At 29.6% G+C, this 115343-nt stretch carries 114 protein-coding genes and 1 other annotated feature (1 of these 115 running past the window's edge); of the genes, 14 read left to right on the plus strand and 100 right to left on the minus strand.

All coding sequences use genetic code 11. From position 1 onward, the window contains the following. Positions 1–182: 182 nt before the first annotated feature. The 21 genes from ACYUCG_RS06495 to ACYUCG_RS06595 form a co-directional block, all read right to left on the minus strand. Complete coding sequence (locus tag ACYUCG_RS06495) at positions 183–1184, minus strand: LacI family DNA-binding transcriptional regulator (RefSeq protein ID WP_283704630.1); 1002 nt, start codon at positions 1182–1184, stop codon at positions 183–185. Between the two features lie 138 nt (positions 1185–1322). Next, positions 1323–2228, minus strand: coding sequence for a ribose ABC transporter substrate-binding protein RbsB (gene rbsB / locus ACYUCG_RS06500; protein ID WP_060796084.1), 906 nt, complete (start codon positions 2226–2228; stop codon positions 1323–1325). A gap of 21 nt (positions 2229–2249) precedes the next feature. Beyond that, positions 2250–3185: an ABC transporter permease gene (locus ACYUCG_RS06505; protein ID WP_003456058.1), complete on the minus strand. Its 936-nt coding sequence runs from the start codon at positions 3183–3185 to the stop codon at positions 2250–2252. Between the two features lie 13 nt (positions 3186–3198). Then, the gene (locus ACYUCG_RS06510) at positions 3199–4704 is read right to left on the minus strand and encodes a sugar ABC transporter ATP-binding protein (protein WP_460268334.1); all 1506 of its coding nucleotides are present in this window, start codon (positions 4702–4704) and stop codon (positions 3199–3201) included. A gap of 85 nt (positions 4705–4789) precedes the next feature. Then, a complete protein-coding gene (rbsD, locus tag ACYUCG_RS06515) occupies positions 4790–5185 on the minus strand; it encodes a D-ribose pyranase (RefSeq protein WP_060796086.1) in 396 nt (131 codons plus the stop codon). 2 nt (positions 5186–5187) lie between these two features. Continuing rightward, positions 5188–6120, minus strand: a complete 933-nt coding sequence (gene rbsK / locus ACYUCG_RS06520; protein WP_283704632.1) for a ribokinase — start codon at positions 6118–6120, stop codon at positions 5188–5190. A 140-nt stretch (positions 6121–6260) separates the two neighbouring features. After that, complete coding sequence (gene def / locus ACYUCG_RS06525; protein ID WP_060796088.1) at positions 6261–6728, minus strand: peptide deformylase; 468 nt, start codon at positions 6726–6728, stop codon at positions 6261–6263. Positions 6729–6883: 155 nt separating this feature from the next. Beyond that, positions 6884–7843 (minus strand): MraY family glycosyltransferase, encoded by a 960-nt coding sequence (locus tag ACYUCG_RS06530; protein ID WP_003465120.1) that lies wholly within the window; start codon positions 7841–7843, stop codon positions 6884–6886. A 145-nt stretch (positions 7844–7988) separates the two neighbouring features. After that, a complete protein-coding gene (locus ACYUCG_RS06535; RefSeq protein WP_283677842.1) occupies positions 7989–8555 on the minus strand; it encodes a helix-turn-helix domain-containing protein in 567 nt (188 codons plus the stop codon). Between the two features lie 216 nt (positions 8556–8771). Next, on the minus strand, positions 8772–9416 hold the full coding sequence (locus ACYUCG_RS06540; protein ID WP_460268336.1) for a V-type ATP synthase subunit D: 645 nt from the start codon (positions 9414–9416) through the stop codon (positions 8772–8774). A gap of 2 nt (positions 9417–9418) precedes the next feature. Continuing rightward, positions 9419–10801 (minus strand): V-type ATP synthase subunit B, encoded by a 1383-nt coding sequence (locus tag ACYUCG_RS06545; protein WP_003449785.1) that lies wholly within the window; start codon positions 10799–10801, stop codon positions 9419–9421. Continuing rightward, positions 10794–12569 carry a V-type ATP synthase subunit A gene (locus ACYUCG_RS06550; protein WP_003455930.1) on the minus strand — a complete coding sequence of 592 codons (1776 nt, stop codon included), beginning with the start codon at positions 12567–12569 and terminating at the stop codon, positions 10794–10796. Before ACYUCG_RS06550 ends, ACYUCG_RS06545 begins: the two co-directional genes overlap by 8 nt. Before the next feature lie 16 nt (positions 12570–12585). Beyond that, the gene (locus tag ACYUCG_RS06555) at positions 12586–12903 is read right to left on the minus strand and encodes a V-type ATP synthase subunit F (protein ID WP_003449642.1); all 318 of its coding nucleotides are present in this window, start codon (positions 12901–12903) and stop codon (positions 12586–12588) included. After that, complete coding sequence (locus ACYUCG_RS06560) at positions 12890–13897, minus strand: V-type ATP synthase subunit C (protein ID WP_195466384.1); 1008 nt, start codon at positions 13895–13897, stop codon at positions 12890–12892. Before ACYUCG_RS06560 ends, ACYUCG_RS06555 begins: the two co-directional genes overlap by 14 nt. A gap of 12 nt (positions 13898–13909) precedes the next feature. Then, complete coding sequence (locus tag ACYUCG_RS06565; protein WP_003449544.1) at positions 13910–14506, minus strand: V-type ATP synthase subunit E; 597 nt, start codon at positions 14504–14506, stop codon at positions 13910–13912. Between the two features lie 27 nt (positions 14507–14533). After that, positions 14534–15028: a V-type ATP synthase subunit K gene (locus ACYUCG_RS06570; protein ID WP_003449657.1), complete on the minus strand. Its 495-nt coding sequence runs from the start codon at positions 15026–15028 to the stop codon at positions 14534–14536. A 54-nt stretch (positions 15029–15082) separates the two neighbouring features. Next, positions 15083–17029, minus strand: coding sequence for a V-type ATP synthase subunit I (locus tag ACYUCG_RS06575; RefSeq protein ID WP_460268337.1), 1947 nt, complete (start codon positions 17027–17029; stop codon positions 15083–15085). After that, the gene (gene ahaH, locus ACYUCG_RS06580; protein WP_421750160.1) at positions 17016–17342 is read right to left on the minus strand and encodes an ATP synthase archaeal subunit H; all 327 of its coding nucleotides are present in this window, start codon (positions 17340–17342) and stop codon (positions 17016–17018) included. Before ahaH ends, ACYUCG_RS06575 begins: the two co-directional genes overlap by 14 nt. 277 nt (positions 17343–17619) lie before the next feature. Further along, entirely contained in the window at positions 17620–19299 is a 1680-nt protein-coding gene (locus ACYUCG_RS06585) for a B12-binding domain-containing radical SAM protein (RefSeq protein WP_460268338.1), read from the minus strand. After that, positions 19199–19801 carry a hypothetical protein gene (locus ACYUCG_RS06590; RefSeq protein WP_060796092.1) on the minus strand — a complete coding sequence of 201 codons (603 nt, stop codon included), beginning with the start codon at positions 19799–19801 and terminating at the stop codon, positions 19199–19201. Before ACYUCG_RS06590 ends, ACYUCG_RS06585 begins: the two co-directional genes overlap by 101 nt. A gap of 145 nt (positions 19802–19946) precedes the next feature. Further along, a complete protein-coding gene (locus ACYUCG_RS06595; RefSeq protein WP_283677846.1) occupies positions 19947–21233 on the minus strand; it encodes a PQQ-dependent sugar dehydrogenase in 1287 nt (428 codons plus the stop codon). A 148-nt stretch (positions 21234–21381) separates the two neighbouring features. On the opposite strand from ACYUCG_RS06595, the gene spoVB reads away from it, so the two are divergent. Beyond that, positions 21382–22911, plus strand: coding sequence for a stage V sporulation protein B (gene spoVB / locus ACYUCG_RS06600; protein ID WP_460268339.1), 1530 nt, complete (start codon positions 21382–21384; stop codon positions 22909–22911). Between the two features lie 93 nt (positions 22912–23004). Here spoVB and ACYUCG_RS06605 read toward each other — a convergent pair whose 3' ends face one another. The 3 genes from ACYUCG_RS06605 to ACYUCG_RS06615 all read right to left on the minus strand — a co-directional run bounded on the left by ACYUCG_RS06605 (position 23005) and on the right by ACYUCG_RS06615 (position 25272). Next, on the minus strand, positions 23005–23805 hold the full coding sequence (locus ACYUCG_RS06605; protein ID WP_460268340.1) for a hypothetical protein: 801 nt from the start codon (positions 23803–23805) through the stop codon (positions 23005–23007). 109 nt (positions 23806–23914) lie between these two features. Further along, positions 23915–24757: a CvfB family protein gene (locus tag ACYUCG_RS06610; protein WP_460268341.1), complete on the minus strand. Its 843-nt coding sequence runs from the start codon at positions 24755–24757 to the stop codon at positions 23915–23917. Between the two features lie 11 nt (positions 24758–24768). Further along, on the minus strand, positions 24769–25272 hold the full coding sequence (locus tag ACYUCG_RS06615; RefSeq protein ID WP_460268342.1) for a gamma carbonic anhydrase family protein: 504 nt from the start codon (positions 25270–25272) through the stop codon (positions 24769–24771). A gap of 248 nt (positions 25273–25520) precedes the next feature. Here ACYUCG_RS06615 and ACYUCG_RS06620 point away from each other — a divergent pair, with 248 nt between their 5' ends. Beyond that, on the plus strand, positions 25521–26522 hold the full coding sequence (locus tag ACYUCG_RS06620; RefSeq protein ID WP_415318872.1) for a CehA/McbA family metallohydrolase: 1002 nt from the start codon (positions 25521–25523) through the stop codon (positions 26520–26522). Between the two features lie 27 nt (positions 26523–26549). On the opposite strand, the gene ACYUCG_RS06625 is transcribed toward ACYUCG_RS06620, so the two are convergent. After that, entirely contained in the window at positions 26550–26882 is a 333-nt protein-coding gene (locus ACYUCG_RS06625; protein WP_181159617.1) for a hypothetical protein, read from the minus strand. A 237-nt stretch (positions 26883–27119) separates the two neighbouring features. Here ACYUCG_RS06625 and ACYUCG_RS06630 point away from each other — a divergent pair, with 237 nt between their 5' ends. Together ACYUCG_RS06630 and ACYUCG_RS06635 are read left to right on the plus strand one after the other, a co-directional pair. Continuing rightward, positions 27120–27590, plus strand: coding sequence for an Lrp/AsnC ligand binding domain-containing protein (locus ACYUCG_RS06630; protein WP_003449697.1), 471 nt, complete (start codon positions 27120–27122; stop codon positions 27588–27590). Positions 27591–27697: 107 nt separating this feature from the next. Beyond that, positions 27698–27901: a DUF378 domain-containing protein gene (locus ACYUCG_RS06635; protein ID WP_003471570.1), complete on the plus strand. Its 204-nt coding sequence runs from the start codon at positions 27698–27700 to the stop codon at positions 27899–27901. Between the two features lie 47 nt (positions 27902–27948). Here the strand turns inward: ACYUCG_RS06635 and ACYUCG_RS06640 are convergent, their stop codons facing one another. Continuing rightward, entirely contained in the window at positions 27949–29694 is a 1746-nt protein-coding gene (locus ACYUCG_RS06640; protein WP_460268343.1) for a phosphoenolpyruvate carboxykinase, read from the minus strand. Positions 29695–29895: 201 nt separating this feature from the next. Here ACYUCG_RS06640 and ACYUCG_RS06645 point away from each other — a divergent pair, with 201 nt between their 5' ends. Next, the gene (locus tag ACYUCG_RS06645; RefSeq protein WP_460268344.1) at positions 29896–30750 is read left to right on the plus strand and encodes a ComEC/Rec2 family competence protein; all 855 of its coding nucleotides are present in this window, start codon (positions 29896–29898) and stop codon (positions 30748–30750) included. A 56-nt stretch (positions 30751–30806) separates the two neighbouring features. On the opposite strand, the gene ACYUCG_RS06650 is transcribed toward ACYUCG_RS06645, so the two are convergent. Beyond that, positions 30807–31490, minus strand: a complete 684-nt coding sequence (locus ACYUCG_RS06650; protein WP_003449676.1) for a ribonuclease H-like domain-containing protein — start codon at positions 31488–31490, stop codon at positions 30807–30809. Positions 31491–31675: 185 nt separating this feature from the next. Between ACYUCG_RS06650 and ACYUCG_RS06655 the strand changes: the two genes are divergently transcribed. The 3 genes from ACYUCG_RS06655 to ACYUCG_RS06665 are packed head-to-tail and all read left to right on the plus strand — an operon-like array spanning position 31676 to position 33859. Beyond that, positions 31676–31894: a FeoA family protein gene (locus ACYUCG_RS06655; protein WP_003449499.1), complete on the plus strand. Its 219-nt coding sequence runs from the start codon at positions 31676–31678 to the stop codon at positions 31892–31894. Positions 31895–31931: 37 nt separating this feature from the next. After that, the gene (gene feoB, locus ACYUCG_RS06660) at positions 31932–33695 is read left to right on the plus strand and encodes a ferrous iron transport protein B (RefSeq protein ID WP_060796718.1); all 1764 of its coding nucleotides are present in this window, start codon (positions 31932–31934) and stop codon (positions 33693–33695) included. Positions 33696–33709: 14 nt separating this feature from the next. Further along, a complete protein-coding gene (locus tag ACYUCG_RS06665; protein WP_003459783.1) occupies positions 33710–33859 on the plus strand; it encodes a FeoB-associated Cys-rich membrane protein in 150 nt (49 codons plus the stop codon). A gap of 45 nt (positions 33860–33904) precedes the next feature. On the opposite strand, the gene argS is transcribed toward ACYUCG_RS06665, so the two are convergent. Then, positions 33905–35602 (minus strand): arginine--tRNA ligase, encoded by a 1698-nt coding sequence (gene argS / locus ACYUCG_RS06670; protein ID WP_110028829.1) that lies wholly within the window; start codon positions 35600–35602, stop codon positions 33905–33907. A 101-nt stretch (positions 35603–35703) separates the two neighbouring features. Beyond that, positions 35704–35910: a binding site (T-box leader), on the minus strand. Positions 35911–36083: 173 nt separating this feature from the next. On the opposite strand from argS, the gene ACYUCG_RS06675 reads away from it, so the two are divergent. Further along, positions 36084–37592: a Ppx/GppA phosphatase family protein gene (locus ACYUCG_RS06675; RefSeq protein ID WP_003449448.1), complete on the plus strand. Its 1509-nt coding sequence runs from the start codon at positions 36084–36086 to the stop codon at positions 37590–37592. 97 nt (positions 37593–37689) lie between these two features. On the opposite strand, the gene ACYUCG_RS06680 is transcribed toward ACYUCG_RS06675, so the two are convergent. The 3 genes from ACYUCG_RS06680 to ACYUCG_RS06690 form a co-directional block, all read right to left on the minus strand. After that, entirely contained in the window at positions 37690–38904 is a 1215-nt protein-coding gene (locus tag ACYUCG_RS06680) for a CapA family protein (RefSeq protein ID WP_221388865.1), read from the minus strand. A 166-nt stretch (positions 38905–39070) separates the two neighbouring features. Continuing rightward, on the minus strand, positions 39071–39691 hold the full coding sequence (locus ACYUCG_RS06685) for a site-2 protease family protein (protein WP_460268345.1): 621 nt from the start codon (positions 39689–39691) through the stop codon (positions 39071–39073). Positions 39692–39895: 204 nt separating this feature from the next. Beyond that, positions 39896–41275 (minus strand): PhoH family protein, encoded by a 1380-nt coding sequence (locus tag ACYUCG_RS06690; protein WP_060796723.1) that lies wholly within the window; start codon positions 41273–41275, stop codon positions 39896–39898. 221 nt (positions 41276–41496) lie between these two features. Here ACYUCG_RS06690 and ACYUCG_RS06695 point away from each other — a divergent pair, with 221 nt between their 5' ends. Next, on the plus strand, positions 41497–42111 hold the full coding sequence (locus ACYUCG_RS06695) for a 3'-5' exonuclease (RefSeq protein WP_003459802.1): 615 nt from the start codon (positions 41497–41499) through the stop codon (positions 42109–42111). Positions 42112–42147: 36 nt separating this feature from the next. Here the strand turns inward: ACYUCG_RS06695 and ACYUCG_RS06700 are convergent, their stop codons facing one another. The 38 genes from ACYUCG_RS06700 to ACYUCG_RS06885 all read right to left on the minus strand — a co-directional run bounded on the left by ACYUCG_RS06700 (position 42148) and on the right by ACYUCG_RS06885 (position 85523). Continuing rightward, positions 42148–42477, minus strand: a complete 330-nt coding sequence (locus ACYUCG_RS06700; protein WP_003459777.1) for a single-stranded DNA-binding protein — start codon at positions 42475–42477, stop codon at positions 42148–42150. 280 nt (positions 42478–42757) lie between these two features. Beyond that, positions 42758–44188: an adenylosuccinate lyase gene (gene purB, locus ACYUCG_RS06705; protein ID WP_003459773.1), complete on the minus strand. Its 1431-nt coding sequence runs from the start codon at positions 44186–44188 to the stop codon at positions 42758–42760. Between the two features lie 242 nt (positions 44189–44430). Continuing rightward, entirely contained in the window at positions 44431–44691 is a 261-nt protein-coding gene (locus ACYUCG_RS06710; protein WP_003459789.1) for an HPr family phosphocarrier protein, read from the minus strand. 94 nt (positions 44692–44785) lie between these two features. Beyond that, on the minus strand, positions 44786–45979 hold the full coding sequence (locus tag ACYUCG_RS06715) for a pyridoxal phosphate-dependent aminotransferase (RefSeq protein ID WP_277163138.1): 1194 nt from the start codon (positions 45977–45979) through the stop codon (positions 44786–44788). Between the two features lie 152 nt (positions 45980–46131). Beyond that, positions 46132–46392, minus strand: a complete 261-nt coding sequence (locus ACYUCG_RS06720; protein WP_003459803.1) for a stage V sporulation protein S — start codon at positions 46390–46392, stop codon at positions 46132–46134. Positions 46393–46609: 217 nt separating this feature from the next. Next, entirely contained in the window at positions 46610–48145 is a 1536-nt protein-coding gene (gene rny / locus ACYUCG_RS06725; RefSeq protein ID WP_003459753.1) for a ribonuclease Y, read from the minus strand. Between the two features lie 346 nt (positions 48146–48491). Next, positions 48492–49550 (minus strand): recombinase RecA, encoded by a 1059-nt coding sequence (recA, locus tag ACYUCG_RS06730; RefSeq protein WP_139933681.1) that lies wholly within the window; start codon positions 49548–49550, stop codon positions 48492–48494. A gap of 135 nt (positions 49551–49685) precedes the next feature. Next, positions 49686–50276 carry a CDP-diacylglycerol--glycerol-3-phosphate 3-phosphatidyltransferase gene (gene pgsA, locus ACYUCG_RS06735; protein WP_003469140.1) on the minus strand — a complete coding sequence of 197 codons (591 nt, stop codon included), beginning with the start codon at positions 50274–50276 and terminating at the stop codon, positions 49686–49688. Continuing rightward, on the minus strand, positions 50260–51597 hold the full coding sequence (rimO, locus tag ACYUCG_RS06740; RefSeq protein WP_240298524.1) for a 30S ribosomal protein S12 methylthiotransferase RimO: 1338 nt from the start codon (positions 51595–51597) through the stop codon (positions 50260–50262). The genes pgsA and rimO overlap by 17 nt, the downstream gene beginning before the upstream one ends. A gap of 68 nt (positions 51598–51665) precedes the next feature. Then, a complete protein-coding gene (locus ACYUCG_RS06745) occupies positions 51666–54056 on the minus strand; it encodes an FtsK/SpoIIIE family DNA translocase (protein WP_460268347.1) in 2391 nt (796 codons plus the stop codon). A 131-nt stretch (positions 54057–54187) separates the two neighbouring features. Then, positions 54188–54877: a ClpP family protease gene (locus ACYUCG_RS06750; protein ID WP_139933684.1), complete on the minus strand. Its 690-nt coding sequence runs from the start codon at positions 54875–54877 to the stop codon at positions 54188–54190. A 53-nt stretch (positions 54878–54930) separates the two neighbouring features. Further along, complete coding sequence (gene dapG, locus ACYUCG_RS06755) at positions 54931–56127, minus strand: aspartate kinase (RefSeq protein WP_460268348.1); 1197 nt, start codon at positions 56125–56127, stop codon at positions 54931–54933. A gap of 13 nt (positions 56128–56140) precedes the next feature. Next, the gene (locus ACYUCG_RS06760; protein WP_003459765.1) at positions 56141–56416 is read right to left on the minus strand and encodes a YlmC/YmxH family sporulation protein; all 276 of its coding nucleotides are present in this window, start codon (positions 56414–56416) and stop codon (positions 56141–56143) included. A gap of 133 nt (positions 56417–56549) precedes the next feature. Next, positions 56550–58658: a polyribonucleotide nucleotidyltransferase gene (locus tag ACYUCG_RS06765; protein WP_003469153.1), complete on the minus strand. Its 2109-nt coding sequence runs from the start codon at positions 58656–58658 to the stop codon at positions 56550–56552. 91 nt (positions 58659–58749) lie between these two features. Continuing rightward, positions 58750–59013 (minus strand): 30S ribosomal protein S15, encoded by a 264-nt coding sequence (gene rpsO / locus ACYUCG_RS06770; RefSeq protein ID WP_003449423.1) that lies wholly within the window; start codon positions 59011–59013, stop codon positions 58750–58752. Positions 59014–59128: 115 nt separating this feature from the next. Further along, positions 59129–60058, minus strand: coding sequence for a bifunctional riboflavin kinase/FAD synthetase (locus ACYUCG_RS06775; RefSeq protein WP_283704648.1), 930 nt, complete (start codon positions 60056–60058; stop codon positions 59129–59131). 3 nt (positions 60059–60061) lie between these two features. Further along, positions 60062–60946 (minus strand): tRNA pseudouridine(55) synthase TruB, encoded by an 885-nt coding sequence (gene truB, locus ACYUCG_RS06780; protein WP_131440261.1) that lies wholly within the window; start codon positions 60944–60946, stop codon positions 60062–60064. A 3-nt stretch (positions 60947–60949) separates the two neighbouring features. Continuing rightward, positions 60950–61903 (minus strand): DHH family phosphoesterase, encoded by a 954-nt coding sequence (locus tag ACYUCG_RS06785; RefSeq protein WP_283684191.1) that lies wholly within the window; start codon positions 61901–61903, stop codon positions 60950–60952. A 3-nt stretch (positions 61904–61906) separates the two neighbouring features. After that, complete coding sequence (gene rbfA, locus ACYUCG_RS06790) at positions 61907–62257, minus strand: 30S ribosome-binding factor RbfA (RefSeq protein ID WP_003449473.1); 351 nt, start codon at positions 62255–62257, stop codon at positions 61907–61909. A 21-nt stretch (positions 62258–62278) separates the two neighbouring features. Then, a complete protein-coding gene (gene infB / locus ACYUCG_RS06795; RefSeq protein WP_003449445.1) occupies positions 62279–64318 on the minus strand; it encodes a translation initiation factor IF-2 in 2040 nt (679 codons plus the stop codon). 30 nt (positions 64319–64348) lie between these two features. Continuing rightward, positions 64349–64651, minus strand: a complete 303-nt coding sequence (locus tag ACYUCG_RS06800; protein ID WP_003459801.1) for a 50S ribosomal protein L7ae-like protein — start codon at positions 64649–64651, stop codon at positions 64349–64351. Continuing rightward, entirely contained in the window at positions 64644–64910 is a 267-nt protein-coding gene (rnpM, locus tag ACYUCG_RS06805) for an RNase P modulator RnpM (protein ID WP_011592590.1), read from the minus strand. Before rnpM ends, ACYUCG_RS06800 begins: the two co-directional genes overlap by 8 nt. Positions 64911–64937: 27 nt before the next feature. Next, positions 64938–66038, minus strand: a complete 1101-nt coding sequence (gene nusA, locus ACYUCG_RS06810; protein WP_060794425.1) for a transcription termination factor NusA — start codon at positions 66036–66038, stop codon at positions 64938–64940. Positions 66039–66056: 18 nt separating this feature from the next. Further along, entirely contained in the window at positions 66057–66521 is a 465-nt protein-coding gene (gene rimP, locus ACYUCG_RS06815) for a ribosome maturation factor RimP (protein WP_003459796.1), read from the minus strand. 232 nt (positions 66522–66753) lie between these two features. Further along, positions 66754–71103: a PolC-type DNA polymerase III gene (locus ACYUCG_RS06820; RefSeq protein ID WP_460268349.1), complete on the minus strand. Its 4350-nt coding sequence runs from the start codon at positions 71101–71103 to the stop codon at positions 66754–66756. A gap of 77 nt (positions 71104–71180) precedes the next feature. Then, on the minus strand, positions 71181–72230 hold the full coding sequence (gene ispG, locus ACYUCG_RS06825; RefSeq protein WP_060670728.1) for a flavodoxin-dependent (E)-4-hydroxy-3-methylbut-2-enyl-diphosphate synthase: 1050 nt from the start codon (positions 72228–72230) through the stop codon (positions 71181–71183). A 19-nt stretch (positions 72231–72249) separates the two neighbouring features. Next, complete coding sequence (gene rseP / locus ACYUCG_RS06830) at positions 72250–73257, minus strand: RIP metalloprotease RseP (RefSeq protein WP_240298532.1); 1008 nt, start codon at positions 73255–73257, stop codon at positions 72250–72252. Between the two features lie 11 nt (positions 73258–73268). Continuing rightward, positions 73269–74423, minus strand: a complete 1155-nt coding sequence (gene dxr, locus ACYUCG_RS06835; RefSeq protein WP_151232614.1) for a 1-deoxy-D-xylulose-5-phosphate reductoisomerase — start codon at positions 74421–74423, stop codon at positions 73269–73271. A gap of 342 nt (positions 74424–74765) precedes the next feature. After that, the gene (locus ACYUCG_RS06840) at positions 74766–75560 is read right to left on the minus strand and encodes a phosphatidate cytidylyltransferase (RefSeq protein ID WP_003481766.1); all 795 of its coding nucleotides are present in this window, start codon (positions 75558–75560) and stop codon (positions 74766–74768) included. Between the two features lie 17 nt (positions 75561–75577). Then, on the minus strand, positions 75578–76339 hold the full coding sequence (locus tag ACYUCG_RS06845) for an isoprenyl transferase (RefSeq protein WP_460268350.1): 762 nt from the start codon (positions 76337–76339) through the stop codon (positions 75578–75580). Positions 76340–76403: 64 nt separating this feature from the next. Further along, positions 76404–76961, minus strand: a complete 558-nt coding sequence (gene frr, locus ACYUCG_RS06850) for a ribosome recycling factor (protein WP_003459781.1) — start codon at positions 76959–76961, stop codon at positions 76404–76406. A gap of 13 nt (positions 76962–76974) precedes the next feature. Next, positions 76975–77688 (minus strand): UMP kinase, encoded by a 714-nt coding sequence (gene pyrH, locus ACYUCG_RS06855; RefSeq protein WP_003459788.1) that lies wholly within the window; start codon positions 77686–77688, stop codon positions 76975–76977. Between the two features lie 92 nt (positions 77689–77780). Beyond that, positions 77781–78692, minus strand: a complete 912-nt coding sequence (tsf, locus tag ACYUCG_RS06860) for a translation elongation factor Ts (protein WP_003459744.1) — start codon at positions 78690–78692, stop codon at positions 77781–77783. A gap of 79 nt (positions 78693–78771) precedes the next feature. After that, positions 78772–79473: a 30S ribosomal protein S2 gene (gene rpsB / locus ACYUCG_RS06865; RefSeq protein WP_003470452.1), complete on the minus strand. Its 702-nt coding sequence runs from the start codon at positions 79471–79473 to the stop codon at positions 78772–78774. Positions 79474–79851: 378 nt separating this feature from the next. Further along, complete coding sequence (codY, locus tag ACYUCG_RS06870; RefSeq protein ID WP_003449426.1) at positions 79852–80628, minus strand: GTP-sensing pleiotropic transcriptional regulator CodY; 777 nt, start codon at positions 80626–80628, stop codon at positions 79852–79854. Between the two features lie 141 nt (positions 80629–80769). Further along, a complete protein-coding gene (gene topA, locus ACYUCG_RS06875; protein ID WP_060794431.1) occupies positions 80770–82872 on the minus strand; it encodes a type I DNA topoisomerase in 2103 nt (700 codons plus the stop codon). A gap of 44 nt (positions 82873–82916) precedes the next feature. Next, a complete protein-coding gene (dprA, locus tag ACYUCG_RS06880) occupies positions 82917–83999 on the minus strand; it encodes a DNA-processing protein DprA (RefSeq protein ID WP_060670730.1) in 1083 nt (360 codons plus the stop codon). Further along, the gene (locus tag ACYUCG_RS06885; protein WP_460268351.1) at positions 84000–85523 is read right to left on the minus strand and encodes a YifB family Mg chelatase-like AAA ATPase; all 1524 of its coding nucleotides are present in this window, start codon (positions 85521–85523) and stop codon (positions 84000–84002) included. Between the two features lie 129 nt (positions 85524–85652). Here ACYUCG_RS06885 and ACYUCG_RS06890 point away from each other — a divergent pair, with 129 nt between their 5' ends. Then, complete coding sequence (locus ACYUCG_RS06890; protein WP_283677860.1) at positions 85653–86021, plus strand: YraN family protein; 369 nt, start codon at positions 85653–85655, stop codon at positions 86019–86021. Here the strand turns inward: ACYUCG_RS06890 and ACYUCG_RS06895 are convergent, their stop codons facing one another. From ACYUCG_RS06895 to pta, 20 genes are all read right to left on the minus strand, one after another. Beyond that, positions 86022–86840: a ribonuclease HII gene (locus tag ACYUCG_RS06895; protein WP_060794435.1), complete on the minus strand. Its 819-nt coding sequence runs from the start codon at positions 86838–86840 to the stop codon at positions 86022–86024. 15 nt (positions 86841–86855) lie between these two features. Continuing rightward, positions 86856–87701 carry a ribosome biogenesis GTPase YlqF gene (ylqF, locus tag ACYUCG_RS06900; protein ID WP_415318887.1) on the minus strand — a complete coding sequence of 282 codons (846 nt, stop codon included), beginning with the start codon at positions 87699–87701 and terminating at the stop codon, positions 86856–86858. Between the two features lie 146 nt (positions 87702–87847). Then, positions 87848–88195, minus strand: coding sequence for a 50S ribosomal protein L19 (rplS, locus tag ACYUCG_RS06905; RefSeq protein ID WP_003449446.1), 348 nt, complete (start codon positions 88193–88195; stop codon positions 87848–87850). 120 nt (positions 88196–88315) lie between these two features. Next, the gene (gene trmD / locus ACYUCG_RS06910; protein ID WP_164787738.1) at positions 88316–89026 is read right to left on the minus strand and encodes a tRNA (guanosine(37)-N1)-methyltransferase TrmD; all 711 of its coding nucleotides are present in this window, start codon (positions 89024–89026) and stop codon (positions 88316–88318) included. Further along, positions 89016–89513 carry a ribosome maturation factor RimM gene (gene rimM / locus ACYUCG_RS06915; RefSeq protein ID WP_003458412.1) on the minus strand — a complete coding sequence of 166 codons (498 nt, stop codon included), beginning with the start codon at positions 89511–89513 and terminating at the stop codon, positions 89016–89018. The genes trmD and rimM overlap by 11 nt, the downstream gene beginning before the upstream one ends. Positions 89514–89568: 55 nt before the next feature. After that, on the minus strand, positions 89569–89796 hold the full coding sequence (locus ACYUCG_RS06920; protein WP_003471644.1) for a KH domain-containing protein: 228 nt from the start codon (positions 89794–89796) through the stop codon (positions 89569–89571). 43 nt (positions 89797–89839) lie between these two features. Beyond that, the gene (gene rpsP, locus ACYUCG_RS06925) at positions 89840–90085 is read right to left on the minus strand and encodes a 30S ribosomal protein S16 (protein ID WP_003458442.1); all 246 of its coding nucleotides are present in this window, start codon (positions 90083–90085) and stop codon (positions 89840–89842) included. Between the two features lie 33 nt (positions 90086–90118). Continuing rightward, positions 90119–91477, minus strand: coding sequence for a signal recognition particle protein (ffh, locus tag ACYUCG_RS06930; protein ID WP_460268354.1), 1359 nt, complete (start codon positions 91475–91477; stop codon positions 90119–90121). An 11-nt stretch (positions 91478–91488) separates the two neighbouring features. Beyond that, a complete protein-coding gene (locus ACYUCG_RS06935; RefSeq protein WP_003458448.1) occupies positions 91489–91827 on the minus strand; it encodes a putative DNA-binding protein in 339 nt (112 codons plus the stop codon). Between the two features lie 175 nt (positions 91828–92002). After that, positions 92003–92917: a signal recognition particle-docking protein FtsY gene (gene ftsY / locus ACYUCG_RS06940; protein ID WP_003466435.1), complete on the minus strand. Its 915-nt coding sequence runs from the start codon at positions 92915–92917 to the stop codon at positions 92003–92005. Positions 92918–92930: 13 nt separating this feature from the next. Next, positions 92931–96488, minus strand: coding sequence for a chromosome segregation protein SMC (gene smc, locus ACYUCG_RS06945; protein ID WP_460268355.1), 3558 nt, complete (start codon positions 96486–96488; stop codon positions 92931–92933). Between the two features lie 16 nt (positions 96489–96504). Further along, positions 96505–96600, minus strand: coding sequence for a DUF4044 domain-containing protein (locus tag ACYUCG_RS06950; protein ID WP_100066302.1), 96 nt, complete (start codon positions 96598–96600; stop codon positions 96505–96507). A 92-nt stretch (positions 96601–96692) separates the two neighbouring features. Continuing rightward, complete coding sequence (locus ACYUCG_RS06955) at positions 96693–97766, minus strand: elongator complex protein 3 (RefSeq protein WP_060794438.1); 1074 nt, start codon at positions 97764–97766, stop codon at positions 96693–96695. Continuing rightward, entirely contained in the window at positions 97745–98458 is a 714-nt protein-coding gene (rnc, locus tag ACYUCG_RS06960; RefSeq protein WP_460268356.1) for a ribonuclease III, read from the minus strand. Before rnc ends, ACYUCG_RS06955 begins: the two co-directional genes overlap by 22 nt. A 98-nt stretch (positions 98459–98556) precedes the next feature. Beyond that, positions 98557–98787: an acyl carrier protein gene (acpP, locus tag ACYUCG_RS06965; protein ID WP_003458423.1), complete on the minus strand. Its 231-nt coding sequence runs from the start codon at positions 98785–98787 to the stop codon at positions 98557–98559. Positions 98788–98863: 76 nt separating this feature from the next. Beyond that, the gene (plsX, locus tag ACYUCG_RS06970) at positions 98864–99883 is read right to left on the minus strand and encodes a phosphate acyltransferase PlsX (protein ID WP_060794439.1); all 1020 of its coding nucleotides are present in this window, start codon (positions 99881–99883) and stop codon (positions 98864–98866) included. A 56-nt stretch (positions 99884–99939) separates the two neighbouring features. Next, on the minus strand, positions 99940–100122 hold the full coding sequence (gene rpmF, locus ACYUCG_RS06975) for a 50S ribosomal protein L32 (RefSeq protein ID WP_003449428.1): 183 nt from the start codon (positions 100120–100122) through the stop codon (positions 99940–99942). Positions 100123–100137: 15 nt separating this feature from the next. Beyond that, positions 100138–100632 (minus strand): YceD family protein, encoded by a 495-nt coding sequence (locus ACYUCG_RS06980; protein WP_003449453.1) that lies wholly within the window; start codon positions 100630–100632, stop codon positions 100138–100140. Positions 100633–100751: 119 nt separating this feature from the next. After that, positions 100752–101948 (minus strand): acetate/propionate family kinase, encoded by a 1197-nt coding sequence (locus tag ACYUCG_RS06985; protein ID WP_003475280.1) that lies wholly within the window; start codon positions 101946–101948, stop codon positions 100752–100754. A 90-nt stretch (positions 101949–102038) separates the two neighbouring features. Beyond that, positions 102039–103040 (minus strand): phosphate acetyltransferase, encoded by a 1002-nt coding sequence (pta, locus tag ACYUCG_RS06990; protein WP_060794441.1) that lies wholly within the window; start codon positions 103038–103040, stop codon positions 102039–102041. Positions 103041–103274: 234 nt separating this feature from the next. Here pta and ACYUCG_RS06995 point away from each other — a divergent pair, with 234 nt between their 5' ends. Both ACYUCG_RS06995 and ylbJ read left to right on the plus strand, forming a co-directional pair. After that, positions 103275–104483 (plus strand): nucleotidyltransferase, encoded by a 1209-nt coding sequence (locus ACYUCG_RS06995; protein ID WP_460268357.1) that lies wholly within the window; start codon positions 103275–103277, stop codon positions 104481–104483. A gap of 64 nt (positions 104484–104547) precedes the next feature. Beyond that, a complete protein-coding gene (ylbJ, locus tag ACYUCG_RS07000) occupies positions 104548–105708 on the plus strand; it encodes a sporulation integral membrane protein YlbJ (protein ID WP_240298542.1) in 1161 nt (386 codons plus the stop codon). Here the strand turns inward: ylbJ and ACYUCG_RS07005 are convergent. The 6 genes from ACYUCG_RS07005 to ACYUCG_RS07030 all read right to left on the minus strand — a co-directional run bounded on the left by ACYUCG_RS07005 (position 105691) and on the right by ACYUCG_RS07030 (position 111580). Beyond that, a complete protein-coding gene (locus ACYUCG_RS07005; RefSeq protein ID WP_003458392.1) occupies positions 105691–106221 on the minus strand; it encodes an ATPase in 531 nt (176 codons plus the stop codon). The two genes, ylbJ and ACYUCG_RS07005, sit on opposite strands and share 18 nt — an antisense overlap. 8 nt (positions 106222–106229) lie before the next feature. Then, positions 106230–106724, minus strand: coding sequence for a pantetheine-phosphate adenylyltransferase (gene coaD / locus ACYUCG_RS07010; protein WP_003458450.1), 495 nt, complete (start codon positions 106722–106724; stop codon positions 106230–106232). 1 nt (position 106725) lies between these two features. Continuing rightward, positions 106726–107283, minus strand: coding sequence for a 16S rRNA (guanine(966)-N(2))-methyltransferase RsmD (gene rsmD, locus ACYUCG_RS07015; protein ID WP_003458525.1), 558 nt, complete (start codon positions 107281–107283; stop codon positions 106726–106728). A gap of 64 nt (positions 107284–107347) precedes the next feature. Then, positions 107348–109420, minus strand: coding sequence for an ATP-dependent DNA helicase RecG (gene recG, locus ACYUCG_RS07020; protein ID WP_460268358.1), 2073 nt, complete (start codon positions 109418–109420; stop codon positions 107348–107350). A 152-nt stretch (positions 109421–109572) separates the two neighbouring features. Continuing rightward, positions 109573–111219: a DAK2 domain-containing protein gene (locus ACYUCG_RS07025; protein WP_421750172.1), complete on the minus strand. Its 1647-nt coding sequence runs from the start codon at positions 111217–111219 to the stop codon at positions 109573–109575. A 13-nt stretch (positions 111220–111232) separates the two neighbouring features. Continuing rightward, positions 111233–111580 carry an Asp23/Gls24 family envelope stress response protein gene (locus ACYUCG_RS07030; protein ID WP_003458425.1) on the minus strand — a complete coding sequence of 116 codons (348 nt, stop codon included), beginning with the start codon at positions 111578–111580 and terminating at the stop codon, positions 111233–111235. Positions 111581–111839: 259 nt separating this feature from the next. Here ACYUCG_RS07030 and rpmB point away from each other — a divergent pair, with 259 nt between their 5' ends. Continuing rightward, positions 111840–112031 (plus strand): 50S ribosomal protein L28, encoded by a 192-nt coding sequence (gene rpmB / locus ACYUCG_RS07035; RefSeq protein WP_003458496.1) that lies wholly within the window; start codon positions 111840–111842, stop codon positions 112029–112031. A 93-nt stretch (positions 112032–112124) separates the two neighbouring features. Here rpmB and spoVM read toward each other — a convergent pair whose 3' ends face one another. The 5 genes from spoVM to pknB form a co-directional block, all read right to left on the minus strand. Beyond that, positions 112125–112208: a stage V sporulation protein SpoVM gene (spoVM, locus tag ACYUCG_RS07040; protein ID WP_100066303.1), complete on the minus strand. Its 84-nt coding sequence runs from the start codon at positions 112206–112208 to the stop codon at positions 112125–112127. 65 nt (positions 112209–112273) lie between these two features. Then, entirely contained in the window at positions 112274–112903 is a 630-nt protein-coding gene (locus ACYUCG_RS07045; protein WP_139933706.1) for a thiamine diphosphokinase, read from the minus strand. Between the two features lies 1 nt (position 112904). Continuing rightward, complete coding sequence (rpe, locus tag ACYUCG_RS07050) at positions 112905–113558, minus strand: ribulose-phosphate 3-epimerase (RefSeq protein ID WP_003471640.1); 654 nt, start codon at positions 113556–113558, stop codon at positions 112905–112907. Then, positions 113558–114421, minus strand: a complete 864-nt coding sequence (rsgA, locus tag ACYUCG_RS07055; RefSeq protein ID WP_060794447.1) for a ribosome small subunit-dependent GTPase A — start codon at positions 114419–114421, stop codon at positions 113558–113560. The genes rpe and rsgA overlap by 1 nt, the downstream gene beginning before the upstream one ends. Before the next feature lie 236 nt (positions 114422–114657). Continuing rightward, positions 114658–115343: the 3' portion of a Stk1 family PASTA domain-containing Ser/Thr kinase gene (pknB, locus tag ACYUCG_RS07060; protein WP_460268359.1), read on the minus strand. It continues 1381 nt past the right edge of the window; only the last 686 of its 2067 coding nucleotides appear in the window; its start codon lies off the right edge, out of view; its stop codon occupies positions 114658–114660.

The following is a 115343-nucleotide window of genomic DNA, read 5'->3' on the forward strand; positions in this document are numbered from 1 at the left end:
TAGAATTTAAATTATTACGGAGAAGATATTACGTTAAAAAGCTGAGACTGTTCGAAGCGAAGCAAGTTTCGAAGCTTTAGTAATATCTTCGGAGTAATGATTATAAATTCTTAGCGAAATCTAGTAATTCTCGGAATATGTTTGTAAGTCTTATTATTAACTTTTGACACAACCTCATTTAATTATTTTACTGTTCCCCTCTCTACTAAAGAAGGCTCTAAATTTATTATTTTGCTTTTTAAAGATTTATTGTTTATTAAATCCATAAGTAGTTTACAAGAAGATTCCCCAATTTTATATATTGGTTGAGCTATGGTAGTTAATTCTGGCTCCATATAAGAACAAATGTTTATATTATCATAACCTAATATGCTTATATCTTCAGGTATTTTATATCCGTTTCTTATTAAGTATTTCATACCTCCAATTGCCATAACATCACTACTATAAAAAATTGCATCTACCTTTTTATTATTTTTAATTATTCTCTCTGTGGCATTTATTCCACCTTCCATAGAGAAATCAGATTCTTCTATTATGGTCTCACTAGATATTCCTAAGCTCTTTGCCGTATTTTTGAAACCTTCTAGTCTTAAATTAGCTATTTCTAAATTAGCCTTTCCTGTAACAAAGGCAATATGCTTCTTACCTTTATTAACTAAGTAATTTACCCCTAATTCAACACCTTTCTTGTTATCACAAAATACACCATTAGCATTTTTTTCATCTGAAACCATTCTATCAATCATAACAAAAGGAATCTTATTATTTTTTAGAATTTTAATCCACTCTTTACCATCACCACAGGCTGCTATTATAACACCATCTACTAATTTACTAATTAAAAGTTTTAAGTATTCCTCTTCCTTCTTTTTTTCATTGAGAGTGTTGCACAAAATAATACTATAACCATGCTTTTCACTTTCAATTTCTATGGCCTTTGCCATTTCTGAGAAAAAGGGGTTTTGAATATCTGGTATTATCATACCTAAAGTATAACTCTTTTTAGTACTTAGGCTTCTAGCTAATGAATTTGGTATATAATTCATATCTTTTGCAGCTTTAAATATTTTTTCTCTAGTTTCTTTTGAAACATTTATTTCTTTATTATTTAACACCATAGATACAGTGGTCTTTGATACATTTACTGCTTTAGCTATGTCTAGTAATGTAGTTTTTCCCATTTTACGCAACACCTCTTGTCCGCTTCCTTTTATAACAACAGTAATTATACCATATTATGACTACCTATACCCCTACTATTTAGCATATACAAGCATTATTTAATATTATTAATCAAAACAAATCTGAAATTTTACTAATTATTTAGTATATACCTTAAGGTCTGCTGCTATTTTATCTTTAATGCTTTCACCCTTATATATCTTATTAGCTAATTCTACTCCTAATGCTCCAATTAAATCTGGTTGTTGAGCTATTGTAGCTGTCATTTCATTAGCATCTATGGAATCTTTAGCATCATCATTTCCATCGAATCCTATAACTAATGCATTTATTCCACTAGCCTTAATTGCTTTAACTGCCCCTAAAGCCATTTCATCATTGTGAGCAAATACAACTTGTATATTAGGATTAGCTTGTATTATATTTTCCATAACTTGAAGGCCTTTTTGTCTATCAAAATCAGCAGCTTGTATTGAAACAAAGTTAAATTTATCATTTTTATCCATTATATTATGGAATCCTTCTCCCCTATCTCTAGTAGCTGATGCACCTGGAATACCTTGTATCTCAACTACATTTATTGGTCCTTTTTCATCTTTGAATTTATCTAATACATACTCAGCAGCCATTTCTCCACCTTTTATATTATCTGAAGCTATATGGCTTGTTATTTTTCCACCATTAGCTTGTCTATCTAATGTTATTACTGGAATATTACTCTTATTAGCTACCTCAACAGTCTTAACTACAGCATCACTATCTGTTGGATTTATAAGTAAGGCAATAACTCCTAATTGTACTAAATCCTCTACATTTGCTCTTTCCTTTGCTGGATCATTTTGAGAATCTAATACTACTAAATCATACCCTAATTTTTCTGCCTCTTTTTCTGCTCCATCTTTCATATTTACAAAGAATGGGTTATTAAGTGTTGATACAACCATACCTATTTTAGGTTTATTGTTCTTTGTACATCCCATAAATGAAGTCATAAGCATCATGAGTATTAATCCAACTGAAAATATCTTTTTATTTATATGCATAAAACTCACCTCTTAAGCTTCTTAATTTTTTCTGCTCTTTTTATCTAAAAGTACTGCTATTAATATAACTAAACCTTTTACTATTGATTGATAGAATGGTGATACATTCATAAGGTTTAATCCATTATTAAGTACACCTATAATAAGAGCACCTATTAAAGTACCTGTGATTGTTCCTTCTCCCCCTGCTAAAGAAGTTCCTCCTATTACTACAGCAGCGATAGCATCTAATTCAAATCCTGTTCCTGCATTAGGTGAAGCAGATCCTATTCTACTTGTTATTATTACCCCTGCAATAGCTGAAGCAAAACCTGATACTACATAAACTAAAGTTTTTATCTTATCTGTATTTATTCCTGATAATCTTGAAGCATCTTCATTTCCACCTAAAGCATATAAATATCTTCCAAATCTTGTTTGTGATAAAGCATATACTGCTATGATTGCTATTATTATTGTTATTATAACTGGTATTGGCATAAATCCAAGTTTACCATTTCCTATTTTAACAAAAGCTTCAGGTAATTTTGATATTGGAGTACCATCTGTAAATACTAAAGTAGCCCCTCTAAATATTGTCATTGTAGCTAAAGTAACTATGAATGCTTGTAATTTTCCTTTTGATACTAATAAACCATTTATTAATCCAACTGCTATACCAATAACAGCTGCCACTATAATCGCTAAGAATACGTTTCCAGTCGACTTAACAATAGAAGCCCCAACGGCACCACTAATAGCTAAAGTAGATCCAACTGATAAGTCTATTCCACCAGTTAAAATTACAAAAGTCATACCTATTGCTATGATTGCATTAACTGAAACTTGTGTAAATACGTTAGTTATATTAGATACACTTAAAAAGTTTGGAGTAACTATAGTAATAACTATACATAATAATACTAGTCCTATAAGAGATTTATATTTAGATATATTTGCTTTAACATTCGCTTTCATTATGTAATCCTCCCTAATTGTTTATTCCAACGGCTAATTTCATTATACTTTCTTGGTTTGCTTCATCTCTATTTAATTCACCAGAGATTCTTCCTTCACTCATAACCATAATTCTATCACTAATTCCTAAAACCTCTGGTAAATCTGAAGAAATCATTATTATGGCTTTTCCACTAGCTTTAAGTTCATTTAAAAGTTCATAAATTTCTTTCTTTGCCCCTACGTCTATTCCTCTAGTTGGCTCGTCAATTATTAATACTTCTGGAGATAACATAAGCCATTTAGCAAGTATAACCTTCTGTTGATTACCTCCACTTAAATTCTTAATAAATTGTTCCTTATTTGGAGTTTTTATGTTTATCTTCTTAATATAGTACTCTATATCCTTTGCTTCTTCTTTTTTGTCAAGAGATTTAAACTTATTCTCATATTTCTTTAAGTTACATAAGGTCATATTTTCTCCAACAGACATTCCTAAAATACATCCCTCTTTTTTTCTATCCTCTGAAAGATAACATATACCATTATTTATGGCATCACTTATGCAATTTATATTAATATGACTTCCATTTAAAGAAATTTCACCACTTGTTCTTTTATATTCTCCAAATATTGTTTTTGCAAGCTCTGTTCTTCCTGATCCCATAAGACCTGCAATTCCTAATATTTCTCCCTTTCTAAGAGTAAATGAAGCTCCTTTAACTCCTTCCTTACAGCTAAGATTTTTAACTTCTAAAGCTAAATCTCCTTTTTTAATATCTCTATATGGAAATTGGTCCTCTATGGTTCTTCCAACCATCATTGCTATAAGCTTATCATTATCTATGTCTTTTATTTCTGCACTTCCTGCATATTTACCATCTCTTAATACTTCTACTCTATGACATATTTTAAATATTTCTTCCATTCTATGTGATATGTATATTATTGCTATTCCCTTTTTTCTTAAATTCTCTATTACTTTAAAAAGGTTTTCAGTCTCTACATCAGTTAAGGCTGTAGTAGGCTCGTCCATAATAATTATTCTAGCATTCTTAGTTAAAGCTTTTGCTATTTCTATCATTTGCTTTTCACCTACATTAAGAGTACTAACTAGTCTATCGGGATCTATATCACAGCCTATTTGTTCTAAGAACATTTTACTTCTTTCATCTAATAACTTTTTATTTATTCTTCCTGTAAATTTACTATGTTTTTCATTACCTAAAAATATATTTTCTGAAACAGTTAAGTTATTTAAAACACTAAGTTCTTGGTGAATTATTGTTATGCCAGCTTCTTCTGCTGATTTAATTCCCTTTACTTCTACTTCACTTCCTTCAATGAATATTTTACCTTCATCTTTTTTATATACTCCACTTAGTATTTTCATTAAAGTTGATTTCCCTGCTCCATTTTCTCCCATCAAAGCAGTAACTTCTCCACCATAAGCCATTAAACTAACATTATCTAAAGCTTTGACTCCTGGAAAGGATTTTGATACACCTACCATTTTTAGCATTGGTGTTCTTTCACCCATTTACTACACCTCCCAAAATAATTCCTATTTTGCAAAGAATATTCTACTCAATAAATGATGAGTAGAATATTCTTTTTTAAACTTTTTAAAAAACAACCCCTGATTTTAAGATTATATTTGCATATGGAGTTTGTTCTCCAGTTCTAACAACTGCCTTACAATCTTTTAATTCTTTCTTTAATTCCTCATGTGATATAAAAGTTATTTTAGTATCTTTTATAATCTCTTTTATTTCTTTAAATAATTCTGGACTTACTTCTTCTGTTTCCTCAGCAATAAGTACCTCTTCTACTTGTAATTCTTCTAAAATAGCTTTTAAAGTTTCTATAAAGCCTGGTACACCTTTTATTAAAGCTAAGTCTATTCTCTCAGTTTCCTTTGGTATAGGTAATCCACAATCCCCTATAGCCAACATATCAGTATGTCCCATCTTTGATATGACTGAACTTATGTTACTATTTAATAAACTTGTTTTTCTCATAATTACTCTTCTCCCTTATAAACTTCTAAAACTTCCTCTAAATATGGTATTGATGGTTGAGCTCCTTTTCTTTGTACTGCTATTGATGATACCTTATTTCCAAATCTTATGGAGCTACTTAAAGTCTCTCTTCCTAAATTTTTAGTATCTAACTTTGAACTTAAACCTCCAATGAAGCTATCTCCAGCTGCTGTAGTATCTATTGCATTAACTCTATAAGCTGGAACTATTTCACAAAACTCTTCTCCTATTAAAGCCGCTCCCTTTTCACCAAGAGTAATAATTACAAACTTAACTCCTTTACCTAAGAATATCTCACCAGCCTTTTTAGCATCTTCTATATCTTTTATTTCAATTCCAGTTAACAGCTCTGCTTCTGTCTCATTTGGAACTATTATATCTGTATAATTTAATAATTCATCTTTTATTTTTTTAGCTGGAGCTGGATTTAATATTGTAACTTTTCCATTCTCCTTAGCTATTTTAAATGCTTCTATTGTAATATCCTCTGGTGTTTCAAATTGTGAAATTATAATATCTGATTCTTTTATTAAATTTTCAGCACTATGTATTTCCTCCTTTGTTAATGTCATATTTGAACCAGCATTAACAATTATTGAATTATTTCCATTATCATTTACCATTATTAAAGCCATTCCAGTTGGCTCTATTCTATCTTCAAAAACATATTTAACATCTATATTATCTTCTACTAATTTATCTCTTAACTCTCTTCCATTTTCATCTTTTCCTATTTTAGAAATCATGAAAACTTCTGCACCACTTCTTTTAGCCGCTACAGCTTGATTAGCTCCTTTTCCACCAGCTATTTTTTGAAATGACTTAGAAAGTATAGTTTCTCCTACTTTAGGCATATCTTTAACCTTTAAAACTAAATCCATATTCATACTTCCAAGTACACATATCTTATTCATTAATATCCCTCCCTAGTTAACCGCTTCACTGAACCGATTAACTATATAATAATACTTTTGTAAACGATAATCAAGACTTTTTTTATAAAAATATAAAAAAAGAGTATAGATTTTAAAATCTATACTCTTAAACTAGCTATTTACTTTTCTACTAATTCGTACATTTCTTTAGCTCTATCAACATACATAATACCTTCTAAATGATCTATCTCATGCAAGAAACATCTTGCTAAAAGGTCTTGAGCTTCATAAATTTTTAATTCACCATTTTCATTTAAAGCTTGTATTCTTACTGCTCTTGGTCTTTCAACTAATCCCTCATGCATTACATAGCTTAAACAACCTTCATAGTCTTCATAAGTTTCCTTTGAAACTCCTGTTACCTCTGGATTTATAAGAACATATTCATTCTCACCATCTCCAAAATTTATATAAACAACTCTTTTATTAACTGCTATTTGAGGTGCAGCTAATCCTATTCCTTCTACAGTTGCTAATGTATCTTTTAAATCTTGTATTAATCCTTTAACTTCATTAACATCTTTAACAGGTTCTGAAACTTTTTTTAAAGCTTCATGTCCTATTTGAACTATTTTCTTAACAGCCATTTAACTTCTCCTTTCAAAATTCCTATAAATATATTAAAACATAAAAATATAAATTTTTCACTAATAAATTATATATTATATTCTCTGTAAAATATTATTGACTGTCTTTAAAGCATCTAAGTTAAAACTTATTATACTTTAAAGACAGTCAATACTTATAATATTATCATAATTATTAATAATGATACTAAACTTAAACATCCACTTAGTATGCATATATATGACACAATTTGCTTTACAGACATTCCTCTTTCTTGTAGCCTATAATGTATTTGGCTTCTATCAGCTTCATAAACAGGCTTTCCAGATTGAAATCTTCTAAAAATTACAAAGATATTATCAAAAATAGGAACTCCTAAGGCTAATACTGGCACTAATATAGATAATGCTGTTGCTTGCTTAAAAGCACCTTCTAAGGCTATAATAGCTAAAATAAACCCTAAAAAGTTAGCACCTGAATCACCCATAAATACCCGCGCTGGATGTCTATTATATCTTAAAAAGGCTAATATTGACCCTACTAGAGTTATTGACATATATGCAGAGTTAAATTGTCCTTTTGCAAGAGCAACAACAAACATAGTCATAGCAGATATTATGGAAATGCTTCCTGCTAATCCATCCATTCCATCAGACCAGTTTATTACTGTAGTAACCCCAAAAATCCATGTTATTGTAAGTATATATTGAATCCATCCTGAAAATTGAGTAAACTCTCCAGTAAATGGATTAGTTATACCCCTAAAAACAATCCCAGCTTTAAAAACCATAGTTGCAGCTAAAATTTGAATTATAACTCTTGGATAAATCGGAAACTCTTTGCCCTTTCCCTTATAATAGTCATCAATCACTCCTATTATTATTACCAAAGTAGATGCTATAAATATAATAAAAGTTTGTGATAATTGCCTTGTAGAATCTATTCCAAAAAGGTATGTTGCAAAAAATCCTATATACATAACAACCCCACCTATTAAAGGTGTTAATTTATCATGCTTTTTTCTACCTGTAGGCTTATCAACAAAACCCTTTTCATTTGCAAATTCAATAAACTTTGGCATTAATAAATATACTATGACAAAAGGAATAAGCATTACAATTAAATACTTAATCATTTTTTCTCCCTCTGTATTAAAAACATTTTTTCTTACATATACTATTCTAGTAGATTAATAAGTCATATTAATGACATTTTAATTAAAATTATTTTATCACTTTTTATTATATCACTAATTAAGAAATTTAATCGTATTTTAAGAATTATTCTATTTCATGTTTTAAGCAAACTGAAAATACATGACATGGGATTTTCCCTTCTTCTTTTCTTTCGTATTTTTTAACCAGTTCTCTCATTTGTCTATTTACTTCTTTAAACTCTTCTTCATTTAAGTATATGTTCTTATAATTGAAACCTATAGAATCTTCTGCATTACCAGTATCTACTTTCTCAGATATTCTTTTCATAGTTTGTTCCTTTGAACTATCATAATATTCACTTAGAATATTTAATATTTGAGATTTGTATACTTGCTTAGCTTCATTTTTAATTTGATTTCCCTCTATGTTGAAGCTTTCTGCAGTTAGATAATAATATTTTGCTATTATTCCCTTTATTTCTTTTGTTTTTACAAGCTCTAAGATGCCTGCTTTTTCTAATTTTTTAATGTGGTAATGAACTTTTGCTGGTACTTCCCCAAAAAAATCAGCAATTTCCTTTACCGTAGCAGATTCTTGATTATTTCTAAGATAAGTTATTATCTTCAGCCTATAAGGATCTGAATATGCTTTTATTTGTTCTAAAGTTGTTAAATTCATAACACTGTTCATTTTAAGCCCCCCCTATTATTTCAGTATAATATTTACTTATTATACCATATTTTTAGATATTTTACATATATAAAGATATTATTAAAATTTTTATTATATTAAAATATCTATTTTGCTTAATAAGATTATACATTTTATTTTGAAAATAGTAAAGAAAAAAGGCAAATCTTGATGTTTTATTAACATAAGATTGCCTTTTTTATTAATTTAAATATATTATCCTCTTTGCTCTATCATAGACTTAACTTTCATAAGTCTTGTTAAGGCACTTCTCTCATTTTCATCAAGCTTCATTCTGATGTATCTGATAGTTTCTTTTAATTGAGGAATTGTCATATATTCAAGAGCGTTAACTCTTCTTCTTGTCTTCTCTATCTCGTCTGCCATAAGCTGACCAGATTTCTCAACTTCTGCAAGTTCTAATAACTTTGGCAAAATTCCATATAGTTTAGAAATTGCATCATCAAGTTCAGCTGAAGTATTCATAAAGCCATAAGGATAAATACTACCTTCATCACCTTCTAATTTTCTTTTGAAGTTCATTATAGGTACATTTACACTCATTATGTTTTTATTTCCCATTTCAACCTCAATTTCTTCTTTAGGGTATGCTATAGCTTCCTCTAGGAACTCTGAACTCATAACAGCTCTAGCCATAACGAAGTCTTTTAAGGAACTTCCTAGTTCTTTTTCAACTTCATCTCTTAATTGATTATTATATTTGATAAGATTTATGAATTGTCTCATTAACTCATCTTGCTTATCTTTTAATAATTTATGTCCTCTTGTTGCTGTTGCTAATCTTTTCTTTAGCTTTGAGAGTTCCATTCTAGTAGGATTGACATTTAATCTTTGTGCCATTCTTACTCATCCTCTCCAACAGGCATATACTTTTCAAGATATTCATCTCTAATTCTCTTAAGCTCTGTTCTAGGTAAGATCTTAAGTAATTTCCATCCAAGATTTAGAGTTTCCTCTATTGTTCTGTTAGTTGTGAAACCTTGTGAAACATATTCATTTTCGAAAGCTTCAGCAAATTTAGCGTATGCTTTATCTACATCTGATAATGCTGATTCTCCTAAGATAGCAGCAAGTTCTTTTGCTTGCTTACCTTGAGCATATGCTGAGAATAATTGGTTCATTGTATCAGCGTGATCTTCTCTAGTTTTTCCTTTACCAATACCCTTATCTTTAAGTCTTGATAATGATGGTAAAACATCTATTGGAGGCATTATTCCTTTCTTATAAAGTTCTCTTGAAAGGATTATTTGTCCCTCAGTGATGTATCCAGTTAAGTCTGGAATTGGGTGAGTTTTATCATCTTCAGGCATTGTTAATATTGGAATTTGAGTTATTGAACCTTCTTTTCCAACTAATCTTCCTGCTCTTTCATATAATGTTGAAAGGTCAGTGTATAAGTATCCTGGATATCCTCTTCTTCCTGGAACCTCTTTTCTAGCTGCAGAAACTTCTCTTAAAGCTTCACAGTAGTTTGTTATATCTGTCATTATAACAAGAACGTGCATTCCTTTTTCATATGCTAAATACTCAGCAGTAGTTAATGCCATTCTTGGAGTAGCTATTCTCTCGATAGCTGGGTCTGATGCTAAGTTCATGAATAGAACTGATCTATCTATAGCACCAGTTTTTGTGAACTCATCTACGAAGAATTCAGCTTCTTCGAAAGTTATACCTATAGCAGCGAATACAACTGCGAACTTAGAATCTGAGTTTAAAACTTTTGCTTGTCTTGCAATTTGAGCAGCTAACTCTTTGTGTGGAAGACCTGATCCTGAGAAAACAGGAAGTTTTTGTCCTCTAACTAGAGTGTTAAGTCCATCTATTGCAGAAATACCAGTTTGAATAAATTCTGATGGATAGTTTCTAGCAACTGGGTTTATAGCTTCTCCATTTATATCTAATCTCTTCTCTGGTATTATGTTTGGACCATTGTCTTTTGGTCTTCCCATACCATCGAATACTCTTCCTAACATGTCTTCAGAAACACCAATTTCAAGTGGTCTTCCTAAGAATCTTACTTTTGTATTTTTAAGGTTGATTCCTGCTGAACCTTCAAAAAGCTGAACCATAGCTTTATCTCCGTTAACTTCAAGAACTTTACCTCTTCTTAACTCACCAGTTTGCATTTCTATTTCAACTAGTTCATCGTATTTAACACCTTCCACGCCTTCAACAGCCATTAAGGGTCCTACAACTTCTGTAACTGTTCTGTACTCTTTAAGCATTTAGAACACCTCCCTCGCTGATTAACTTGTTCATCTCTGATTTTAATTCAACTAAGATGTCATCCATCTTACTTATTTCTTCTTCTGAAATATATTTACTTCTTGCAATTCTATCTCTAACAGGAAGTTTTAATACTTTATCTAAATAAACTCCAGCTTCTAAAGCTTTTTCAGCCTCATGTTTGAAACTTAAGATTAAGTTTAACATTTTGTACTGTTTATTTAATGAAGTATATGTGTCATTCTCATGGAATGCGTTTTGTTGTAAATAGTCTTCTCTTATTGATTTAGCAACTTCAAGTTTTAATCTATCACCTTCTGAAAGTGCATCCATACCAACAAGTCTTACTATTTCTTCTAAGTTTGCTTCTTCTTGAAGAAGTGCCATAGCTTCTGTTCTTAATGCTGACCAATCGTCTGCTACGTGAGCATCCATCCATTCACCCATTTTTTCTAAGTATAATGAGTATGATGTTAACCAGTTAATTGATGGGAAGTGTCTCTTGTATGCTAATTGAGCATCTAGTCCCCAGAAAACTTTAACTATTCTTAAAGTTGATTGTGTAACTGGCTCAGATATATCTCCTCCTGGAGGGGATACTGCTCCGATAGCTGTAACAGCTCCTTCTCTTCCATCTTTACCTAAAGCTACAACTTTACCAGCTCTTTCATAGTAATCAGCAAGTCTTGATCCTAAGTATGCTGGGTAACCTTCGTCTCCTGGCATTTCTTCAAGTCTTCCTGACATTTCTCTTAGAGCCTCTGCCCAACGTGAAGTTGAGTCAGCCATGATTGATACTGAGTATCCCATATCTCTAAAATACTCTGCTATTGTTATACCAGTATATATTGATGCTTCTCTGGCAGCAACTGGCATGTTAGATGTATTAGCTATAAGAACTGTTCTCTTCATTAAGCTTTCCCCAGTTTTAGGGTCTTTAAGTTCTGGGAATTCGTTAAGAACGTCTGTCATCTCGTTACCACGTTCTCCACATCCAACGTAAACAACTATCTCAGTATCTCCCCATTTAGCAACTTGGTGCTGAACTACTGTTTTACCAGCTCCGAAAGGTCCTGGAACGGCAGCAGCTCCACCTTTAGCTACTGGGAAGAAAGTATCTATAACTCTTTGTCCTGTAGTCATTGGTTCAACTGGATTTAATTTTCTTGCATATGGTCTACCTTTTCTTACAGGCCATTTTTGCATTAATGTTAAGTTCTTATCACCTTTTTCAGTTTCTACTACAGCGATAACTTCTTCTACATTGAAATCTCCAGCTTTGATTTCTTTTATTGTACCTTCAACGCCGAAAGGAACCATTATTCTATGAAGAACAACGGCAGTCTCTTGAACTGTTCCTATTACGTCTCCAGCTGAAACCTTATCTCCAACCTTAGCAGTTGGCATAAAAGGCCATTTTTTCTCTCTATTTAAAGATTTAACTTCTACCCCTTTACTTAAGAAAGCAGAATTAGCTGCTTTCATGAAAGCGTCTAGAGGTCTTTGTATTCCATCGAACATTGACTCTATAAGTCCTGGTCCTAACTCTACTGAAAGTGGTTCTCCAGTAGTTATAACTGGGTCCCCAGGTCCAATACCTGATGTTTCTTCATATACCTGGATTGAAGCCTTATCTCCTCTCATTTCAATGATCTCTCCGATAAGACCTTTTTCTCCAACTTTTACAACGTCATATACATTAGCTTCATCCATACCTTCAGCAACTACTAAAGGACCTGAAACCTTGATAATTTTCCCCGTTTTCAAGTTATCTACCTACTTTCTATAAAATGTTAACGCCAACTGCTTTTTCAACGTTATCTGATATTCTTTGTTTTCCTATATTTAGAGTTCCTTGATTGCTTGGAATTAATATTACAGCAGGAAGTACTTGTCTTGTATATCTCTCGATAGTTTCTTCTATATTCTTAGCTACGTGCTCTGTAACAAAGATTACTGCATAACCTGTCATTGCAAGCTTATCAATTGTTTTTCTAGCTTCTTCATCCTCAACTACAGGGAACACATCTATTCCAAGAGCTTTGAAAGCTAAAACTGAATCTTTATCACCTACAACTCCTATTTTCTTATACATATCCATCACGCAGCCTTTCTCTTATTACTTCCTTAGTAATATTGTTTAATTTACCAACCATGATAGTTCTTATTTGCTTTATTTCATTCTCTTTAACATACATATATGTTAAAACTGGCTCTAAACCTTTAGTTACTATTTTAGCTTCCTTCATTATACTCATTATGTGATTATCAATAAGCTTTTCAAATTCACTAACTGATGAAGTCTCTATGTAACTAGCTATACCTTCTCTTAGTACTTGTGAATATTCTTTACTACTTAAGTTGTTTGGAATATTTTCGATTGTATCTAAGTATAAACTTCTAAACTTACTTGCATCTATACTACCACCTGGTACTATAGCATCTAAAAAGAAGTTAACATTTTTATCTTGCTTTTTAGCTCTTAATAATGTTTTCACATTATTTAAATCTATAAGATTAGTAAGATATCTATCTAAAGCCTTATCTTTTATATTTTTCTTATTTGCAATTTCATGAATATGAGCATATAAGTATTGATCTGCGATTAAATCTATAAATTGAGGATCATTAGTTTCCTCAAACTTTTCAAATATTTTTCTTAAGCACTCTTCCATTTTCTTAGGAAGTCTACCAAAATCTTCTCCATTTATTGCAGATTTTAAATCATTTATTCCTACCATACCAACTGGTATTAGCATTTGGGAAAAATCTTTATCTAAGATTTTCCCCTTAACTAACACTTTTATGTTATGATAGTCATATTTTAAAGCCATAACATCTATGATTTCTTTTAAAGGACTAGCTTCATACATAGTTTTATATAATCTAACTAACTCATTTGATAAAAGAATTTCATAATCATCTGGTCTTCTTACTTCATTCATAAATGCTGCATACTCTGTTTCTTGTAGAACTTTTAATGCACCTTCTGAAGTGTTTGCATCTATCATTCTTTCTATTTGAGCTTTATCAAGGAGTTTCTTTTCGTATACTCTGATTCTAGGAATTAATTGCAAAAATTGCATTGAATCCATTCTTCATCCTCCTTAATCAAATAATACTTTGTTCACCTCAAACTCTAACTCTCCTCTTAAAGAGTTAATTAAAGCTTCAAAGGTATTATTTATTTGTATTCCATTTCTATCTAATATGAAGCCACCATTAAATTTGCCTTCCATATTTAATGTAATACTTCCTTTTTTTCCTTTAGATTCAAGTTCTTTATTTAATGCTTCCAAGAACTCATTGCTAAATATATCTTTATCTTTTTCATTGATTATAATAACTTCTGTTCCTTCTAACTCTAAAGAATCTAAAGTTGAGATAACATAGTATTTATAATCTCCATTAGAAAGATTTTGTAATTTTTCTATAGCTTCGTTAAATACTTTTGATATAACGTCTTGCTTAGCTCTTAACATATCATTTCTTACTGATAATTTAGCATTTGAAATTATTCTTGCTTTTTTAACTTCTGCTTCTATATTAGCTTTAGTTATTATTTCTTCTTTATCCGCTTCTGCTCTATTAGTTTTCTTAGATATTATTTTATCTTTTTGGGCTTCAGCGTCAGCTAATATATACTTTTTCTTTTCTTCAGCATCATTTAGAATCTTGGAAGTTAAATTATTTAAATTTGACATTCCCTTCACTTCTCCAATCTTTGCTTACTATTTTATTACGCTTGCACCATTTACTAATAAGAATGATATAACGAATCCTAATAATGCATATGTTTCAACCATTGCTGCGAATATGATACCTTTAGTATTGTGCTCTGGTCTTTTAGCTAAGATTTGGATACCAGCTGCAGCTGCTTTACCTTGAGATATACCTGACCATAATCCAGCGATAGCTATTGGTAAACAAGCAAATAATAAGTATAAGCCTTTAGCTAATGATGCATCACCATTACTGATTTGGTTAAATACTAAGAAACCTATAACGAATCCATAAAGACCTTGTGTACCTGGTAATAATTCAAGAACTAATGCTTTACCAAACTTTTCTGGTTCTTCAGTAACTAATCCTGCTGCTGCTTCCCCAACTATACCAACACCTTTAGCTGATCCTATACCTGACATACCTACAGCTAATGCTATTCCAAAAGCTCCAAATATTAATCCTCCGTAATTTGCCATAAAATATGAAATCCAGTTTTCCATAATTTAATTCCTCCTGAAAATATAATGTTATTTTAATTTAATTTTAACTATAATTTATTTATTTCTTTTTATTGTTATAAATTTATTTATTGTTCTAAATGGTGTGAATGCTTTTCCGCCACCTTCATAGAATTTTGAGAAGTACTCAACGTACTGTAATCTCGCTGTATGAACATATGCTCCAAGTAATGATAAAAGCATGTTAAATGTATGAGCTGCTATAAAGAATAGAGGTCCTACAATTATAACTGCTATTCCAGGGAACATACCTATTATTAGGTTAAGTGCAGCTGCTATTGATCCACCTGCAATACCTAAAGCCATAAGTCTTGTATATGATACTAAGTCTCCTACGTATCCTGTTATACCGTATAAGGCATATAAACCTTGACCTATTTGAGCACCTTTTGTTTCTTCATCTCTACCTTGTGTTAAGATTATTAATATTGAACCTACTATTGATAATACTTTACCTACTAAGCTTATAGGACCATCAAAGAATATCATTGGAAGACCTATTAAAAGCATAATCCATGATCCTACATCAAATAAAGCATATAAATATTGCTTATCTCTGATTAACATGTACGCTTTTATAAATAATCCAAAGAAGATTTGAATAACCCCAAATCCAACTGATAAAATTAGTAACAAGTTGGTATCTTTACTTGGATTTATAAGTCCAAATTTCAATTCAAATCCAAAGGCAGTACCAAATATTGCACCTGCAATAGTTGTAGCTATACTTAAATACATAAAGAATTTAGCAAACTTTTCTTGTGCCTCATCTAAATTAAGTAATTTCATAGCTAATAGTGATCCTGCAAATAATACTAGTCCGTATCCTAAGTCCGCAACCATCATGCCAAAGAATACTAGGTAGAAAGGTGTTAAAAGTGGTGTAGGGTCTATTTCATCATATCTTGGTAAGCTATACATTTCTGTTATTGAATCGAAAGCTGCTGCTGGTCCCTTATTGTGTAATTTAACTGGAACTTCTGCAACCTCTTCTTCCTTAACTTCTTCAAACTCAAGATAATACATATCTCCTACTGAACTTTGAATTATTCCTTCTAAAGAAGAATTATCATTTTTAGGAACCCAACCTTGAATAACAACTACTCTATCTGTTTTTAAGAAGTTTTCACTTGCTTCTTTTCTAAGAAGTATGTTGCTGTAATATTCATAAGCTAATTCTAAAGTTCTCTTTTCTTCTCTATAATTTGAAAGTACTCCTCTTAAGTCTGCTTTTTGAGCTTCGATTTCTTTTATTTTTAATTTAAACTCTTCAACAAGAACTGAAGCTTTTTCTTTGTACTTAGTTTGGAATGCTGAAAAACCAAAGTTCTTTAAAACTTCGTCCATTTCTTCAGCTCTTTCTTTCATTGTCATTACAAAGACATATGAATCTTGGTCAGTGTTAGAAATAACTTCTATATAACTTTCCTTGAATTCGCTTTCAATTTCATTCTTCATGTTTTCAAGATTTTGACTTGAAATTACACCTAAGAATGTAACTACTTTTTCAAAACTATTTAATTCACCTAGTGGAGCATCGAAACTTTGCCATGGCTCTAAGATTTCTATTTCACCTAAAAGTTTTGTCTTTTCGTTTTCTAGAGTAGCAAGCTCTCTCTCCATTTTCTTAACCTCTGAATAAACGACTTCCCAGTTGCTATTTTCAACCTTTACTTCTAGCTCATCCAAAGTTAAGCTTTCTTTACCAGCTTTTAAAGCCTTAAATCCTCCAACTTCAGCAACAAACTCTTTTAAGAAGTCTAAAGCTGATCTTGTTTTTGAAACATTTTCTTCTATAAGAGTTGTTTCAGCATCTAAATCATCTTTGCTAAGAGATTCAAAGACTTCATTGCCTTCCACTTTTTCTTCATCTTGTAAGTTTATGAACTCAACTTCTGAAGAACTTTGAATTTTTTTAAGAAGCTTTTCTTTCTCTGATTCAAAGGCAAGTAAGGTGAATTTATTCATCTTAACTATTGCCATTAGTTTTCACAATCCTCTCAATAACTAAATTTACTGCTGAATCAATCTTAGAACCTTTAAGACTTGATACCTCAGCACATTGTTTTTCACCTTCTGAAAGTATGACCTCAGCCTCTTTTCTTCCGGCTTCCTCTGCATTGCTAACAATTTCTCTTGCAACATTTTTAGCTTCTTCTATTATTGAGTTATATCTTTCATCAGCTTCTATTGTTGCATCAGAAATTATTTTTTTGCTTTGCTCATGAGCTTTTTTAATCATTTCATCAGCTTGCAATTCAACTTTTTTAATTTCTTTTATTGCTTCTATTGCCAAAGTTTCACCACCTTTATATAAGGAATTTTTATAAAATATATATTAATACTTTATATAGTATTAATTAACCCTTAATATTAATTATACATGAAAATTAACTTAATTCAACATAATTTTATGTATGTATACATTTTCAGAGGTTTTTTTGCAAAAATCCACATTACATTTTTTTGAATAAAAGATTAAAATTATTAACATTTACAAAAAAGTCGTATTAATATCTTTATATATTGTATATTAATACGACTAATATACTAATAAATTTTTAATTTTCCATTTATTTCATTTCCACTTCTACATATGAATCATAGTCAAAATTCATTTCATCAAATATAAGATATTTTGGTTCAAAGTTAATTTTCCCATTTTTAATGTAATTAATTATATCTACTTCAAATTTTTCTATATGAGCTTTCTTAAATGGCATTTGTCTATCAAAACTATCTTTTATATTCTGCTCATCTTCTTTTGTAATGGTTCTAACTAAAAAGTCTGGTAACCATCTCTTTTTATTAAAGCATAAATAGTCGAATTTTAAAACTTCCTTAAATAGACCTTCATCCTCTCCTCCTATCTTCTCAAGATAAAAATCTAATAATATCTTATAATATTCAACATTTCCTATGCTTCTCTTGAAATTACCCTTTTCCTCAAAGAACATGGCTAAATCATAATAAAAATCAAAAGGCTTATCATATATATCTAAAAAGAATTTAATTACATTGTTAAATTTACATGAATTATAGTATTTATCAACCATTGCTTCTACTTTCTTTAATAATAAAAGCTCTTCATAACTTATATCTTTACTTCTGATTATTTCATATGGAGCATAAGGTGAATAAACTATTCCCCACTTTTCAGCTTCTTCTCTCATTGAAGATCCCTTTAATAATTTTAGGAAACCTAATTGAATTTCATCTGGTCTTATGGCATGAACATCATTAAAAGATTTTTTAAATGACTCTAAATCTTCTCCTGATAGTCCTGCAATTAAATCTAAATGTTGCATTACATTTTTTCCTGATGCAACTTTTAATACTTTCTCTTTTATATTTTCATATGTAATATATCTATTTATATTATGTAGGACTTCATTATTTGTAGTTTGAACTCCAACCTCTAACTGAAATCTTCCCTTTGGAGCATTATTTAATATTTCTATTTGCTCTTCTGTTAAAAGATCTGCTGCAACCTCAAAATGGAATCTTGTCTCAGTATCCTGTTCGCTTAAATATTTAAGAAGCTCCACTGTATATTCTCTATTACAGTTAAAAGTTCTATCAACAAACTTAACTAGTTTTAATCCTCTTTCCATGAAGTATTTTAATTCTTTTTTTACTCTTTCTACATCTAAGAATCTAACTCCATGCATTACAGATGAAAGACAATATTTACATTTAAAAGGACATCCCCTTGAAGCTTCATAGTAAACAATCTTATTGTTTATATCTTCTTCATAAGTATAAGGGAATACTAATTCATTCATATCCATTTCAGGTCTTTTAGGATTTTCAAATACTTTCCCATCTCTCTTGTAGTTTAAGCCTTTTATATCTTCTATTTTTCCTTCTCCAAGCTTATAAAGAACAAACTCTCTAAAAGTTTTTTCTCCTTCTCCTACTATTACATATTCACCTGGATGATTTTCTAAAAATTCTTTTCCTTCATAAGAAACTTCTGGTCCGCCATAAAGTATTTCTATATTAGGATCAACAAGTTTTATAAGTTCAGCTAGTCTATTTACAAATTCCATATTCCATATGTAACAGGAGAAAGCCACTACATCTGGTTTCTCCTCAATAATACCTTCTAAAATATTCTCAACTCTATCATTTATTGAAAACTCTTTTATATCACCTTGGAAATCTAAATCCTTTGTAAATGCCTTCAGGTACCTCACTGCTAGGTTGCTGTGAATGTACTTTGAGTTTATTGCTGTTAGCAGTATTTTCATTATTTATACTTCCTCTCTTTATTCCTTTGATAAATATTATTTTATCACAAACTTTAGTTTCCTCTATTTCAAAATATTTTTCAAGTATTTTTTTTGAGCTATCTACTGTAAACTCATTAGAAATACTATTGTCTATAAATTCAAACTCTTTTTCTTTGTTTCCTGTCATTAAAACTTTAACCTTATCATTTACAGTTTCTTTTTTTTGTTTTTCTCTATCCCATATATATAAGTTTCCTCCAAATCTCACATTACTCCATATGTTTTTTACAACATCTTCAACCTCATTTTTATGCAATTGACTTAAAGAAAAGAAAAGCACACCATTATCATATTGATTTCTATATTCTCCATTAAAATTTTCAACATAATAATCTACACTTATTTCACTTTCTGTTTGCTTTAAAATATTATAAATAATTCCATAGTTATTTATACCAACATCTAAAGTGTTACCTTTAAAATTTATGTTACTCATATCAAGTATAACTTCTCTAATCATAATACCACTCCCAATTTATTCCATATTAATTTCTATTATACATTTAAAGAGTAATTCTTTCTATGCTTATTAGAAAAAATTACTCTTATAATTTTATTTTCTATAATTATTTTTTACTTTTTAAATTTTAAACTAAATACTTAATTTATTTTTTCTTTAAAGATAATATAAACTTAATAACTAAAACTCCAATGAATATAAAGTTTATCCCTAATATAACGAAGTAATTATAAATAGGTATGTTATCTGTTAAGTCGCTTTTTTCTAATCTAAAAAGTACTCCTTTATTTCCATCTAATATATAAAGATTCCCCCATATTATCTTCATATCATTTATATAGGAATTTTTATCTAAATATATTAATTCTTTAACCTCTCCCTCTTTTAACAATTTTGAAAGAGTATTATTTTTATTATTAAAGAATAAAAATGAATTTTCATCTCCCAAAATTGTTCCTTCTCTGTCTATTAATAATGTATTTATATTCCCAACACTCTCACTTTGGTATAGTGGTTTAGGCATTACATAGCTTTTATGTGCATCTGTTACAAAGTTAATTATAGGTTTTCCTTCTTCTCTAAATCTTGGAGAATTAACTGGATCTCCCCCACTATAATCTGGCCAACCATACCAAGTTCCTTTTCCTTCTATTTTGTATATATAATCTGAATCCCCACTTAAAGGTCTATATCCCTCATCTTCAATTCCTCCAACAATTGCAAAAATTTCTCCTGAACTATTCAAATCAAAGCCTTTAACATTTCTTATTCCATAAGAATATAATTGCTTTTTCTTGCTCTCTATATCAAGTTCTATAATAGCTCCATTTCCTAATATATTTCCTTTTATTTTTTCTCCCTTTGATGTCTTAGTATTATATGGAACAAAAGCTCCTTTTTTATTTTCATCATAATTTCTTCCACTTAAAACAATATCTACTGGAGGAATATCAGGATTTTCTCCCTCTTCATCTACTATGCCAGAATTTGTAGAAGTTCCTATGGTTAAATAAAGCTTTCCTTCATTTATTAAAATCCTAGTATCCTCTTTATTTATTCCCTTATTAGGAATGTCCTCAATTAAAACTTCTCTTTCTGAACTTTTTATGTTGTAAGATACTAACTTTTCATCTAAAGTATAATATAAAAATCCATTATAATATTCTAAATCATATATATTTCCCTCTTCTTTTAATTCCAAAAACACATTATTATTTCTATCTATTTTCAAAATCTTATTTTCTACTGCTATATAAATATTCTCTTCATTATTACTTAAGGCTCTCGCTCCCTTTAATCCTTTTAATATTAACTCTTCACTAAAGCTTTCACTTTCTAAATATTTACCATCTTTATTAGTAAAAGAACATAATATACTTCCTAGTAATGCACTAATTAAAATCAAACTTATAAACTTTATAAAATTCTTCATATTTCCTCCCTAAAAAAAGCCTCAATAATAAATTTTCACAATTATAAACTCATAGATAATTAATAATAATTACCTCCTATATAATGAATATTTAACATAAGTTGTGAATATTCATTATTATTGAACTTTTAAATAGGGTGGTGATTCATTGAGTAAAAATGATTTCTATAAAAACTCTTTCATGCTAACAGCCTCTAACTTAACAACTGGATTATTAGGTTTTATATTTTCTATGTACCTATCAAAGGTATTAGGCCCTGAAGGAATGGGGCTTTATGGTATTATAATGCCTATTTATAATTTATTTATATCAATTATGACAGCTGGTATAATTGCATCCATTTCTAAGATAACTGCTGTATATTCAGCAAGAGATGACTATAAAAACATAATTCGAACAATGAAAGTTGTGGCTATTTTTAATTTTATTTGGTGTCTTATAATAGGAATATTTGTATTTTTCTTATCACCTATAATCGGACATTTTTGGGCTAAAGATCCTAGAATAATAAAATCTATAATGGTAACTTGTCCAGCTATGATATTTATAGCACTTTCAAACATATTAAAGGGATTTTTCTATGGAACTTCAAAAATCACAGTTCCTTCTTTTATAGATATTTTAGAAAAATCTTTACGTATTTTTGTTTTAGCTATATTAATTTTTATTTTTAAAGCTGAAACTTTAGAGTCTTTAGTTACCTTAGCTTACTTAGCCTTATGTCTTGGTGAACTACAAAGTTTAATACTTTTATTCGGCTATTTTAAATACTCAATGAGTAAATTTCCAAAAACAAATGCAAAAGGGGAAAGCCGTGCTCAGTTATTATTTGATGTTTTAGTAACCTCAGTACCTTTATGCTTAAATGGATTTTTAATGAGTATTTTTAGCGTTATCTCAACACTTTTAGTTCCTAAACGGCTTATAGTTGCAGGATTTACTTATTCCCAAGCACTTTCTCTTATAGGAAAATATTCTTCCATGGCTATGTCCATAGTAACTTTTCCTATAATTATAGTTTCTTCAATAAACACTATGCTAATACCTGACTTATCTCAAACTTTAAGTAAAGGGAATTATCTTTCAGCTACTAAAAGAATTAGAGATGTTATTAAAATAGCTTTTTTAATAGGTATTTGTACCACAGTAATTGGCCTATGTGTTCCTAACTCTTTAGGCAAATTATTCTTTGGAAGAGATGATTTAGGAGAATATATAAGAATAACATCATTAATGATGCCAATAGTATTTACTTCAAACACTATGTATGGAATTTTAAATGGACTTGGAAGACAAAATGTAATTTTAAGAAATACTATAATAACAGAAGTTTTAGAAGTTACATTGTTATTTTTCTTAACTGCAATACCATCTATAAATATTTATGGTTATGCAATAACTATGCTTGTAATTTCATCACTTTCTCTTTGTTTAAACCTTTATGAAATATATAAAAATATAAACATAGGTTTATCCTTATCAAACTTCTTAATATATATATTAACAGGAGTTTTAACCTATATATGCTTAAGCCCACTTTCATTAAAGCTTTCTTTTATTGATTTTAGAGTTCAAGTTTTAGCTGTAACTTCTATAGCAGCTTCTATATTCATATTTTTAATAATAAAGGAGAAATTCTCATCAAGGTTTAGAAAAATATCTTTAAAAAGCAGATAGGAATCTATATCAAAATATAATAATAAAACTTACAAACATATTGCGAGAATTACTATCTATTCTATTCATAATGTTTGTAAGTTTTATAAAAAGTTATTTTGATGTGTAACCTTCCTTTTTTGAAAGAACCTTAAATTCCTTACTTTCTCCAAGAACTCTCATTATTTTTAATCCTTTTTCTTCATTTAAGTTGTAATGTTTTACTCCTAACTTTTCTATGGATTTCCCATTATCTAAATCATCTATTATAACTAAAGGTTTTAACCTCTTAACTAATTTTTTCACTTCTTTTTTATTTTCTTTCTCTGAATCAATTAAATTTAAAATCTCAACTCTACAATCTTCTATATTACTAAGGTTAATTGCACTGTCATAAGCCTCTTCTGATAAAACAGCTAGCTTAATATTATCTACAGTAGCAAAAATCATACCCTCCTTAGAATTATCCACTTTCTTTGCATTTAAAGAAATGTTTTCCTTATTATAGTTAAATCCCTCTTCCATAGATGCTATTTCTATATTTTTTTCCTTTATAAGATTACTTACCTCTTCACTTACTCCATTTAAAGTAGGCATAAGTATCTTATTTACACTACTTTTATTTATCAAAGTTTTCATAAATTCATCAGTTTCTTCTTCCATAGATCTTAAAACAAACAAATCAATTTCCTTTAAATTTTCTTTATTTATTCCTTCTATGATTCCCTCTACATTATCACCTTCACTTATAAGAATAGTTTCACTAGGGCTTCTTAAAATTATAATCTCTTCATCATAACTTAGAAATTCTATAGTATTAGGATTTTCCTTTGCCAAAGCAGTATTACCTCCAATGAATAAACATGATATTAAACTTATAAGAAATATTATTCCATTCACTTTTATTTTTCTCATAAAATTCACCACCTATACCAATAAAATCCCCCAAAAATTATTTTTTATACTAAATATAATAATAAAAAAAGAGCCTATAGAGTAAAAACTCCATATAGCTCTATTCATATTATTTTAATCTAGTACCAAATTCATCTTGCTCAATTAAACCTTTTTTCATTAATCCACCTAAGGCCATTTTAAAGTAATTTTTAGAAGTTTTGAAAGTATTTCTTATTTCATCTGGAGTACTCTTATCATTTAAGCTCATAACTCCACCATTTTCTTTTAAGTAGTTTAATATAGTTTCTCCTAATTCATTTCTTTCCTTAAGTTTATGATTTCTTAAAGATAATCCTACTATTCCATCTTCATAAACCTTTATTATCTTACCTTTTATATTATCTCCAGGTTTAATATTTGTAAAATATTCATTTTTAAGAACCACAGCTCTATGTTTATTATCTATTGCCACTCTTAAAGATCCATTAGTTTGATATCCATAAACTATTCCTGAAACTTCAGTTCCCATTTTAGGTTCTTCTATTTCATCTAAATATTTATCTACCTCTGTTGTTGCTGCTAATCTTCCTGTTTTATCTACATAAATATATACTAAGTACTTTTTACCCTCTTCCATTTTGTATTTTTGCTCTTTTAATGGAACAAGTATATCTCTTTCTAAACCAAAGTCTACAAAAGCACCTATTTTAGTAACAGATTTAACTTCTAATAAGGCAACATCTCCTACAACAGCTAAAGGCTCTTTTAATGTAGCTATAAGTCTATCTCTAGAATCTCTATAGATAAAAGCTTCTACTTCATCTCCAACCTTAATTTCTTTTCCATCTAAATTTCCAGTTGGAATTAATATATCATCAGAAGTATTTCTAGTTCCTCTGTCTAAGTAGTATCCAAAATCCGCTTCTCTTACTACTTTCATTTTATTAAATTGTCCTATGTTTATTATCATAAGCTCCTCCTTTATTTAATATAAAGATTTTTCATCTTTACATATTCTCTTCTTGAATTTTTTATACTTTCAATTTCATCCTCAGTAAGTTTTCTAACAATCTTTCCTGGAACTCCCATGACTAACACGCCCTCTGGTATTTCCTTGTTTTGACTTACTAAAGTTCCTGCAGCAATCATAGTGTTTTTTCCTATTTTTGCTCCATTTAATATTATTGCTCCCATACCAATTAAGCATTCATCCTCTATCTTACACCCATGTATTATAGCACCATGTCCTATAGTAACACCACTCCCGATTTCAACAGTGTGTTCTTTATCAACATGCAATACTGCGTTATCTTGTACATTGGTTTCATTTCCTATTTTAATTAAGTTGTCGTCTCCTCTTATTACAGCTCCGAACCAAATTCCACAATCTCTCCCTATAGTAACATCACCAATAATATCACTACTGTGAGCTATAAATGTGCTTTCCCCAACTTCAGGTTTATTTCCTCTAATTTCAATTAACATGTGATCACCTCTTAGTCATTCTTGTAATTTTATCATATGAAAGTAGAATATGTCTACTTATGCTTTTATATGCTTAATTTAATCTTTTCTATTTTAAAGATTTCCCTAATAAAAATTAAGATACTTTAGTTTAAATGTACTTAACATTATATACTTAAAAAATCATATATAAAAATAACAAATAAAATACATTTAATCTAAACATTATAAATAATATATATTATACTACTATTTATAAAGAGGTATTAATGGATAAAAAAGCTATACCCTTTGATAAACTTAGATTTTATTATGGAATTCCCCATTCTCATACATCTTTATCCACAGGGAAAAGTAATCCTTATGAGTCCTTAGAACATGCTCGCTCTAATGGATTAGATTTTCTAATAATTACTGATCATAATAAATATTTAAGTGAAACTATCAAAGAAAAAAACAAAGAAATTTCAAAATGGGAATATTTAAATAAGTGCATAAATAAATTTAATAAAAAACATTCTGATTTTTTAGCCTTATGCGGTTTTGAAGCTAAATCTACCACCTTGGGTCACTTAAATATAATATGTCCTAATACATTTTTCACTGGAATAATTCCTGATATTAAATATCTATTACTTTGGCTCATTAATGATCATACAGCCTTACTTAGTATTAATCATCCTAAAAATTCTATAGCTAAAAAAATTGAATTCACTCCTATTTTAGATAAACTATTATGTTCTATAGAAGTTGGAAATGGAATCCCACCTAACACTTATACAAGGTATGATGCTCAATTTTTCTCACTCTTAGATAAAGGTTTTAAAATAGGCGCTATAAATTCCCAAGATAATCATAAACTAAATCAAGGGGATAGTGAAAATTTAACCTGTGTAATTTCACATAAATTAAATAAAAATTCTTTGCTTAATGCATTTAAAAATAGACATATATTTTCAACTGAATCTAAAACTTTAAAAATGTTATTTTCTTTAAATTCAACCTTTATGGGTGGAACAATTACTTTAGATTCCTCCTCAAAAATCAGCCTATATTTACAAGTAGAAGATGACTTAAATAAAATATCTAAAATTCAATTTTTAACTAATAAAGGAAAAATAATTAAAGAAATTAAAGATCTAGATTTGCATAATATTAAATATATTTTTGAAAAAGAAGTTTCTTTAAATGAAACTTGGTTTGTGGCTAAAGTTTATTTAAATAACAACAAAGAGGCCATGTCCTCTCCAATCTTTGTTAATTATGAATAAAAAAACAAACTCCATTAATAATGGAGTTTATTTTTTTGAATCCTTATTATGTTTAACTCTATTTGGTTTTGCCTTTGGTTTAATAACAACTTTTTTCTCTTTTTTAAGTTTTGGATATCCATTTCTAAGAATATCTAAGAACCATAAGAATAATATAGTTGCTACTGCAGAAATTGCTAACACAATCCATTGATTCATAGGGATGAACGTAGGAATAAGGAAGATTATTATTGCTGCAGCTAAAATTATCCATTTATTAATTTTAACTCTGTTAAATACAAATCTACTTAATAATGAAAATCCCCCGAAAATCACTACTGCTAAAAGTATTATTTGTAAAATTAATACAAATATTCCCATAGTTTTGCCTCCTTGCATAATACTCCTTATATAATATATTAGTCTAAAAGAAAAACATTTTCAAGTTTTTAATTTTTAAAGTTGTTCTTATAAAATTAACATTTATAATGTCATTTTTATTAATGTGTTAAATTAATAAAAATATATTTGTTATTTTCAAAAGTATATATAGTATTTATATAAAAAATTTGATAAAATAGAATTATCATTTTATTCAAATTTTAAAGAGGTGATACTATGTCTTTAATAAATACATCAACTCATTTAGATGAATTAGATTTACAAATTTTAGATATCCTAATTAAAGATTGCAGAACTCCTTACTTAGAGATAGCAAGAATATGCCATGTTTCAGGTGGTACAATCCATGTTAGAATGAAAAAGATGGAGGACTTAGGAATTATAAAAGGTACTAGAATACTTTTAAATTTACCTAAATTAGGCTATGATGTTACATGTTTCGTTGGTATTCATGTTAACTCAACTTCATCATATACTCATGTTTTTGATGAACTTTCAAAAATTAAAGAAGTAGTTGAAATTCATTTAATAACTGGTGGTTATGCTATTTTCGCTAAGGTTATTTGCAAAAGCATATCAGATCTTCAAGATATTTTAATGAACAAAATTAATCATATTGAAGGAATAAGCGGAACTGATACATTTATATCTCTATCTCAACCAATAGATAGAAATATAACTCTTTAAAAAAGAAATAGCTAAGCTATTTCTTTTTTTATTGTATTTTTGAATATGAATAAAATTCAAACTTCTACTAATAATATTAACATATCTTAGAAAAGGATGTGTTAATAATGAAAACATTAAATATTATTGCTCTTACTTTAGTAATAATAGGTGCTCTAAATTGGGGTCTAATTGGTATCATGAATTTTAATTTAGTAGACTCAATCTTTGGAATAGCTTCTATTTGGAGCAGAACAATATATGTATTAGTAGGGTTAGCAGGATTATACTGCTTATCATTCTATGGTTATTTCAATCGTATAAAAGACTAAAAACAAAGCTAAATCCCTATTAGAAACTTCTAATAGGGATTTAGCTTTTACATTTTTTCAATTATATCAAAAAGTTCTATAGCTGCTTTTTTAGGTCCTTCCTTTTCAAGGCCTAAAACACCTAAACAAGTTTTTATTTGTCCAACTTTAACTTCACTATTAAACATATCTTCAAAATATTTATCTATTATTAAATCCATCTCTTCTTTCTTTTGCACTGGTCCAAAAGGATTAGCAAAATATGATTCTACTAAGCCATTTTCAGTAGTTGTTCCCTTTGCCATTCTAGCACCAGCTTTAAAAATCTTCTTAGCTTCCTCTGGATTATTGAAATATTCAATAGATTTTTCTCCCGCACCTACTCCATCATAATTATTAGCATAAAGGAAAAGATCCACATCATATCCTTTTATTATATCATCATATTTACATACTGGCATAAGAAGTCTAGCATTTATCTTATCAGGATTCATAAATATACTTCTATCAATTTCCTTAAAAGCATATCCTTGATCTAAGTCATCAAGTCTTACAAAGGCTCCTATTTCAGTTCCATACCCCTTAATTATACCATCTACATTTTTAAACACACCCATATCATCAAAAATTATGGTCATATCGCTTATATATTTTTCACTCAATGCTCTAAATGCTTCTAAGCTTTCAGATTTTCCTGCTCCACTATCTCCCATTATTATAATATTAGCTTCTTTTCCATTTTTAAGAACAACATTAACCATAGCCCCATGAATAGGCATATATCCTCTTTTTATCATTATTATATTATGCAAGGTTAATATCATTTTTTTCATATAACCAAAATAATCTATTTCTTCACTATAATTAGCATATCCTAGCATTATATTATTTTTTTCATCATCATAGAAACAAGTTTTTAATTCATCATCATCGTCCTTAGCTCCGAAAACATAAATAATGTCTGGTTTTACCCCTCTACACTCCTCTGCAGTTGCTAAATCAAACAAGTTACATAAACTTATTCCATGAGACATAAAATCTCTATGAAAATATACATAAGCCAATAATTCCCCTACCTTAGCAGGATAACAAAACCATTCTTCACTATTTATATGAGACCCAGTTAAGGGATTTTCACTTGTTTCTAAGAATATACCATCCCTAGTATTCTTACTTGGATAAGTTATAAATGGTGCTTCTAAGGATATTGCATCTATAAATGGAATATGATCTAGTATGGAATATTCTCTTGGACTTGGCCATATTAAATTACTTACCATAATACTTGCATTTCCACCAGCAGAAACCTGTCTAAGTATATTTGGCATACTTCCTAATAGATTCTTTTGAAGTCTTCTGTAAAATCTTAAAATTAAATCATTAAAACTTTTATTAGCATCTACAAACCCCACTGCTGCAATACCATCTTTTACTTTATTATTTTGAATAACAGTGTATCTTTCTAACTTTCTCCAAAATGAATAGACATCATCTATAATATTAGCAAAAGATTTCTTATCCTCGATCAATCCTTCAAAAGCATCATTAACAACTAATACCTCATCAGCCCCCATCATAGATAATAGTTTTAATGTGCTTATTAAGTACCTAGATATAACCTTTATGTCCTCAGTACCTGTAGCTTCGCTTAAGAATCTAAAATTATGACTTTTCTTATTTTTAGTCTTTTTTAAATAAGTTTCTAAAACTTTTCTAAATCCTTCGCTATTTATTATGGATTCAAAGCTATCACAATACTTCGCTGTAAAGTTCATGGTTACTTTTCCATGTTTTAAGCAAAATTCTTTTTTCATTATTAAGCCCCCTTTTTTAGTTTTTATAAGGTTAAAGATGCATTATCTCCAATTCAATTATATCACTAAAGTTGTATCTTTCCAAAAAATTTCATTATTTATTTTAATTGTAATTATAAAATTTACAAATTAAAGTTTATCCCTTTAACTATCTGTTAATAATCTATTATATGATTAATTATTTTCAAAGGAGTTTTTTAATTGAAAATTACCTCTAAAAAAGTTAGTTTATTTTTAATATTTATACTATTAGCATCAATATTTTTTTACTCTACTTCATACTCAATTCCAAGTAATAATTTTATTATTCATTATATAGATGTAGGACAAGGAGATTCCGCTTTAATCCAAAGTAATGGTAAAAATCTTTTAATAGATGCTGGCACTCCAGAATCTTCTAAGAATCTAGTAAAATATTTAAAAAGACTTGGAATAAAGAAACTTGATTTTATAATAGCTACTCATCCCCATGCTGATCATATTGGAGGTATGGAATCTATTATTAGAAAATTTGATATAGGATATTTTTGTGCACCAAAAGTCACAGAAAATACTGATATATTTAAAGATATGGTAACTGCATTAAAAGAAAAGAATATTAGTATAAACACCATATCCACATCAAAATCTCTTCCTATAGATTTGGGTGAAAATACCAAAATAGAGGTATATTCTCCCTCTGATAAGAAGTATGAAAACCTAAATAACTACTCACCCCTTCTTAAGATATATTATGGTGAAACCTCTTTTTTGTTTACTGGAGATGCAGAGACTGAAGCGGAAATGGAAGCTGTTAAATCAAATAAAAATTTAAAATCAGATGTATTAAAGGTAGGACATCATGGAAGTACAACATCTTCAACAGATTCCTTTCTAAAAGAAGTTTCTCCTAAAATAGCTGTAATTTCTTCAGGATTGGATAATTCATATGGACATCCAGCAAAAGAAACCCTAAAAAAATTATCTTCCTATAAAACTAAGATTTTTAGGACAGATGAAGATGGAACTATTATTTTAACTTCTGATGGAAAATCTATAAAAAAGCATAAAAACTAAAGGCACCAATAATTGGTGCCTTTAGTTTTTATAGTTTTATTCACTATAATAAACTATTAATTTTCACTTTCTTTACTTTCACTGTCTTCTAAATTAACTAATATCTTTTTCCAGCTCAATAATATGTAAAATAAATTTACAACATCTTGCTCATTATAGACAAGTATCTTTTCAACTTTTTCTTTTGGCATTCTTTGAAAATAATCTTTATCCTTTAAAACCTTATGGAATGTTTTTGCTAAATTTGATCCTGAAAGAACATCACCTTCTCTTTCAATTCCAAATTTCTTTTCCAAAGCTTTAAGACCTATCCCTTGCTTAAAAGTATGCTCATAAATTTTCTGTATATCCACAGATCTAAAGTAATTATTAAAATCAAAGTTTATCCCATATTTATCAAACAAATAATTTATAACTGTAAAGTCATTATTACCAGAAAAAGTTACTATGTATTTCTTCTTTTTCTCTGCTGCAACCATTATAAAATATTTCTTTGCTAAGTAAAGAATATCTCTTACTTCTCCCTTATGTTCTATCATGTACTGGGTAGTAATGAATTTTGATTTTTCTTCATCAAAATATCCAGCACCAAAAACACCTATGCACTTTGGTTTCTTATATACATAGTGTTCTAAATCAAAATATACAGCCTGTTTATATATATCATAATTTTCATTAAAAGATAGGGCATTACTAAGATCTAAATCATTTATATCTATTTCATGCTCTTTTATGATCACTTTATCACTCTTTTCTTATATAAACTTATAACAAAAATATTATATCATTATATCATTATTTCGTTAAGTATTAATAAATATTAATTAAATTTTTAATTAATAGAATTTATCAATTGACAAATTCCAGGTAACTTGATATAATTTAAATGAATTTGATAATGATTTTCATTAGTGAGGTGCTTAAGATGAGTATATATGATTTAAAAATAGGCCAAGCTGGTATTGTAGATAAAATATGCGGACACGATGGTTTAGCTAAAAGACTTCTTGCTTTAGGATGCATAGAAGGAACAGAAGTTAAACTTAAAAGAGTGGCTCCACTTGGCGATCCATTAATAGTAAATTTAAGAGGATTTGATTTAGCAATCAGAAAGAAAGATGCTAAAAATATAATTTTAAAATAATAAATAAAATAGAATAATTTAATTAGGGGGAAAACTAATGACAACAATAGCCTTACTCGGTAATCCTAATGTTGGTAAAACTACTCTTTTTAATGCCTTAACAGGCTCTAACCAACATGTAGGAAACTGGCCAGGTGTTACAGTTGATAAAAAGGAAGGATTTTTCAACTCTAACAAAATAGTGGATTTACCTGGTATATATGCTTTAGATACATTCTCTAACGAAGAAAAGGTATCTAAAAAATTCTTAGAATCTGGAGATGTTGATTTAATATTAAATATAGTAGATGCTTCTAACCTAGATAGAAACCTATATTTAACTATGCAACTTAAAGAATTCAAGAAGCCAATAGTATTGCTTCTTAACATGAATGACATCGCTGAAAAAAAAGGAATCAAAATTGATCCTAAAAAATTAGAAAAGGCTTTTAATCTTAAAGTAATTCCTATAACAGCATCTAAAAAAGAAGGTTTAGATGAGGTTAAAGAATTCTTAAATAAAGGTAATTTCGAAAAATATTTAGACAAAAATAGTTATTCATTTAAGGATGAGGCTCATACTTATAAATTTATTGAAGATAAATTATCAGACTGCTTTAATAGATCAGGTAATTCTTCAACTACTTTAACAGACAAGTTAGATAAAATATTTTTAAACCCATGGCTTGCATACCCATTATTTATAGCACTTATGTATTTTGTATTCCAATTTACATTCTCATGGGTTGGACAACCTATTTCAGATGCTTTAGACGGATTCTTAGGTGATACTTTCATGCCATACTTAAGTAATCTATTATCAGGTACTGCTCCATGGTTCCAATCATTACTTGTTGATGGTATCGTAGCCGGTGTAGGTGGAATTATAGTCTTATTACCAATAATATTAGCTCTATTCTTATGTATAGCAATATTAGAAGATAGTGGATATATGGCTAGGGTTGCTTTCTTAATGGATAAGTTCATGAGAAAAATAGGACTTTCAGGAAAGGCTTTTCTTCCTATGATAACAGGATTCGGATGTACAGTTCCTGCTATTATGTCAGCTAGAACTTTAGAAAGTGAAAAGGATAGAAAACTTACTGCTCTTTTAGCACCATTTATGTCATGTAATGCTAGACTACCTGTATATGTAATATTTGCTGGATTATTCTTCCCAGATAATGCATCTATGGTTGTTGCATCTCTATACATATTAGGTATATTAGTAGCTTTCATATTAGGCTTAGTATTTAAAAATACTTTATTCAAGAAAGATGAAGAACCATTCATTATAGAGCTTCCTGAATATAAAGTACCAGAAGTTAGATCTGTATTAGCTCAACTTTGGGATAAATCAAAGAGCTTCTTAAAGAAAGCGGGAACTATTATCTTTGCAATGAGTGTTGTTATTTGGTTCCTTCAAAGCTTTAACTTTACTGGAATGGTTGAAGATATAACTCATAGTTTCTTATATAACATAGGTTCATTTATAGCTCCAATATTCGCTCCATTAGGATTTGGAGATTGGCAAGCTTCAGTTTCATTGTTAACTGGTTTAATGGCTAAAGAAACTATAATATCAACAATGGAAGTTATTTATAAAGGTGATTTAACTCATATGTTACCTCAATTCTTTACAGCACTTTCATCTTACTCATTCATGGTATTTGTATTACTTTATACACCATGTATAAGTGTTGTAGGGGTTATGAAAAAAGAATATGGTGGTAAGTTCACAATTTTATCAGTAATATTCCAATTCCTAGTTGCTTGGATAAGTGCCTTCATAATTTATCATATCGGTTTATTAATCTTTTAAAGAAGGTGTTTTAAATGGAAATTCTTATTACAGCTTTAATCGTAATAGCTGTTGTGTTTATATTATACAAAAACTTCAAAAAATCATCTAAAGGACAATGTAGTGGTTGCAGTGGATGTGCTTCAAAAGGAAGTTGTCCTAGTAGAAAAGATAATAAGAAGTAAAAAAATAACCAATTCCAAATGGAATTGGTTATTTTTTATTATAAATTACATTTTTTCAACTACATCTATTCCTATTAAGAATAAAGCATTTTTAATAACTTGAGCAGTAGCTTTTATAAGTTCAAGTCTTGCAGCCTTTAATCCTTCATCTTCTACATTTAAAACTGTATGATTATTGTAGAATTTATTGAAAGCCTTAGCTACTTCTATTGAATATCTAGTTACAACTGAAGGTTCTAACTTATCTATTCCTAAAATTACAGCCTTTTGTAATCCTTCTAGAGTTTTAGCTAATTCAAACTCTTCTTTTGAAGTTAACTTTGTGAAATCTGGCTCAGCTGTTATGTTTTGTTCTTCAGCTTTTCTTAATATACTCTTAGCTCTTGCATATGAGTATTGAACATATGGACCAGTTTCTCCATCAAAGCTTAACATCTCTTTCCAATCGAAAACTATATCTCTTTCTCTTGAGTTCTTTAAGTAAGTAAATAATATAGCTCCTATACCTATTTTCTTAGCTACCTCTTCTTTATTTTCTAATGAAGGGTTCTTTTCTTCTATAGTTTCTCTAGTTTTATCTATAGCTTCGTTTAATAAGTCTTCAAGTAAAACTACATTACCTTTTCTTGTTGAAAGCTTTCTATCTGCAAACTTAACTAATCCAAATGGAATGTGTACGCAGTTTTTAGCCCATTCATTACCTGCTAATTCTAATGTTTTGAATACTTGGTTAAAGTGTAATATTTGGTCCTTACCAACTACATATATACATTTATCGAAGTTATATGTTTTATGTCTATAACTAGCTGCTGCTAAGTCTCTTGTAGCATATATTGATGCTCCATCTGATTTAACAACTATACAAGGTGGCATATTGTACTCATCTAACATTACAACCTTAGCACCATTACTCTCAGTTAATATATTAGCCTTTTCTAATTCTTCTACTACTGTATCCATCTTATCATTGTAGAAGCTTTCTCCAGCCCAAGAATCGAAATCTACTCCTAGCATACCGTATATCTTATTAAATTCTTTTAAAGATAAGTCTTTAAATCTTTCCCATAGAGCTACAGCTTCTTGATCCCCATCTTCAAGCTTCTTAAAGTACATTCTTCCTTCATCTTCAAGTTCTGGATTATTTTCAGCTTCATCATGGAATTTAACATATATTCTTAAAAGCTCATTTATTGGAGCCTCTTCTAAAGCTTCTTCATTTCCCCATCTTTTATAAGCTGAGATTAACTTACCAAACTGAGTTCCCCAGTCTCCTAAGTGATTTATTCTTATTGGATTATATCCTTCAAAGTTTAACATTCTATATAATGAATGTCCTATAGCTGTTGTGAATAAATGTCCAACGTGGAAAGGCTTAGCTATGTTAGGTGATGAATATTCAACTACAACATTTTTTCCCTCTCCTATTTTAGAAGAACCATATTTATCTCCTTCTTCTAAAACTTTGCTTATTATATTTTTTGAAAAAGCTACTTTATCAACAAAGAAGTTTAAGTAAGGTCCTAAACACTCTACTCTTTCAAATCCCTCTTTATTTATCTTTTCAGCTAATTCAGCTGCTATCATATTAGGAGCTTTTCTCATAACCTTTGCTAATTGGAAGCAAGGGAATGCAAAGTCTCCCATTTCTGGCTTAGGTGGTATTTCTATAAGTTTTTCTATGTTTTCTAATTCTAGATCAACATGTTCTTTAATTCTTTCTGCAACTAACTTTTTGTAATCCATAATTGTCCTCCTTATTTTATCTGATTTTAAAACATATATTATAATGACATTATTGCCAAAATATAAATTTATTTACAATATAAAAAACCGCCTCTTTGTAACAAAGAGACGGATATATCCGCGGTACCACTCTAATTGGTTAAAAACCCACTTTATAATTTAACGCATAAGCGACACTTTAATAAATTTACTAGTTATTAAAATGCAATCTCAGAGGCTCTCTTCATCTAAACTATTCTATAAGGCTTACACCATCCCTTACTCGCTTAAGAAATCATAAAGACTACTCTTCTCTTCACAGACTTTTTATATTATATTTTCTTAATTTATTATAGTATTTTACCTTAAACCCTGTCAATATCATCTTTCATTTATTATGAATAATATTTTATTTTGAAATATCCATTGAAAACTTCTTTGAAATTCTATAGTATCAGTATTATAATCAAATTATATTTTAAACAAGTAGAGGGGAAAAGAAATGGATAGAATAGGAGTAATAGACATAGGCTCTAACTCTGTAAGATTAACACTTGCTGAAGTTGAGAAGTCTGGATATTTTAAAATAATTGATGAATTAAAAGAGCATATAAGACTTGGCTCTGATTTCTTCGCTTGCTCTGTTTTAGACGAAGAGAAAATTAAGCTTACAATCTCATCTATAAAAGCTTTTAAATCTATGTGCATCTCTTGTGGTGCATCAAAAATTATACTTATAGGTTCAGAAAGCATTAAAAATGTAGATGAAAAAATTAATCTTAAAGAAATAATAAAAAAAGAACTTGGATTAGACCTTAGAATATTATCTAATGAAGAAGAAATTCATTATAACTTTTTAGGAGCTAAAAATTCTCTTTATATAGATAATTCTCTTCTTTTAGATATAAACGGAAATAACACTCATTTATGTTGGTTAAAAAACAACGAAATTTATAAAGAAGTTACTCTACCCTTTGGATATGTAACTTTAACATCCTTATTCCAATTAAACGACATGATTGGATATGAAAATAATACAAACTGTGTTAATTATATTAAAGAACACCTTGAAAAAATAGATTGGCTTAAAGATAATTCATTTAAATCTGTTATAGGTGTTGGAGGTTCTTTCAGAAACCTAGGAAAAATTGATAGACGTAGAAAAAGATATCCTATTGATATAGTTCATAATTATGTTCTTTATGACTATGATATTGATGAAATGTTTCATCTACTAAAAAGTAAAAATCTTCGTCAGAGACAAAAAATTGAAGGACTTTCTCCATCTAGAGCTGATGTCATAGTTGCTTCTACAGACTTAATAAAAGAAGTTTTAAGCTTCACAAATACTAATGAAGTAATAATATGTGGTCGTGGTCTTAGAGAAGGACTTATATATGAATATATAATAGATAGATTCCATACTTATGATGATATTTTAGATGTAAGTTTAAAGGGAATTATGGATACTTTAAACATAAATATTCCTCATGCTCAAAATGTATGTAAACTTGCTTTTTCACTATTTGAAGGGTTAAAACCACTTCATCATTTAGGAGATGAATTTAAGAATATATTAAAAACAGCCTCCTTACTTCATGATTGTGGTATAAGCATAAGATATTATGATCACCACGTACACTCATTTTATATTATTTTAAACTCTCATATAAGTGGATTAACTCATAAAGAAATATTATTAAGTGCCTTATGTGCTGCTTACCATAGAAATAACTCTTTCCAAGCTCCAATTGCTAAATATTCAACTATAATAAATAGATTAGATGTAAAACATGTAGAGTATTTAGGAGTTATTCTTAAGCTTGCTGAAGGCTTAGACAGAGGATTAACTGGCCATGTAGAAAATGTTGATGTAATAATTAATGAAGATACTGTTAATTTAAAACTTCATTCTGAATATGATTTAGAATTAGAGCTTCGTCAAGCTAGAAGAAGTTCTAAAGCCTTTGAAGAAGTTTATAATAAAAATCTAGTTATTGAAAAAGCCTAAATAAAAAAGTTTATGGGAAACTATTCTCCCATAAACTTTTTTAAACTTACATCCCTAAATTTATTTAAGCTTAAAGCACTCTACTTTCCAATAAACTTTATTTCTCTACTATAGATTTAGTTGATTGTAAAGACTTATTTAACTGATTTAAGGTTTCCTTATCTAGTTTTTTTCCTTCTTCACTATTTAAAGTCTCTTCAACTGGTAATATATAATAATCTGATTTTTTATTTTCTCTTGGAATTTTATATACCCAAGTTGGAGTGTAATCCCATTTCTCTATTTTAACCCCTTTTCTACTCTTATCTAAAGTTAAATTCAATATGATACCATCAGCTGTTCTTCTATCTCCCATAGTCTCTAATCTTTGATTAGATATAAAATTACCTAAAGAATAAGCTACTAAAGTCTTATTTCCATCTTCACCCTCTATTTCCTCTATAGGCTGTATAACATGAGGATTACTTCCTAATATTAAGTCAACTCCATATTCATTTAAGGCTTCAGCAATTTTCACTTGATATTTACTAGGCTCAGTTTTATACTCTACACCCCAGTGCATTCCAAAGACTATAAACTCTGCTCCCTCATTCTTCATCTCTTCTACTAAGGCCTTCATCTCCTCTAGTTTCTTATCTAATTTATTATAAGAAAATGTATTTAAATTCATATCTTCAGGAATTTTATGACCATTTAGCTCTCCCTCTTTGCTCTCATAAGTATAAGAGGTAAATCCTATTTCTATTCCCTTTACTTTTTTAATAATATACTTCTTATTTCCAATAGAAGTCATCTCTTTATCTATTTTTTCTCCAGTTTTACTAGCTCCCTCTACTCCCTTATCTAATGAATGATCCGTTGCTATATTTATAATATCAAATCCCGTATCTTTTAAGGCATCTATCATGGAATCTGGCCCATTATAATTAGGATATCCAGAATATCCTATTTCTTCTCCAGCATAAGTTCCCTCAATTGTTCCATAGGCTATATCACTTTTTTCTATGAAGTTCTTTACATACTTAAAATTATTCATGAAATCATAGGCCTTATTTTCTTCATTATATGCAGACCATATTTGTTCATCATGTAATATTATGTCTCCTACAGCACTTATATTAACCTTTCTTCCCAAGCTAAACATATCAAAAAATCCCTTTTTATCATTCTTCTTAATTACTTCTTTTTCCTCAATACTAGCTCCCTTTATTGTTACAACATTATTGCTTATAACATTATTTATTACTAAAACAGAACAAACAATAAGTAGAGAGGCTAAAATTATTTTCATTTTTTTAGACATTCTTATCATATTCTCACCCCTTTATATATTACCATATTTTTACATTTTATTTCAATTATCTTTCCATAAAAAAAAATTAGATTAGATATTAAATTTGAAAATAACTTATAAATCAAGAGTTATTTTCAAATTATAAACCTAATCTAACTAAAGTATTATAAATTTCAAATTATGATTAAATCAATAAACCTATAGAATATACAAAAGCCATGACCAATTGAGATGGTATAGCTAATACATATCTTCCAAGTAATATTATAGCTATAAGTATAGGATAATAATATTGATATACTATTCCAGATAACTTATAGAATAATTTAGGCTTAAGATCCTCTAAAATTCTAAAACAATCAAGTCCTGGAAGTGGTAATATATTAAATACAAAGAAGTTTACATTTAATATTATTATATATTGTAATATTAAAAATATAATTTGAGAAAAATCTCCTCTTAAACCAAAAAATCTTAAGTATAAGCCTGTAAGCATTACTCCAATTATAGCCACAACTAAGTTTGAAAGCCATGCAGCTATATTAACTTTAAGAGCATCCTTCTTTGGATTTTTAAATGCATATTTATTTATCTCTACAGATTTACTCCAACCAAATCCAAATAAAGCCATCATTATAGCACCAGCTATATCAACATGCTTTAATGGATCTAAGGTTAATTCTCCTTTAAACCTTGGTGATTTATCTCCTAATTTATCTGCCATTTTGGCACGAGTATATTCTTTAACCGAAAAAGCTATTAATATTGCTGGAATACTAAGAAACGCATCTAATAAAAATTGCATAATCAAGACCTCCTTATTTTGTATTTTAAATTATACCATAAATTTCTTGAATTTATTATGCAGTAAACTTAATAATTTATTAATTTTAATTTTTATATCAGCATATTTTTCTACAAATAAGATTATATATTTCTCTAAATATTTAAAAATAGAGGTTTCTTTCCTCCCTATTTAGGAGTAAGAAACCTCTTAAAACTTTAAATATTATAATCTTTTTGCAGCTTCATAAGCCAATTCACTTCTCTCACATTCGTCATATTTTAATGTAACTTGATAGCAAAGATGACTTCCTTTCATCTTTTCTGAAGCATAACAAAGTCCATTGCTTCTTGAGTCTAAGAAAGCTTGATCTATTTGCTCTGGATCCCCAACTAGTATTATTTTTGATCCTTCTCCAGCTCTTGTTATAATTGCTTTAACCTGCTTTGGTGTTAAGTTTTGAGCTTCATCTATTATAATCCAATTCTTTATTATACTTCTTCCTCTTAAATAAGCCACAGCCTCTGTTGTTATTATCTTTCTTTCAAAAAGCTCCTCTATTTTATCATTTAACTCTCTTTCATTTGAATATCTTTCTTTCTCATCTGAATCTATTAAAATCTCTAAATTATCATATATAGGTCTCATAAATGGAGCTATTTTTTCTTGCTCAGTTCCTGGTAAATAACCTATTTCTTCATCCATTGTTACATTTGGTCTGCAAACTAAAATTCTTCTATATTGTCCACTTTCCTCTTCTAATATTTTTTGTAATCCCACAGCTAATGAAAATAAAGTTTTTGCTGTTCCTGCTGGCCCTTTTATAATTACTAAAGGAGCATTTTTAGCATCAATGCTCAAACATTCTAGCATAAATTTTTGCCCAACATTTCTAGGACTTATTCCCATAATATTATTGCTATCTTTGTAAAGTAAAGGTCTTATAACTTTCCCATCAAATCTCCCTAAGGCAGTTTGTTTATCATTGTCATTACAGTGTATTATTAAAAATTGATTAATCTCTAATTTTGGTTCCACATAACATTTATTTTCCTCATCATAGGAGGTTAAATCTTTTTTCTCCATAAATTTATTTTTAAAGAATTTACTTAAGCATTCAGAACTTGTGTAAACTTCCATTCTTCCACTATATTGTTCTTCAAATTCCGGAACTACAACCTCATAAAAATCCTCTGATTTTATTCCAACAGTATCAGCCTTTATTCTCTCAAATATATCCTTAGTTATTAAACAAACATCTTCTCCCTTTTCCTTTAAGGCCTTACAAATTTGTATTATTCTGTTATCAGGCTTGCTTATATTCCATGCTTCTGGTATTTCAGTATTATAAAAGTTAGTAACCACCTTAAGCTTTCCACCTTTAGGCAAATCAACTCCTTCACTTAATGACCCATTTAATCTAAGTTTATCTAATTCTCTTGCAACATTTCTAGCATTTGCCCCTAAATCATTATTCATTTTTTTAATATTGTCTAATTCCTCTAGAACCACCTCTGGAATAATAACGTTGTTATCTGCAAATGAATATATAGCTCCTGGTGAATATAGCAATACATTGGTATCTAATATATAAGTTTTCTTCAAAACAATCACTCCTTTAGAATAATACAGCTATAATAATCAAACTTGATTTTCATTTGTTTATATATTAATATTTAAGAATACTCAATATAATTCTTAAATATTGATATTTTGTAATCAAAATTTCTATAATCTATAATATATAAATTTTAAATTAGATTTTATTAATAAAAATTTTAGTTTATACTATTATATGGACATTAGAATATGGGAGGCCTTAAATAATGAAATTACTTTTTTTTGATACAGAAACTACAGGAGTCAAACCTGGAAGCATATGTCAGCTTAGTTATATCCTTGTAGACACTTCAACTAAACCTCAAAAAACAATAGGTAAAAATATATTTTTTACAGTTGATGAAATGGAACCAGAAGCTGAAAGAATCCATGGTTTTTCCTTAGAGAAATTATATGAATTAAGTGAAGGGATGTACTTTGAAGATCTTTATGCTGATTTCATAAATGACTTCTTAGAAGCAGATTTTATAATAGGTCATAACGTTCAGTTTGATATTAAATTCTTAAAACATGAATTACTAGGTCTTGGAGAGTTCTTTGAACCTAACAACGTATTTTGTACTATGAAATATTATAAAGATATTTGTAAAATATTAAGACCTACTGGAGATTATAAAAATCCAAAACTTGAAGAAGTAATCAAACACTTAAATATAACTGATTCTGAAATAAGTGAAACTGCTAATAAGTATTTCCAAGGTAGTGGAAACTATCACGATGCTAGATTTGATACAGCAGCAACTTATCTTACTGTTATAAATGGTATAAAAAAAGGATTAATTCCAAGAAATTATTTTACAAAACTTTTAGAAGCAAAATAAAAAGATATATTTTCACAATATATCTTTTTTTCTTTACTATGAAATCTCTTTTTCTTTTGCTTTATTAAGAAGATTTATATTAGAAGTTTGTATATTTGTATAATATCTAACTTCTCCACTTTCACTTTCGTATCTACTTTCTACTATTTCTCCACTTACAGAGACTAAGTCTCCTATGTTCACAAATTTCTCTAAGAAATCCACTGTAGATTTACTCCAAGTAATTACGCTTAAAAAGGTCGTTGTTTCTTCTCTTCCATTAAAACTATTAACAGCTATTCTGAATCTAACATATTTTTTCTTATTTTTAGATTCCTTAACTTCAATTTTAGTAGCAACTCTTCCAATAAGATCCACTTTATTCATGCTTTTCATCTCCTTGATTATAATTTATCTAAAGTATTGACCAAATTTAAGAGTCTCAAACATGTGTTCTTTAAAAAATTTTTAACAAATCAATTTAATATAACATAAAAATTTATTCTTTATTATAAATGTTAAATATTGTTTTTATCTTTATAATTTTTTTAAGCCAAGAGTTATATGAAAACTCAAAGTAAAAATTCATAAATATTTTTATGAAATTTTTAATTGTTTCCATAAAAAAGAGCTATTAAAGATAAATCTTTAATAGCTCTAAATTATATTAAACTGTTATATCACTACTTAAGCTAGCTGCATCCTTATTAGCTTCTATTATAGGGTTTACATACTCATCAATAAACTCTACAACTTGGCTTGGAGCTCTACCAACAAATTTAACTGGATCTATTATAGCTATAATTTCTTCTTTAGAAAGATTAAATGAAGGATCATTTATTATTCTTTCTATTAAATCATTATTAAGCCCTTCTCCTTTAACTCTTTGAGCAGCATCCATAGAATGAACTCTTATTCTTTCATGAAGTTCTTGTCTATCTCCGCCTTTTTTAACTGATTCCATCATTATATTTTCAGTTGCCATGAAAGGTAATTCTTGATTTACATGAGCTTCAATAACTTTATCATAAACTACCATATTCTCAGCAATATTTATATAAAGATTTAAAACTCCATCTAAAGCTAAGAAAGCTTCTGCTACTGCAATTCTCTTATTAGCTGAATCATCTAATGTTCTTTCAAACCATTGAGTTGAAGCTGTGATAGCTGGATTTAATGCATCTACTATAACATATCTAGCTAATGCACCCATTCTTTCACTTCTCATAGGATTTCTCTTATATGCCATAGCTGATGATCCTATTTGATTCTTTTCAAATGGTTCTTCTATTTCTTTCATACTTTGAAGTAATCTTAAGTCATTTGAGAATTTATAGGCACTTTGTGCAATCTCTGATAATGTATTTAAAATTATAGAATCTAATTTTCTTGGATAAGTTTGACCTGTAACTCCAAAACTCTTTTTAAATCCCATTTTTTCTGCAACAATTTTATCTAAAGCTTTAACCTTTTCTTCATCACCTTCAAAAAGATTCATAAAGCTTGCTTGAGTACCAGTAGTTCCTTTTACCCCTCTTAATTTTAAAGTTGATAATAAGAAATCTATGTTCTCCATATCCATTACTAAATCTTGCATCCATAATGTAGCTCTCTTGCCTACAGTAGTAAGCTGTGCTGGTTGGAAATGAGTAAATCCTAGAGTAGGCATATCCTTATATTCTAAAGCAAATCTTTTTAAATTATTTAAAACTGCAACTATTTTTTTCTTTATTAATAATAATGCATCTCTCATTATTATTACATCTGTGTTATCTCCAACATAGCAGCTTGTTGCTCCTAAATGTATGATACCTTTTGCTGAAGGACATTGAAGTCCATATGCATAAACGTGACTCATAACATCATGTCTAACTTCTTTTTCTTTCTTTATTGCTTCTTCATAATTTATATCTGAAATATGACTTTTAAGCTCTTCTATTTGCTCATCAGTTATATTTAATCCTAATTCTTTTTCACCCTCTGCAAGAGCAACCCATAATTTTCTCCATGTTGAAAATTTCATATCATCTGAGAAAATATATGACATTTCTTTTGACGCATATCTTGAATTCAATGGTGTGCTATATAAATTTTTCACTTTGTACCCTCCTAAAATAGAAATGCTAATTTAAGTTTATTATATCATAGGATAAGTTTATTATAAATAAATTTATCTATTTTTTATCTATCATTCGTGTTTTTACCTTTATTATTAATAAATATCCTAAATCTAAAACTCAAATGTACGTATTTCATTTATAGTTTTTGAAAAATAACAAAAAATTATTAGAATAAATTTATAAAAATAAAAGGATTCCATTAGGAACCCTTTTACGAAGATTACTCTTCTAAATTTTCGATTAACTTAGCTATTTCTTCAGCTGCTAAAGCTTCATCATCACCACTAGCGATAACCTTAACATTAGCGTCTTTAGAAACTCCTAATGATAAAACTCCGATTAAGCTCTTAACATTAGCTTTTTTTCCATTGTACTCTAAGCTTATGTCTGATTTGAAAGCTGAAGCTTTTTTTACTAGTAAAGTTGCTGGTCTAGCATGTAAGCCTGTTGAATTTTTAACTATAACTTCTTTAGTTACCATTATAAACACCTCTTTACTTTTATTTGTTATTTAACAATACTAACTTCTTAATTATACTCATTTTTTTAGAAAATTTCAACAACTTAAGAAAAGATTAATCTCTATTCATAAGTTTATTAACAAATTCTTTTATTCTTTTTAAGCCCTTAATTATTTCCTCTTTAGATGTAGCATAAGATAGTCGTATGAAGTTATCTTCCCCAAAAGCTATTCCTGGTATTACAACAACATTTTCCTGTTTTAGTAATAGGTTTGCAAATTCCATTGAACCTTTTATATTAGCTTTTTTTAGAACCTTAGACACATCAATCATTACATAAAAGGCACCCTTTGGCTCTATAAAAGTAAGATCCTCAATTTCACTTATAAGTTCTATCATAAGCTCTCTTCTTAAACTAAATTCTTTAACCATATTCTTTATAGTTTCCTGATCTCCATTTAAGGCTTCTAAGGCAGCAAACTGAGCTATACTATTTGTATTTGATGTCATATGACTCTGAACATTATTCATTACCTTAATTAGCTCTTCATTGTAACAAGCTGCATATCCAATTCTCCATCCAGTCATTGCATAAGCCTTAGAAAATCCATTTATAACTACTGTTCTCTTAAAGGCATCTTCACTTAATGAAGCAATACTTATATGTTCTTCCTTTCCATATATAAGTTTTTCATATATTTCATCAGAAATTATTATAAGATCATTTTCTTCAGCAAACTTTGCAATAACTTCTAAATCTTTTTTTGAATATACTGTTCCTGTTGGATTATTTGGTGAATTTATTACTATTGCCTTTGTATTTTCACTTAAAACTGATTTTAATTCGTCATAAGTAACCTTAAAATCATTTTCTTTTTTTGTTTCTATAAAAACAGGAACTCCATCACTTAATTTAACTAACTCAGGATAACTTACCCAATATGGTACTGGTATTATAACTTCATCTCCTGGATTTAAAATCGCCATAAATACATTAGCTAAAGATTGTTTAGCTCCTGTTGAAATAATTATATTTTTAGTTCCATAGTTAAGTCTATTATCATCATGTAATTTCTTTACTATAGCCTCTTTTAATTCTACTATTCCAGATGTAGCTGTGTATTTTGTCTTTCCTTCTTCCATAGCTCTAGTGGCAGCTTCTATTATATTCTTAGGTGTATTAAAATCTGGCTCACCTACTCCAAAGCTTACTACATCTATTCCTTCTTTTTTTAATTCACCAGCTTTAGCTGTTAAGGCTAAAGTTAGTGACGCCCCTATATTTTGTGCTTTTCTAGATAATATCATCTAATCCCCTCTTTACTGCTTTAAATTTATTTTATTACGCTTCCAATATATCATTTTTATTATTTAAAGTAAACCAATAAAAAATACTGCTATAAGTTAATATACTCATAGCAGTATCTATTTATTTACCAAATTTAGTTCCTCTATAAACTTTATCTTGGTTGTATTATAAGCTTTATAGCTGTTCTTTCTTCACCATCAATTTCGATGTCTGTGAATGCAGGAATACAAACTATATCTTTTCCACTTGGAGCCACAAAGCCTCTTGCTATGGCTATAGCCTTAACAGCTTGATTTATCGCTCCAGCTCCTACTGCTTGTATCTCTACAGTATTTCTTTCTTTTATTATGGCTGCTAGTGCGCCTGCTACTGAATTAGGATTTGATTTAGTTGATACCTTTAATACTTCCATTATATAAACCTCCTAGACCTTTTTAGGATACGTTTACATTTAATAGTTAACGTTTTCCTTTACCTAATAATATTCTATATAAACTCTCTAATTCCTTCTTAAATAGATAAAATATTTTAAATTTTATTTTAATTAATAAGAAAACTCTACTGAAATGATTCAGTAGAGTTAATTAAAAAAATACATTTTGTAACCAAAATGTATTTTACATATTCATTTATTTAGCATAGTCAACTGCACGGGTTTCTCTTATTACATTTATCTTGATTTGACCTGGATACTCTAATTGTTCTTCTATTTTCTTAACAATATTTCTCGCCATCTCAATTGCCCCTGCATCGTCAACTTGATCTGGTTTAACCATAATTCTAATTTCTCTTCCAGCTTGAATGGCATATGACTTTTCTACACCTTCATATGAAGTAGCTATTTCTTCTAATTTTTCTAATCTCTTAATATAAGCTTCTAAAGTTTCTCTTCTTGCACCAGGTCTAGCTGCTGATATAGCATCTGCTGCTTGAACAAGTACTGCTTCAAGAGTTTGCATTTCTGTATCACCATGATGGGCTGCTATAGCATTTACCACAGCTGGTGACTCATGATATTTCTTTGCAAGTTCTCCACCTATAACAGCATGAGGACCCTCATATTCTTGGTCAACGCCTTTACCTATATCATGTAAAAGACCTGCTCTTCTAGCTAGATTTACATCTAAACCTAATTCAGATGCCATTAATCCCGCTAAATATGAAACCTCTATTGAATGTTTTAAAACATTTTGACCATAACTTGTTCTGTACTTTAGTCTTCCTAGAAGCTTAATTATTTCTGGATGTAATCCATGAACACCAGTTTCGAAAGTTGCTTGTTCTCCCTCTTCCTTAATGTCATTTTCTACATCTTTAATAGCTCTTTCTACCATTTCTTCAATTCTAGCTGGATGAATTCTTCCATCTACAATTAATTTTTCTAAAGCTATTCTAGCAACTTCTCTTCTTATTGGATCGAAGCTTGAAAGAATAACAGCCTCTGGAGTATCATCTATTATTAAGTCAACTCCTGTTAATGTTTCTAAAGTTCTTATATTTCTACCTTCTCTACCAATGATTCTTCCTTTCATTTCGTCATTAGGTAGGGCAACAACATGTACTGTAGTTTCAGAAACATGATCTGCTGCACATCTTTGAATAGCAGTAGTAATTATTTCTCTTGATTTTTTATCAGCTTCTTCTTTGGCCTTAGTCTCAAGTTCTTTGATCAGCATAGCTGATTCATGTTTTATTTCTCTTCTTACTTCATCTAATAATAATGTTCTTGCGTCTTCACTTGAAAGATTTGAAATTCTCTCAAGTTCAGCTCTTTGTTCACCGTATAAATTTTGTACACGTTCTTCAAGTTCTTGAATCTCTATAGATTTTTTGTTTATGCTATCTTCTCTTTTTTCAAGCATTTCACCTTTTTTATCTAATGACTCTTCCCTTTGGATAAGTCTTCTTTCAAACCTTTGAATCTCATTTCTTCTGTCACGAGTTTCTTTATCAAGATCTGCTCTTAGTTTGTGCACCTCTTCTTTAGCTTCTAATATGGCTTCTTTCTTTGTTGATTCAGCTTCTCTTTTAGCTTCCTCAAGTGTTAAACTAGCTTCTTTTTCTAAGCTTTCCACCCTATTTTTTGAAGCTTTTTGTATAAGAGTGTATTGAATAAACCCTACTACCCCTAATATTATTATTCCTATAAGTATTCCTACTACCATATAAACACCTCCTCGCTTATTCTCTCTATAAAAACACTTCGCGTAGAAAGGTGTCATACTATTCTCACTGTAATTTTTTGAATATGATAAACCAGTATTTGTTATTATTGTATAGTAATTTTAAACTTATGTCAAGATTACCCCTTGCGTATATTATATGCTATAAAATAAAATTTATTCTCTTTCTATACCAGATATAGTGTGCTTTTATAGGTTTTTTACATTTATAAAAACTTCTAAACTTTTATTAATGTTAACATATTCATAAAACTTTGAATTTTAATCTCTTAACAAGTAATAATTAATTGAATAACAAAAAAAGATAAGGAAATCCTTATCTTTTTTATTAACTTTCAACAGATTCTTCTGTATTTTCTTCTACATTTACTGATTCAACAGCCTTAGCTAAAGGAAGAGAATATTTCTCTCTTATTTGATTTTCTATATCTAAAGCCACTGCTGGATTTTCTTTTAAATATTGTTTAGCATTTTCTCTACCTTGGCCTAATCTTATATCTCCATAGGAGAACCAAGCACCACTCTTTTGTACTATATTTTCTTTTACTCCAACGTCTACTATATTACCTTCTTTTGATATACCTTCATTGTACATTATATCAAACTCAGCTTGTTTAAATGGAGGAGCAACCTTATTCTTAACTATTTTAACTCTTGTTCTGTTACCAGTTATTCCGTCACCTTGTTTTATTGAATCAATTCTTCTTATATCCATTCTAACTGAAGCATAGAATTTTAATGCTCTACCACCTGGTGTTGTTTCTGGATTTCCAAACATTATACCAACTTTTTCTCTTAATTGGTTTATGAATATTACTACACAGTTTGATTTATTGATTGTTCCTGTTAACTTTCTTAAAGCTTGTGACATTAATCTAGCTTGAAGACCAACGTGAGAATCTCCCATTTCTCCTTCAATTTCTGCCCTTGGAACTAAAGCCGCAACTGAGTCCACAACTAAAACATCTATAGCTCCTGATCTAACTAAAGCTTCTGTTATTTCTAAAGCTTGTTCTCCTGTATCTGGTTGTGAAACTACTAAATCATCTATATTAACACCTAATCTTTTTGCATAAACTGGATCTAAAGCATGCTCTGCATCTATATACGCTGCTGCTCCACCTAATTTTTGTGCCTCTGCTACTACATGTAAAGCCACTGTTGTCTTACCAGAACTCTCTGGTCCATATATCTCAATAATTCTTCCTCTTGGTACTCCACCTATTCCTAAAGCTATATCAAGATCTAAGCATCCAGTAGAAACAGCATCCATTTGAGGAGCTCCTTGCTCTCCAAGTTTCATTACTGATCCCTTTCCAAATTGCTTCTCTATTTGACCCATAGCCATCTCAATAGCTTTTAATTTATCTTTATCTATATTTGCCATACTTAACCTCCTTAAATAACCGAACATAAGTTCTACTATTATTATAATATATACAAAAAAAAAGTCAACATCAACATGAAGTTCATAAAGGAACCTCATGTCTTAATAATTGACTATTTTTTGACTTTTAAAACATTATTTATAAGTATTTATAACATTTTTATTTTTTCTAAAGTAATCTACTCCAGAAATTATTGTTATTGCAACAGCTAAATATAAGAATATATCAGGAACATATATAAAGAAATTTCTTAAAAAGCTGCTTCCTGCAACTAACTCCTTAATTCCTGGTGAATTAATTATATTTACTTGTAATAATAAAAGCACTATTGCAATTATTTGTATTACAGTCTTAATTTTTCCCCACCAGCTAGCAGCTATAACTAACCCCTCTGATGCAGCTATGGTTCTTAAACCTGAGACAGCAAATTCTCTAGCTATTATTACAATAGCTGCCCATGCAGGAACTAATTGTAATTCAACTAAAGATATAAGTGCTGCCGTAACCAACAACTTATCTGCTAAAGGGTCCATAAACTTACCAAAATTAGTAACTTGATTTCTTGATCTTGCAATATATCCATCTAGTTGATCTGTAACAGACGCTATTATGAATATAAGCGTTGCTATTACACTCCCATAAGGTAAGTCCTGGTAAGCTATAAATACTAAGAATATGGGCACTAAAATTATTCTAATTAAAGTTAATTTATTTGCAAGATTCATTGCATACAACTCCTACCAAATCATATTCTAGGGCCTTTTCAATTTTAACTTTACAGAACTGGTCCTTTTTAGCTCCATTTCCTTTCACATAAATACATCCATCTATATCTGGAGCCATCTCATAGCTTCTTCCTATATAATATTCTCCATTAAATTTTTCGATAAGAACATCGTATTCTCTACCTACTTTGTTTTTATTAATTTCTTCTGATACTTCCTTTTGAAGTAACATTATTTCTTCTTCTCTAGCTTTTTTAACTTCTTCATCTATTTGATCTTCCATTATAGCGGCAGGTGTTCCCTCTTCTCTTGAATAAGTAAAGACTCCAACTTTATCTAACTTTATTGTTTTTATAAAATCTTTTAGTTCATTGAAATCTTCCTCAGATTCTCCTGGAAAACCAACTATTAAAGAAGTTCTTAAAACTATGTTAGGAACATTTTCTCTTAATTCATTAATTTTTCCTATTATCTCTTCTTTTGTTGTCTTTCTACCCATTCTTTTTAAAACATTATTGCTAATATGTTGTATAGGCAAGTCAAGATAATTACATACCTTATCATTTGCTGAAATCTCTTTTATAAGTTCATCATATATAGCCTCTGGATAACAATAAAGAACTCTTATCCACTCTATTCCTTCGATCTTAGCTAACTCTCTTAAAACTAAGTGAAGTTTCTTTTCACCATATATATCTATGCCATAATTAGTAGTGTCTTGAGCTATTAATATTAACTCTTTTACTCCATTTTCAGCTAATTTTTTTGCTTCTTCTACAATACTTTCTAAAGCTCTACTTCTAAACTTACCTCTGATTTTAGGAATAATACAATAAGTACAGAAATTATCACATCCTTCTGCAATCCTTAAGTATGCAGTAGCTTTATCAGTTGTTATCAATCTTAATCCTTCATTAATTGATACATCACTGTAATTTGTAGCTTTTACTTTTTCATTATTTCCATTTATAAAGTTCATTATGGCTTCATTTATTTTAGCATAATCATTAACACCTAACATTATGTCTATTTCAGGCATTAATTCTAATAATTCATCACCATATCTTTGAGTTAAGCAGCCTGTAGCTATAAGTAACTTACAGTTGTGACTTGTTTTATATTTTGCCATATCTAATATTGTGTTTATGGATTCTTGTTTAGCCTTTTCTATAAAGCCGCAAGTATTTACTATTATTATGTCAGCTTCCTTTGGATTATTAGTAAGTTCGTACTCATTCTGAACCATACCAAGCATGATTTCTGAGTCAACTCTATTTTTATCACAACCTAAACTCACCATTCCTACCTTATATTTCGCCAAATCTACTTCCTCCTACGTTTAAATATATATTTCTTATTTTAAAACTCTTTTTTAAATTAAACAAGTTTTTATTTCATATTTTCTAATTCATCTTTACTAAGAAGTACTTGTCTTGGTTTACTTCCATCCCTTCTGGAAATAACCCCACATTCTTCTAGCTCTTCTATTATTCTTGCCGCTCTATTAAATCCTATTCTTAATCTTCTTTGTAAATATGATGCTGAGGCTTGACCACTTTCAACTACGATTTCTATAGCTTCATCTAAAAGTTCATCTCTATCCCCATCACCATTTCCATCTGAAGCAAGAGTTGCTGAATTTATATGCTCTAATATATCCTCTTCATACTGAGCATCCTTTTGAGACTCTTTTATAAATGATACAACATGTTCAACTTCTTCCTCTGAAATAAATGCACCTTGAACTCTCTGAGGCTTAGACTCTCCAACTGGGTAGAATAACATATCTCCCCTACCTAAAAGTTTTTCAGCTCCTGCTGAGTCTAATATTGTTCTAGAGTCAATTTGGCTTGAAACTGCAAAGGATATTCTAGAAGGTATATTAGCCTTAATTACCCCTGTAATTACATCTACAGATGGTCTTTGAGTAGCTATTACTAAATGCATACCTGCGGCTCTAGCCATTTGAGCAAGTCTACAAATATAATCTTCTACATCATGAGGACAAGCCATCATAAGGTCTGCAAGCTCATCTACTATAATAACTATATAAGGAAGCTTCTCTGGAACTTCTCCTTTATTATATAAAGCATTATATGATTCTATATTTCTTACTCCATTATCTGCAAAAAGTTTATATCTTCTAGTCATTTCATTTACGGCCCAGTTTAATGCCGCAGCAGCCTTCTTAGGATCTGTAACTACTGGGATTAATAAGTGTGGAATTCCATTATAAACATTTAATTCAACAACTTTTGGATCCACCATTAAAAGTTTAACTTCATCTGGAGAATACTTATATAATATACTTACTATTAATGTGTTTATACATACACTCTTACCAGAACCAGTTGCCCCTGCAATAAGCACGTGAGGCATCTTACTTAAATCTGTAACAACAGCCTTACCTGTTATATCTTTTCCTAAAGCACAAGCTACCTTAAACTTATTATCTAAAAATTCTTTAGATTCTACAATCTCTCTAAAGAAAACTGGTGTTTGTTCTTTATTTGGAACCTCTATTCCTATGGCAGATTTTCCTGGAATAGGTGCCTCTATTCTAACCCCTTTAGCCGCTAATCCTAAAGCTATATCATCAGCTAAATTAACTATTTTACTAACCTTTATACCAGCCTTAGGTTGAAGTTCAAATCTAGTAACAGATGGCCCTTTTGTTACTTGAAGTATTTTTGCCTCTACTCCAAAACTCATAAGAGTTTCTTCAAGCTTAGCAGCATTAGCTAATAATGCCTTTTTGTCATCTTTGTCTAATTCATTATTATTATTTAAATTTAATAAATCTGCATTTGGAGCAACATAACTAGCTCCTACAGCTGAGCCTTTGCTAGCTATATTATTTGATATTTCTTTATCTATAGATTCTTCATCTTTAGTATTTTCTGAATTGAATCCTCTTTGCTCTATTATGGTATTATCTAAACTTAAGTCTCTAGGCATTTTAGACTCTGGTTTAAATTGATTTATTTTAATATTATCCTTTAATTGATTATCTTTTTCCTTCCTATTATCTTCTATATCATTTAAAGAAGAATTTTTCATAAAGTCCAATATTTTTATCTTATTGTTATCCTCTGAAGTATCATCTTTTTTACTATCTTTATTTCCTTCAGAAGCACCATCTTTTTTCTTCAAATTAATATAATCATCTTTTTCATACTTTTTATCCACAAATTTAACCTTAGAAGCCTTTTCCTTAAAACCTCCAAAGAAGTTTCTTATTGAAACTAGATTATAATCGAATATAAGCATTGAAGCTATAAGATATAAGGTTATAAAAATAACAAAAAGTCCTATTTTACCTACTAATTTATACAAAGGCAATACAATTAAAAATCCTATTACTCCTCCATGCCATTCACTTTGAGAATTCCATATAGATTTTATAGATCCCCATATGCTTCCTTGCACATAATAATCGTTTATATTCACAGTCTGAATAAGTAGAACACTGGTTATAAGTGCTATGGTTATTCCTAATCCTATTCTTGAAAATAACACCTCTCTTTTAAATAAGAAAAGCTTTGTACATAAATATATTATGTAAATCGGAATAAAAAAAGCTCCAATTCCAAAAAGTCCTATTAAGAGAGTTCTTGATATAACACTTAAATATCCTGCTTTATCAGTATATAAACTAAACATAACAATTAAAGAAACACATATCGCTATTAAGGCATATATTTCTTCTGTAACTTTAATTTGGCTTTGATTTTTCTTTTTTTGAGTTTTAGTTGCGGTTTTCTTTTTTCCCCCAGCCATACTAAACTAAATCACCTCACCCTATTTTAATTTCAAAATGGTAAAATACTTGTACCAAAAAATATTATATACATAAATGACTATAAATTGTCAAAATATTTTTATATTACATAAATAGAACCATAGATATACTATGGTTCTACATTATAAGCTTCTATTAAGCTATTTAACTTATCTAAGGCTTCCTTAACACCGCCAACTTCGTTTATTAATCCGCATTTAACTGCTTCTTCTCCAACTAATATTGTTCCCATATCGTTTAAAAGTTCATCTGTTTGCATCATCATCTTTTTTAGTACATCTAATTTGATTCCTGATGTCCTTATTATAAAATCATTTATTCTCTCTTGCATTTTATTAAAATATTTAAATGTTTGAGGAACTCCTATTACAAGTCCATTCATTCTTATTGGATGTATTATCATTGTAGCTGATGGAGAAATAAAAGAATATTGAGATGCCGTTGCTAGAGGAACTCCTATGGAATGCCCTCCCCCAATAACTAATGATACTGTTGGTTTTTTTAGACTTCTTATCATCTCAGCAATTGCTAATCCAGCTTCAACATCTCCTCCAACAGTATTTAAAACAAATAATATACCTTTTATTCTATCATTCTGTTCTATATCAATTAGTTGAGGAATCATATGCTCATACTTAGTTGTTTTAGTTTGTGGCGGTTGAACACTGTGTCCTTCAATTTGCCCTATTATTGTTAAAACCTGTATATTAGAATCTTCTTTCTTATGATCAGGTAAAACTGCTCCTATTTCTTTTATTTCTTCTATACTTTTATTTTCATTTTCTTTATTATGTTCCATATATATCCCTCCTGTACTAAATTTATTTTGTACAGAAAGGAAATTTATATACATTATTTCATAAAAGCTCTATGAAGTGCTTTTATAGCTTCTTTTACATTTTTACTTTCAACAAGACACCAAATTGTCATATGTGAGTCTGCTGTTTGTAAAACTTCTATGTTTTCCTGGTCTAAAGCACCTACTATTTTAGCCATAACTCCTGGAATTCCTCTCATTCTTGAACCAACTATAGCTATAGTGCTTAAGTCTTCTACTAAACTATATTTTAAATCATTTTTTCTCATAATATCTTCAAATAATTCTTTAACACCTGCATCTATTGTAAATACTTTTTCTTTAGGGAAAATATTGATTAAGTCTAAACTTATTTTATTATTTGCAAGACTTTCTAAAATAGTCTTATAATTTATATTATCTTTATTGTCATCAGATTTTATAGAAACTTGAATTCTATTTCCTTGATGAGTTATTCCAGTTATGAACTTATTATTATCTACATCCCCTAGACTATCTATCATTGTACCTATGCAAGTACTCATAGTATTCTTTATTACTAAGGTTACATTTCCCTTCATAGCTATTTCTACAGCTCTTGGATGAATTACCTTAGCCCCTTGATCTGCTAATTGGAATACTTCATTATAACTTATTTTATTTATAAGCTCAGCATCTCCAACTATTCTTGGGTCAGCAGTCATTATTCCATCAACATCTGTATATATTTCAATTTCTTCAGCCTTTAATGCTACCCCTAAAACTGCTGCTGTAGTATCACTTCCACCTCTTCCTAAAGTAGTTAAGAATCCATTTCTATCAACCCCTTGGAATCCAGCAACAACAGGCACCTTTCCTTCTTTAAGAACTTCTAATATTAATTTAGGATTTATATCTATAAAATCAGCACTTGAATAGTTATCATCTGTAAGTATTCCTGCATTTCCTCCTGTTAAAGGAACTGCTTCTATTTCTGCCTCTCTTAATTCATCACTCATGACAACAGTGCTTATAATTTCTCCACATCCCATAAGTAAATCAGTAGCTAATTTATTTTCTTTTTTAAACTCTTCTGATACTAATTCTAAAAGTGTATCAGTTGCATAAGGTTCTCCTTTTCTTCCCATAGCAGATACAACAACCACTGGTAAGTATCCTTTATTTATTGCCCCTTTTACCTTTTCTACAACCATAGTTCTTCTTTCTTTTGTTGATACAGAAGTACCACCAAATTTTTGTACTACTATTTTCAAAATCCCCACACTCCTATAGTTTAGTTTTTTTTATCATATCACTATCTACGTCTAATATTATGGTTTTAGCTCCTATTCTTTTTACATTTTCCCACTCGATTTCTAAGTATTCATCTGAGTTAAAAAGATTAAATTTGCCACCACCTAAGTTTACTATTAAATATTTTAGCTTTCCTTCTTCATCTATAATAACATCATTATTTATAAGTCCGCTATACTTTTCACCATCATTTATATTTATAATTTCATATCTTTCTATTTCGCTTAAATATCTAACATTATTACTCATAAAACATACCTCCACTTATTTATTAAAACAATAAATAATATGTTGATTATAAATAATATATGTCAATTCTCATTAAAAGAGGTAGGCTTTATGAATAAGAAAAAAATAAAAAGGCAATAATAATTGCCTTTTACTATTGCTGTTTATTTTCTTCTTCAGCTTCTTTTATTGCATCTTTTCTTGAAAGATTTATTCTACCTTGAGAATCAATTTCTGTTACCTTAACTAGTATTTCATCTCCAACAGATACTACATCCTCAACTTTTTCTACTCTCTTATTATCTAACTTAGAAATATGAACTAATCCTTCTTTATTAGGTAATACTTCAACAAAGGCACCAAATTGAGCAATTTTTGTAACTTTACCTAAATAAATTTCTCCAGCTTTAACCTCTTTAGTTAAACCTTCTATTATTTTAACAGCTTCTTTAACACCTTCTGATTCAGCTGATGAAACATAAACTAATCCATCTTCTTTTATATCTATTTTAACACCAGTATCAGCTATAATCTTATTTATAACTTTTCCACCAGCACCAATTACATCTCTGATTTTCTCAGGATCTATTTGTAAAGTTGATGTCTTAGGTGCATATTTTGAAACTTCTTCTCTTGGAGCTGGTATGCATTCTTTAATCTTATCTAAGATCATTAATCTTGCTTTTCTTGCTCCATATATAGCATCGTGTATAACTTTTTCTGATAGACCTTTTATTTTAGTATCTACTTGGATTGAAGTTATTCCTTCTTCTGTTCCAGCTACTTTAAAGTCCATATCTCCAAAGAAATCTTCTAAACCTTGGATATCAGTTAAAACTTCTTCCTCAGTTAAATCTTTTGAAGTTATTAATCCCATAGCTATACCTGCTGCAGGTCTCTTTATTGGAACACCAGCATCTAAAAGTGCTAATGTGCTACCACAAACTGAAGCCTGTGAAGTAGATCCATTTGAGCTTAATACTTCTGATACTAATCTTATTGTGTATGGGAACTCAGCTTCTGAAGGTATAAGTGGTTCTAAAGCTCTTTCAGCTAAAGCTCCATGACCAATTTCTCTTCTACCTGGTCCTCTTAATGGTCTAACTTCTCCTACACTGTATGCTGGGAAGTTATAGTGATGCATATATCTCTTAGATTCTTCTTCACCAATACCATCTAATATTTGAATTTCACTTATTGATCCTAAAGTTGCAACAGTCATTACTTGAGTAAGTCCTCTTGTAAATAATCCTGTTCCATGAGTTCTTGGAAGTAATCCAACTTCACAACCAATGTTTCTTACTTGGTCAAAAGCTCTTCCATCAGGTCTTTTTCCTTCTTTTAAAAGCATATGTCTTACGACTTCTTTTTGCATATCGTAAACTGCTTCTCCAATATCAGACATGTTGTCTGGATATTTTTCTTCGAACTCTTCATTTATTTTAGCTTTAACTTCGTCCATTGCAGCATTTCTTTCATCTCTATCAGTAATGTGCATTGACTCACTAATCATATCAAAAGCAAATTCTCTTACAGCTTCTTCTATTTCTTCTGGTACTTTATGTAGTTCTGGCACTTTTTTCTCTTTACCGAACATACTTACAGCTTCTTCTTGGAATTTTATTATATCTTGACACTTATCAAAACCAAATTTGATAGCATTAATCATTGTATCTTCTGGGATTTCATCTCCACCAGCTTCAATCATCATAACTCTTTCCTTAGTTGCGCAAACAGTTAATTGAAGTGAACTTTCTTCTCTTTCCTTTGAAGTAGGGTTTAGTATAAATTCTTCTCCTATTAATCCTACTTGCACTGCAGCCACTGGAGTAGTAAAAGGTATGCTTGATAAACATAATGCCATTGAGGCAGCATTTATAGCTAGTATTTCAGGAAGGTTATCATTTTCTACTGAAACAACTGTACATACTACTTGAACATCATTTCTATATCCTTTTGGGAATAAAGGTCTTAAAGGTCTGTCTATAGCTCTACCATTTAGTATAGCTTTCTCTGAAGGTTTTCCTTCTCTTTTTATAAATCCACCTGGTATTTTACCAACTGAATATAATCTCTCTTCGTATTCAACACTTAGTGGGAAAAAGTCTATTCCCTCTCTTGGTTTTTCTGATGCATTTACATTTGTTAATATTACTGTATCACCATAACTCATTAATATAGCAGCATCTGAAAGCATTCCTAATTTCCCGAACTCAACTTTCATCGGTCTTCCTGCTATGATAGTTTCATGGGTATGATTCATATAAATACCTCCTTTCGGTATATAAAGACTAAATTTTTACAATATTAATATTTTTAAAATAATAGAGCGGTAAAAAACCCGCTCTACTAAATTATCTTCTTAATCCTAATTCTTTGATTATAGCTCTGTATCTTTCGATATCTTGCTCATATAAGTAGTTTAATAAACCTCTTCTTTGTCCAACCATCATTAAAAGACCTCTTCTTGAGTGGTGGTCTTTTTTGTGTGTTCTTAAGTGATCAGTTAAAGAGTTTATTCTTTCTGTTAATAACGCGATTTGAACTTCTGGTGAACCAGTATCTCCTTCGTGTCTTGCATGTTTAGCTATTATTTCTTGTTTTCTTATTTTATCCATTGTTACACCTCCGAAAAATTATCCCCTAGTTCCAAGAAAAAAGACGGTTACCCTTAAATCTTAGAGTTAGGTTCTATATGATTATATCAAAACTCGCTTTTCTTGTAAATCTTTATTACAAAGAAATTTTTATGTTACTTTCTTCAGCGAATTTTTTATCCTTAATTAGTTGTTCTTTTAATTCTTCTAAAGAATTAAATTTCTTTTCATTTCTTATCTTACTTATAAAATAAAGTTTTATATGCTTTCCATATATGTCTTCATCAAAATTTAGTATGTGAGTCTCTACTGTAGTATTTTTACCATTTACAGTAGGATTATTCCCAACTGAAGTTATACCTTTATAAATTTCTCCATTAACTTCTACATTAGTATAATAAACTCCTATCTTAGGAAGGATTATTTCATCATTATTCTTTAAATTGGCTGTTGGAAAATTAATTGTTCTCCCTATTTTCTTTCCACTTACCACTTTACCATTTAATGAGAAATATCTACCTAACATATTATTAGCATCTTCTAGCTCTCCTTCTGATAAAGCTTTTCTTATTCTCGTTGAACTAACTACTTCTGATTTATATGTAAATGGCTCTATAACGTAAAGTTCTAATCCCTTTAAATCACATAATTCCTTAAGTAACTTAACATCACCTTTATTTTTATGGCCAAATCTATAGTTAAATCCAACAACAATTCCTCGTACATTATAGTTTTTTATAAGATTTTCTATAAACTCTTCTGGTTCTAGTTCCATAAACTTTTTATTAAACTCAACAAAACTACTTAAATCAACATTTAAGTCTTCAAGAATTCTTATTTTTTCATGTAAAGTTACTAAAAGTTTTGGTGCACCTTCCTTGTTTATAAATTTTCTTGGATGATTTTTAAATGTATATACCATACTTAATGAATCGTTCTTCCTAGACAATTCATTACTTTTGTTTATTAAAGCTAAATGACCTTTATGAATTCCATCAAAACTCCCTAAAGCTACATAGGTGCTTTTTTGAACCACTCTCTTAAAATCATTATTTATTAAAATCATTGACTACTCCTCTATCAGTAATTTCTCCAATTTAAATCCTTTTTCATCCCTTTTTCCTAATCCCAAAAAGACTCCATTGTCTTCATATACTCTATATAGTTTGTTAAATTCAACTTCTTCACTATACATTCTATTATCAAATACTTTAACACCATTTCTTAAAAGCTTACCAAACTTCTCATTTACTGTGATTTTTTCAAAAGAATCTAAAGCCTTTTCAATGGAAATAATGTGTTTTTCTAAAAGTTCTTCTGTTAAATCCTCTATATTTATTGCTTCTTCTTTAATAAATGGACCATTTTGTATTCTCTCTAAGGCAGTCATTGTTGCTCCAACATTTAATTTTTCACCAATATCATAGCAAAGGCTTCTTATATATGTTCCCTTAGAACAACAAACATCCATTTGTATATTATCATTTGATTCTATTTTTATATTTTCAATAGAATAAATAGTAATTTTTCTAGCTTCTCTGTGAACTTCTATTCCTTGACGTGCTAATTCATATAATCTTACTCCATTTTGTTTTAAAGCAGAATACATTGGTGGAACTTGATCTATTGTTCCTAAAAAGGTATTTATACAATTTAATATTTCATCCTTTGTTATATGTGATGCATCCTCTTCTCTTAAAACTTCTCCTTCTAAATCATATGTGTCAGTAACCATACCAAGTTTTAAATTCACTCTATAAACTTTTTTATTTTCCATTATATAATCTATAATTTTTGTAGCTTTTCCAAGGCATACAGGTAAAACTCCAGAAGCTGCTGGATCTAAAGTTCCTGTATGTCCTACCTTTTTCATCTTTGCAACTCTTCTTACCATGGCCACAACATCAAATGAAGTCATTCCCGTATTTTTATATATGTTAATTACTCCATTCATATATTACACCATCTCTTTTGCAAGTATTTCTAATATGTTATTTTTAGCTTCATCTATACTTACACCTTTAATAAATGCTCCTGCAGCCTTTGTATGACCACCGCCTCCAAAGTTTTCTGCAATTTTTCTAACATCTAATGTATCTTTAGATCTGAAACTAACTTTTATTCCCTCATCTACCTCTTTAAGAAGTATGCATCCTTCTACACCTTTTATTTGATTTCCTAAGGATACAACATCTGAACTATTTTGAACTTCTTCCCCGATAGAATCTATCATCTCTTTAGTAATTCTCATAAGAACTATTTTATTATTGCAAACTAGCTCCATGTCTCCTAAAACTAAAGACATTAGTTTCATTTTAGCAAAAGGCTTATTATCAAATATATTTCTATGAATTTCATCATGTTTTATATAATTAACTAATTCCCCTGCTATTATATGAGTTCTTTCAGTAGAATTTGAGTATCTAAAAGAACCTGTATCAGTTATTAATGATGTATATAGACATTTAGCTATATTTTCATTAATTTCAACCTTTAACTCCTTAAATAGCATAAATATTATTTCAGCTGTTGCAGAAGCCTCTGTATCTACATAGTTAATAGCACCATATTTATCATTTGATAAATGATGATCCATATTAACTAAAGTTCCTTTGAATTCGCTTAAATCTGCAGAAATTCTTTCAACATTTCCACAATCTAATACTATAACACAATCAGTATCTTCTGATGGCTTTATAACTTCTCCAGTTATTTCCTCAGCATAAGGCAGAAAGCTTAGGTTATCTGAGACTAGGTCTTTAGAGATAACATAAGCTTCTTTACCATAAATTCTAATGCCTTGAAGTAGTGCTAAGACACTACCTAAGGCATCACCATCTGGAGATACATGATATGTTATACCAATTTTTTTGCTTTTATTTATAATTGATATTACATCATGAAATCTCATTTTTTATTTCTCCTTGATTTTGTTTAGCAATGATTCAATATACATTGCATTATCTATAGAATTATCTTCTTCAAATAATATTTCAGGAGTACTTCTTAGCTTAACTCTGTTTCCAACTTCTCTTCTTATGAATCCAGCTGAACTTTTTAGAGCCTTTAAGCTTTCCTCTTTTTCTTCATCATTTTTAGCGAATAGGCTAACAAAAACTTTAGCGTATCTTAAATCTTTAGTAACTTCAACTTGAGTTACACTTACCATAGCTGTTAGTCTAGGGTCTTTTATTTGATTTCTTATGATATCACTTACTTCTTTTCTTACTTCTTCATTTATTCTTTTACCTCTGAAGTTAGCCATATAAATCACCTCTTTATAAAATTAAAGTTCTTTTCTTTGAACAGCTTCCATAGTATATGCTTCTATTATATCGCCTTCTTTAATGTCATTGAACTTTTCTACACTAAATCCACACTCGTATCCAGCATTTACTTCTTTTACATCATCTTTAAATCTCTTTAATGATGCTAACTTAGATTCAAATATTACAATACCTTCTCTTATAACTCTTACATCTGCATTTCTAACTAATTTACCAGTTAATACATATCCTCCAGCAATTGTTCCAACGTTAGAAATTTTGTAAGTTGCTCTTATTTCAGCAGTTCCTAATACAACTTCTTTGTATTCTGGATCTAACATACCAATCATAGCTGACTTAATATCTTCTATAGCATCGTATATTACTCTGTAAGTTTTAACTTCAACTCCATCTCTTTCTGAAGCTGCTACGGCATTATTATCTGGTCTAACATTAAATCCTATTACTATAGCGTTAGATGCAGCGGCTAATGTTATATCTGTCTCTGATATAGCACCAACAGCTCCGTGTATAACTCTTACTTTTACATCATCAGTTGATAATTTTTCTAATGATGCTTTTATAGCTTCAACAGAACCTTGAACGTCTGCTTTAACTATAACTGAAAGTTCTTTAACTGAACCTTCTTTAATTTGGCTATATAAATCTTCTAATGAAACTCTATGTGAAGTTGCGAAACTTTCTTGTCTTATTTTTTCTTTTCTAGCTTCAGCCATATTTCTAGCTGTCTTTTCATCTTTAACAACTGTGAATCTATCTCCAGCAGCTGGTACTTCTGAAAGACCTAAAACCTCAACTGGAATTGATGGGCCAGCTGATTTTATCTTCTTACCTGAGTCATCAAACATAGCTCTTATTCTTCCGTAAGTACTACCAACTATGATTGAATCTCCCATGTGTAGAGTACCATTTTGAACTAATAATGTTGCTACAGCCCCTCTACCTTTATCTAATTTAGCCTCTACAACTGTTCCTTTTGCTTTTCTTCCAGCATCTGCTTTTAATTCTTGCATTTCTGAAGTTAAAAGAACCATTTCTAATAGAGTATCTATGTTTTCTCTAGTTTTAGCTGAAACTGGTACTGCTATGATATCTCCACCCCAGTCTTCAACAACTAATCCATGCTCAGTTAATTCTTGTTTAACTCTATCTGGATTAGCACCTTCTCTATCCATTTTGTTTATAGCAACTATCATTGGAACGTTAGCTGCCTTACAGTGATTTATGGCTTCTACTGTTTGTGGCATTATTCCGTCATCAGCTGCAACAACTAAGATAACTACGTCTGTTATTTGAGCTCCTCTAGCTCTCATTGCTGTGAAAGCTTCATGTCCTGGTGTATCTAAGAATGTTAAAGTTTCTCCGTTTACTTCAACAGTATAAGCACCTATATGTTGAGTTATTCCACCAGCTTCTGTACTTGTTACCTTTGATTTTCTTATAGCATCAAGTAATGAAGTTTTACCATGGTCAACGTGTCCCATAACTGTTATAATAGGTGGTCTCTTAGCTAGGTTTTCTTCTTCTACATCAGTTTCTTCTTCGAACTCTTCTAAAGTATTCTCTTCTTCTTTTTCATAAACTGCAACCTCATATTTTTCAGCAACTTTTTCAGCTGTTTCAAAATCTATTTCTTGGTTTATAGCAGCCATTACTCCTGTGAAGATAAGAGTTTTTATAACATCATTAACTGGTTTGTTTAATTTCTCAGCTAATTCTTTAACTGTTATAGTTTTTCCGATTTCGATAACTTCAACGTCTTGTTCTAGGTTATCATCTTCGCTACCTTTTTTTCTTTTCTTTTTCTTCTTAGCAGCATTATTAACTTCTTCAGCTAATTCAGCTTCATATTCAGCAACCAATTCACTGTTTGCTTCACTTCCTGCTAAAAGTTCTTTTATTAACGCAGCATCTTCATCTTCTATAACGCTCATATGGTTTTTAACCTCAACGCCGAACTCATCCATTAATACGTTTATAAGAACTTTACTTGGAACTCTTAACTCTTTTGCCAATTCATAAACTCTTATTTTTGACATATATTCACCCCCGAAAAATTTTTAGATGAACTAATTATTATTAGAATATGACAAAAGTTTTTCTGCCATATTCTCATCAGTTACTCCTAATATATTGATTTCGCATCTACCTATACTATATCCTAACTCTTCTTTTGAAAAATTATCTATGTATGGTATATCATACTGTTCACAGTACTTAACGAATTTATCTTTTGAACGATTTGAAATGCTATTTGAGAAAATAAATAAGTAAATCTTACTTCTTTTCATTTCCTCTTCACATTTATTATAACCCTCCAAAAGTTTACCTGCTCTTTTTGTAAGTCCTAAAAAATTAAGAAATTTATCCATTTGTTATCTCATCCCTCAATCTATCATAGACTTCATCTCCAATATTAGATTGAAGATTTTTATTTAATCTTTTTGCTTTAAATGCTTTTTCTAAACATTCAACACTTTTACAAATGTAAGCCCCTCTTCCTGACTTTTTACCAGTTAAATCTACTGAAACTTCTCCTTCAGAATTTTTAACTATTCTTATCAGTTCTTTTTTAGGCTTCATTTCCATGCAACCATTGCACATTCTCATTGGAATTTTTTTAGGTTTCATCTTGTCACCTCCAAAGTCTAGAAGTTATTATTCTTCTATTATAATGTCTTCTTCAACAACAATATCTTCTTCTTGTAATAATTCTTCTGCTTTAGATTTGCTCTTTATGTCTATTTTCCAACCAGTTAATTTAGCTGCTAATCTAACATTTTGTCCTTCTTTACCTATAGCTAATGATAATTGACTATCATCCACTATAACCTTAGCTGATTTAGTTTCTTCATCAGCTTCTACACTTATAACCTTAGCTGGGCTTAAAGCATTTTCTATATACTCAGATGGAGTATTGCTCCATTTTATTATATCAATTTTTTCATTTTTTAGTTCATTAACTATATTTTGAACTCTAACACCCTTAGGTCCAACACAAGCTCCCATAGCATCTACTGATTCATCATTTGAGTAAACAGCTATTTTAGTTCTTGATCCAGCTTCTCTAGCTATACTTTTTATTTCAACTATTCCTTCATATATTTCTGGAACTTCTAATTCAAATAATCTTTTAACTAAACCTGGATGTGTTCTTGAACATAAAACTGAAGCCCCTTTAGATGTTTTCTTAACTTCAACTACATATAATTGTAATTTTTCATTGAAGTTATATTTTTCTGTAGGCATTTGTTCATTTGGTCCTAAAACACCTTCTATTTTTCCTAAGTCTACAAATACATTACCTTTGTCTTTTCTTATTACTGTACCAGGTAATATGTCAAATTCTTTTTCTGCAAATTCTGAGTAAATTACATTTCTCTCAGATTCTTTTATTCTTTGGATAACCATTTGCTTAGCAAGTTGTGCTGCAACTCTTCCAAAGTTTTTAGGTGTTACTTCTATTTCTACTATGTCATCTAATTGATAAATAGCACTAATAGCCTTTGCATCTTCTAAACTTATTTCTGTTACATCATCATAAACTTCTTCAACAACAACTTTTTGAGCATAAACATGGATTTCTCCTGATTTTTCATCACGTTTTACCTTTACATTTTGTGCAGTTGTTCCTGAATTTGAAAAGTTTTTCTTATAAGCTGCTATTATAGCATCATCTATAGTTTCTAATAAAGCCTCTACTGAAATACCTTTCTCTTTTACTATTTCAGATAATGCCCCTAGAAATTCTTCATTCATTTTTAAACCCTCCTTAAATTATATCTCCCCTTCAAGGTTCGCTGTCTTAATTTTATCTTTAGGAACTTTTATTTCATTCCCTTCACATTCAACTATTATTTCATTTTCTTGTACATCTTTAAGAATTCCTTTTACATTTTTTCTTCCACTTAAAGAACTCTTAAATCCAACAAAAACTTCTTTTCCTATAAATCTATTAAAATGCTCATCACTATGTAATCTTCTATTTAACCCTGGTGATGAAACTTCTAAGAAGTAAGCATCTTTTATTGGATCTTCTATATCAAGCATATCACTTAATGCTCTACTTACAATTTCACAATCCCTTAGAGAAATTCTCTCCTCTGGCTTTTCTATATATAATCTTAAATAATATTCATTATTTTCTTTTACATATTCAATATGATATAAATCATATCCCTTTTCTTTAACTATAGGAGCACAAAGTGCTTCAAGATCAGCTACAAGTTGTTCTTTTTTCATTATACTTCCCTCCCTTATTAAGTTTTAAATCTTATCTTTATTGTATCCAATAAAGCAAATACCTATTAATTTATATAATAATAGGTATGCAAAAACGCAACTTTATTCTAAGTTGCGTTACAAATAGAAAGAGCGGGCTTTTCTGTCCCACTCCTTTACCTCAAACTATTAGTAAAAAACTTCTACTTATATAGTAACATAGTATATTTTATATTACAAGAAATTTTTAAAATTAGCCAAACAAACTAAGTTGGTTACTTTCTTGCATTCCTTCTAGGCATCCATGATTATCTAAAGTTTCTATTACAGTCTTTGAAACCTTAGATCTAATTCTTAAATCTTCCTTTGAAATAAATTCTCCATTAACCCTACATTCAACTATACTTTTTGCAGCATTATCTCCAACTCCTTGAAGAGCATTTAATGGAGGTCTTATACCATCTTCTTCTATCTTAAACTTAGTTGCTTCTGATTTATATAAATCAACCTTTAAGAAATTCAATCCTCTTTTATACATTTCATAAGAAATTTCTAAAATAGTTAAAAGCCCTTTTTCTTTTACTGATATGTTATTTCCTAAAGAATTTAGCTCTTCCATTTTTGCCTTTATTGCTTCTTCACCCTTACAAATTAAGTCTGCATCGAAATCATCAGCTCTTACTGTAAAGTATGTTGTGTAATATGCTTCTGGATAATAAACTTTATAATATGCTATTCTAACTGCCATCATAACATATGCAACAGCATGGCCTTTAGGGAACATGTATTTTATTCTTTTACAAGATTCAATATACCAATCTGGTACATTTTTCTCTCTCATTAAAGCTTCATCCTCTTCACTAAGCCCTTTTCCTTTTCTTACCTTTTCCATTATAGTAAAGGCTGTCTTAGGAGGAAGATCTTTATACATAAGATAAACCATAATATCGTCTCTTGTTGCTATACAATCTTTTAGTGTAGTGTAACCTTCTTTAATAAAGTACTGAGCATTATTAAGCCAAACATCAGTACCATGTGAAAGTCCAGATATTCTCACAAGGTCTGCAAAACTCTTAGGTTGAGTATCCACAAGCATCTGTCTAACGAATTTAGTACCGAACTCAGGAAGTCCATAACTACCAACTTCACATCCTAATTCTTCTTTAGTTACCCCTAAGGCATCTGGTGATGTAAATAAACTTATAACCTTAGGATCATTTAAAGGTATTGTCTTAGGATCTAAGCCAGTTAAGTCTTGAAGCATTCTAAGAACGGTCGGATCGTCGTGTCCAAGTATATCAAGCTTAAGAAGTCTACCACTTATTGAATGGTAATCAAAGTGAGTGGTTATAATATCTGTGTTAACATCATCAGCTGGATGTTGTATTGGACAAAAATTATATATTTCATTGTCATTTGGAACAACCATGATTCCACCTGGATGCTGTCCACTGGTTCTTTTTATTCCAGTACATCCAATAGTAAGCCTTTCTATTTCAGCTTGAGATACAACTAATCCTCTTTCTTGAAGATATTTTTTAACAAAACCATAAGCTGTTTTTTCAGCTACTGTACCTATAGTTCCAGCTTTAAATACATATCCTTTTCCGAAAAGAACCTCTGTGTACTTATGTACAACAGCTTGGTATTCCCCTGAGAAGTTAAGGTCTATATCTGGTTCTTTATCACCTTCAAAACCTAAGAATGTTTCGAAAGGAATATCATGGCCATCCTTAATATACTTAGCTCCACAATCAGGACAATTTTTATCTGGTAAATCTGCTCCTGAACTTATAGAACCATCTAAGAAAAATTCTGATTTCTTACAATTTGGACAAACATAATGAGGTGGTAATCCATTAACCTCTGTTATATCTGACATTGTTGCTACGAAAGATGAACCAACAGAACCCCTTGAACCAACTAGGTATCCATCTTCTAAAGATTTAGCAACTAATTTTTGAGCTATAAGATAAAGCACCGCATATCCATTATTTATTATAGAATTAAGTTCTTTATCCAATCTCTTTTGAACAACTTCTGGAAGATTTTCTCCATATATGCTATGAACCTTATTCATGGTCATATTTCTTATATCTTCCTCAGCCCCCTCTATTTTAGGAGGAAATGTTTCATCTGGTATAGGTTTTACAACCTCAACCATATCAGCTATCTTCTGAGTATTTTCTATTACAACTTCCCTGCAAGCCTCTTCTCCTAAATATTCAAACTCTTTCATCATTTCATTAGTAGTTCTAAAATATAACGGGGGTTGATTATCTGCATCTCCATATCCTTGACCAGCCATTATTATTCTTCTAAATACTTCATCATTAGGATCTAAGAAATGACAATCGCATGTAGCCACTACTGGTTTATCCATTTCCTTTCCTAAATCATATATTTTTCTATTTAACTCTCTAAGTTCATCTTCATCTTTTACATTTCCTTTTCTTATAAGGAATTCATTATTTTGTATTGGCTGAATTTCTAGATAATCATAAAAAGATGCTATTTCTTTTAACTCCCCATCTGTCTTTCCTTCTAAAACTGCCTTATATAATTGACCTGCTTCACAAGCTGACCCAATTATTAATCCTTCCCTATACTCAGTTATTATACTTTTAGGCAGCCTTGGCCTTCTAGCAAAATAATCTAAGTGAGCCATAGAAACTAATTTATATAAATTCTTAATTCCAATTTGATTTTTAGCTAATATTATTATGTGATGTAGAGGAAGCTTCTTTACATCTATATTTGATAAATACTTTTCATTTAGAGTTTTAACATCATGAATATCCATTTCTTCTTTCATCTTTTTGAAAGAAAACTTTAATATCTCCGCAGTAGCCTTTGCATCATCAACGGCTCTATGGTGATTTTCAAGGCTAATTCCTAAATGTTTAGCAACTAGATTTAACTTAACCTTTTTTAAATCTGGATAAAGATATCTAGCTAAAGGGACAGTATCCATTACAGGATTCTTTAAAGTTTTTCCCATATCCATTAAGTTCTTTTTTATAAAGCCAACGTCAAAGGCAGCATTGTGGGCTACCAATACAGAATCTCCTACAAATTCCATAAATTTAGGAAGCACTTCATCTATAGTAGGCTGTCCATTAACCATATTTTGAGTTATACTTGTAAGCTCTGTAATCTTATATGGAATATTTACCTTTGGATCAACAAAAGTACTAAATGAATCTACTATTTCTCCATCCTTTAACTTAACAGCACCAATTTCTATAATCTTATCATTTTTACTTGAAAAACCTGTTGTTTCTATATCAAAAACCACATACTCATCATCAAAAGATTCCTCATGCCCATTAATAACTATAGGTGTTCCATTATCAGCTAAATATCCCTCTACTCCATAAATAACTTTTATGTTATTCTTTTTAGCCGCTATTTGAGCATCTGGAAAAGCCTGAACAACTCCATGGTCTGTTATGGCTACAGCCTTATGTCCAAACTTTGCTGCTCTCTCAACAATTTTACTTGCAACAGTTACGGCATCCATTGAGCTCATAGTTGTATGCATATGAAGTTCTACTCTTTTTTCCTCTGCTGTATCCATACGCTCTATTTTTGTAAGCTTATTTATATCCCTAGCCATTATTACAACTTCCTTAGCATAAGGGTCCATAGTAGCTTCTCCTCTTACTTTACAATAAAGACCTTTTTTAACATTTTCTAAAACATGTTCTTTATCCTTATCTCTTAAGAAGCATTTAACGGCTATAGAACTTGTATAGTCTGTTATGAAGAATGTAAGTATTATTCTACCTGTCTTAGTTTCAAAAATATCAGTTTTAAATATATCTCCTGAAATAGTAACAATTCCAGACCCCATATCTATACTGCTTATATCTATAGTATCTCCTTGAATATTTCTTCCCAGTATAGTATTTTCATTCTTAGGCTCATCTTTATAAGATTTTTTCTCATAACCGCCTTTATTGCCACCATTAGATTTATGTTTATTATCATTACTTTCCTTTTTAACAGGCTTTTCTTGAGCAGCTTGAGCTTTCATAGTTTCTATAACTTTTTTAGCTATTTCTTTGTTTTCATTTAACTTTTCATCATTGTAATTCTTATTAGCTAAACTTTCATCATATTTAACTTCTACTAAAGAATTTATTCCAAAGAATGATTTTATATATCCCTTAATCTCTCTATCTATATGTTTTTTATTAACAAAAGTACATAAAAACTCAGAACCATTTTTTATAATTATTTTTTCTCCCTCAATTACTATAGGAGAATTAAGTAAAACTTCTTTTAAAACAGGATGTTTCTCTATAATTTTTTCACAAACATGATTCCAATGCTGATCTACTACCTGCTTTAAAGTTATATCAGAAATATCTATGTAATACATAATCTCTATATTTATTTCAAAACCTATAGCTTTTTTTATATATTGTTTAATTATTTTCTTTTGTTCTTCTGATAATTGATCTTTACTTTTTATTATGGTTCTTAAAGTATTGCTTTTCTTCAACAATTGAAACTTAGTTATTTCAAACTCTAAATCATTAAGATTATCATCTGATTTTATGGATCTGTTAATCTGTTTAACAAACTCGTTACTCAAAATCTAAGCCTCCTTTGAATTTTATTTTAATTTATCCCTATACGACATAAAGAAGGGATATTAATCCCTCCTTTAAATTATATTGTTTCTATTATCTTTATAAGCTCTTCAACTAAGTCTTCTTCTTTTACTTTTTTAATTATTTCACCTTTTCTAAAGATAAGCCCTTCGCCTTTACCTCCAGCTATTCCAATATCTGCCTCTCTTGCTTCTCCTGGTCCATTTACAACACAGCCCATTACTGCAACCTTTATGTTTTTCTTGCAAGAGCTTAGTCTTTCCTCTACTTCTTTAGCTATGTTTATTAAGTCTATTTGAGTTCTTCCACATGTAGGACATGATATAAACTCTATTCCTTCTTTTACATATCCAAAGTTTTTAAGAATTTCTTTACCTACTTTTATCTCTTCAACAGGATCTCCAGTTAAAGAAACTCTTATAGTATCACCTATTCCTTCTGCAAGTAAAGTTCCTATTCCTATAGCAGATTTTATTGTTCCTCTCCAAGGTGTACCAGCCTCAGTAACCCCTAAGTGAAGAGGATAATTTGTTTTTTGTGAAGCTATTCTATAACTTTCTATCATAGTTTCAACATTTGATGATTTCATTGAAATTACTATATCATGAAAATCTAACTCTTCTAATATTTTAACATGTTCTAATGCACTTTCAACTAGGGCATCTGGGGTAGGTTTTCCGTATTTTGCTAAAAGCTCTTTTGATAATGACCCTGAGTTAACCCCTATTCTTATAGGAATATTTTTTTCTTTACAAGCTTTTACTACAGCTTCTACCTTTTCTCTAGATCCAATATTCCCTGGATTTATTCTTATTGCAGAAACTCCATTTTCTATTGCTTTTAAAGCTAATCTATAATCAAAATGAATGTCTGCAACTAGTGGTATATTAATTTTTGCCACTATATCTTTTATGGCACAAGCTGCATCCATATCTAAAACTGCACATCTAACAATATCACATCCAGCTTCTTGAAGCTCTTTTATTTGTTTAACTGTAGACTCTACATCTTTTGTATCTGTATTGGTCATAGATTGAATGGAAACTCTAAAATCTCCTCCAACATATATGTTTCCAACCTTAACCTTTCTAGTTTCTTTTCTATTCACTATTAATTCCTCCAAATTTCTATAGTATCGGGAATATTATATCTTTTATAGTTACTAATACCATAAGTCCCATAAGGAGCATGAATCCAACGGTATTTACAGCTTCAATATATTTAGCAGGTATTTCTTTTCTAATTATCATTTGAATAAGCTCTATAAATATTCTTCCACCATCTAAAGCTGGGAATGGTAAAAGGTTAAATACTGCTAATTGAACACTTAAAAATGCCATAAACCATAAAAGAGTATTTGCTCCTGCTTTTGCTGCTTGCCCTGACATTTTAATTATTGTAACAGGACCTCCTACATCAGTTTTTAAATTTGCTTCTCCTGTAACAATAGTCTTTAATGCAATAAATGACTGAGATACAAGACTTCTTGTTTCATTAAATCCTTGCTTTATTCCTTGAAGCAAAGTAGGTTTTTCAACTAAAGCATAGCTTATTCCAACTTGATACACTCCACTCTCATTTAAAATCGGCTGTACTGTTTTTGTTAAGACATCATTGCCTCTTTTTATTTCTAATTCAACTGGATTTCCCTTAGCTAAAGCTAATCCCATTCTAAAATCATCAGTTGTATGAATTTTGTTTCCATCTATTTTTAGGAATTCATCTCCCTGTTCAATTCCTATTTCTTGCGCTGGTGAATTAGGTACTACACTTGCTACTTTATTTTCTGCAAATCCAGAACTCATAGCTAGCCCAATAAATATTATAAGGGCTAATACATAATTCATAAATGCCCCTGCTCCCATAACAAGTATTCTTTGAATAGGAGTTTTTGCATTTAAGCTTCTTGAATCATCACTTTCATCTTCTTCACCAAGCATTTTAACAAATCCACCAAAAGGAAGGATTCTTAAGTTATATTCTGTTTCTCCAACTTTTACACCAAAAAGCTTTGGACCCATACCAATAGCAAATTCCTCAACATAAATCCCATTTAATTTCGCCACAATAAAATGTCCAAGCTCATGAACTAAGATTAAAGCACTAAATGCTAATAAAGCAAAAATTATATACACCCTTTTCCCTCCTAGTTATATTTTTCATATATATACTGTCTTACTTCTTTGTCTAAATTTATTACATTATCAAGAGTAACCTCTTTGTTGTAATCAAAAGTATTCATACACTCTTCTATTATCTCTGGTATTTGCAGATATGTTATCTTTTTATTTAGGAATAGTTCAACACATACTTCATTTGCACCATTTAAGATTGTTGGCATAAGCTTTCCTTTTTCTCCTGCTTCATAAGCTAATTTTAAGCATTTAAATGTATCTAAATCTGGCTTTTCAAAAGTTAACTCTCTAATCTTAAATAAATCTAACTTTTCACTAATATTTCCTTCCCTATTTGGATAATTTAAAGCATATTGAATTGGTAATTTCATATCTGGTACACCTAATTGAGCTATAACTGCTCCATCAGTATATTGAACCATAGAATGTATTATTGATTGTGGATGAACTACAACCTCTATATCTTTATAAGGACAATCAAATAACCAATGAGCTTCTATAACTTCTAATCCCTTGTTCATTAGAGTTGATGAATCTATTGATATTTTTTGACCCATATTCCATTTTGGATGCTTAAGAGCTCTTTCTGGAGTTACTGATTTTAAATCTTCTATAGTAAATCCTCTAAAAGGCCCTCCAGAAGCAGTTAAAAGTATTTTATCAATTTTGTTATGAGCATTTCCTTGTAATGATTGGAATATAGCACTATGCTCTGAGTCTACTGGAAGTATTTTTACTCCATTTTCTTTAGCTTCTCTCATAACAAGTTCACCTGCTACTACTAAAGTTTCTTTATTGGCTAAAGCGATATCTTTTCCTTTTCTTATAGCTTCCACAGTTGGTTTTAATCCAATCATACCGACAACAGAAGTAACAACTATATCAATTTCATCTAAAGTAGCAACTTTAACTAAGCCTTCCATACCATAGATAACTTCACACTTTAATCCTTCGCTTTTTACTAAATCTACAAGCTTTTTATAAGATTCTTCGTGATTTATTGCAACGTATTTAGGTGAAAACTCTTTTATTATATCCAATGTTAATTCTATATTTCTATTAGCTGTTATGCCAACTAATTCAAAATCTTCTTTATGAAATCTTAATACATCTAAAGTTTGAGTTCCTATAGAACCAGTTACCCCTAGTATAGATATTCTCTTCATATTCTTTCCTCCTAAGTTCTTCCTTAAACATAATAGACTAAAATTATCTACTTAGCCTATTATATTATTTTATATCATTATATCTCTAAATACAATAATATACATTTATTATGTTTTCTTTTAACAGAAAGTTATCTACTCATTGATAAATCTTTTTCTTTTAAACTATTCCCACCTTTATAAATATCTCTACATAATAAATATACTCAAGTTATTACTTAATATTCTATGAATAATCTTATATTTTTCTTTTTAAGTTAAATATATAATAAAATTTTTATGCCTACAAATAAATATAAATAAAATTTTTTATAAAAAAAATGCTTTAGAAAATCTAAAGCATTAAAATTTTAAGACAAGTGTTAAATAGAAGAATACTATTGTTCCAGCAAATAATATACTGTCAAATCTATCTAATATTCCACCATGTCCTGGTATTAAATTACTATAATCTTTTATTCCTGCGTATCTCTTTATTGATGAAGCAACTAAATCACCAAATTGACAGAATACTCCACATAATATACCTATTATAAAATAATGATATACAGGTATTAAAGAGAAACTATTAAATATTATTATACCAAATATTCCACAAGCTAATGTACTTCCTAATATTCCTCCTATAGAACCTTCTATAGTCTTCTTAGGACTAACCTTTGGACATAATTTGTGTTTACCAAAGAATCTACCTGAATAGTATGCAGCAGTATCACAAAGCCATGATGATAGGAATATTAACCAAACTAGGTATTGTCCACCTTCTTTGATGTTTACTAAATGTATGAAGCTAAAGAAAACTCCTACATATATAAATCCTAAAATAGTAACTGCAACATCTATAAATGTATATTCAATATCAAGTATAGGAACACAAAGTAATATAAATGTAGCTATTATTATTAAAAATGATAACATTTCAAAATTATTTGAAGTTAAGTAATATAATATTAATAATATATATCCCCCTATGGAAATAGGCTTTAATTTTGCTACTTTAACAGTTTTATAATATTCATATAATCCTGCAAAAGAAAGAGCAATAGTAAATAGCTTAAGCCAAATTCCACCTAGGAATATAAAAGCAATAAATGGAGCCATTATAAGTGCGCCTAGATATCTGCTATTAGATTTCACCCAAATCACCTCATTATTTATTTAATTCCACCAAATCTTCTATCTCTATTTTGATAATCAAAAATAGCTTTTCTTAAATTTTCACCATTAAAATCTGGCCAGTTTATTTGAGAATACCAAAATTCTGAGTATGCACATTGCCATAATAAGAAGTTGCTAAGTCTTTGTTCTCCACTTGGTCTTATTATAAGATCTGGATCTGGCATTCCTTTAGTATAAAGATAGTCATTAAACATATCTTCGTTTATATCATCTATACTTATTTTGCCCGCTTTAACATCTTCTATTACAGATTTTATACCTCTAACTATTTCATTTCTTCCACCATAATTTAATGCTAAGCTTAAAACTACTCCAGTGTTATCTTTAGTTTTTTCCATAGCCCAAAGTATAGCTTTTTTAGGTTCTTCTGGGAATCTTGATAAATCACCTATAGTTTGTACCCTTACTCCGTTTTGATGAAGTTCATCAATTTCATTTTTTATAAATTCAACAACTAACTTCATAAGAGCATTAACTTCATCTTCTGGTCTTTTCCAGTTTTCAGTAGAGAAAGCATATAAAGTTAAATATTTCACTCCTAATTTATCGCATTCTTTTACAATAGTTTTTATAGTCTTAACCCCAGCTCTATGTCCCATAGTTCTTGGAAGACCTCTTTTTTTTGCCCATCTTCCATTACCATCCATTATTATGGCAATATGCTTTGGCATTTTATCTTCAATTAGAACTATTTCTTCTGAATCTTCATTTCCTTTTTTACTAAAAAAATCTAACATAGAAGGTTCCTCCTTATAATTCAATTATAAAATAAAAAACCTGCTAAAGAGCAGGTTTTTTAAATTAAATTGACATAATCTCTTTTTCTTTAGCTGCCACTATAGTATCTATTTCTTTAACAAACTTATCTGTTACTTTTTGGATGTCATCTTCACCCTTTTTCATTTCATCTTCAGTTATAGTTCCTTCTTTTTTGAAGTTTTTAACTTTATCATTTGCATCTTTTCTTATAGATCTTATAGCAACCTTAGCTTGCTCTCCAACTTTTTTAACGTTCTTAACTAAATTTTTTCTAGTTTCTTCAGTTAATTCTGGAACTAAAAGTCTTATTATAGTACCATCATTGTTAGGGTTTATTCCTAAATCTGATTTTAAGATAGCTTTTTCTATTTCTTTAAGCATTGGTTTTTCCCAAGGTGTTATAACTAATAATCTTGGTTCTGGTGATGAAACATTAGCTACTTGATTTAAAGGACACATGCTTCCATAATACTCAACTTGAATTCTATCTAACATAGTTGGGTTAGCTCTTCCAGCTTTCATTGTAGCTAATTCTGAATTTAAAGAATTTATAGTTTTATTCATTTTTTCTTCTGATTTTTTTATAACGTCCTTAATCATTTAAAACTCCTCCTTATTTTTTGCTTACTATTGTTCCTATATTTTCTCCTAAAACAACTCTCTTAATGTTTTCAGGATTATCTAAAGCAAATACTAATATAGGGATGTTGTTGTCCATACAAAGTGATGTTGCAGTTGAATCCATTACTTGTAATCCTTGCTCAAGTACTTCTATATATGATAATTCATCATATTTTTTAGCATCATCGTATTTATGTGGATCTTTATCATAAACTCCATCAACCTTTTTAGCTAATAATATTACATCAGCTTCTATTTCAGCGGCTCTTAATGCTGCTGCTGTATCAGTTGAAAAATAAGGGTTTCCTGTTCCTGCTCCGAATATTACTACTCTACCTTTTTCTAAGTGTCTCATAGCTCTTCTTCTTATATATGGCTCTGCTATTTCCTTCATTTCTATAGCAGTCTGTACTCTAGTGTCTACTCCTAAAGATTCTAATGAATCTTGAAGAGCTAAAGCATTTATTGAAGTAGCTAACATTCCCATATAGTCAGCAGTAGTTCTATCCATGCCTTCTCCACTTCTACCTCTCCATATGTTTCCGCCACCTACAACTGCGCCTACTTCTATTCCCATATCTACAAGCTCTTTTACAGCCTTTGCTATGTTCATTGCTATGTTAAAATCTATTCCAAAACCATTTTCGCCTGCTAAAGCCTCACCTGATAACTTAAGCATAACTCTTTTGTATTTACAAGTTCCCATCTTAAACCTCCAAAACGCTGAATTCTCTATTTTTGTTAATTTTTTATATCTATATTCTAAAAAAAGAGAACACAATGTGTTCTCTTATGTTATTATTTTCCGCCCATTTTAGCTACTTCTTCAGCGAAGTTTTCTTCTTTCTTTTCGATTCCTTCTCCTCTTTCGAATCTTACGAACTTAGTTATAGTTATTGGAGAACCTACTTCTTTTGATTTTTCTTCTAATAATTTAGCGATTGATTTGTCGCCATCTTTTACCCAAGCTTGATCTAAAAGACAAACTTCTTTACAGTATTTTTTGATTCTTCCCATTACCATCTTATCAACGATGTGCTCTGGTTTACCTTCGTTAAGAGCTTGAGCTCTGTATATTTCTTTTTCTTTTTCTAAAGATTCTTGATCAACATCAGCTTCTGATAAGAATAGTGGGTTAGCAGCAGCTATTTGCATACAAACATCTTTAGCAACTTCAGCTAATACTGGTGATGAAGCTTCACATGCTAATTCAGCCATAACACCTATTCTTCCGCCACCGTGGATGTAGCTTTGAACTAATCCGCTTTCAACAGAGAATCTTTCGAATCTTCTTACGCTCATGTTTTCACCGATCTTAGCGATTAACTCAGTTAAAACTTCTTGAACAGTTTTATCTCCGTCTAATTTTTCTGCTAATAATTCTTCTACAGTGTTTACATTTGAGTTAGCAACTAATTCTGCTACTCTTCCTGCAAATCCAACGAATTCTTCGTTTAAAGCAACGAAGTCAGTTTCACAGTTGATTTCAACTATTGAACCTTTTTTCATATCTTCTGATACGTAAGTTTTAACGATACCTTCAGCTGCTACTCTTCCAGCTTTTTTAGCTGCAGCTGCTAATCCTTTTTCTCTTAAAACTTCAACTGCTTTTTCCATATCTCCATTAGTTTCAGTTAGCGCTTTTTTACAATCCATCATTCCTGCGCCAGTTCTTTCTCTTAACTCTTTAACTGCTTTAGCTGTTATCATTGAAATTCCTCCTGACTATTTAATTAAAAGGTAAACGAAGCAGAGAGCCTCATCTACCTTTTCAGTATTTATCTTAATATTACTCTGCTAATTGCTCGCCTTGTCTTCCTTCGATTATAGCGTCTGCCATTTTACCAGCTATTAATTTAACTGCTCTTATAGCATCGTCATTTCCTGGAATTACGTAGTCAACTTCTTCTGGATCACAGTTAGTATCAACTATAGCTACTACTGGGATTCCTAATATTTTAGCTTCTGCTATTGCATTCTTTTCTTTTCTTGGGTCAACAACGAACATAGCTCCTATGTTTGAAGCGTCTAATTCTTTGATTCCGCCTAAGTTTCTTTGTAATTTTTCTCTTTCAAGTTTTAACTTGATTACTTCTTTCTTAGGTAAAACGTCGAATGTTCCGTCTTGTTCCATTTCATCTAATTTGTTTAATCTGTTTATTCTTGTTTTTATAGTTGTGAAGTTAGTTAACATTCCTCCTAACCATCTGTGGTTAACGAAGTACATGTTTGATCTTTCAGCTTCTTCTTTAACAGCTTCTTGAGCTTGTTTTTTAGTTCCAACGAATATTACGTCTTTACCAGCTTCTGATACTTCTCTTATAAAGTTGTAAGCTTCTTCAGCTTTCTTTACAGTTTTTTGTAAATCGATTATGTATATACCGTTTCTTTCTGTAAAGATGTAAGGAGCCATTTTAGGGTTCCATCTTCTTGTTTGATGTCCGAAATGAACACCAGCTTCTAATAATTGTTTCATTGAAATTACTGACATTATTTTTTCCTCCTAGATTGGTTATTTCCTCCACTATCTTCTTTGCTATAAGCACTACTTAAAGTAGCACCGGCTTATAGATTCGATAATGTGTGTATTTGTTACCTTTGATAGTATAACATAGGGTTATAAAAGTATCAACAAGATTTTTCAAAGTTTTTATAAAATAATATTATATCACTATTAAACTTTTCACCTAATTAGATTTTATCTTAAATTATCTATAAATATACTTAAAAAGACTAGTTAATTATAAAAAATTACTTATTTCTATTAATTTTTTTATAAAGTCTATAAGTTATGGATTTATATTTATTTCATATACTATTAGCTTATTATAAAAAAAGAAGAAGATGTAAAAAACATCTTCTTCAAATCTTATTTTATCTTTTTAAGTTCATCCATTAACTTTTCATTTAGTATTTTTATATGAGTACCTTTCATTCCAAGACTTCTTGACTCAATAACTCCTGCACTCTCAAATTTTCTAAGAGCATTTACTATAACTGATCTAGTTATTCCAACTTTATCAGCTATCTTAGAAGCTACTAATAATCCTTCATCTCCATTTAACTCACTAAAAATATGTTCTACAGCCTCTAATTCTGAGTAAGATAAAGTTCCAATAGCTAATTGAACCACTGCTTTTTTACGTGCTTCTTCTTCTATTTCACCTTGTCTAGCTCTTAGAAGCTCCATCCCAACTATTGTAGCACTATATTCTGCTAAAACTAGGTCATCATCATTAAATTCTTCCCCAAACCTAGCTAATAATAAAGTCCCTAATCTATCTCCATTACCAACTATAGGAACAATAGTTGATATTTTTTTAGAGATTAAACATTCGCCTACTCCTTCAAAAACACATATCCCTTTATTAGGTATGTTTGCAATTGTATCTTGAATGTTTATTAATTTATTATTGTAGTCTTCTGGGAATTTTCTATCAACAACAACTTTTTCTTTCATTATGTCACATTCAAATTTTTCAGAAAAAGAATAACCTAATATTCTACCTTTTCTTCCAACTAAATATACATTGCACGACATAACATCACTTAATAATTGGCATATATCTCCAAAAGCTATAGCTTCAGTACCTGATTTTTGTAAAATCTTATTTAATCTTCTAGTTTTACTAAGTAGTGTCGACATTATATCCTCCTCGCACCATTTTACAAAAGATGTAAATTTCAGAATTTTTAAAATATTCTTATAATAAACTCATTATTTAAATATTAACATAGTAAATACTTCATTTCAACCAGTAATACTGGTGCAGATAAGGACTAAAAACTACTTTTCTGAGTTATTTTCATCATTATTTTTTTCAATTATTTTTTCATATTTACATTCTTTATCGCTACACTGTAAATATTCACCTTTACTCTTAGAGTATCTCTTAACCATATATGAACCACATTCTGGGCATTTTTCATTTGTTGGCTCATACCAACTTACGAAATTACACTCTGGATAATTACTACATCCATAGAATCTGTTTCCCTTTTTACTTCTCTTAACTAAAATCTTTCCTCCACATAATGGACAGTTTGCATCAACCTCTTCAACTATAGGTTTTGTGTTTTGACATTCTGGATATCCAGGACAAGCTAAGAAATCTCCAAATCTTCCATGCTTAATAACCATAAGTCTTCCACATTTATCACAAGGTACATCACTGACTTTATCTTCTATAATAACCTTAGATATCTCTTTTTCTGCCTTTTCTATATCTTCCTTTAATGGAGTAAAGAATTCATCTACTATATGAGTCCAACTTTCTTTTCCAGCTTCAACATTATCAAGTTTAACTTCCATTTCTGCAGTAAAGTCAGTATCAACTATCTGCTTGAAATAATTTGAAAGTATATCATTTACTATAAAGCCTAATTCTGTAGGTATAAGAATCTTTTTCTCTCTATCTACATATTTTCTACTTATTAATGTAGATATTGTTGGAACATAAGTACTTGGTCTTCCAATACCTTTTTCCTCTAAAAGCTTAACGAAAGCGGCCTCTGAATATCTAGCAGGTGGTTGAGTAAAATGTTGTTTACCTTCAATTGATTCTTCTTTTAAAACTTCATTTTCTTCTAATTCAGGTAAAAGTACTGATTCTTCCTCTTCTCCTGATATATACTCATAAACTTTCATGAAACCATCAAATTTTATAGTGGATCCACTAGCTCTTAATGTATAATCACCATTTTTAATCTCTAAGCTATTTGTATTTAATACACATGTAGCCATTTGGCTTGCTATGAATCTTTTCCATATTAAAGTATATAACTTATATTGATCATTACTTAAGTTTGCCTTAGCAATCTCTGGTGTTATTTCAACATATGTAGGTCTTATAGCTTCGTGAGCATCTTGTATATTTTTCTTTCCTTTATATACTCTTGGCTCCTCTGGAACATATTCTTTTCCATATGTTTCATCTATAAAGTTAAGAGCTTTCTCTTGAGCTTCTTTTGATATTCTAACAGAATCAGTTCTCATATAAGTTATTAGACCTACAGTTCCAAACTTCTTAACCTCAACCCCTTCATAAAGTTGTTGAGCTACTGACATTGTTTTCTTTGTCATAAAGTTAAGCTTTTTACTTGCCTCTTGTTGAAGAGTACTTGTAGTAAATGGAGCTAAAGGATTTTTATTCTTAGTTCCTTTTTTTATCTTGCTTACTATATATTCATTTTCTTTAAGTTCATCTATTATTTGATCTGCTTGTTCTTTATTTTTTATTTCTATCTTTTTCTTATTTTTAGTTGTTAACTTAACAGGGAAAGACTTCTTTCCTTTTTTAAGTTTTACATCAACAGTCCAATACTCTTCTGGATTGAACTTCTTTATTTCTTCTTCTCTATCACATATAAGTTTTAATGCTGCTGACTGAACCCTTCCAGCACTCAATCCCCATTTTACATTTCTCCATAGAAGTGGACTTATTTCATATCCAACCAATCTGTCTAACACTCTTCTTGCTTGCTGAGCATCTACTAAATTACAATTTATTTTTCTTGGATGCTTTATTGAATTTTTAACTGCATCCTTTGTTATTTCATTAAATTCTATTCTACAATTCTCGTTTTCATCTATCTTAAGCACATTAGCTAAGTGCCAAGATATAGCTTCCCCTTCTCTATCAGGGTCAGTTGCAAGGTATATCTTATCACTTTTTTTAGCTAACTTTCTAAGTTTGCTTAAAAGTTCACCTTTTCCTCTTATTGTTATATATTTAGGATTATATTCATTTTCTATATCAACGCCTAATTGGCTTTTTGGCAAATCTCTTACATGTCCCATGGAAGCTTCGACTACATAATTTTTACCTAAATATTTTTCTATTGTCTTGGCTTTAGCTGGTGACTCAACAATTACTAATTTTTGACCCATCGTAAACTCTGAATTAAATCCAGAGTGTTCACCCCCTCAAACTATCATATTATTTTTGTATAATAATCTCCTGGTATAACTTCTATTTTATTTTCAAATTGCAATTCACATAATAACTCATATATGATAGATGTGTCAATATTTGTTACTCTTATAATATCGTCTATATGTAGAATATTATTCTCTAATATGCTTAAAAGCAACTGGTTAATCTCTGAATTTTCCTCTTTTTTGCCATCTTTATTACATTTTCCTTCTTTTTTTATTTTAAAAGGTATTGAATTTAATAAATCACCTATATTAGTAAATATGCCTGCTCCATCTTTTATAAGATTATTGCAACCTTTACTCTGAGAAGAAAACACATCTCCAGGCACTGCAAAAACATCTTTTCCTTGATTTATAGCATAATTTGCAGTTATTAAAGATCCACTTTTTTCTCCAGCCTGAACCACTATAACAGCTTCAGATAATCCACTTATTATTCTATTCCTTTGAGGGAAATTATATCTAAGAGGTGGTGTATCAGGAAAAAATTCACTAATTATACATCCATTTTTAATTATTTTTTTATACAATTCTCTATTATAGACAGGATAATCTAAATTTATTCCACAACCAAAAACGGCAACATTATAAAAATTTTCTTCAACACACTTTTTATGTGCTTCAGTATCCACCCCAAAGGCTCCACCGCTTACTATTCCAACACCTGCTTTTCCTAGCCCTGAAGCTATAAGACTTGCACATCTTTTCCCATATGGATCACATTTTCTTGATCCAACAATGGCAACATTGGTATCTTCAGCTCTTTCTAAATCTCCCTTATAAAAAAGAATATAGGGAGGTTCATCTATATTTTTAAGTCTTTTAGGATAGTCTTTATCTAAATATGTTACTATTTTATAGTCTTTCTTATTTATATCATTAATTACCCTACTATTCAAATCAATGTTAATATCATTTTTAAATTTACTAGCGCATTTAATTCCAGTTTCCTCTATATCCTTTCTATGTATGTATATATTTTCTTCATTTCCTAATTGATTTAAAAGCTCTATTTTTATATTGTTTGAAATCTTTAAACTTCCAAACCATATTTTATAATTTAAATCAACTTCTTTCATTTATATAACCTCTCCCTCTAAATTTTTTCTATAATTAAGAGCTTCATAAATATTGCTTTTTTTAATATCTTCACTGCCATCCATATCTGCTATGGTTCTAGATAATTTTATAATTCTATCTAAAGCCCTGCTGCTTAAAGAAAATCTTGTGTATATATTATTTAAAACTTCATGACATTCTTTATCTAATCTTATTAAACTTTGAATATGACTATGTTTCATCTGAGAATTATAAGTTATTTCTAATTCTTTAAACCTAAATTTTTGTCTTTCTCTTGCTTCCTTAATCTTATTTCTTATATCCTCTAAATTTTCTTTTTTATTATTTGAATTAAGTTCATTATAAGAGGCATATCTAACAGAAGTAAAAATATCTATTCTATCTAACATAGCCTTAGAAAGTCTATTTCTATATTTAATCCGTTCATATTCACTACAAGTACATATTCTTCCTTCATAACCACTTAAGTAATTTCCACATGGACATGGATTAAAAGCTCCTATAAGCATGACTTCTGCTGGATATGTTACACTTCCTACATTCCTAGATATGGTTATCTCTCCATTTTCCATAGGCTCTCTTAAACATTCTAAGGTTCTTCTATCAAACTCTAAAAGTTCATCTAAAAACAAAATACCATTGTGAGCTAAGGTAACTTCTCCTACCCTTAAATCTCTTCCTCCACCTATTAAGGATACCCTTGTTGCAGTATGATGTGGATTTCTAAATGGCCTTTCAATTTTTCCTTTAGTATTATTTAAAAGTCCTGAAACACTATATATCCTTGTTGTCTCTAATATTTCTTTTTTATTTAATTCTGGCAATAAAGATCTAACCCCCTTAGCAAGCATTGTTTTACCTGATCCCGGAGGTCCTTGCAATATAACATTATGACTTCCAGCCGCTGCAATTATCATAGCTCTCTTCGCACTTTCTTGACCACAAATCTCATTAAAAGAATTATCTTCCTTCAACGCACAAATTTCCTCTTCTCTTTTATAAGGTAGCACATCTCTATAAGTTAAAAATCCAACCACTTCTTTTAAATGAGAGAAACCATATAAATTAATATTATCAACACAAGAACATTCTCTTAAATTATCAATTGGTATAATAAACTTATCATTGTTATTTTCAACACCAGATATAATAGAACACAAAGCTCCATTAACAGATCTAATATGGCCATCTAAAGATAATTCTCCTAAATAAACCGTATTCTCTAAAATCTCCCGTTGAATTTGACCACTCTCAATTAATATAGCTAAAGCTATAGGAAGATCAAATCCAGTTCCTACCTTTCTTAAATTACCTGGAGCTAAATTTACTGTTATTCTCCCTAAAGGAAATTCATAACCACTATTTAAAATAGCTGCTCTTACTCTCTCCTTAGCTTCTCTAACGGAAGTATCGGCTAAGCCTACCAAAGTAAAACTTGGCAACCCCTTGCTTATATCAACTTCTATATTAACAATTACACCTTCTATTCCTATTAAAGTTGAACTTTTCAAACTTATAGACATACAAATCACCTTCTTTAAAAGATATACTTTCAAAAATCATACTAACCACCAAAAAATTTTTTAATCATTAAAATTTTAAAATGTTTAAACTTGTACTTAAGTGTTAAAAATTCAGTAGAGGTGATTTAAATGAAAAAATATAATAAATCTATAGGTTTCTACGGGGAGGATTTAAGCGCAAAATTCTTAGAAAAAGAGGGATATTCAATCTTAGAAAAAAACTTTAATTGTTCCTCTGGAGAAATTGATATTATAGCTATTAGAGATGAAATAATTTCTTTTATAGAAGTAAAAAGCAGGTTTTCTAACTCCTTTGGTAATCCAAAAGAATCAGTAACCTGCTCTAAACAACGTAGAATAATAAATGCAGCAAAATACTATCTACATATAAAAAAACTCTACAATTATTATATTAGATTTGATGTTATTGAAATTAACTTTCATATTGATAGTTCAAAGTATGAATTAAACTTTTTAAAAGATGCTTTTAGGGTATAACTATAGAATATTCTTTAAAAAACTCATTCTATGAATTTCTGTAGGCCCTACTTCTTTTAAAGCATCTACATGAGTCTTAGTTCCATAACCAACATTTTTTTCAAAATCATATTGTGGATATTTTTTATGATATTCCTTCATAATATTATCTCTATAAACTTTTGCAATTATTGAAGCACAGGCTATACAAGCACTTTTTGTATCACCTTTTATAACATGCTTATTTTCTCCATTAAAGTTCTTTATTAAATATCCATCTGAAAGAACTAAATCTGGCTTTATGCTTAGTCCTTCACAAGCTTTTATGAATACTTCATTATTACAGTATCCTATGCCTTTTTCATCTATTTCCTTGCTATCACACATTGAAATAGAATAACTTAAAGCTTTTTCTTTTATGATTTCACTTAATTCTTCTCTTTTATGTTCTGATAATTTTTTTGAGTCATTTATGTAAAGAATTATATCATCTAAATCACTAGAATCTAATATTACCGCTGCTGAAACTATGGGACCTGCTAAAGGTCCTCTTCCAACCTCATCAACTCCAGCTACATACTTATAATCACCAAAACTCTTATCAAAAAGATACATATTTTTAACTCTTTCTTCTTCTTTAATAAGATTATTTAGGTTTTTCTCTAATCTATTTCCTAAAGATGATACATTTTTTCTTTTATCCTCTTTTAATAAGTCAGCAAGTTCTTTTATTTGAGCTTTGTTGTCTCTATTTACCTCTAACTCTTTCACTAAATCACTTACTACTTTAAAAGAGTATGAATTTAAATTTTCTCTCATATCTTTTATTAAATTATCCATAATAAACCCTACTTCCTATTCTGGTTTTTCTAAAGATATTTTTCCTATTTTTCCGCCTCTAAATTCATCTAAAATTATTCCTGCAATTCTATTGTAATCTATTTGATTACCTGCCATTATAGCTCCTCTTTTTCTAGCTATAGCATCTAAATTATCTAATGGATTTTCTTGAAGTTCTGTAAGTTTATATCTAGTCATTAATTCTTCTGGATTTGTTTCTTGAAGTCTTTCAACTAGTTTAAGAGCTAATTCTTCAGTATCCATTATTTCGTCTTTTATAGCTCCAGTAAATGCTAAATTTAATCCAACAATCTCATCCTCAAATTTAGGCCATAAAACTCCTGGTGTATCCATTAATTCTATACCTAACTTAGTTTTTATCCATTGTTTATTCTTAGTAACGCCAGGTCTATCTCCAGTTTTAGCTATATTGTTTTTAGCCATTTTATTTATAAACGTTGATTTACCAACATTAGGAATTCCAACAACCATAGCTCTAGTAGTTATTTTAGCTAAACCTTTAGCTTTTAATCTATCATGTTTTTCTTTTAAAAGTTTTAAAAGAGCAGGTTTTATAGAATTTAATCCTTCACCTTTTAAAGCGTTTACTTCTAAAACAATTGTTTCATCATTAGTTAAGCTCTCTTTCCAAGCTTTAGTTACCTTAGGATCAGTTAAATCACTCTTATTTAAAAGTATTACTCTAGGCTTACCAGCACATAGAGTGTCTATATCTGGATTTTTAGAAGATTTAGGTATTCTAGCATCTCTAATTTCTATAACGGCATCTACAAGCTTTAAATTGTTCTGTATTTCTCTTTTCGTTTTGACCATATGGCCAGGGAACCAGTTTATTGCCATAATAAATCACCCTTCCATTTTTTATTTTAGGTTATATTCAATATATTATCTTAAACAAATTAAATCAATATTGTTTAAAGTAAAATTCTAATATTTTTATACAAACAAAAAATGGGACTATTCACTAGTCCCAGTTTATGTTTAAATTATCTAGTTAACTCTTTAACTTTAGCAGCTTTACCTACTCTGTCTCTTAAGTAGAATAATTTAGCTCTTCTTACTTTACCTCTTCTTACAACATCAATCTTATCGATGATTGGAGCATTTATTGGGAAAGTTCTTTCAACACCTACACCGTAAGCAACTCTTCTTACTGTGAAAGTTTCTCTTAATCCACCGTTTTGTTTTTTGATAACAGTTCCTTCGAATACTTGGATTCTTTCTCTGTTACCTTCTTTAATTCTAACGTGAACTTTTATAGTGTCACCTATGTTGAATTGAGTTAAATCTTCTCTGATTTGTTCTTTTTCGATTGCTCTTATGATTTCGTTCATTGTGCATTCCTCCTTGATATCTTCTAAAATTTTGACGTTCTTAACACACTCTGTGACAGAGGACCGCCGGTACTAGCACGAAGTTTATTCTATCATACTTGTATTCTTTAATCAATATATTTATTTTGATTTTAACAATTTTATGTCTTCTTTTGAAAGTTTAATTTTTTCAAACATATCTGGTCTTCTTTCCTTAGTTATAAGAAGTGATTGTTTTCTTCTCCACTTTCTTATATTTTCGTGATGACCTGACATAAGAACCTCTGGAACTTTCTCTCCTTCAAATTCAAAAGGTCTTGTGTATTGTGGATATTCTAAAGTCCCATCATAATAACTTTCATCTTGGAAACTCTCTTCACTTCCTAAAACACCTGGCACTAATCTAGATATGCTATCAATAACTGGAATACATGCCATTTCTCCACCTGTTAACACAAAATCTCCAAGAGAAATTTCTAAATCAAAATATTTATAAACTCTTTGGTCTATACCTTCATAATGTCCACAGACAAAAACTAATTCTTCCTCCTTAGAAAGTTCCTTAGCCATTTCTTGATTAAAAGTTTTACCTCTTGGTCCTAAAAATATAACTTTACCCTTATTTTTTTCTTTAACAGCCTTTATAGCATCTACAACAGGCTGAGGAGTCATAACCATTCCTGCTCCTCCCCCATAAGGATAATCATCTACCTTTTTATGCTTATTTAAAGTATAATCTCTTATATTTACCGTCTCTATATGTAGAAAACCATTTTCCCTAGCTCTTCCTATTATGCTATGTTTAAATATATCAAACATCTCTGGGAACAATGTAAGAATATTAATCTTCATATTGCCACTCTCCAGAAGGTCTTATAGTAATTAATTTTTCATCCATATTAATATCTAAAACTATATCCTTTAATACTGGAACTAATACTTCCTTCTTTCCTTGAACCCAATAAACATCATTACTTGGAGTTTGGATTACATCTTTGATTTTTCCATACTCAAATCCTTCTGTATCAACAACAGTACATCCAACTAAATCAACTATGAAATATTCATCTTCTTCAAGCTCTATAGCATCTTCACGTTCTATTTCTAAATAAGTTCTCTTTAATTTTTCAGCTTCCTCTATTGAATTTATTCCTTCTAATTTAAGTATAACTTTATCCTTAAAGTATTTTACGCCCTCTACTTTAACCTTTTTTCCTTTTAAGATAACATATTCTAAATAGTCAAATCTTCTCATATCTTCAGTTAAAGGCATAACTTTCATTTCACCTCTTAAACCATGAGTGTTTATTATTTGACCAACTACTAATAAATCTTCCATTATTACACCCCTTTTCTGTATATAAAATAAGAGTTAGGTATTCCCCTAACTCTTTTTAAATGATTTCTACTACAACTTTTTTATTTTCTTTAATTGCAGCAGCTTTCACTACTGTTCTGATAGCTTTGGCAATTCTACCTTGCTTTCCAATAACTTTTCCCATATCTTCAGGTGATACCTTTAGTTCTAATATGATTGATTCCTCTCCTAAGGTCTCATTTACATGAACATCCTCAGGTTTATCTACTAGTGACTTAGCAATTATTTCAACTAATTCCTTCATATTATTCCTACTTAAAAATAAGTAGATTCACCCCCTAGGAAAACTATTTTATACCAGCTTGGTTGAATAATTTTTTAACTATATCAGTTGGTTGTGCACCATTTCCTAACCACTTAGCAGCCTTTTCAGCGTCTATTTTAACTTCAGCTTCTGGCTTAGCGATTGGGTTGTAGTATCCTATTTCTTCGATGAATCTTCCGTCTCTTGGACTTCTTGAATCAGCAACAACTACTCTGTAGAAAGGAGCTTTGTGAGCACCCATTCTTCTTAATCTTATTTTAACTGCCATTACATTTTCACCTCCTTCAAAAGTGTGTTCAATTTATTTCATAAAAGGAAGTTTACTTAAAAATCCCTTTTTACTAACATTTTTTTGGAATGATTTCATTTGCTTCATTTGCTTTTTCATCATTTCATAGCCTTTTAAGACTTTATTTACTTCTTGTACTGTTGTACCAGAACCTTTAGCTATTCTTCTCTTTCTTGAACCATTTCCTATTACTAAAGAAGGTTGTTTTCTTTCTTTAGCTGTCATTGATTGTATGATTGCCTTAACTGTAGACATTTGTTTTTCTCCTTGAGAAAAATCAATACCTTCAAGTTCCTTTGTGTTAACACCTGGAATCATCTCTATCAATTTATTTATAGGTCCAAGCTTTTTCATTTGATCCATAGCTGATAAGTAGTCATCAAAGTTAAATTCTTGATTTAACATTTTTTCACTTAACTTACTTGCTTCATCTTGGTCAATAGCTTGCTGAGCTTTTTCTATTAAAGAAAGGACATCTCCCATTCCTAATATTCTTGAAGCCATTCTATCTGGATGGAATACTTCAATATCACTCATCTTTTCACCAACACCAACAAATTTAATTGGCTTACCAGTAATGTCTCTTATGGAAAGAGCAGCACCACCTCTTGTATCACCATCTAACTTTGTTAGTATTATTCCTGAAAGATCTAATGAGTTATTAAATGTCTCTGCTACATTAACAGCATCTTGACCTGTCATAGCATCAACTACTAATAATATTTCACTAGGATTTGAAACTTCTTTAACATCTTTTAACTCTTGCATTAAATCTTCATCTATATGAAGTCTACCAGCGGTATCTATTATAACAACGTTATTTCCATTGTCTTTTGCATGCTCTATTGCGGCTTTGGCAATATCTACAGCCTTAACCTTATCTCCCATTGAGAATACTGGTATATCTATTTGTTTTCCTACAACCTGTAATTGCTTTATGGCTGCAGGTCTATATATATCACAAGCCACAAGTAATGGCTTTTTGTTTTTCTTTCTTAAGTGCAATGCAAGTTTTCCAGCCATAGTTGTTTTACCTGCACCTTGAAGACCTACTAACATGAACACTGTTGGTCCATTGTCTGAGTATTTTAATTTACTCTCAGTCTCTCCCATAAGAGTTGTTAGTTCGTCATTAACTATTTTAATAACCTGTTGACCTGGAGTTAAACTATTTAATACTTCCTCACCAACACATTTATCTTTAACATTTGATATAAACTTTTTTACCACCTTGAAGTTAACATCTGCCTCTAAAAGCGCAAGCTTTACTTCTCTCATGGCTTCTTTTATATCTTTTTCTGTTAGCTTACCTTTACCCTTTAATTTTTTAAGCGTGTCTTGTAATTTAGACGCTAATCCATCAAAAGCCATGCTTAACCCTCCTAAGCGTTTATAATTTCCTCTAATTTCTCATCTATATATTTTTTTATATCTTCATCTAAATTAGAGTTCTTATTTAATTCTGCCATAAGCTCTTCTTTAATTCTATACCTTTTATCAATTTTTTTTGATAATTTAAGTTTTTCATCATAAGAATGAAGTTGCTTACAACATCTTTTGATTAAATCATAAATTGCTTGCCTACTGGTTTTATTAATTTCAGCAATCTCTGCTAGTGACAAATCTTCATTGTAATAAAGGGTCATAACATTAAACTGCTTTTCCGTAAGCAATGTTCCATAGTAATCTATTAACATTGATATTTCAAATCTATTTTCCATATAACCACCTTGCTCACGAATAAGATAATAACAAATAATTTTATAAGTGTCAAGTATTTTCACTTAACACTTATTTTTTTGATAATTATGCTTAAAAACCTGATGATTACTTATATAAATTACTATCTATTCATTTATGATTAATAATTTTTCTAAATATTTTTTTATTTTTTTCTTATAATAATGCTTCTGCAAATTCCTTAGCATTGAATTTTTGTAAATCCTCTACACCTTCTCCAACACCAATATATTTAACTGGTATATTTAAAGTATTTTTAATAGATATAACAACTCCACCCTTAGCTGTTCCATCTAACTTAGTTAATATTATTCCATCAATAGGACAAGCCTCCATAAATTGTTTTGCTTGTATAACTGCATTCTGGCCTGTTGTACCATCTAATACTAGAAGAGTTTCTTTTTTTCTATCTCCTAATTCTCTATCTATTATTCTATTTATTTTAGCTAACTCATCCATAAGATTTTTCTTGTTATGAAGTCTTCCTGCCGTATCACATATTAATAAATCTACATCCCTAGCTTTAGCAGCCTGTACGGCATCAAAAACTACTGCCGCAGGATCTGATCCTTCTTGATGCTTAACTATATCTACATTAGCTCTTTGACTCCATATATCTAATTGATCTATGGCAGCTGCTCTAAAGGTATCTGCAGCGGCTAATAGAACTTTTTTACCATTATTTTTATTTCTAGCAGCTATCTTACCTATTGAAGTAGTCTTACCTACTCCGTTAACCCCTATTATAAGCATAACCTTCTTTTCGTTATCCTCTTCTTCCTCTTCAGAGTCTCCTTCTAGCATCATTTCTGCAATAACTTCCTTTAAGGCTGGTTTAACCATTTCAACATCATTTATTTTTTCTTTTCTTATTTTAGCTTTTAATCTATCAATTATTTCAACAGTAGTATCCATTCCTATATCTGACATTATAAGTGCTTCTTCAAGCTCCTCATACATATCGTCGTCTATAGTTACAGCTAAATTTAAAGCCTCATTTATTTTATCTGTTAAGTTATCTCTTGTTTTTGTTAATCCAGTTTTTAATTTATCAAATAATTTTCCAAACATTTTTTGTCCTCCTCTATTTGTCCAAGTCTACTGAAACAATTTTAGATATACCTTTCTCTTCCATAGTAACTCCATACATAACATCAGCAGCTTCCATAGTACCTTTTCTATGTGTTATTACTATAAACTGAGTATTATCTCTAAACTTACCTAAAAACTCTGCATATCTTCTTACATTGGCATCATCTAAGGCAGCCTCAATTTCATCTAAAATACAGAATGGTGTAGGTTTCATCTTTAATATGGAGAATAATAAGGCTATAGCAGATAAGACCTTCTCTCCTCCAGACATAAGATTAATATTCTGAAGCTTCTTTCCTGGTGGTTGAACATTTATGTCTATATTTCCTGTAAGTTCGTCACCCTCACCTAAAACAAGCTTTGCACTACCACCTTTAAATAATTCTTTAAAAGTTTCATCGAATAGCTTATTTAAGATATTAAAATTTTGTCTAAAGACTACTCTCATCTTAGATGTCATTTCTTCTATAACATTTAAAAGTTCTTCCTTAGCCTTTTCTAAATCATCTCTTTCTGTTGTCATAAAATTATACTTCTCAGATATTTCTTTAAATTCTTCAATAGCATTTACATTTACATTTCCTAAACCAGTTATTCTAGCTTTAAGAGTTGATATTCTTGACTTATGAGAATTCATATCTTCAATAGGCTTAAATCTATTTTTCTCTTCTTCAAAACTTGTATTAAATTCTTCTAGAAGTCTTTTGTTTAAGGTATTTTTTTCATTTTCTTGTTTTGTATAAGTTATATCATTTTTATGAACTTCTTCTTCCTTTTTAGCTATTTCAACTGAAAGAACTTCTAAGATATTCTCAGCAGAGCTTATGGTCTCTTTTAACTTACCTTTTTTAAGTTCAAAGGATTTAAAGTTCTCTTCAAGAGTAATTATATTTACTTCCTCTTCTTTTATGAACTTTTCACATAAAACTATTTCTTTTTTACTTTCTTCCTTATTAGCTTTTATCTCTTCTAAGTACTTAGTAATATTTATAAGTTTATTTTCCACTTCTTCTATAGAAGAATTTATTCTATTAGCTTCCTTTTCTCTTCCCTCAATAACTTCTTGAAGTTTAGCTTTGTTTATTTTCATATTAGTCAGCTTATCTTTATATTTAGAAAGAGTTTTTGAAAGTTCTTCACGTTTCTTATCTAATTCTTTTACCTTTTCTGAATTAGTTACTTCTTTGTTTTCAAATTGACTAATCTTTTCATTAACAATTTCAATTTCTTTAACTATCTTAATCTTTCTTGAATCAATATCCTTAAGCTCTAATTCTAAAGATTTTATAGAATTTTTTATTTTAAAAGTTTCATCATTAACATTTTTAATCTTGTTATTTAAGTCTGCTAACTCTAAATTCTTTTCATATATTTTATCTATAATTTCTTGTTTTTTTATGCTTAACTCTTCTTGATCCCTATTTAACTTTTCCAATTCTTTAGTTAGTATGTGCTCTTCATTTTTTACTCTAACTAATTCATCCTCTAAAGCTTTAACTTCATTTTTTCTAGACATTATACCTGTGTTTTTTTGATAAAGGCTACCACCTGTAAGTGCTCCACCTGCATTTACAACCTCACCAGACAAGGTAACAATCTTATGTCTATAATTAAGCATTTTAGCAATTTTTATAGCATTATCTATATTATCACATATTATTGTTTTACCTAATACATAATTTATAACATTGCTATAAACTTCTTTAAAATTTACTAAATCTGAAGCTATTCCTAAGAATCCTTCACTTTCAACTATATTTTTGCTAAGTTCTAACTTCTTACCTCTTATTATTGATAATGGTAAGAATGTAGCTCTTCCTAACTTATTTTCTCTAAGATGATTAATAAGTATTTTTGCAACTTCCTCATCTTCAGTTATAATATTAGAAATACTTCCACCTAAGGCTACTTCAATGGCAGTTTCATATCCAGCCTTAGTTTCCACAACCTCTCCTAAAACTTTGCATTTGTTTTTATTTATTTTTACACGTCCAGCATCTACACTAGCCATTATTTTCTTTACTGAAAGGTTGTATCCTTCATATTGATTTTCTAATTTTTTTAGCATTTCTTTATTAGCTTCAATCTTATTTACCTTTGATAAAATTTGATTAAGTTTACCTTGAGTTTCCCTAATAACTTTTAAGCCTTCTCTAAACTCTTCTTCTTTTTCCCTTAATTCTCTTTCTTTATCATTCTTTTCTTCTTCTATAATTTGAAGCTCTTTTTGAAGATTTAAATTAGTTGCTAAATTAATTTTTAATGAATTATCATAATTTACTTGTTTGCTTTTTGATGAATCAAATTTTTCATTTATATTACTCAATTCACTCTCTAACATTGTCATTTTATTTTTAGATAAAGAAACCTTTTTTAAAAGTTCTAATTCCTCATCTTTTATCTTTTTAATTTCTTTTTCCTTAGAAATAAATTTTAAGTTAAGTTCATTAACGTCTTTTTCTAAGGTATTAATTTCTTCTAATTCTTTTTCAAACTTATTTTTATTTGAATTAAAATCCTTCTCTATAGAGTGTTTTTCCTTCATTAAGGCATTTAATTTTTTCTTATTTTCTTCTAACTCTTCTTTGTTTTTAAGAATTAATTCATCTATATTTTTAATTCTTTCATTTAAAAGATTTACTTTTCCTAAGCTTTTATTTATTTCTTCCTTTTTAGCAAAATACTCTTCTTGCTTTTTAGAATGGCTGCCTTCTAAAGAGTCTAACTCTTCCTTTAAAGCAAACATTTTCTCTCTTTCTTCTTTATACTTTTCTTTTTGCTTATCATTAAAAGCTATTAAATCTTTTATCTTTTCTTTTTGCTTTAATATAACCCCATCAATATTATGTAATTCACTCATAATAGATGATATTTCTTTGTGTTTTAATTCATTTGAAAGCTCTAAATATCTTAAAGCTTTATTTTTTTCCTCTTCTAAAGGCCCTAATCTTTCTTCATAAGTAAAAATTATATCATTTATTCTAACTAAGTTTTCTTCCGTATTCTTTAACTTTTTCTCAGCTTCAACCTTTCTAGACTTAAACTTTACAATACCTGCAGCTTCCTCTAGAATAGCTCTTCTATCTTCCGGCTTACCACTTAGAATACTATCTATTTTACCTTGACCAATAAGCGAATACCCTTCTTTTCCTATTCCTGTATCCATAAATAGGTTTACAACATCTTTTAATCTACAAGGAGAATTATTTATTAAATATTCGCTTTCTCCAGAACGGAATAATTTTCTAGTAACTTTTACATCTAAATAATCTAGAGGGAGTTCCCCTGAAGAATTGTCTAAAGTTAAAGAAACCTGTGCATATCCTATAGGCTTTCTATATTCTGTACCAGTAAAGATTACATCTTCCATCTTAGCTCCTCTTAAGGTTTTAGCACTTTGCTCCCCTAAAACCCATCTTACGCTATCTGATACATTACTTTTTCCACTTCCATTAGGCCCAACTATAGCCGTTATTCCTTTTTTAAAATTTAATTCTGTTTTATCAGCAAATGATTTAAATCCCCTTATTTCAAGAGATTTTAAAAACATATATTCACTCCTATCCTTACATAAACATAATCGGTAATAAAGTTGCTAAAAAGCATATTACAACAAAAATAATAGTAATTTTTATAACCCTGTCTCTCGTAGTTTTTCTCACTTTACTTCACTCCTCATGGTATAAGTTTATATTATGCCAATTAAAATATCAATAAAAAAAGCCTCAGAGATTAACTCCAAGGCATATAATAACTATAAATCTATTTTATATACTTTCGATTCTACTTCTATATTTATTTTATCTACTTCCATAGAATTATCTACTTTAACCTTCAAATTACAATTTTGTGCCTTGTCTTTAAGTTCATTGAAGTATCTCTTTTTATCAGCATAAAGCTTAGAAACTGATTTATTGCTAATTCTTATAGTTACCTCTCCACTTTTATCCTTTAAGATATTATATATATTTTCATTTATAATACTACTCTCTACTAATTCCCTAAAAGCAGGATGGAAAGGTCCATCTACAATATCCTTACCTAAAGCTATATTATCTGTAGGCTGTAGTCCTATTCTTATAACCTGTATATTATTTTCTTTATACATCTTATAAAGTTTAGCACTTATAGAAACAGCCTCTTCTAGAGTATATGGCTTATAAGTTCCCTCTAAGTACATATCCTCCATAGGAGTGTTTTTCACTGTAAGGGCAGGATATATTCTACATATATCAGGTTTCATCTTTATAGACTCTTTTGTTGTTTCTATATCTTTTTCAAAAGTGTCCTCAGGAAGTCCTACCATTATTTGATGACCTAAAGTAAAGCCATATTCTTTAATTAACTTAGAAGCTTTTAAAACCTCATCATAACCATGGCCTCTACCTGATTTATGCAACACTTCTTTATCTAATGACTGAACTCCAAGTTCTATTATATCAACTTTATAACTTTTTAAATGATCTAAAATAAACTCATCAATATAATCTGGTCTAGTAGACAACCTTATATAGTCTATAATTTTTTTATCCTTATATTCTTTTGCAACAGCTAATAGTTCTCTTTGCTTATTTATATCAATAGCAGTAAAAGTTCCTCCAAAGAAAGAAACCTCTAATACTCTATCACCTTCACCAATTGTTTCTATATATTCTTCAATTGTCTTTCTTACAAAATCACTATTAACCTTATTTTCTTGCTTGTACTTTGGCCCTAATATAATCTCTTTATTTTCTCCAGTTATTTTCCCTTGATTACAAAACACGCAATCATGTGGACATCCTTCATGAGGAACAAAAATTGGGATTATATAGTGTCTTTTTCCCATTTGATTTCACCTAACCTTTGTAGTGCTGCTTTAGCTGCATTTTGTTCTGATTCTTTTTTACTAAATCCAACACCTTGACCCATAATCTCATTATTAATTAAAAGGTCTGTAAAGAATTTTCTTCTGTGAGGTGGTCCTTCATGCTTAACTAAATTATAAACAATATTAACTTCCCCATTTTTTTGAAGAACTTCTTGTAATCTAGTTTTAAAGTCTAAGATTATTTCTTCATTTATAGCCTTATCTATAACATCTTTAAAGTTTCTTAAGATAAAGTCATTTGCAACTTCAATTCCTTTATCTAAATAAACTGCAGCAATTACTGCCTCTAATGCATCGGCTTGTATTGAAGTTCTTTCTCTTCCTCCAGTTAACTCCTCACCTTTACTCATTCTTATATACTTACCAAGTGATAGATTTTTTGAAACTTTATGTAAAGAATTTTCACAAACTACTAAAGCTCTTATTTTTGTTAATTCACCTTCAGATTTATCTTTGTAATTATTAAATAAATATTTTGTAACACAAAGCTGTAAAACTGAATCTCCTAAAAATTCTAATCTTTCATTATATTTTACATCTTTAAATTGATTTGCATATGAACTATGCGTTAATGCTGTTATAAGCACTCCTTTGTTTTCAAACTCAATTCCTATAAGTTTTTTAACTTCTATTAAATTTATATCTTTCACCTTAAAATTCATCTCCTTAAGGTTTATTCTTCAAGTTGTTTTTGAAACAACTTCAAGAATAAACTTAAATTAAAAATCCCGCTTATTGCGGGACTTTATTACTTCTCTGTATGTTCTGTGATGTATTCTACTACATCTCCTACTGTTTTGAAGCCCTCAGCATCTTCATCTGGGATTTCCATCTCTAACTCTTCTTCAAGAGCCATTATTAATTCAACTATATCAAGAGAATCCGCACCTAAGTCATCTATAAATGTTGATTCCATAGTTATTTCATCTTCGTTTACGCTTAATTTATCAGCAATAATTTCTTTTAATTTATCAAACATTCAATTCACCTCCTAAGTTAATCTAATAAAATATTATTATATATAAAATGCATAGTCAATACGCATTACGTAATTTTTAAATATTTTTTTGATTATCAAAGCTTTTTTTAGTGATTTCTTCACTTAATTTCCCAATCAAATCATTTTCATGGAACTTTCTCGCCTGTCTTATTGCATTTTTGAAAGCTTTTGCATCAGAACTACCATGTGCTTTTACACATATTCCCTTTACACCTAAGAATGGTGCTCCACCATATTCTTTATAATCCATTTTCTTCTTAAGATTCATTAAAGCTGGTGCTAAGAATGGTACTCCTAATTTAGCTAAAAATGATGATTTAACTTCTGATTTGATCATACTTAATATTGTAGAAGCTACACCTTCATACATCTTTAAAACAGTATTCCCAACAAATCCATCACAAACTAAGACATCCACATCTCCTGTTGAAACTTCTCTCGGTTCAACATTTCCAATAAAGTTAATATCTTTTTCTTCTTTTAGAAGCTTATAAGTAGCCTTTGTAAGGTCATTACCCTTTTCTTCTTCTTCTCCAATATTAACTAATCCTACTTTAGGGTTATTAACATCCATAACAGATTTAAAGTAAACCTCACCCATCTTAGCAAATTGAACTAAATAAGAAGGTTTAGAATCAACGTTAGCTCCTGCATCAATTATCATAAAAGGACCATTTTTACCTGGCATAACTGGTGCTAAAGCAGGTCTTTCAACCCCTTTTATTCTTCCTACAATAAGTGTACATCCTGTTAAAAATGCACCTGTGCTTCCAGCTGATATAACTGCTTCACACTCATTCTCTTTAACAAGTCTAAGAGCTTTAACAAGACTTGAGTCTTTTTTCTTTTTAACAGCCATAGCAGGATGCTCATTAGTACTTATTACTTCTTTAGCATCTATAAAAGTAACTCTTTCTTTGTCATATTTAAACTTAGAAAAAGCCTCTTTTAAGACATCTTCTGGTCCAGTTATATATATTTCTATATCCTTAAATTCTTCTAATGCCTGAACACACCCTTCAACTACTGCACTTGGGGAATGATCTCCGCCCATTCCATCTACAGCAACTCTCATGAGTTTCACCCCTTTTTTTCCTATATATAAAGAAAAGAAAGTCATAAGACTTTCTTTTATTCTTCAACTGATACTACTTCTTTACCTTTGTAGTGTCCGCAGTTTTTACATACTCTATGAGCCATTTTCATTTCATGACATTGTGGGCATTCTACGATACCTGGTAAGCTTGCCTTGAAAGTTTGAGCTCTTCTTGAATCTCTTTTTGCTCTGAACGTTTTTCTAGCTGGATTTCCCATTGTTACACCTCCTTATTACTTAAACAAGTCCATTAGCTTTGCCATTCTTAAGTCAATTTCTTCATTGTCACATTGGCATGTTTCTTTATTTAAATCAATACCACATTTTTGACAAAGCCCCTTGCAGTCTATGCTGCAAAGTCTTTTTATAGGTAAGGTTGAAATTACGTTTTCTACTACCGCTTCAGCAACATCTAATTCGTCGCCTTCTACATAAGCAATAGAATCATCTTCTTGATTTGAATTATTTGTAAATTTCTCATCCATATCTATTGATACTTCATAAGAGAAATTAGTTAAGCATCTTGAACACTTCATCTGAAGTTCTCCAGTAATGTTACCTACTAACTCTATAAAAGACTCATTAGATATAACTTCACCAGTAAAATGTAGAGGCTTTATAACCTTCATATTTTCGCCTTCAAATTCGAAGCTTTTTAAATCCAGAACAAAATCTAAAGATTTTCTTCTTTCTCTTTTTGAGCATATTTCTGAAAAAATTAATTTCATAATCACCGTAGTTAAATAACTACTTTCACGCTCCTTAGCATAAGATATGCATTGTTTATTCCTAAACAACACATATCTTATTATATTAACTAGCTATTTAAAAGTCAAGTATTTTATAATTATTTACTTACAATACTTACTGTATCTTGTGCTATCATTAATTCTTCGTTAGTTGGAACTACGAAAAGTTTAATTCTTGAACCCTCTTTGCTTATTTCAGCAACTTTAGCTCTTATATTATTTCTTTCTTCATCTAACTCAATTCCTAAGAACTCTAAATCTCTACAGATAGCTCCTCTTTCTATGATTGAGTTTTCTCCAACACCAGCAGTAAATACTATTACGTCACATCCATTCATCTCTGCAATGTATGCTCCTATATATTTCTTAACTGAGTTTCTGAATAAATCTAAAGCTATTTGAGCTTCTTTGCTTCCTTTGTCAGCAGCTGCTTCAACATCTCTAAAGTCACTGCTTACTCCTGAAACTCCAAATATTCCTGATTTTTTATTCATTAAAGTATTTACTTCTTGTGAAGTATATCCTAATTCATCTATTAAGTATGTAACTACAGCTGGGTCTATATTTCCACATCTAGTTCCCATTACTAAACCTTCAAGTGGTGTGAATCCCATAGTAGTATCTACACATTTACCGTTTTTTATAGCTGCTATACTTGCACCATTTCCTAAGTGACAAGTGATTATTTTTAAATCTTCTATGTTTTTACCCATAGCTTCTGCTATTTTAGCTGAAACATATTTGTGAGAAGTTCCGTGGAAACCATATTTTCTTATGTGTTCTTTTTCATATAATTCATATGGTAATGCATATACGAATGCTTTTTCTGGCATTGTTTGATGGAATGCTGTATCAAATACAACAACCATAGGAACATTTGGCATTAATGCTTTACAAGCATTTATTCCTATTATATTTGCTGGGTTATGAAGTGGAGCTAATTTAGCACACTCTTCTAAATCTTTCATAACTTCCTCTGTAACTAATGCAGATTCAGCATATTTTTCTCCACCATGAACAACTCTGTGTCCTATAGCATTTATTTCATCTAATGATTTTATAACACCATGTTTTTCATCTATTAAAGCTCCTAGAACTAATCTAATAGCATCTTGATGATCTTTCATTGGCTCTACGATTTCATATTTATCTTTACCTTCACTCTTTTGAGTTAAGTTTGCGCCTTCTAATCCTATTCTTTCTACTAATCCAGTTGCTAAAGCATTTTCAGTATCCATATCTATTAATTGATATTTTAATGATGAGCTTCCGCAATTTATAACTAATACGTTCATTATAAAATCCTCCTGTTAAACTTATAACTTCAAATTAATAAGCTTAATTCATTTTAATTTTATCCATCTATATAAAATTCTAATCAATTATTATTTAGTTGCTTGTGCTTGAACAGCAGTTATTGCAACAACATTAACTATATCTTCTGAACTACATCCTCTTGAAAGGTCGTTTATTGGTTTAGCGAAACCTTGACAAACTGGTCCAATAGCTTCTGCATTAGCAAATCTTTGAACTAATTTGTATCCTATATTTCCAGCTTGTAAATCTGGGAATACTAAAACATTAGCATTTCCTGCTACTTTACTATTTGGAGCTTTTTGAGAAGCAACTTTTCCAACTATAGCAGCATCTAATTGTAATTCACCATCTATATCTAAATCTGGTCTTAATTCTTTAGCTTTTTCTGTTGCTACTCTTACCTTTGTTACTAAATCATGGTCAGCACTTCCCATTGTTGAGAATGAAAGCATTGCAACCTTTGGATCCATTTTGCAAAGATTTTTAGCAGTATCAGCAGTAGCTATAGCTATAGCAGCTAATTGATCAGCATTTGGATTTGGATTAACAGCACAGTCTGAGAATAATAACATTCCACCTTCTCCATATTCTGAACCTGGTACCATCATTATGAAGAAACTTGATACTACAGATACTCCTGGAGCAGTTTTTATTATTTGAAGACCTGGTCTTAAAAGGTCACCAGTTGTGTGTACAGCACCTGATACCATTCCGTCTGCATCATTCATTTTTACCATCATTGTTCCGAAGTATAAAGGATCTCTTACGATTTTTCCAGCTTTTTCAACTGTCATTCCTTTAGCTTTTCTTAATTCATAAAATTCATTTATATAAGTGTCTAATTTATCTGAAGTTTCAGGATCAACTATGTTTACTCCCTCTAAGTTTACGCCTAAAGCTTCAGCTTTTTCTCTTATTACTTGTTCTGAACCTACTAAGTAAACGTCAGCAAGTCCCTCTTCTTTTATTCTTTGTGAAGCGACAAGAGTTCTCTCTTCATCACCTTCTGGAAGTACTATTTTTTTTCTATTATTTTTAGCACTTTCCCATATTTGTTTCATAAGTTCCATGTTCATTTCTCCTTTCAAGTCAAAGCAGATGTTATGTGTTATCACACACAATACTAATAATACTATACTCCTATACTAATATATTTTTCAACAGATAACAAACAAAAAAACGGTATCATAATATTGTTTTTATATTTAAAATTATCTGAATTTTCTAATAAATATATACACTTTATTATTTTTATATATTAGGTTATTATAGTTTTATCAAAATATGAAAAAGTGGTGATTTAAATGAATATAACTGGCATAATAACTGAATATAACCCTTTTCATCTAGGCCATGAACTTCACCTAAAAAGTTCAAAAGAGATTACAAATTGTGATGGAGTTATTTGTGTTATGAGTGGAAACTTTGTACAAAGAGGTTTGCCTGCTTTAACAGACAAATGGACTAGAACAAAAATGGCTTTAGAAGCTGGCGTTGATTTAGTGGTAGAGCTACCTACTCTTTTTGCAACTTCTTCAGCAGAATTTTTTGCCTTTGGTGCAGTATCTTTACTTAATTCCTTAAATGTAGTTAATAATCTTTGCTTTGGGTCAGAATGTGGAGATATAGATTTAATCAAAAAACTTAGTGAAATTATTGTCAATGAACCTCCTATATTCAAAGAATATTTAAAGGATTATTTAAAGGAAGGACTTCCCTTTCCTAAAGCTAGAAGTAAAGCTTTAATGAAGTACTTAGATGATAATAATTATAAAATTGATTTTTCATACTTAGAAAAAGTTCTAAACTCTTCTAATAATATATTAGCCATTGAATATTGTAAAAGCCTTTATAAGCTTCAAAGTTCTATAAAACCTTTTACTATACAAAGATTAGGAGCAGATTACAATGATGAAGAACTTTCAAAAAATGAAATAGCTTCTGCTTCTGCCATAAGAAAAAGTATTTATACTTCAAATATGGAAGAAAGTCTTGATTTTATGCCTGAATATAGCTATAACTTATTAAAAAATACTTCTTTTAGTGATTTAGGTAAAATGTTTAACTTAGTAAAATACGCTATAGTAAGCAATCCTAGTATATTAAAAGAAATACCAGAGGCTTCTGAAGGCATAGATAATAAGATAATTCAAAACATAGGAAAAGCTAATTCCTTAGATGAATTAATAAACCTATGTAAAAGTAAGCGTTATTCATATACTAGATTAAACAGAATTTTATGTCACGTACTATTAAATGTAAATAAAGATCTTCTTTCTCTTAGAAAATTTTCTCCTAATTATGTAAGAATCTTAGGATTTAATAATAAAGGAAGGGAAATTTTAAAAGAGATTAAGAAAAATTCTGAAATAAACATCGTTAATAAATTATCAAAAGCTAAAGCAGATCCTTTGTTAGAATTTGACATAAAAGCCACTAATATTTATAGCTTTATAAATCCATCAGTTAAAATTAACAGTGATTATTTAATTAGTCCTATTATTTTTAGATAACAATAATATTATTATATGTACTTAAATATAAATACTATATATGATTTCGTAAAAGGAGGAAACCATGTATAGTATTTTATTTTTACTTATAATAATACTAAGTATAATTTTAATAAAATTATTAAAAATAAAAGGCAATATTATTTTTTCTTTATTTTTAACTCTAACAGTAATTTACTTTATAGTAAACCCTAAACTTTCCATGGAAGCATCCTTAGCTGGTGCAAAGTTATTTTTTTACTCTGTGCTTCCAACTATGTTTCCATTTATGGTTATATGTAACATGATAATTAATTTAGATGGAATAAAATTATATTCAAAGATCTTAGGTCCTATTCTATGTAAGCCCTTAGGATTAAGTTATCCTTGTAGCTTTGCTTTAGTTGCAAGTTTTCTTTGTGGATATCCACTTGGTGCAAAATATTCCACTGACTTATATAAAAAGGGGCTTATTCCCCACGATGAATTTGTAAGACTTTTAAATATAGCTTCTAATATAGGCCCTTTATTTCTATTAGGTGCTGTAGGAACATCTATGCTTGGTAATTCAACCCTTGGATACTTATTGTTAATACCAAGTTATCTTTCTGCAATTATTATGGGTATAATAACTAAAAATAAAAAAAGAGAGAAAAAACTCTCTCTTTCTAAAGAAGTCATTACTGAAACCAAATCTACTTTTAACATAGGAGAAGTGATTAAAAAGTCTATTGAGGATGCTTCCTTAAATATACTTGTCCTATGCGGATATGTAATTATGTTTTCAGTAATAATAAGTATGTTAAAAACCTTATTTATTTCAACTGGAACATTAACAAACTTAAGTTCTATGTTAAATATACCTCCTGATATATTTAACGGTTTATTTTTAGGAAGCATAGAAGTTACAAATGGATGTAACATAATAGCCTCTAGTAATTTATCACTTTTTAGCAAATTACTCTTACTATCATTTTTAAGTTCCTTTGGTGGACTTTCAATAATAATGCAAACTTCTTCTTTCTTTTATAAAGAAAATGTATCTATAATAAAATACTTCTTACTTAAAGTTTTACAAGGAATAATTGCCTTTGTACTTATGTTTTTCGTTTATATGATATTTAAAAATAATATTGCAGTTTTTCTTATAGAAAGCTCATTTTTAATTACACTTTCTCCAATAATATTAATTATAGGAATAACCCTAGGCTTAGCAATTTTATATAAATTACTTATCGCCTCTTAATTCCTTAATATTGCTTCTTATTTCACCAGTTGCTTTATCTAAGTCTTCTGTGAAATCAATAGCAAACTTCTCCATATTATTTTTCATATGATTAAGAAATTCTTCTCTTTTATTAGTTATTTCATTTTCTAATTGAGATAATATTTCATCAGCATATTCTCTTGAGCCTAGTCTAATAGTTTTTGCTTGTCTTTGAGCATTAGCTATTATCTCCTGGGCTCTTAATTCTGCTTCTTTTACTATATTATGATTCTCAATTCTTTTTTTCATCATTTCATAAGTTTCTTGCTTAACACTCTCATTTTCTTTTCTAGCTTCAGCTAAGATTCTTTCTTTCTCTCCTAAAACCCACTGTGCTTTTTTAATCTCATCTGGAAGACAATTAATCACTTGGTCTAAAAGTTCTAAAACTTCTTTTCTATCAACAACAACCTTACCTGTTATAGGGACCTTAGAAGCTCCCTCAACAATATCTCTTAAGTAATCTAAAATTTCAATAACTTGTGACTCCATGTTAATAATTATCCCTCCCCTCTTAAACTAATAATCCTTTCTTCTAAATCCTCTACTATCTCTTTTGGAACAAAGTTTTTTATTTCTCCATTAAAACTTGCAACCTGCTTTATTGCAGACGAGCTTATATAAGAGTAATTAGGGCTTGTAACCATAAATACAGTTTCAACCTCATTTGCTAATTCTCTGTTCATAAGTGCCATTTGGAATTCATATTCAAAATCAGTAACTGATCTTAAACCTTTTATTATTACATCTGCTTTTTCTTTTCTCACAAAATCAATTAAAAGTCCATTAAAACTTTTAACCTCAACATTATTGTATTTTGCAACGCACTTCTCTATAAGATTAACCCTTTCTTCTATAGAAAACATACCTTTTTTATTTATGTTTATAAGAACAGCAACTATGACCTTATCAAATTTACTTGCCGCTCTTTCAATAAGGTCTAGATGTCCTTTAGTAATAGGGTCAAAACTTCCTGGATAAACCCCTACTCTCATTTTAGTCCTCCTCTATTTTATAAAAGCAAACTGTTGTATTTCCATACTTCTTAACTTTTGTAAGCTTTATCTTTTCAGTTCCCTCAAAAATTTCTTCACTTGAATCTATTTTAGTAACTATTAACCCATCTTCTTGAAGTAAGTTTTTTTCTTCAATTATCTCTATAGCTTCTGGAATAAGATTTTTCATATATGGAGGATCTATAAACATTAAATCAAATACTTTACCTCTTGAAGCTAAACTTCTTAATGCAGAATAAGCATCTGTGTTTAGAGCATGACAAAAATCTCCGAAGCCTAAATTTTCTATATTTTTCTTTAAAACAGGGAATGTTACTGGACTCTTATCAACTAAGTAGCATTCTTTAGCTCCTCTACTTGCTGCTTCTAATCCTAAACTTCCTGTTCCTGCAAAAACATCTATAACTACAGCATCAGGTATATACCATTGAATCATACTAAACATTGATTCTTTTACTCTATCTAGTGTTGGTCTTGTTTCATATGTTGGTGGTGATAATAGTTTTCTTCCTCTTGCTTTTCCTGCTATTATTCTCATTTATAATGTCCTCCTTTGATTTTCCTTAATTATTTTATCATATTACTAGTTTTTGAACAATTTACTAATTGAAACAAATATATCTACTATTTCTTTCAATTCCTCTCATTATTTCTGTACAAAGCTTTTTATTATCTTCATTTATATTATTTACTATTAATTTAGCTTCATGATTAGCACATTTTAATATATTTATATCATCAACTACATTCGCTAGAATAAATCCTTCATCTCCATGCTGTCTCATTCCAAAGACTTCACCAGCACCTCTTAGTTTTAAATCCTCTTCTGCAATATAAAAACCATCTGAACTTTCTGTCATTATTTCCATCCTTCTTCTAGTAATATCATTTTTGGTATTAGCTATAAGAATACAATAAGACTTATGTTCTCCTCTTCCAACTCTTCCTCTAAGTTGATGAAGTTGTGCTAAACCAAACCTCTCTGCATTTTCTATAATCATCATTGTAGAGTTTGGTACATTAACACCTACTTCTATAACCGTTGTAGATATTATACCTTTTATTTCCCCATTTTTAAAGGTATTTATAATTTTATCCTTATCTTTTCCAGACATCTTACCATGTAAAATTTCAATTCTTACATCCTTAAAGATTCCATTTTTAAGTTCTTCATAAATTTTTTCAACAGAGTTTAGATTTAACTTTTCATTTTCCTCTATTAAAGGTGATACTATATAGAATTGTCTTCCTTTCTCTACTTCCTTTAAAGCAAAGTTATAAGCCTTCATTCTTTGATTCATATCTACTAGCATAGTATCTATTGGCTTTCTTCCTGGAGGCAATTCATCTATTATAGAAATATCCAAGTCACTATATAAATATAAGGAAAGAGTTCTTGGAATAGGAGTCGCAGTCATTACTAAAACATCTGCTCTCTTATTTTTATTTATGAGCCTACTTCTCTGTTCTACTCCAAATCTATGTTGCTCATCTGTTACTACAAGGCCTAAATTATTTAATTCAACATCATCCTGTATTACAGCATGAGTTCCTATTAACATTATTTCTTTTCCTGAAGCTATTTTCTCTTTTATTCTCTTCTTCTCTTTTTCCTTAGTGCTTCCAGTTAAAAGCTCTATATCAACTCCAAATTGATCTAAATATTTTTTGGCTTCAACATAATGTTGGTTAGCTAATATCTCTGTAGGTGCCATAAGAACAGTTTGATATCCATTCATGTACACATTAAACATAGATATTAATGCTACTAAAGTTTTTCCAGATCCAACATCCCCTTGAACTAACCTATTCATGGCAATATTTCTCTTTTGATCCATAAGTATTTCTCTAAGAGTTCTTGATTGTGCATTAGTTAAAGTATATGGAAGTGACTCTTTTAAGTCCTTAAGAAGAGGACTCATTTTAAAGTTTATTCCGCTATTTTCTTTCTTTATATGAGCCTTCACCATTATTATTTTTAATGAGTATGTGAATAATTCTTGAAACTTAAGTCTATTTATTGCACTTTGTAATTCTCCTCTTCCCTCTGGAAAATGTATGCTTCTTATGGCTTTATCTAAAGATATAAGTTTATACTTGCTCACTATTTCATCTGGTAAATTTTCTTTTATAATCATATTCTTAAGTATTTCATTTATAAGTTTAACTAAAATTTTGTTTGTTAATCCATTTTTCAAAGTATATATAGGTAAAATCTCACTTTTATTAGCTTCTTTACAAGGTATTAATGGATTAATAACCTCTAGAGTATTGCCAACCTTTTTAAATTTACCCATAAGATTATATTCATTACCTAAAATAAAATTCCTTTTTATATAAGGCTGATTAAACCATTTCCCTATAACCTTTAAGTTATTATATGTAAAGTTAATTGTAGTTAAAGTTTTACCATTTCTAGTTCTTATTGAACTTCCATAACTTTGAACTCTACATTTCAAAATAGCTTTTTCATCACTTGTATCTCCATTTAAACTTATATCATCATTTAAAAATTCATAGTCCCTTGGAAAATATAAAAGTAAATCTAAAACAGTAAATATACCAACTTTATTAAGTCTCTCTTTAAGCTTAGGCCCAACACCTTTTACTAATCCTATATCATCGTATATGTTAATCCTAATCCCCTCCTTAAATAATAAAGCTAATTTAATCATCCATTAAAATAAATATACCTTAATTATATTCTTAAAATTGCAAAATTAAAGGATTATAACCATAAAACTTATAGCTATAACCCTATAATAAAATTTCTATTCATATTAGCTTTAAAAAAACTAAAATTCCACTAAAAATTATTAACTCTTAATTATTCTACTGACATTATGAAGTAATATAATGGCTGTTCTCCGTTATAACATTGAACATCTAAATCTTCATGTTTTCCTTCTAGTTTTTCAATTAAGGCATCAACTTTTTCCTCTTCACAGTCTTTACCATAGAATATAGTGATTAACTCTGAATCTTCATCAACTAAAGAATCTATTAAATCCTCAGCTACTTTATATGGATCTTCTCCAACTTCTTTTATCTTACCTTCAACTAAGCCTAAGATATTACCTTCTTTGATTTCTTTTCCATCAACTTCAGTATCTCTAACGGCATACGTTACAGAAGTTGTTTTTACCATTTCCATAGCTTCTTTTAATTCTTCAGTATTTTCTTCAACGTCAGCTTCTGGGTTAAACATAGTTATACAAGTTATTCCTTGAGGAATTGTCTTAGTTGGTATAACTCTTATATCCTTATCTGATATTTCAGCTGCTTGATTAGCTGCCATAATTATATTTTTATTGTTAGGTAAAATAAATATATGCTCAGCATTTAACTTTTCAATAGCTTCTAACATATCTTGAGTACTTGGGTTCATAGTTTGACCACCTTCTATAACATAGTCAACACCTAAGTCCTTAAATATGTTTTTCATACCTTCACCCATTGCTACTGATATAAATGCATATTTTTTAAACTCTCCAGCTGCAACACTCTCCTCTGTTTCAGCTGCCTCTTCATACATACCTTCAAGCATTTCTCTATGCTCTTCTCTCATGTTATCAATCTTAATTTTTGAAAGTTCTCCAAATTTAACTGCCTCTTCTAGAACTTTTCCTGGATTATTTGTATGAATATGAACTTTGATTACATCCTCATATCCAACAACAACTAGAGAATCTCCTTTATCTATAACCTTTGATTTAAATTCTTCTGCATGATTTGAGTCCCCTAATATTATAAACTCAGTACAGTATCCAAATTTAATATCTTCTTCACTCATAGTTTCACTTCTTTGAGCCTTAGCTGCTGAAGATTTAACAGCTTGTGGTGTACCTGTAGTTACTTTTAATCCATTTTCTAAAGCTTCTTGCATTCCTTGAAGGATTATTAATAATCCCATTCCGCCTGAATCAACAACTTTAGCTTTCTTTAATGCCGGTAACATTTCTGGTGTCTTATCAAGCATAATTTTACTTTCTCTGCATACTTCTCTCATAAGTTCAGTTATATTATCCTCTTTTAAGGCTACAGCCACTTCACCAGCAGTTCTAACAATTGTAAGTATTGTTCCCTCTGTTGGTCTCATAACAGCCTTATACGCTGATTTACTTCCCTCTAAAAGTGCATTAGCAAATTCACTTGCATCAGCCTCTTCTTTTCCTTCAAGCCCTTTTGATATACCTCTAAGAATTTGTGAAAGAATAACACCTGAGTTTCCTCTTGCACCCATAAGTGCTCCTTTAGCTAGTTTCTTAGAAACTTCACCAATGTTTTTGTTATCCATTCCTTCGATTTCCTTAACAGCAGCTCTAAATGTCATAGACATGTTTGTTCCTGTATCTCCATCTGGAACTGGGAAAACGTTAAGAGAGTTTACATATTCACTCTGTAACTCTAGCTTATTCGCTGCATTACTCATCATATAATACAAGTGTTCCCCATTTACTTTATTAAATTTCATTCTGTTTTACCTCCTAGACTCTAACCGCTTGAACATTTACTGTTATGCTAGATACTTTAAGCCCAGTATAATTTTCAACATTATATTTAACTTTTTGAATTATATTGTTTGCTATTACAGATATTTTCGTACCATATTCTACCATAACAAATACTTCTATTGTTAACTTATCATTTTTATCATCTATTTTTACGCCTTTTGTTAAATTTTCTATTCTCATTAACTCCCAAAGGCCTTCTGTAGCGCTCTTAGAAACCATTCCAACAACTCCGTAGCATTCCATTGTTGATAAACCAACAATCTTTGCTAAAACGTCATCAGTATAAGACACATTTCCATATTCATTTGAATATCCTATCATGGCGATTCCTCCTCAACTATTAGATATACTGTATTCTATATTAACTGCCTATAAAAGTCACTTAAAAATAAATACATAAACCTATTACATATACTATATTCTATATTAAATACTTTGATTATTCAAGAACTATATACCTTTTGAAACATATTTTTAAAGAATTATTTTAATATTATACTTGCATAACTAATATATATTATGATAGAATATTATCTGTCCTATTGAAGATTTTATCTTCATTTTAAAGGAGGTGTTTTTAATGGCAAGAAGATGCGAGATTTGTAACAAAGGAGTTGTAGCTGGAGTACAATACAGTCACTCTCACAGACAATCAAAGAGAACTTGGGCTCCTAACATAAAAAAGGTTAAAGCAATCGTTAAAGGAACACCAAAAACTGTTCACGTTTGTACAAGATGCTTAAGATCTGGAAAAGTTCAAAGAGCTATATAAGAAATCTTTGGCTAAAATGCAGTTTAATAACTGCATTTTTATTTTGCATAAAAATAGGGGATAAGTAAAACTTATCCCTTAATTTTTTCCATCTTATGTATCAGATTTCTTATTACCTTTAAACATTCTAACTATTTTAGCTAAGAACTTTGGTAATTTAATAGTCATTATTCTCATAAACTCTCTCCTACCTTTAAAATTATTTCTTATTTTATTTTATGCAGAAGAAACTCAAATTGTGTTTAATCTCTTGAATATATAACTAAAACTTCACCTTTTTCAAAAGATATATCAATATATTCATCAATAAACTCATTAGACACACATAATGAATCTCCTATTAAAAGTTTATGATTATAAAGTTCATATTTAGAACCTTTTATAGAAAAATTATTTACTGGAGAACCAAAAGCTTGAAATGATATATAATCACCAAATTCTTTCTTAAGAGTTGTCCCTTTATTCTTTAGGTAAATTTTATTATTATTATCAATAATATATGCCTCAATACCTCTTTCTAAAGCTTCTCTTAAAAGTCCTAAATTAGCCATAACATGATCTAATCTTGTTCCTGTAACCCCTAAAAATGTAATTTCTGTAGCTCCTAATTCAACTGCTTTAAAAAAAGCAATCTCTGTATCAGTATTATCTTTCTCAGGATTAAATTTTTCTACTTTTATTTTATTCAATATATCCTTATATTCTTCTCCTATAGAATCAAAGTCTCCTAGGGCATAGTCTGGAGTAAATCCATTTTCTAAATAGGATTCAGCTCCCCTATCAGCAGCTATTAATAAGTCGCACTCTTTAATTTCACTTTTCAATAACTCACTACTAGGTTTTTCTCCCCCAGCTATTATAAGAACTTTCATTTTATAGTGCCTCTCTTAAAGCTTTAATATTTTCTTCTATTTTATCTTCTTTAAATACAGCTGATCCAGCAACTAAAACATTAGCTCCAGCTTCTACTATCTCTTTTATATTATTTGCACCTACTCCTCCATCAACTTGGATTAATAAGTCTTCCTTACCACAAGCCTTAGCCATTTCTTTTACTTCTTTTATCTTATCTAAACTATATGGTATAAAGCTTTGTCCTCCAAAACCTGGATTAACAGACATTATTAATACCATATCTAATGAAGGTATTAAATTCTTAAGCATTGAAACTGGTGTACCTGGATTTAAAGCTATCCCAGCCTTGCATCCTTTACTTTTTATGTAATTTATTGTTCTATCAATATGTCTATCAGCTTCATAATGTACAGTTATTAAATCTGCTCCTGCACTTATAAATTCATCTACATATCTTCCTGGTTCCTCTATCATTAAGTGAACATCAAAAACAAGATTACTTAAGTTCCTTATAGCTTTCATTATTGGAAATCCAAAGCTTATATTTGGAACAAAATGACCATCCATTACATCTATATGTAAGAACTCTGCCCCACCTTTTTCTACTCTCTTAACTTGTTCTCCTAAAATACTAAAATCTGCTGATAATATTGATGGTGCTATTTTAACCATTAATTACCCCTCCTATTTATTATCTCTTCTAAGGTTTTTATATAAAAATTATATCTTAGCTTGTTTATTTTACCCTCTTCAACTGCTTCTTTCACAGCACACTTAGGTTCTTTATAATGATTACATCCATTAAATTTGCAAAGATTATTATAATCATTAAATTCTGGGAAGCAATATTTTAAGCTATCTCTATCTATAAAAGTAACATCTAAAGTTGTAAATCCTGGAGTATCAACTAAGTATCCATTATCTATATCTATAAGTTCACTATGTCTAGTAGTATGCTTACCTCTTCCTATTTTTTCACTTACACTTCCTGTTTCCATATGTTCTCTATCTATAAAAGAATTTAAAAGTGTAGATTTTCCTGCTCCAGAAGGGCCACAAAGGACTGTTATGTTATGTTCTAATCTTTCCTTTAAAGCATCAAAACCTTTTCCTTCCTTGGCATTTATGAAGAGAACCTCATAACCTATATCATTTATTAATACTTTTAAGTTTTCTTTTTCTTCCTCTGTACATAAATCTTCTTTATTTAAACATACAACTGCATGTATATCATTATACTCGCAAAGAGTTAAAAATCTATTTAATAAATCTAAATTTATGTCAGGATTTTTTATTGCAAATACAACGAAAGCTTGTGTTACGTTTGCAACAGTTGGCCTTATAAGCTCTGAGCTTCTCTCATGTATATCCTCTATTACACCTTTTCCATTCTCTACTTTTATGGTAACTCTATCTCCTACCATAGGCTTTAATGAATTATATCTGAATTTACCTCTAGCTTTACATTCAATAATTCCTTCATCTGTTTTTATATAATAGAATCCACCTATACCTTTTATTATAATTCCTTCCATGTTTCCTCCCTATCTTTAATATTATATATTCTTATAATAAACAAATTTTAATATAAAATGCAAGAATCTTAATAATTATATACACTCTTTTCTTTTCCTTCTAATTCTATTTTCTATTTATAAATTAAGTTTTTCTCTTGTTTATTTAACTATATAAAATAAAAGGGAGTTACTACTCCCTTTTACTTTATATTTTTATTTATTTTAGAAATAAAAATAACATTTAAAGTTATTTATTAATTATTGCCAGATTGCTCTGGTTGTTTTTGGTGTTCTGGTTGTGTTGGCTGATTTGGTTGTGTTGGTTGTGTTGGCTGATTTGGTTGTTCTGGTTGTTCTGGTTTTTCAGGTTTTTTTTCTTCTTCCATAGTTACAGAAACTGATCCCCCTTCTTCAACCTCACCAGAATTACTTACTGATTTAACCTTAGCAGTATCACTTGTAATTCCACTTACATTGATTTTATTTTTTGAAGCCCATGCTTTAGCTTGAGCACCAGTCATTCCAACAAGTTCTCCTGCATTATGCTTAGGTTTTTCAGGCTTAACATAATCACCGTAGTAATTAATTGTTATAGTTACTTTTTCACCTTGCTTAATTGTAAAATTTCCTGATTGACTTTGACTATAAACCTTACCTGCTTCTCCTTCACTTTTAGCAGGGTCACCTTTAACAGCATTAGCTTCAACACCAGCACTGGATAATATTGATTTAGCTTCCTCTACACTTTTTCCTGACACATCTGGAATATTTAAAGTTATATTTTTTATCTCTTTACCTTTACTTATAGTAACATTTACTTTAGAACCTTTATCTACAGATTCATTTGCATTAGGACTTTGAGATATAACTTCCCCTCTAGGAACGCTATCACTATATTCTTCGTTAACAGTTCCAATCTCTAAACCTAAACTTTTTAATG

The organism is Clostridium sp. CTA-17 (genome assembly GCF_054767895.1).

Bases quoted from the DNA above. Each gene is read 5' to 3' on its own strand.
- dprA (WP_060670730.1), bottom strand. From the start codon at position 83,999: ATGAAAGAAGTTGATTTAAATTATAAAATATGGTTTGGAAGTTTAAAG.
- rimP (WP_003459796.1), bottom strand. From the start codon at position 66,521: ATGAAAAAAGAACAACTTGTAGCTGATCTTGAAGCACTTTGTGCTCCT.
- topA (WP_060794431.1), bottom strand. From the start codon at position 82,872: ATGGGTCAAAAATTAGTAATTGTTGAGTCACCAGCTAAAGCCAAGACA.
- ACYUCG_RS06680 (WP_221388865.1), bottom strand. From the start codon at position 38,904: ATGATAAGAATGTCTAAAAAAATGAAAATAATTTTAGCCTCTCTACTT.
- acpP (WP_003458423.1), bottom strand. From the start codon at position 98,787: ATGTTTGATAAATTAAAAGAAATTATTGCTGATAAATTAAGCGTAAAC.
- ACYUCG_RS06715 (WP_277163138.1), bottom strand. From the start codon at position 45,979: ATGATATTATCTAGAAAAGCACAAAATATAGGGGCGTCACTAACTTTA.
- ACYUCG_RS06615 (WP_460268342.1), bottom strand. From the start codon at position 25,272: ATGTTAATTGAAATTAGAGGAAATAAACCTGAAGTTGGGGAAAGCACA.
- ACYUCG_RS06920 (WP_003471644.1), bottom strand. From the start codon at position 89,796: ATGAAGGAATTAGTTGAAATAATTGCTAAGTCACTAGTAGATAAACCT.
- ACYUCG_RS06885 (WP_460268351.1), bottom strand. From the start codon at position 85,523: ATGTCTATAAGTTTGAAAAGTTCAACTTTAATAGGAATAGAAGGTGTA.
- ACYUCG_RS06685 (WP_460268345.1), bottom strand. From the start codon at position 39,691: ATGCAATTTTTATTAGATGCGTTTCTTAGTATTCCAGCAATATTAATA.
- ACYUCG_RS06765 (WP_003469153.1), bottom strand. From the start codon at position 58,658: ATGAATCATACCCATGAAACTATCATAGCAGGAAGACCGATGAAAGTT.
- rbsB (WP_060796084.1), bottom strand. From the start codon at position 2,228: ATGCATATAAATAAAAAGATATTTTCAGTTGGATTAATACTCATGATG.
- ACYUCG_RS06845 (WP_460268350.1), bottom strand. From the start codon at position 76,339: ATGTTAGATTTTTTTAGTAAAAAAGGAAATGAAGATTCAGAAGAAATA.
- ACYUCG_RS06625 (WP_181159617.1), bottom strand. From the start codon at position 26,882: ATGGGAATATTTGTATTAATTTTACAAATAATACTTTTAGCAGTAGTG.
- rsgA (WP_060794447.1), bottom strand. From the start codon at position 114,421: ATGGAAGGAATTATAATAAAAGGTATAGGTGGATTCTATTATATAAAA.
- ACYUCG_RS07005 (WP_003458392.1), bottom strand. From the start codon at position 106,221: ATGGAGTCACAAGTTATTGAAATTTTAGATTACTTAAGAGATATTGTT.
- ACYUCG_RS06570 (WP_003449657.1), bottom strand. From the start codon at position 15,028: ATGGAAAACTGGATTTCATATTTTATGGCAAATTACGGAGGATTAATA.
- ACYUCG_RS06640 (WP_460268343.1), bottom strand. From the start codon at position 29,694: ATGAAAAAAGAATTTTGCTTAAAACATGGAAAAGTAACCATGAACTTT.
- feoB (WP_060796718.1), top strand. From the start codon at position 31,932: ATGACAACAATAGCCTTACTCGGTAATCCTAATGTTGGTAAAACTACT.
- rbsD (WP_060796086.1), bottom strand. From the start codon at position 5,185: ATGAGAAAAACAAGTTTATTAAATAGTAACATAAGTTCAGTCATATCA.
- rbsK (WP_283704632.1), bottom strand. From the start codon at position 6,120: ATGAATAAGATATGTGTACTTGGAAGTATGAATATGGATTTAGTTTTA.
- ACYUCG_RS06985 (WP_003475280.1), bottom strand. From the start codon at position 101,948: ATGAACGTATTAGTTATAAATTGCGGAAGCTCATCATTAAAATATCAA.
- ACYUCG_RS06510 (WP_460268334.1), bottom strand. From the start codon at position 4,704: ATGGGTGAAAGAACACCAATGCTAAAAATGGTAGGTGTATCAAAATCC.
- trmD (WP_164787738.1), bottom strand. From the start codon at position 89,026: ATGAAGATTAATATTCTTACATTGTTCCCAGAGATGTTTGATATATTT.
- rpsP (WP_003458442.1), bottom strand. From the start codon at position 90,085: ATGGCAGTTAAAATAAGATTAAGAAGAATGGGTGCTCACAAAGCTCCT.
- ACYUCG_RS06555 (WP_003449642.1), bottom strand. From the start codon at position 12,903: ATGGATATGTATAAGAAAATAGGAGTTGTAGGTGATAAAGATTCAGTT.
- coaD (WP_003458450.1), bottom strand. From the start codon at position 106,724: ATGAGAGTAGGGGTTTATCCAGGAAGTTTTGACCCTATTACTAAAGGA.
- ylbJ (WP_240298542.1), top strand. From the start codon at position 104,548: ATGTATAGTATTTTATTTTTACTTATAATAATACTAAGTATAATTTTA.
- ftsY (WP_003466435.1), bottom strand. From the start codon at position 92,917: ATGTTTGGAAAATTATTTGATAAATTAAAAACTGGATTAACAAAAACA.
- recG (WP_460268358.1), bottom strand. From the start codon at position 109,420: ATGATTAAATTAGCTTTATTATTTAAGGAGGGGATTAGGATTAACATA.
- ACYUCG_RS06895 (WP_060794435.1), bottom strand. From the start codon at position 86,840: ATGGATAATTTAATAAAAGATATGAGAGAAAATTTAAATTCATACTCT.
- ACYUCG_RS06695 (WP_003459802.1), top strand. From the start codon at position 41,497: ATGAAATTACTTTTTTTTGATACAGAAACTACAGGAGTCAAACCTGGA.
- ACYUCG_RS06535 (WP_283677842.1), bottom strand. From the start codon at position 8,555: ATGAACAGTGTTATGAATTTAACAACTTTAGAACAAATAAAAGCATAT.
- rplS (WP_003449446.1), bottom strand. From the start codon at position 88,195: ATGAACGAAATCATAAGAGCAATCGAAAAAGAACAAATCAGAGAAGAT.
- rimM (WP_003458412.1), bottom strand. From the start codon at position 89,513: ATGGAAGATTTATTAGTAGTTGGTCAAATAATAAACACTCATGGTTTA.
- ACYUCG_RS06720 (WP_003459803.1), bottom strand. From the start codon at position 46,392: ATGGAAGTATTAAAGGTATCAACTAAATCAAATCCTAATTCAGTAGCA.
- ACYUCG_RS07030 (WP_003458425.1), bottom strand. From the start codon at position 111,580: ATGATAGGATATTCAAATGAATATGGAAATGTGTCTTATACTGATGAC.
- ACYUCG_RS06620 (WP_415318872.1), top strand. From the start codon at position 25,521: ATGGATAAAAAAGCTATACCCTTTGATAAACTTAGATTTTATTATGGA.
- ACYUCG_RS06760 (WP_003459765.1), bottom strand. From the start codon at position 56,416: ATGAGTAATAATGTTAGATATTTAAGCGAAATAGAAAGATATGAAATT.
- nusA (WP_060794425.1), bottom strand. From the start codon at position 66,038: ATGAATGAAGAATTTCTAGGGGCATTATCTGAAATAGTAAAAGAGAAA.
- def (WP_060796088.1), bottom strand. From the start codon at position 6,728: ATGGCTGTTAAGAAAATAGTTCAAATAGGACATGAAGCTTTAAAAAAA.
- ACYUCG_RS06800 (WP_003459801.1), bottom strand. From the start codon at position 64,651: ATGGATAAATTTCTTAATTTTTTAGGACTTACAAAAAGAGCAGGTAAA.
- ACYUCG_RS06700 (WP_003459777.1), bottom strand. From the start codon at position 42,477: ATGAATAAAGTGGATCTTATTGGAAGAGTTGCTACTAAAATTGAAGTT.
- truB (WP_131440261.1), bottom strand. From the start codon at position 60,946: ATGAATGGAGTAATTAACATATATAAAAATACGGGAATGACTTCATTT.
- ACYUCG_RS06890 (WP_283677860.1), top strand. From the start codon at position 85,653: ATGAAAAAATATAATAAATCTATAGGTTTCTACGGGGAGGATTTAAGC.
- ACYUCG_RS06585 (WP_460268338.1), bottom strand. From the start codon at position 19,299: ATGAAAATACTGCTAACAGCAATAAACTCAAAGTACATTCACAGCAAC.
- rpsB (WP_003470452.1), bottom strand. From the start codon at position 79,473: ATGTCAGTAATTTCAATGAAACAATTATTAGAAGCTGGTGTTCATTTC.
- spoVM (WP_100066303.1), bottom strand. From the start codon at position 112,208: ATGAGAATAATGACTATTAAATTACCAAAGTTCTTAGCTAAAATAGTT.
- ACYUCG_RS06745 (WP_460268347.1), bottom strand. From the start codon at position 54,056: ATGGCTGGGGGAAAAAAGAAAACCGCAACTAAAACTCAAAAAAAGAAA.
- ACYUCG_RS06495 (WP_283704630.1), bottom strand. From the start codon at position 1,184: ATGGGAAAAACTACATTACTAGACATAGCTAAAGCAGTAAATGTATCA.
- codY (WP_003449426.1), bottom strand. From the start codon at position 80,628: ATGTCGACACTACTTAGTAAAACTAGAAGATTAAATAAGATTTTACAA.
- pgsA (WP_003469140.1), bottom strand. From the start codon at position 50,276: ATGAATCTTGCAAATAAATTAACTTTAATTAGAATAATTTTAGTGCCC.
- pta (WP_060794441.1), bottom strand. From the start codon at position 103,040: ATGGAACTTATGAAACAAATATGGGAAAGTGCTAAAAATAATAGAAAA.
- ACYUCG_RS06955 (WP_060794438.1), bottom strand. From the start codon at position 97,766: ATGGGAAAAAGACACTATATAATCCCAATTTTTGTTCCTCATGAAGGA.
- ACYUCG_RS06750 (WP_139933684.1), bottom strand. From the start codon at position 54,877: ATGGAACATAATAAAGAAAATGAAAATAAAAGTATAGAAGAAATAAAA.
- ACYUCG_RS06785 (WP_283684191.1), bottom strand. From the start codon at position 61,903: ATGAGATTTCATGATGTAATATCAATTATAAATAAAAGCAAAAAAATT.
- ACYUCG_RS06635 (WP_003471570.1), top strand. From the start codon at position 27,698: ATGAAAACATTAAATATTATTGCTCTTACTTTAGTAATAATAGGTGCT.
- rpe (WP_003471640.1), bottom strand. From the start codon at position 113,558: ATGGTTAAAATAGCACCATCAATATTATCAGCAGATTTTAGTATTTTA.
- ACYUCG_RS06505 (WP_003456058.1), bottom strand. From the start codon at position 3,185: ATGAAAGCGAATGTTAAAGCAAATATATCTAAATATAAATCTCTTATA.
- smc (WP_460268355.1), bottom strand. From the start codon at position 96,488: ATGTTTTTAAAATCTCTTGAAATAAGGGGATTTAAATCATTTGCTGAT.
- ACYUCG_RS06530 (WP_003465120.1), bottom strand. From the start codon at position 7,843: ATGATTAAGTATTTAATTGTAATGCTTATTCCTTTTGTCATAGTATAT.
- ACYUCG_RS06610 (WP_460268341.1), bottom strand. From the start codon at position 24,757: ATGATAATAAACATAGGACAATTTAATAAAATGAAAGTAGTAAGAGAA.
- ACYUCG_RS06540 (WP_460268336.1), bottom strand. From the start codon at position 9,416: ATGGCACAAAGATTAAATGTCAATCCTACTAGAATGGAACTCTCAAAG.
- argS (WP_110028829.1), bottom strand. From the start codon at position 35,602: ATGGATTACAAAAAGTTAGTTGCAGAAAGAATTAAAGAACATGTTGAT.
- ACYUCG_RS06590 (WP_060796092.1), bottom strand. From the start codon at position 19,801: ATGATTAGAGAAGTTATACTTGATATGAGTAACATAAATTTTAAAGGT.
- ACYUCG_RS06605 (WP_460268340.1), bottom strand. From the start codon at position 23,805: ATGAGAAAAATAAAAGTGAATGGAATAATATTTCTTATAAGTTTAATA.
- ACYUCG_RS06675 (WP_003449448.1), top strand. From the start codon at position 36,084: ATGGATAGAATAGGAGTAATAGACATAGGCTCTAACTCTGTAAGATTA.
- rpsO (WP_003449423.1), bottom strand. From the start codon at position 59,013: ATGGATAAAATAAGAAAACAAGAAATAATAGCTAAACATGCAAGACAC.
- recA (WP_139933681.1), bottom strand. From the start codon at position 49,550: ATGGCAAATATAGATAAAGATAAATTAAAAGCTATTGAGATGGCTATG.
- rnpM (WP_011592590.1), bottom strand. From the start codon at position 64,910: ATGAAACCTAAAAAAATTCCAATGAGAATGTGCAATGGTTGCATGGAA.
- pyrH (WP_003459788.1), bottom strand. From the start codon at position 77,688: ATGGGAACTTGTAAATACAAAAGAGTTATGCTTAAGTTATCAGGTGAG.
- ylqF (WP_415318887.1), bottom strand. From the start codon at position 87,701: ATGGCAATAAACTGGTTCCCTGGCCATATGGTCAAAACGAAAAGAGAA.
- rbfA (WP_003449473.1), bottom strand. From the start codon at position 62,257: ATGGCTAACTTCAGAGGTAAAAGAATAAATGAAGAAGTAAGAAAAGAA.
- ACYUCG_RS06655 (WP_003449499.1), top strand. From the start codon at position 31,676: ATGAGTATATATGATTTAAAAATAGGCCAAGCTGGTATTGTAGATAAA.
- infB (WP_003449445.1), bottom strand. From the start codon at position 64,318: ATGTCAAAAATAAGAGTTTATGAATTGGCAAAAGAGTTAAGAGTTCCA.
- rsmD (WP_003458525.1), bottom strand. From the start codon at position 107,283: ATGAGAATAATAGCAGGAAAAGCAAGAGGAAGAAAACTATTATCACCA.
- ACYUCG_RS06575 (WP_460268337.1), bottom strand. From the start codon at position 17,029: ATGGCAATAGTTAAGATGAATAAATTCACCTTACTTGCCTTTGAATCA.
- plsX (WP_060794439.1), bottom strand. From the start codon at position 99,883: ATGAGAGTTGCTGTAGATGGAATGGGCGGAGATCATTCCCCAAGTGCA.
- ACYUCG_RS06630 (WP_003449697.1), top strand. From the start codon at position 27,120: ATGTCTTTAATAAATACATCAACTCATTTAGATGAATTAGATTTACAA.
- dxr (WP_151232614.1), bottom strand. From the start codon at position 74,423: ATGAAGAGAATATCTATACTAGGGGTAACTGGTTCTATAGGAACTCAA.
- ACYUCG_RS06595 (WP_283677846.1), bottom strand. From the start codon at position 21,233: ATGAAGAATTTTATAAAGTTTATAAGTTTGATTTTAATTAGTGCATTA.
- ACYUCG_RS06560 (WP_195466384.1), bottom strand. From the start codon at position 13,897: ATGGATTCAATGCAATTTTTGCAATTAATTCCTAGAATCAGAGTATAC.
- ACYUCG_RS06545 (WP_003449785.1), bottom strand. From the start codon at position 10,801: ATGCTTAAAGAGTACAGAACAGTTACAGAAGTTGTAGGACCCTTAATG.
- ACYUCG_RS06995 (WP_460268357.1), top strand. From the start codon at position 103,275: ATGAATATAACTGGCATAATAACTGAATATAACCCTTTTCATCTAGGC.
- ACYUCG_RS06710 (WP_003459789.1), bottom strand. From the start codon at position 44,691: ATGGTAACTAAAGAAGTTATAGTTAAAAATTCAACAGGCTTACATGCT.
- rpmB (WP_003458496.1), top strand. From the start codon at position 111,840: ATGGCAAGAAGATGCGAGATTTGTAACAAAGGAGTTGTAGCTGGAGTA.
- rpmF (WP_003449428.1), bottom strand. From the start codon at position 100,122: ATGGGAAATCCAGCTAGAAAAACGTTCAGAGCAAAAAGAGATTCAAGA.
- ACYUCG_RS06935 (WP_003458448.1), bottom strand. From the start codon at position 91,827: ATGGAAAATAGATTTGAAATATCAATGTTAATAGATTACTATGGAACA.
- tsf (WP_003459744.1), bottom strand. From the start codon at position 78,692: ATGATAACAGCTAAAGCAGTTAAAGAGTTAAGAGAAAGAACTGGCGCA.
- ffh (WP_460268354.1), bottom strand. From the start codon at position 91,477: ATGGCTTTTGATGGATTAGCGTCTAAATTACAAGACACGCTTAAAAAA.
- frr (WP_003459781.1), bottom strand. From the start codon at position 76,961: ATGATTAAGGACGTTATAAAAAAATCAGAAGAAAAAATGAATAAAACT.
- ACYUCG_RS07045 (WP_139933706.1), bottom strand. From the start codon at position 112,903: ATGAAAGTTCTTATAATAGCTGGGGGAGAAAAACCTAGTAGTGAGTTA.
- ACYUCG_RS06980 (WP_003449453.1), bottom strand. From the start codon at position 100,632: ATGAAATTAATTTTTTCAGAAATATGCTCAAAAAGAGAAAGAAGAAAA.
- ACYUCG_RS06775 (WP_283704648.1), bottom strand. From the start codon at position 60,058: ATGATTTTAATAAATAATGATTTTAAGAGAGTGGTTCAAAAAAGCACC.
- rny (WP_003459753.1), bottom strand. From the start codon at position 48,145: ATGGTAGTAGGAATACTTATAGGAATAATAATATTAGGGGTAGTAGGG.
- ACYUCG_RS06665 (WP_003459783.1), top strand. From the start codon at position 33,710: ATGGAAATTCTTATTACAGCTTTAATCGTAATAGCTGTTGTGTTTATA.
- ACYUCG_RS06565 (WP_003449544.1), bottom strand. From the start codon at position 14,506: ATGTCAAATTTAAATAATTTAACTTCCAAGATTCTAAATGATGCTGAA.
- ACYUCG_RS07025 (WP_421750172.1), bottom strand. From the start codon at position 111,219: ATGAAATTTAATAAAGTAAATGGGGAACACTTGTATTATATGATGAGT.